Below are 115,343 nucleotides of genomic sequence, written 5' to 3' on the forward strand. Positions count from 1 at the left end.
ACGCTGGTGCTCAACGGCGACCAGAGCGCCGTTGTCCAATCGATCGACAACAGCGGTGCAGACAGCATCGTGACGGTTGCCGAGACGGGCGGACAGACAACGACCATCACCTTGGTCGGAGTCGATCTGCTCAATAGCGACATTGTGTTTGGCGGCGCCTGAGGCAGCGCACGTGTGACAGGCGAGGGTGGTATGGAAACCACCCTCGGTAGCGCCCAGATGCCTGACCATTATAACTCAACTAAATAGTTATTTAGTTGAGTTATAAGTTATTGGCATTAGTGGGAGAGGGTAGCTGACCTGATGATCCAGGGGTAGCTCATCGCTAGATATCTAACAAATCTGAACGCTATCTCTCAAAAAAGAGCGAGATCAGCGTCCAGTGAATGCACGTGTAATCGGTAACAGGCCGCGTAGTCTGAGGGCTGTAGATGCATCTGGCATTGAATGGCTGAATAAAACCTACGAACAAACGGGTGCCAGGGGTATCGTGCCGGCCGGTTGTATGTTCATGTCCAGCTTGTCACCAGTGGTTAATCCGAAAGTCGCTAGAAATCGCCAGGCAAAGGTACGATCAGGTTGCCAGTCCATCAGCAGCGTCTTTGCAGGTGACGTTCCAGTGTTTATTTTCAGAGCCAGGTGTTGGCTTCATATTTTTCCCAGGTGATCAAATGACAGAGCCGATTCATGATTATGATCCTGCAGACTCGCTGGTTGACTCAGAGGCCGTAGATGTCTTTTTGGCCGATGCATACGAGACTGGTGACGCAACTCATATTGTCGAGGCGATAGCCGTTGTTGCACGTGCCAACATTCGTATCAATGCCGCTGAAGAACCACGCAAACCAGCGCCAAGCGTGTGACGGTGTTTTTCTCGCACATGAGAGACTCGACCTGGTCAGCCTGAACACCAGGCGAAAAGCAGCCTGCCACGGGATCCAAGCCTCCATAGATGACTACGCATAATGTATATTATGTTAAATTACGTACCCATCCATTCATCTCCTGCCTGTCACTGCTACCCGTAAACCATAATTTGTCTGTCACCGTCGCGAATTGCGGACACTTTTACCCCATCAACCCTTTGAGCCCTCTACTCACGTGGCTTCCAGCGACTCGGCATTGCTCACATGCGCCTCCATTCCGACGAAATGCGGACACTTTTGCTATCACACGATTTCCGTAACCCACTGATTTTACTGGGTCGCACGCTGATACGATGGTTTGAACCGTTCTACCCAATTCCTCCGCTATCTGGACACTCGTGACCACTGCAGCGCTGGCGTCTGAATTGCTACAATCCTTGTAATTCGGGGCTTCCAGTGGCATCTGCACAAAATACGGACACTTTCCGAGTCGCGAGCCGAATCGCATAATGTGGACACTTTCCGAGATTTTTAGCCTTGGAAAGATACCTACGCCAAAGTGAACTCAGCGTTGCTTTATGACCTCGAAGCCAGGAACGCCAGGGCCTGCAGCCATGCTGGCCTGCGAAACCCTCCGTTTCGGTGTTCTAGGTGCACCTAGCGCTCAGCTGAGCCATGGAGCTCTTTTTGAGTGGATCTGACAATGTTGGGCGTTCCAAATGGAAATTGGTGGTTCCATGTGGTGGGTAAAGGAAACAAGTCCGGCAAGATTGCAGTACGTGATGAGTACGTGGAGAAGTACCTAAAGCGCTATCGCACATTCATTGGGCTGGGCCCATTGTCGAGTTACCAGGAGAAGTCGCCGCTTCTGAAAACGCTAAGCGGCCGCGCAGGCCTCTCTGACCGGCAAGTACGCGCCCTCCTCCAAGCCGTGTTCGACAACGCGCTGGTACGCATGCGCGATGAAGGGCGCGAGCCCTACGAAATGGATAGCCTGCGGGTGGCATCGTCTCACTGGCTTCGCCATACCTCGGCCACGTTCGACGCGCCGTTCAGAAGCGCCAAGGATCTCCAGTACGACCTGCGCCACTCGAACTTCCCGCCATCGTGCTGTTGAGGGAGATCCGCGAACAGGGTTACGAAGGCGGATACTCAATTCTCACCAGCTTTCTGCTGACCTTGAAATCCAAGGCAAACGAAGACGTCGTTCGCTTTGAAACCGAGCCCGGTGAGCAGATGCAGGTGGACTTCACCGTCATTCGGCGTGGCCGCGATCCGTTGTTGGCATTCGTTGCAACGTTGGGCTGGAGCCGTGCGACCTACGTCGTTTTCTCCCGTCGCGAAGACTCCGCAGCCTGGTGTTCCGGTATCGAAAAGGCGCTGCGTTTCTTCGGCGGTACGCCGCGAAAGCTACTCTTCGACAACGCCAAAACCATCATCCAGGAACGCGATGTTTATGGCCCCGGTCAGCACCGCTGGAATACCGCACTATTGAATTTGGCAGAGCGCTACGGCTTCGCACCGAAAGTCTGCCGGCCTTATCGGGCCCAAACCAAGGGCAAGGTCGAGCGCTTCAACCACTACCTGAAAAACAGCTTCGTAGTGCCTCTGGCCGCGTCACTTAACCAGGTCAACTTGCTGTTGGACGTTGAGGTCGCGAACAGCAAGATTGGCCCTTGGTTGATGGAGGTCGCCAACGCCCGGACACATGCGACGACAGGCGAAATACCGCAACACCGACTGGATACCGAAGTGCACCACTTGTTGCCCCTGCAGCGATCCAAGGGGTTGCGAGCAGCATGATTTCGCTCGTCCAACCCATGCCGGTGGAAAGCTTGCAGCATCCGCTTTCGGTCTATCAGGCACTGCTTGAGGTACGTCCATGAACCTTCAACATCTGCGCATCGAGTCTCTTTGCCACCAGTTCAAGCTGGACACTTTTGCGACGGACTGGCCGGCACTGGCCCAGCAAGCCGCCGAAAAAGAAACGAGCTATGCCGACTTCCTGGAGCAACTTCTGCTGAGCGAGGATCGCGCTCGAAACGAGCGGCGGCGGCAAGCGCTGCTGCAACAGTCCGGGTTGCCAGCGGTGAAAACGGTTGAACAATACGACTTCAAATTCGCCAGCGGCGCGCCGCAAAGTCAGCTCCTGGAGCTGGCCGGGCTGGCCTTCATCGAGCGTAAGGAAAATGTCGTGCTACTCGGGCCTTCGGGCGTCGGCAAAACACACTTGGCCAGTGCGCTGGCCCATCGGGCGATCATGGCAGGCATTTCCACCCGATTTATCTTGCCGCCGACCTGACTTTGCAACTCGTCGCCGCGCACCATCAAGGACGTCTGGCTCAGTATTTCAGTCGTGTTGTTCAGCGCTCGAAACTGCTGGTGATCGACGAGATCGGTTACCTGCCGTTCGGTCGTGACGAAGCCAACCTGTTCTTCAACGTGATCGCCAAACGGTACGAACAGGGCAGCTTGGTGCTGACCAGCAACTTGCCGTTCAGCCAGTGGGCAATGACCTTCGCCGACGACTCGACACTGACCGCTGCGCTGCTGGATCGGCTTCTGCACCATGCGCATATCGTCCAGGTCAGCGGACAGAGTTATCGACTGAAGGACAAGCTGAAATCCGGTCAGGTGGTGCCGAGAGAAACGGCCTCGCCACGACAATAATCAGACCTCAAACACCGCCGGGGTGGGTCAGTTTTACTTCGGTAGGGCGGGTCAGTTTTCAACCGGTGTTGACAGCTATGGGCACATTCACGCAAAGTTTGATACTTTGTTGCAGCTCCGATTACTGCGTTGGCAGACTGTGTTGTTATATTGCTCTGAAGTAGCTCCGGCCACATTTTCCTTAGCTTCTCTGCGGTCACATTCTTTGTAAGCGAACAGCCAACACACCTACCGAACGCCCAAATTAAGGGCGATGGTGTCCGCCTATGGTGTCCACTATCTTGGCCAATTTGGAGAGGTGTCAGGAGAGGGTGCTGGGCGGACGGTTACAATCGTTCTACGTGGCTGCTCGGAGCGTGATGAACAGGTGGCCGAAGGCGCCCGGCAGGTAATATCGATTTCGCGCTCGTACATGCTCCCCGATTGTTTTCCTGTTCCGCCCAGGCGTTCCCCTCCTGAGATCATTCAATACAAAAACGTCTCCATTACCGGCGTGCTGGCCCGGCGCTGTTGTCGGTGGTGGGATGCGCGCCTTTTTTTCGTTGAGCTGAGTGCTGTTGACAAAGTGCAGGGCAAATTTCATCAAGCCAGCACTGGACGTGAGGGGAGCAGTTCTTCAATGATCGAAGAGGGGATCGTCATGACGACGCCAACGCAAAAAAAGAGTTGTATTAAACGGATGTCCGTAGGCGTTCTGGCCGCTTTGCTGTCGGTCGGTGTCGCTAAGGCTTACGCAAAGAATAAGGAAATCACGGGAATGCAAAGTATCCAATTTCGAAAGGTCGTCGACCTCAGCCATATCATTAGCCCGACCATCCCGCTTTGGCCTAATGACCCACCGGTGGTATTCGATGTGGTGGCTTCACAGGAAAAAGACGGTTATTACCTGCGGCGTTTCAGCATCGGCGAGCACAGCGCAACCCATATGAACGCACCTAACAGTTTTCATCCCAACGCTAATGGGATTGATACCTATAAACCGGAGTCCTTGGTGCGACCGGCCGTCGTGATTGATATCCGAGCCCAGGCCCATGACGACGCAGACTATGTGATTGGCGTCCAGGACATCGAGAAATGGGAGCAGGCACATGGGCGCATCGACCAGGGCTCTGTCGTGCTGTTTTATACAGGGTGGCAAGCGCTGTGGAACGATCCCAAGCGCTTTATCAATGAAGATTCGAAGGGGCCCCACTTCCCCGGGGTGGGCGCTGCAACCACGAAGTTTCTGCTTGAAGAGCGCCAGATAGCAGGTGTCGGTATCGATACACATGGCGCCGATCCTGGTCAGGACACGGTCTACGCCACCAATAGTCAGATTCTGGCGAAAGATGGGATTGTCCTGGAGTGCCTGACCAACCTCGATCAGTTGCCCGCAAAAGGTACGACGCTGGTCATTGGCGTGCTCCGACTGAAAGAGGGCTCGGGTTCTCCTGTTTCCGTGATGGCCTTTACCCCCTGAGATCCTTTCAACTTGAAATGGTATCCACTACCGGCGTTCTGACCCGGTAGTTGGCAGCACGTTGAAGCACTTGGGTCAAGGCCTGGAAGTTCGCTGGTTTGGTTAAAATGTCATCGGCACCAGCGGCCCTGAAACGTTCTATTTCGCTCGAAAATGCACTGGCGGTGAAAGCTATGATGTAGCAGCTATCGCCTTGTGGAAGTTGGCGGATCTTGCGGACCGCCTCCAACCCACCCATGACAGGCATGTTGATGTCCATGAAAATGATATCGGGCATCGACGTCATGCACTGATTGACTGCCTCCAGACCATCCGACGCAAGATCGGGTGTATAACCCAGTTCTTGCAGCATCGCCATGGCAACTTTCTGGTTCATTGGATGATTTTCCACCAGCAGGATATCGAGCGGGCAATTCCTGGCAAAAGATGAATCGACACTCACTGCTGCATAATCGTTATCGAAGGGTATTTCCGACGCTGGAAAAACGTCCATGGGAAGTGAAAAAGAAAACGTCGAGCCGACGCCAGGCTGACTGACAAAGGATAAAGTCCCCTGTTGCGCCTCGACTAGATTCTTGCAGATTGAAAGGCCGAGCCCGCTTCCGTTGAAGCCTTGGCTAGAGGGTGCTTTAAATTGAGCAAAGGGCTCGAACAGGCTGTCTTGCTGCTCTTTGGGAATACCTATGCCGGTATCGCGTATGGAAAAGTCGAGTCGGGCTTGAGAGCCTTGACCGCTGCTCGTGACGATGAGGGATACTGTGCCGGTTTCGGTGAATTTGACCGCATTGCCTAGCAGGTTGATCAAGATCTGGCGCAGACAATCGGCATCGGTTTTGACCCAGCGAGGTACGTCCGCTGAGACTTGCACTTCAACAACGATCGGCTTCTTCTGAATATTTCGCCGGATAATTTCAATACTGGACGAAAGCAGTAGCCTTATTTCGAATACACGGGGCCTCAATTGAAGTTTGCCCGTTTCAATTTTTGCCAGGTCGAGAATATTGTCGATCAGAGAGAGAAGAGTGCGTCCGCTGGTATGAATCGTGTTTAAGAGGCTGCTTTGTTCAGGTGTCAGGGGAAACCTGGTTAATAACTCGGTCGCCCCGATGACACCGTACATGGGGGTGCGAATTTCATGGCTCATGGTGGCCAGAAATCTGGATTTTGAACGATCAGCATCCTCAGCGGCATTTTTTGCCTGACTCAATATCCGTTCGTTTATCTGCAATTGCTGGAGATGAGCGCGCATGCGTAATAGATCGACTACGAACAATAAACTGAAGGCAAGAAATACCAAGATGGCAAGAATGATATGGTGCAGGGACTCTTCATTAAGTTGTTGGTGATAGGCCGCCAACCTCATTTCCGCACCTGCGACATAAACAGTGCCATCATGGGACTTCATCGGAACGAAGACCGCGCGAAAATCTCCCCAATGATCCGTGTAATCGATCCAGGTGGGTTCGCTGTGCTCAAAGCTGTCGAGCAACGCTTGGCTGGCATCGGGATAAGGATCGAAAAAGCGCACGAAATTCTGTTCTTGGATTTCTTTTTCCGATGCGCTTGAGCTGATCAGATAGGCTTTCCCATCCCGTTTGATCACGCTGTAGACAAAGGCGGTGCCCATTGACACGTTGAACCTGGAGAGTCGCTGGATCGCGTCCCAGTCTTGCTCGGGTGATTTGGATTGTTTGTCGACCAGATCATCATGGTACCGGTCGCCGAGGATGGCCGAAGCGCCCAGCGCGGCATGCAGCAGCTTGCTATTGATACTGTCAGTAAGAATTTTTTGAGTTTCGTCGTAGAGGTAGTAGATATAGCCACTGACCCCAACGATGTAGACCAAGAGTAACGCCCATGTTTTCCGTTTGAGTTTGAACATCGCACAGCCTCCGTACTGTAAACCCCAGCATAAATAGAAGGCTGGCTGAAAGCCATTGTTTTATCCCGCTCTCATCGAAGCTGTTACTTGACCGAAGCGATAGGTTTCATGTCTGTGTTCACGGCGGTGTTTACTGTTGTGGTAAGGCATTGTGTGACCGACCGTCCAATTCTACGAATCTGTATCGAACATGGACAGCTCGGTGCACGGAGTCCATTTTATAATGGTGCCTAGATGGACGTGAAGGTTGCTACAGACTCCCTATTTTAGGTGGTTTTTCGATGTCCATTTTTCTTCCGCTTACGGATAAAGCTGGTCATCCAGGCAAAGTTTAAGGACTGCCTGCCGTTGGCTGAGCAAGTGTAACCGACAGAAAATGGGAGTTACTGTGAAGATCCAGCACCGACCGAACTTTCAGCCGCTCAGTATGCTTATGGTTGTTGCTGACGTGGTCGCAGGACAGCTGACTACACTCGTTGATCAACGCAAGGCCCTTCTGGAGGCCAAAGCACGGCCAGGCTCGATGGACGCTGGGACAATCCGCCATGTATTGCGGGTTTCCGAGTTGACGCGGGGGCCCCATCCATCGGGATCGGGAATGCCGTAGTTTTCCCCGGCAATTTCAAACTCATGCATATGCCCGCCCTCCCAGCCCGTCGCGAACTGGATCACCCTATGCAATGTGCCCAGCGTGATGTTCTCGGGTACCGCTACGCGGCGCCAGATGGTGGGTTCGACCCACTTCAACTCAATGTGCAACAGCAACAAATCAGGCTCGGGTTTTAGCAAATGGACATTTTTGGCCATGGGTCAGGCCGCCTCGCAAATTTCTGTTGGTGTGAGAGAAACGTTCCAGGGCAGCAGTTCGTCGACTCGATTGATCGGGTGGTCGGCGATGCGCTCCAGCACGTGTGTCAAATAGGCTTGCGGATTCAGGTCGTTGAGTTTGGCCGAACCCACCAGACTATAAATCGCGGCGGCTCGTTCGCCGCCGGCATCGGAGCCGACAAACAGGTAATTTTTTCGACCCAGCGCGACGGCGCGCAGCGCCCGCTCGGCGGCGTTGTTGTCGATTTCGATCCGGCCGTCATCGCAGTAGCGCACCAACGCCCGCCACCGATTGAGGGCATAGAGAATCGCACCGCCCAATGCCGATTTTTTCGACAATTGAGTCAGCACTTGGTTAAGCCACGCGTGCAACTGTTCCAGCAGCGGGCTGGCACGGCTTTGCCGAACCTTTTTTCGCAAGTCGGGCGGTTGGCCGCGAATCTCGCTTTCGATGACATACAGGGCAGCAATCCGCTGCAACGCCTCGGCAGCGAGCGGCGAGGCCTGGTCTTTATAGACGTCGTAGAACTTGCGCCGGGCGTGAGCCCAGCACGCGGCTTCCTGAATGGTGTCCGTGGCATACAGCTGAGCAAACCCGGCGTAGCCGTCGGCCTGCAAGATCCCGCTGAAGTCTTTGAGGTGGGCACGGGGATGCAGTCCCTTGCGATCCGGTGAGTATGCAAACCATACCCCCGCCGGTGTCGTGTATCCGAACCGATGTGGTTTTTTCTTTCGTTTGCCAAAAGACCAGATGAGGCTCCGATTGAGCGAGCGCAGCCGTTTGAACATCCCAACGGCTTTCGCGACATTACATCTGTGCGAGTTACCACTCCCAACAGCCAAGCTTTTTCTACCCCTGCCAACTGCGCTAACGCTGCACCGCTGCCTTGCGTTACTGTCCTACCCTTCTGCGGCACGCAGCGCGATCGCCGAAAACGCGTTTGCTTGGCCACTCAATCTCCAACAAGGGCTTTCCATGCTTCATACGATCAAGGCTGCCAGGCATCAGGCAAAATTCTCACGCAACGCATGCGCGTGGTTCCTTATCGACAACGTTGGGATCGAGCAATGGCTCGCGGAACATCATCGCGGATGAACAGGTTTCCCTTCTGGGCCTCTCACTCATCTGGTTGATCAATGAAGCGGAAGAGGCGCTTGCGAAACGCCGATTCACGCCCGGCGAAGACGGGTCATCGACTATCGTGCCGCTCCTCGTCTGCAGTGACGACATGGATCTCGACTGTACGGTGCTCGTGGCCGAGCAGGTCGTCGCGGGAGGCACCATTTCTTGGATTCGCTTCGGATGGAGCATTTCAGGGGGGCTTGAAGTAGGCGCTCAAACGCGCTGGATCAGTGGCAGCCAGCCCGTGGAGTTTGCCCTTGAAGACTTCCATCGCGCGCTGGAAGATTTCGCTGCAATCCTGGCAGACCACCCCTGATCATGAACACGGTACAAGCTGTAACCGCCGGCGTTGGGCGGTGGAGTGCAAGCGTATCAACCGGTCAGGCTAAGAGCTGGAGGAACACGCATATGCCGAGGCCTTGGCAAAACACGTGCATGAGCTGGCTCGCAACCTGCGCCGTCGGCTGGTCGTGGATGTGCAATATCTTCGGGAGCTCAAAGAGTACCCTAGAGATACCCGGCGGAGTACATTTGTACTCCTGCTCATGTGGCGTCATCGTCACATGAGTTTTGCTACTAACAGTCGCCTCATAACTAACGCCGTTCACAGGCAGCAATCGGCCGATTCTGTTGAAAAAGTCGGATTTTCAGATCGCCTGAACCCCGGCACGACCACCTCCGGAGAACCGATTCACCACATTGAGTGGTTTTTCGGACCTTCGTTGGAAACGAGAAATATTGCAGCCTGCGGCGACTCAGTAGTAACGTCGCGGATCGGAATCGATCAGGCTGGCCAGTTTGGTCAGGGCAAAGCGCAGTTCGTCCTGGCTGGTGGGCGACATCAACACCAGTCGCACACAACGGGTGCTCCCGGACCGTTCAGCCTGGAACTGGGTGCCACTGAGCACTAGTACACCGTTGGCCCGGGCGAGCATGCTGAATTCGTCACTGGTCCAGGGTTCGGGCAGCGTCAACCAGACGTGGTACGAATAGGGCTGGGTCTTGAGCTCGAAATTGGCAAAAATTTCCCGGGCAATCGCTTGCCGCCCGGAGGCTTCGTTGCGCTGGATGCGGATCAGCTTTTTGTCCAGGCCCTCGGTGATCACATTGCTGGCCAGTTGCGCAGTCAACGGCGACGGCATCCAGACGCTGCTGCGCACCATCGAGGTCAGGCGCGACAGCAGTTTCGGCGGACTATAGATATAGCCGATGCGAAGCGCCGGCATGACCGACTTCGACAGGCTGGTCAGGTACACCGAACGATCCGGCGCAAACGCCGACAGCGGCTTGATCGACGGATCGGTGGCGAGGAAGCCATAAATGTCATCGTCCAGGATGATGAAATCGAACTCTTCGGCCAGTGCCGCAATTTGGGCCCGACGTTTTTGCGACATGATCGCCGCCGTCGGGTTCTGGCAGGTCGCCACGCAAACCAGCATCGCCGGTTTCTCTCGCAGGCACAGTTCGCGCAACGCTTCGGGAATGATGCCTTCGTCGTCCATCGGCACACCACGCAGGCGGCGCTCAAGGCCATGGGCCATGGAAATGATGCCGGGGTAGCAAAGCTCTTCACAGAGCACCAGGTCACCGGCGTTGGTCAGGGCGCTCATCGCGACCATCAAGCCATGCTGGGCCCCGGCCGTAATCACCACTTGCTGCCATTGCGCATCGGGAAACGAATGGCGCAACCACTGCGCACCCGCCTCGCGATGTGCCGGATGACCGCCGTCCGGCGCGTAATCCAGGGTTCTAGCGAAATCGGTGCTCTTGGCCATATCCACCAGAGCGCCGCGCAACCAGTATTCCAGGGTTTCGCCGTAGGGCTTGATGATTGAAAGATCGATTAATTCGGATTGCCCCAGATTCAGCGGCGCGGCGCTATTGCTCGCCGGCAGTTCCAGCTGCTTCTGGTTGAGCACATAAGTACCACGCCCCACTTCCCCCTGAACCAGACGACGTCGATGGGCTTCGCTATAGGCCCGACTGATGGTGCCCGGTGTGACATTCAGCGTGGTGGCCAGCTCCCGAAGGGTCGGCAGGCGATCACCTTCGTTCAACACGCCGTTGCTGATATCGCGCGCCAACGCGTCGGCAATCGACAAGTACATCGGCTGGCTGAACTCGCTTAGCTGGGGAACCCACATGAATGATCACTGCCAATCGTAGAAATGATGAATATGCGAGCATATCACATGGAGGTTAGGCAATTAATAAATCGGTCAAATCAAAATATTGAGTCGATTGAATCGATTTTTGCATTGCTATGCATCGTAATGGGAATATATTTCTATTTTAGTAAATAAGCATATAAATCAATTGCTTAGACACACCATAGCCAAAAAAAAGGCGCTGATAGCAAAAATATGCCTCGCAACAATCACCCAGCCTATTGAATCAACTCAATTCTTTCAAATACACTCACCTCGAATCGCATCAATCGAGTCAATTCTCCCCTGATAACTGCGCGCCTCTGCCGCGCCAAGTCGAGACATCATGGACGCACTCAGAAAGGATCTATCCTTGTCAGCCGTCATTGCGGGCTTTATCGCCGTGATCATTTCCTATGCCGGCCCCCTAATCATCGTGTTTCAGGCAGCCAAGGAAGCGCACCTGCCCAATGACGTGGTGTCTTCGTGGATCTGGGCCATTTCCATTGGCAGCGGGATTACCGGCCTGCTCCTGAGCTGGCGTCTGAGGATTCCGGTGATCACGGCGTGGTCGACACCGGGCGCAGCATTGCTGGTGTCGATGCTGCCCACCGTCACCCTGCCCCAGGCCATAGGCGCCTATGTGGTGGCGTCGGTGATCATTGCCTTGATCGGTTTGTCCGGGGCGTTCGACAAACTGATGAGTCGCCTGCCCAAAGCCATCGCAGCAGCCATGCTCGCTGGCATCCTGTTCCGCTTCGGCGCTGAACTGTTCACTTCGATCAAGCTGCAACCGGCGCTGGTGCTGTCAATGATCGCGGTTTACCTGATCTTCAAACGCTTTTCGCCGCGCTACGCGATTCTGTCGGTACTGATTGTCGGCTGCGCCGTGGCCGCCTCGTTCGGTGAACTCAACAGCAGCTCGATCACCATCGTAGTGGCCCACCCAGTCTTCATCGCCCCTGAATGGAGCTGGCACGCAATCATCAACATTGGCCTGCCGTTGGCACTGGTGACCTTGACCGGTCAGTACGTGCCGGGCATGGCCGTGTTGCGCACCTCGGGCTACAACACGCCGGCGCGCTCGATCATTTCGGTCACCTCGATTGGCTCGATCCTGATGGCACCGTTCGGCTCCCACGGCTTTAATTTGGCAGCCATTACCGCCGCGATCTGCACCGGCCGCGAAGCCCACGAAGACCGCGACAAACGCTACATCGCCGGGATCGCCTGCGGGGTGTTCTACATTCTGATGGGCACCTTCGGCGCGACCCTGGCCTCGGTGTTTTCCGCGCTGCCGAAAGAGTTGATTGCTTCCCTCGCTGGCTTGGCCTTGTTCGGCGCGATCAGTGCCGGGCTGACCGGCGCCATGGCCGACGAAAAACAACGGGAAGCAGCGCTGATCACTTTTCTGGTGACGGCCTCGGGCATGAGTTTCCTAGGCTTGGCCGCCGCGTTCTGGGGGTTGATCTTCGGCCTTGTGGCGCATTTCGTACTGACCTACACCCGGGAAAACAAAGCGGCCGCCATCGCCGAGGGCAGCCGACCATGACGGCACAAACAGGAACAGCAACTGGCCTATCACACCACTGGCCGTTCGGCGGCAATCTCGATGGAAAGCTAGCGGCTTGAAAGACACCTCCATTTTTCTCTCCGGCTCGACCAGAAGCCAGTCACGAGGGCTGCGACATCACGTGCCTGCGCCGTCGGCCGAAGCACTTACTTAAGGAATCACACCATGAGCCTGCAAAATTTCGACCCCGCCATCGCACGCCTGATCGACCGCGAACGCAATCGCCAGGAAACCCACCTGGAGCTGATCGCTTCAGAAAACTATGTCAGCGAAGAAGTGCTCCAGGCACAGGGCTCGGTGCTCACCAACAAGTACGCCGAAGGCTATCCAGGTAAGCGTTACTACGGGGGTTGCAAGGTCGTCGACGAGATCGAAAACCTGGCCATCGAACGCGCCCGCAAACTGTTCAACTGCGAATACGTCAACGTTCAGCCGCACTCCGGGTCCCAGGCCAACCAAGCGGTTTTCCTGGCGGTACTTGACCCCGGAGACACGATTCTAGGCATGTCCCTGGCCCACGGCGGTCACCTGACCCACGGCGCCTCCGTGAATTTTTCCGGCAAATTCTACCGGACGTTTTCCTATGGACTGGAGAAGGAAACCGAGACGCTCGATTACGAAGAAATGGAAGCCCTGGCCAGGGAGCACCGGCCGAAGATGATCATCGCCGGGGCCTCGGCGTATTCCCGGACCATCGACTTCCAACGCTTTCGCAACATCTGCGATGAAATCGGCGCTTACCTGATGGTGGACATGGCGCACTACGCCGGACTGATCGCTGCGGGCGTATACCCGTCGCCGGTCGGAATCGCTGACTTCATCACCTCCACCACCCACAAAACCTTGCGCGGCCCGCGCGGCGGTTTAATTCTGGCCAAGGCACAATACGCCGCCCTGCTCGACAAGACGATTTTCCCGGTTTACCAAGGTGGCCCGCTGATGCACGTCATCGCCGCCAAAGCCGTGGCGTTCAATGAAGCCTTGGACGATGGGTTCAAGTTTTACCAGCAGCGGGTGATCAACAACGCCAGGACCATGGCCGACATCCTGACCCGGCGGGGGTTGCGAGTGGTGTCCGGCGGCACCGACTGCCACATGTTCCTGCTCGATCTTCGCTCGATGAACATCACCGGCAAAGATGCCGAAGCACTGCTGGAAAGCGCCCACATCACGCTGAACAAGAACGCGATTCCCAATGACCCGCAGAAACCGGCGATCACCAGTGGCATTCGCATCGGCACGCCGGCGCTGACCACGCGTGGCTTTGGTGAAGCGGAGTGTGCCGAAGTGGCGAACCTGATCGCCGACCTGCTGGAACAGCCGAACAACGCGGCGCGGCTGGATAACACCCGGCGCCGGGTAATGCATTTGTGTGAATGTTTTCCGGTGTATACGCTGAGCTGATTGCTGGAGGAGTCCGCGGTTTACCTAGCCAAGAGACTCTGGCGATCGCGCTTGACGACATCTGAAAATTTCTCGACGGCCGGTTATGCCGCTGGCCTGGCGCGCGCCGCTGCTTACGTCGTAACTGGCCACCTGGGTAGCGAGCCTTCCGAGACACTGGCCTGAGTCATTGACGTCCCAGCAATGCGATGTCGGCTACGGCCTGGTTTGCGATGCTGAGGGCAAGCTCATCGACGGGCTTCAGTGGCGCTCAGCCAACCAAGAGCACGGTGTGGCGTCTTTCGAGGAAGGCCAAAAGGTAGAAATCGAGCAGCAGTTTCCTATTGGAACCCGGCTGCGTATTCTACCCAACCATGCCTGCGCCACGGGTGCTCAATACCAAGCCTACGAGGCTTTGGAGGAAAATGGAGAGATCAGCCATTGGTCTCGCCTAAACGGATGGTGAGGATCAATTACACAGAATGGAGGCCGCCCCGAGTCGAAATGTTGGTTCGTGAGTCGTGAAAGGAAGCAATGACCGTTTGGTGCCACGAACGCCAAACGGTCAACCTCAATTCAAGCGTCCCCGCTCGATACCCTGCCTTCTGAACCTTTCCTAATGGTTCGCTCTTTCGCAATGTATCAGTCGCTCTGTGAACGCACTGAGCTATTACAACTGAAAAAAGCTGCTTGTGACCGATATCCGCCACCCATGAAAGGCAGCTTTGGGTTGTGGATTCAACCGGTGGATGCAACACACTCGCTTCTGTGAGGACGACTTTGACGAGCGATGGCGCCTCTGGCGTACTCATTGGAGCGTGCCTGGGCATAAAGTCTGCCGCGACACGCGGCGAGCAGAGCTATAAGCCGCGTCGTTTCTGGCTGCGATAGTTTTAATTCTCTAGGTTCAGACCGAATATGCCGGGTCCAGATTGGTGATCCCCAGCAGCAGTCAGGCTTTTCTGTCACCAGAAAGCCTCCTCCAGCAGTATCAGGTACTTCTTTTGCCGGCTTAGCAGCGCAATACTGCAGGCCACCTGAGTGAAGCCAAGGGAAGCGCTTGACTGTGACCACGATGATCAATCACATGGGCTTTCGCACGCTCCCAACCCCCGAGCTGCTGATCGCCCACGACGGTACGCCCGTCACGCTGGCCAACGTTGCCGCAATGCTTTTGCCCTGGCTTTCGACCAAGAAAGACGACGCAGACGCGGCTGGCCGTTTTGGTATTGGCCAACGGACACTCGAATCACTGGGCGGGCCGATAACATTCCACGCGCTGCCCTTCCACTTTTCTATCGGAAGCAGCGGGCCTCGACCTGCAATGCCTCATCCTGATGTTCGAGGGGTGTACCAGGCTGAACGCCGCGATACGTTGCTTGCCATCCCGCTATCTGAATCCGTTACAGCCGACAGCCGCAGCCGGCTACGGCCATTTTTGGAGTTATCAGGTGCGCACAGCTTGCTGCGGAGTAATGCCGCCTCCAGGATGATATTAAGATCTGTGAAGCCGCAGAGCGCGGGAGGGATCAAGCGCCAACCTGGCTTTGCTGATTTGCTGTGCCAGCCTCTTCCAGCACTTTGCCGTACCATTCCAGCAGCATTTTGCCTCTCTCACATGCCACACGCTCATGCCTAGACATCTGAGCGAGAATCTCAACCGCTGCAACCTCAGGCTCTTCTGTCGCTCGATAGGTCAGATAACCAACGAGGAGTGCGTGCACCTCCTGCTGAAGGTCATCGTAGAAGGCGGAAAGCTGGCCACCAGAGCTGTACCGAATCAATTTTAGCGTTTTGTTCTGTGCAAATACGCTGACTGGATAGCTGTCATTGAGGTAGCCAAGGGAGCACAGGGTCAACACTGCCCTGATGAGCTCTTCGGCCTGTTCTGGTGTGTCGTAGGGCCGGCTGAAAAAGCGCTTCACAGCCGCTTTCGAGCTTTCGAACCTCTGAATCATGTGAGTCCCTGCGTGATGAAAGGAGATGACGTCTCATATTGAGCCGCAAATCCCTACCCCATACAACCCAATTTCAGGGTGTGGAAATCGGTGCCCTGTGGCTCTACTACGCACCTTTGAGTCTATCGGCGTGGCCTGAAAGTGGCTTGCCTGACACGTTGCTTCTTGGGCTTTTCCGGCTTGTACCTGCCCCTGACTTCCATCCTGAAACGTTAATACGGGAGTTTGGAAAATCTCACCTCCCCAACTGAATCCGGGCGATATGCCATTCTTGATCACCTAAGCCTTCTTGAAGGACATCCAGTGGATGGGGCTTAGCGCTGCAATCCTCTAGCGGCAAGCCCGTAGCCCCCGATGGGTTTCATCTAACTCCCAAGAGTACATCGTCATACGTCGTACCGGAGGTTACTGGAGTGATGAATCCTTTTCCGATGTTGGCAAGGAGCGCTTAGGCTGAAGCCAAAGCCTCCTCCTCCTCCTCCTCCTCCTCCTCCGAGTGCTCAATGGCTTCTTCAATCTCAAGCTGATGGCGCGTCCACTCTGCGGCGATGGCAGGATTCTCGAGGATCTGCTGCTCGATGCGCTGAGTCTCTTTGAACTCAAGCGCCTTGGCGCTCATCGTCCATTGCGTCTCGACTCGCAATTGCTCGAGCTCAGCACGGATGGCAGGCAGCCCAATGCGGAAGAATTCCTTGCGCGGATTGACCTTGTTCACCTGCTCCCGCAGGAAGTGGCGGTGCAGCTGCTTTTCAAGGCCAGGTGCATCGTCGCTGAAGATCATGGCGTGGACGTCGAACTCGAAGGGCACGCTGGCATCGCCGAGCTCGCGCACCCGGTCCAGCGGTTCGAGCCGGCGCGTCATGCCGATTTTGAACACCTGCTCTCCGAACGAGCCGATGTTGGAAATGATGTAAACATGGCCTGCACGTGTTTGCTGCGCCATGGAGAGCGCGCGCTGGTTCTTGTCCTCGGCAGCCTGTAACTGCTCTTGGAGAAGAGCCAGCCGAGCCTCGAATTCGGCACGCTCAACGGCGCTGGCGGCGGCAACTTGTTCCTGTGCTTTCTCCAGGGCTTTGCGCAAGGTGGCCTCTTCTTTAGCGGCATCCTTGATCGCTCGCTCGTACTCCCGGCGAGCCTTCTCTTCCTCGCGGATCTGCTCGCGCAGTTGACGTTGCTCTTCACGCTCCTGGTCTTTGAGCAACTTTGTCGTTACCGCCCAACGCAGCTCCTCCAGGCGGGAGTTCATATACTCCTCTGTGATCCGCGCGTTGCGAAACGGTGCTCCATTGAGGTTGACCAAGGCAGCGGCATCGCGGATCTCTTGCTCAAGCTTGCCGTGATTGTCAGATTTGGAACGAGAAAGGATGGAGTCGACCTTTCCGTTGAATGCGTCTACGACGAACCGAACCGCGGTATCGCGACGGTTTGCCTCAACATAATCACACGCAGCCGCCCTTCCCGCCTTGACCATGAAACGCGTGAAGTCCCGAGCTGCTTTGAGCTTCTGGCCAGCCTCAGTGAAGCCGAATTCTTCCGCCAGGTCGTCTAGGAGGTTGTAGGTCGGCACAATGTACGCGTCGCCATACCCTTCTACGACATTCTTCATGGCCTGGGCTGCTTCAGCGTAATGTTTGGCTTTGCCCATAGCGGCCAAGGCATCCCCAGCCACCTGCTCGGCACGTTCTTGGGCATCGGCAATGATCTTGGCGGCATCAGCAATGGCCTGCTGCAGTCGGCTCTCAGCTTGATTCACCTTTGACTGTGCTTGCTGCAAGAGCTGATCGCGCTCCAGCCTGGTTTTCCCCAGGATCTGAGATTTCTCAGCTTCCGCATCTGAAATGGCCTGTTTCAGGCGGTTTTCGGCCTCCTGCACTTTTACCTGGGCTTGCTGCAGGAGTTGATTTCGCTCAGACCTTGTCTCGCCCAAGATCCTCGCTGCTTCAGCCTCAGCATCTAGGATGTCTCTGAAGCGCTCCAACTCACTGAGCGTTTGCTCCAGTCTCGACTTCAGCGCAGCTGATGCCTCCTCGATAACTTTTATGTCGTGTTGTCTGGCCGCCAGCTCCATTTTGAGCTGGCTGATCAATCCCTTGGCCTTGATGCTTTGAACGAGGAACACGCAGGCGCTTATCCCTGCGACTAATGCTAGAAGCTCCATGTGCCGCTATCCATGTCGGAGACGAAACCTGAATCGTACATTGCCGTCATGGCTAACCGCCACCACCCTTGATCGGAGAGACCCAACGGGGAACATCCATTCCCCTCAGTGCCATCGCCAGGCAATTGCTGGAGGTCAAGCATGTTGTTGCTTTTATCGGCGCCGCCGTATCTGCTTGGAGCGGCATTTCCACCCATGATCACCACACAGTTCGCTACACCGATCGGCGCAAGAGGGTTTGTTCATTACCACTGATGCGTATAAGTCGCCGTCAACACCGTACCCGGCGCTGGCTGGTGGCTGGTGTTGTTGCTGTTACGCATCAGTTGACTGTAGAGCGGATCTGGCGTCGACGCTCGCTACGGTAGCGGGTGATGGCGATATCGTGAGCGATTTTGCGCAACAGGGCCACCGGCGTGCGCGCACCTTGCTTTTCATCCTGCTCCAGCAACTGCAGACACAAGTCATGTACCACTTCACGGGCGAAGACCCATTCACCGAAACGTCGGCGAGCATGATCCACCAGCTCGTCATAATGGCGAACCAATGTTGCCAGGAGTGTGGGTTTGCTAGGCTCGACCTGCACGATGACCTGCGCGAAGGGGGGAACGAATGCCTGGAAGGAAGGCGTGGTCGCGCAGCATAAATGCGAATACTTTACATTTAAAGCAAATACAACAACCTCTGCTCAACGATGTCCATCATCACTCGGAAACCGCCATGCTTCAGATTTTTGAACGACGCCTCGACCCTTTCCCGCCCGACGAAGTACCACCCCCGCCGGTGGGCCTGTTGCGCTTTATGTGGGCCTGCACGCGCGGCGCACGTGGCTATGTGCTTGCGCTCGCGCTGCTCAGTGCCAGCGTGTCGATTTACGAAGCCTGGCTGTTCTCCTTTCTTGGCCAGGTCGTCGACCTGCTCTCGTCCTGGCAGGCAGGCGGCGCTGCCGACGGCCAGGAACGTCGCGTGCTCTGGGGTATCGCTATCGTGCTGTTTACCAGCATCGGGCTGGTGGCGCTGCGCACCATGGTGCAGCACCAGATACTGGCGATCAATCTACCGCTGCGATTGCGCTGGGACTTCCATCGCCTGATGTTGCGGCAAAGCCTTTCGTTCTTTTCCGATGAGTTCTCCGGCCGGGTGACCACCAAGGTGATGCAGACGGCACTCGCCGTTCGCGAAGTGCTGTTCACGGTGATCGAGATCGCCCCTGGGATCGGGGTGTATTTCATCGCCATCATCGCCCTGGCCGGTGGCTTCGCCCTGAAACTGATGCTGCCTTTCATTGCCTGGGTCGCGTTGTTCGGGCTGGCCATGCTGTACTTCGTGCCGCGCCTGGGGCAAGTCGGGCAGGAACAGGCCCATGCGCGGTCATCGATGACCGGTCGCATCTCGGACGCCTACACCAACATCACCACGGTGAAACTGTTCTCCCACTCCAAGCGTGAGGCGCACTTCGCGCGTGCGGCGATGGAGGATTTCAAGCAAACCGGCTTTCGCCAGATGCGCCTGGTCAGCCAGTTCGAGATCGTCAACCAGACGCTGGTGGTAGCACTGATTCTGGGCGCAGGCGGCTATGCCCTGTGGTTGTGGCACCAGGGTGAAGTCGGTACCGGGGCGGTGGCGGCGATTACCGCCATGGCCCTGCGCATCAATGGCATGTCGCACTGGATCATGTGGCAAATGACTTCACTGTTCGAGAACATCGGCACCGTTCAGGATGGCATGGCCACCCTCACCCGCGGCCCCAAGGTGCAGGATGCGCCGAACGCGGGTGTGCTGCAGACGCGCGGCGGCGCGGTGAGCTTCGACAATGTAAGCTTCAACTACAACGGTGAGCGCCAGGTGCTCGATGGCCTGAGCCTGAAGATACGCGCAGGTGAAAAGGTCGGCCTGGTGGGTCGCTCCGGCGCCGGCAAGTCCACGCTGATCAACCTGCTACTGCGCTTTTATGACGTGGACAAGGGGGTGATCCGCATCGACGGACAAAACATCGCCGAGGTAACACAAGACAGCCTGCGCAGCGCCATCGGCATGGTCACTCAGGATACCTCCCTGCTGCACCGCTCCATTCGCGACAACATCGCCTATGGCCGTCCCGAGGCAACCGATGTGCAAATTCGCACTGCTGCGATCCATGCCCAGGCCGATGGCTTTATCAACCAGCTGAGCGACAAGCAGGGCCATAGCGGCTACGACACCCTGGTGGGTGAGCGCGGCATCAAGCTCTCGGGCGGCCAGCGCCAACGCATTGCCATTGCCCGGGTGATGCTCAAGAACGCCCCGATCCTGCTGCTCGACGAGGCCACCAGCGCGCTGGATTCCGAAGTGGAAGTCGCTATCCAGGAAAGTCTCGGCGAAATGATGGAGGGCAAGACCGTCATCGCCATCGCCCACCGGCTGTCCACCATCGCGGCTATGGACCGGCTCATCGTCATGGATGAGGGACGCATCATCGAGCAAGGTACGCACGCCGAATTGCTCGGCAGGAACGGCACCTATGCTCGCCTGTGGCAGCACCAGAGTGGTGGGTTTCTGGGCGAGGATCAGGGGCTGGCCCAGGCCGTGGAGTAGGCATGGCGCGGCCATGACTGGCTAGCGTTGACCGCTTATCCGCAAACAATGAAAGCCCGGCATTTAAGCCGGGCTTTGCAAAGCGCTCTAAGCGCGCCGTTTGATTGCGACCTTCGACCACAGGGTAAAGGCGATTGGTGGTGTCCAGCCCGAGTTTGATACGTGCTCTTGCAGGCACACGTAATTATTGCCTTCGTAAGTCACGCCATCCTCCTTGCGATACCGATGGTTCAACTGCCACTCGGGGAACTCTGGATCCGTGATGTCTCCAGCAGTTCGAACGCTCAGGCTCTTGCTCGGAAGCGACTCATTTCCCTGAGAGTCTGTGGCCGTGACAAAGTAGCTGTACTGAGTGTTTGGCGTTAGGCCTGAGTCCTTCAGCGTTAAAGCTGCCGCATGGCCTATCGCAGCCCCATTTCGGTATAGCGTGTATGTCTCGATCGGACGAGGGCCGCTTGAAGCCCCCCAACTCAAGGTCATACTGATCTCGGTTACGTCCCTGGCGGACAGGTTCGCGGGCGCCGTTGGCCGGTCACCAGGCTCCGCCCCGCCGTGAATCAACGGGGCGTAACGATCGTAGAACTCCCAGTTGTAGGGAACATTGTCCTTGGTAATGCCGTCGTCCCAGTTGATAGACCACGTCATCAGCCCTTTGATGGGATGGCCGGCAGCGTCGAGACGCCTGAATGCATTTACAACTGCAGCAGGGTCAATCACATAACCAGTGGCCGCCGCGTCATTATTGGCCGGTAAGCCAATGACAAATTTATCTGCGGGGATGGCGATGTAGTTCCGAGTGCCAGTCACCAGGCTTTCGGTCAGGTAGTAGAGGAAATCCTCTTTCATCTCATCATTGTTCTGTGCAATCCAGGCACCTTGACCACCGTTGGCCTCCTGAACCCAGATCCCATCGCCACCTTGGTTGTAGTACTGAGGCGCGATGAAGTCGTAGTACCCCTCAAGGGCCTGAATGTAGCCAACGTATTTGCCGCCAACTCTGAGGTAGGGAAACTCAGGTGCCATGCTGATGATGAAATGTTTCCCTTCGCCCTTGTAGTGATCCTTCACCAGTTTCAAGGCCGCCGGCAGCACCGTCTTGTTGTCAGCAAAATCAATGGCGCTTTGCTCCAGGTCGATATCCAACCCATCAAAACCGTAGACTTCAACCAAGCGAATGATTTCATTCGCCAGTGGCTGCTCATCCCCCTTGTGCAACTCAATATGAGCGTCGGCGCCGCCCAATGAGATCAACACAGCCCGTCCCTGGCTGTTCAGCACGCCTACCTGACGGCGAAACTCGTCGTCGGAGAGGTTGTAAGGTTTGAAGGTAGGAATACCGTGGCCTTTCATGAACGCTACAGCAACAACGTTGTAGTCCTTGGGTACATCCACCAAATCCAGATTGGCAAACTGCCCACCTTGATAGCCATCACCATGGCCGGCTGGCCAGTTATGCCAGAAACCCATGAGGATCTTTTTATTGGCAATACTAGGCATCAATGATGCTGAATCATTTACTTTGGACTTCAGCGATGAAAAATCAATCGTAGACATTGTTCTATTCCTTCAGAACTGTATTAGGGGCCGTACATGGCCCGCGTTTACTTAAAGTTCACATCAAACGCCTGATGGCTTGCATTGCTGGTATCAGCAATAATCCAAAGCAAGACATTGACCTGCTCCCTAGAGGAGAATTTTCAGGCTAGCGTAAGGTTTTGGATTGTCCACCATAAAAATAGATTACAAAGGCAGAAGAACACACGCTAATGAAACGCTCCCAACACCCGCCACGTCACCCTCCCCGCCGAAAATAAACGGACCCGCCGGGGCTCACGCCTTCTCAAGGCGCGCCGAACAGCATCGTCCAATACACGCCCTCATCGCTACGCGAGTTCGCGGCGTAGGCCGCGCCCACTTGGGTAAACATCGGGTTCATCAGATTGGCGCAATGCCCGGGGCTGGCCAGCCAGCCTGCCATCGCCTTGCTCGGCGAGCCCTGCCCAGCGGCGATATTTTCGCCGATCTGACGGCCACGGTAGCCGGCATCCCACGCCCGGTCTGCCGGCAAATCACCGTCGGGGGCGCGATGCGCGAAGTAATTGCCGTTGGCCATCGCCCGGCTGTGTCTCTGCGCCGCCGTCCCCAAGGCAGTATTCCAGGTCAACGGACGTGCCGCGGCGAAGCGCTGGCGACCACACAGGCGCGGCTTCGCCCGTGCTGCGTTGACCTGTGCCAGCAACGCGTTGCTCGCAGATCGCCCATCGCCGAGCTGAGCATCGAGCAAGGGGCGCGCCAGCACCACCCGCCACTCGTTCCTGGCGCGACTGACGCCGATATCGGCAAATTGGCTATCGAGCAGGGCTGCGCAGTAGTCGCTCTGGAGCATGTCAAAGGCCTCCTCGGCATCTTGCGCGCCGACCAGGCGGATGGTCCGCACCGTCACCGCCTGATAGCCGGCAGCCTTCAACCTTTCCCGCAAACCGCCGCTATAGCCGATCGGCAACGCCAGGTTCGACTTCAACGCCAGCGGCGTCGAGACCCGAACCACGCGCCTCTCGCAGCGCTGGGGCTGGGCGCGGTAGTCGTTGATGGCCTCCACCAGTTGCCTTTCCCCGCTGGCATGGGCGGGGCTGGCGAGCAGGGGGAACAAAGGAATGAGGCAGAGCGAGACAAAGCGGGAGCAGCGGACGGCTTGGCGCATGGGGCGAACAGCTCTGATGGGATGACGGCGGTAATGCCGAAAAAAGGGCTCGGCTAAGACTGCGATCCTCAACACAAGGTTCACGCGCAAAGGGTACAAATTTATTGTTGGAGCAATGCGTCCATTCCAGGCTGACGCCTTCATGTCAGACCGGCAAAAAACGGCCAATAGTGGTCGGTCGAAAAGGCCTGCGGACGTTCACCCCCTGCGCAATCGACGCGCGCCTGACCGTGCATGGCCCACCCGCCGACCGTCGGCTGCCAACCGGCTGCGCAGCGTTCTTGATCTAGCCTTAACACTGTCAAATTGACATAGGCTGGAGCAGCAAGAATGGACTCGATCTCTCCTCTGCCCAAAGCACTGAACCCGCAAGAACGACAAGAATACACCGATGAGTTGCTCCGGCTGCAGCTCAGGCGAGCTCGGGCCGAGCTTGAAGACCTGGCCCCCACCGGGCTGAAGATGAAGCTCAAGATCATTGGCGACTATCTGAAGCCTTCGGCGGTCGCAGTCAGTGCCTTGGCCGGGATAGCTCTTGGCGCTATGGGTTTTTACTATGGCACCCAGGAAGCAGCAGACCAGAAGCGCGACTTGACCACTGAAGTCAAAGAGCTTTTAGCCCGAAGCCAGGACCAACAAAAGCACATTGCAGATCAGAGCGCATCCCTGGGTGAAGGCCAGCGCCAGCTGAATCTGAAAAAACGAGAATTTGAACAACTCGACCGCTCAATAAAGGATGCGCTCAATGACCTCAAAGGGCTCAAGAGCGACATCACCGTCCTACCCGCAGGCGCCAAGAAAGATGCCTTGCTCAAACGCCTGACTCAATTGGACAGTTCCGTCGGCAAAGCCGGTACTGATTCAGCCGCAGCCGTTGTACCTGCCCAGGGGATCACCCCCACCGCCTCCCTTGCCGAACTGATCGGTGGGCTTTTCTCGAATGAAGCAACAGACCGCGTCAAAGCCTATCTGGATCTGATCTCGCAATATGGCAAGAGCAAGGAGCTGACGCCCACGCTGTTGAACTATGCGAACGAACACTTCAGCAATGACAACGGTGTGTACAACGCCCTGGTTGTATTCAGCCATCTTAATTACCGGGACCTGCGTGGCGCGGACATCGAAGCGATCAGGGCATTTGCTTCGAGAGCTGCGGCAGAGAAAGGAGAGCGAACGAAAGACAGGGCGTCCAAATTGATGGACAGGCTCAAACCCCACAGGACAGACCAGCCATGAGCACTCGGTAGACAGCATCTCTGTCCCCCCCCCAAGGAGCAGCAGGCATGGCCACCAGCAAAAGCAAGGCAGCCACCAACACCGCAAAAACCAAACCGACGCCCAAAGCCAACGCCACCACGTTCGAGCCGGCGCCCAAGCAACCCACACCACCGACCCGCCTCACGCCGATCGCTGGCCGGCTGTTCGATGCCCGTCCCGACCGACTGGATTTTCGCGACCTGCCCTACACGCCGCCGCTACGCTCCCTGCCACCTTGCTGGCCCCTGCAAACCAACCTGACCGGCGCCATCAAGAGCTATGTGGCGCAAGGTCTCGTGCTAGACCAGGGTTCGGAGGGTGCCTGTACCGGCTTCGGGCTTGCCAGTGTGATCAACTACCTTCTGTGGCTCCAGTACCTGACACTTGGTAACAATAGTGGCAGGTTCGAACCGGCCAGCCCTCGGATGCTCTACGAACTGGCCCGGCGCTATGACGAATGGCCAGGCGACAACTACGAAGGCTCAAGCTGCCGTGGCGCCCTCAAGGGATGGCACAAGCACGGTGTATGCGGTGAAACGCTCTGGCCGTTTTCCACAACAGAGTTCGTCAGGCCCCTGCCCGGCTGGGACACCGATGCACCGCGCAGACCTCTGGGCGTCTACTATCGAATCGACCGCAATTCGGTTGTGGACCTGCAGGCGGCCATCCTGAACATCGGCGCCGTCTATGTGTCTGCCAGCGCCCATGATGGTTGGGACACCCTGATGCGTACGCGGGCTACCGCTGCGCCCAAGAGCCACCAGCACCTGCCGGTCATTCCTCCGCCACAGCAACCCGGCTCGCTCGGCGGGCATGCCTTCGCCCTCGTTGGCTACGATCATCGTGGCTTCGTCGTACAGAACTCATGGGGCACTCGCTGGGGCTGCTCGGGGTTCGCAGTGCTGCCTTATGAGGACTGGGTGGTCCACGGTACGGATGCCTGGGCCTGTGCGTTAGGCGTGCCGCAGGCGCTGACCACACCGGAAACGGGCAAGGCCGGCGCCCCTGCCATGCGCGAGCAGGTCACCTCGGCCTTTCGCGTGGGCTCGGGGCGATCCCTTATCAGTCTCGATCGATCGGCTCGGGCGCCCGCCAATCCCGCGCATGATCCCTGGCCCTTCGACCACCCGTTCAACGAGCCGCTTTATCAACCGGTCAGCACCCAGCGCGCCTATGAACTCACCCTGGTCACCGGCAATGACGGCGAGATCGTGCCTACCGACTTCACCCGCGGCCCGCTGGATCGCGCTGGCCTTGTGCGAGAGATTGTCCATGAGCGGCCGCTCGACTGGCTCCGGACGCAGCCGCAACAGAAAACCCTTCGGCTGGCGCTCTATGCCCACGGCGGCCTCAACAGTGAAGACGAGTCGATACAGCGTATTCGCGTCCTTGCCCCCTGCTTTCTCGCCAACGGCGTGTACCCGGTGTTCATGACCTGGAGGACCGGGCCGGGCGAAACCATCGCCAACATGGCAGAGGACTGGTTGCGCAAACTGTTCGGGATGCAGGCGGATCGGGCGACCGGGCTGGGCGATGTGTTCAAGGAGAGCAAGGACCGCGCCATAGAAGCGCTGGCACATGTACTGGGCATTGGTGTCTGGTCGCAGATGCGCAACAACGCCCGCGACAGCACCCAGCCCGGGCATGGCCTGGACCTGGTGGCGCGCGAACTGCTGGCGCTGTCCGGGGCCCTTCAGGCACAAGGCGCCAAGCTGGAGTTGCACTTCGTGGGTCACTCCGCAGGTGCGGTCCTTCTTGGCCATCTGCTGGACGCGCTTGGGAGGAACCCTGCCCAACGGTTGAAGGTGCAGAGCTGCGAGTTGTTTGCTGCTGCCTGTTCCTCCGGCTTCGCCAACGAGCACTACCTCAATGCACATGCCAGGGGTGTGCTCGGCCTGGATCAGGTGTGGCTGGATGTGCTCAGCGACGAGAACGAAAAAGCCGACGGTTTGCCGACACCGGGCTTCCCCGCCTACGGCAAATCGCTGCTGTACCTGGTATCGCGGGCACTGGAGGACGTGCGCAAGCAGCCCTTGCTGGGCTTGGCCCGGGCCCAGGACCGGCATTACGCCAACGACAAGGACCAGTGGGATGCCGGCGCCCTGCAGGCCGTGCAGAAGTGGCAGGCGAACTGGCCGGCGAAGCCCGACAGGTTGCGTATCTGGAAATCGCCCTGGGTGCGGACCACACGGGACGGGCAGCAGATTCCGTCGACTCATGGCTCCTTCGACAACAACATCGAAGTGATGACCTTCGTGCTGACACGTATCACCGGGAAAAAGCTGATTGGTGAATTGGAGTGGCTGGATTACTGATAACCCGGGGTGTTCGCGGTGCCTGTGGGCGTTGGCTTGCCAGCGATGCAGACACCGCGCATTACCTGGCACCGCGCGCCCACTTGTGAAATTGAGTATTGCTCCATAGCTGCGCACAGGCCCTGTCCGTTTCCCTACCGCTCTGCCTTCCTCAGCGAACTTCGCCTACGGCACATCAAAGCACTGCATAGATTTCAGAAACCACCTGCATCGCTGCGTCTTCGACCGTTCCTTCATTACGGCATAAAACCCACCCGTGATCCGCAACCGCTCGCTCGAACGCCCTGGTACTAGCCACATGTTCCTCCAGCTTGTGCATCACCGTACTGTTCAGCCCACGGGTTCGTGCCGCTGCCCTCGCCCATGAAACTTCAGGGGTGGTGACAACTCCGACATGCAGGTCTGGCACTCGCACGTTGCGATCCATGTTCAACTGTAGAATCTCTGCAAACGGGACCATCCGGCGAAACGCGGCATCGGACGGGTACCAGCGATCGATCAGGATGATGCTGTCCGCTGGCTGTTTGGTCAGCACGTGCTGGGAAATCCAGGTACGGCTATCAGCAAAGCGCTCACACACCCCCAACTCCAGATCCCGGCTGGGATTTCTGACGAGCGTGTTAACCAGGGCCATTGTTTCACCCCGATAAGGGTCGCTTTTTTTCTCGCAGAGTCGGATCACCTTTTTGTTGTCTGCCCGCAGTACTTTCGTCACGGCCTCCAACAGTGTGGTTTTGCCGGTGCCCTTGGGCCCATCGAGAGAAACAAACAGCGGACGATTCATTCTTCAAACAACGCTTGATATATAGTTTTTTGCCCAGTTCGCTCGCTGCACGCGCTTGGCGCGACTACGCGAATCGAGTGGAGGGCCGTGATGAACAGGCAGTGATGAACACTCTACTGGTTTCTGGCTGACAGGTCTCAAAATCTCGGGCTACAGCCGCTTATGAGCATCGCCTCGCCCAAATGAGGCGACAGCAATTATGATGCTTACCCGTCAGACAACTGGAAGTCCGATCCTCATGCTCAAGCCCTTGGCCGTACTGACCCTCGCTTGTGCTTCTGGCTACGCCAACGCCGCGCCCACCGACCTCGCCGGCGTCTGGAAAGGCACCCTCGGCAAGGCCCCGATCACCGCCTGTTTTAACGCCGCCCCCGACAGCAACGGCAGCTACTACTACCAACGCTTCCTCACGCCAATCCAGCTAACCCGGGAAAAGTCCGGCGAACCCTGGGCCGAAGACGGCAAGACCGGGTTCTGGCAACTGGACGCCCTCCAGGGCGAGACGCTGACCGGAACCTGGACCAAGGCCGCAGGCAGCACGCCGTTGCCCTTGGCGCTGACACGGTCAAGTGCCGAAGGCTGTGGTGGCGATGCCTATAACGCGCCAATGGAGGCGGCACCGTTGCCCGTCAAGGTAGAGAAAAATACCTTTGGCGAGCACGCTTATCAGGTCAGGACCCAAGGCGCCCAGGTCATCTTGAAGCTGGAGGGAGATGGCCCAGCCATCCACAAGATCAATCGACAACTGGCACGCCTAGCCGTCAGCCCCGAGGGCCAGCAAGCATTCTTCAGCGAGCGACGTGAATACCTGGGCCGCGACGGCTCCGCCAACACCAGCGAGATCAGCGTTACCCCAACGTACTGGTCGTCCCAGTGGATCACCGTCAAGTTTTACCGCTGGACCGCAGGCTATGGTCGCGGCGGCATCAGTTGGGGCCTGCACACCTGGAACCTGCAGACCGGTGAAAGCGTCGATCCCTGGACCTGGGTCGGTACGCGCTTTGAGTGGTACAGCCCCTTCTCCGGGCATGTCAACCTGCCGAAAAAATTCGCCACCTGGCTCCAGACCCAGGCCACAGCGGACAGCGACTGCCCCGGCGTGGCGAGCTACGAGTCCTACGACCTGAGCTTCGACACCCAGGGCATGCGCCTGGCCAACCAGGCCACCGGCGATGGCTGTGACGTAGACGTGACCTTCAGTTGGAAGCAGGTGGAGCCGCTGCTCTCGGCACAGGGTCGGGCAGCGCTGCCACGCTTGCAGGTGCCGTGAATAACGCCTGGATGTAACCGGCCAGCCGTTCTTCGCGCGGGCCCTGGGACCGATCCTGACTGTTACGGGCCAGGCGCACGGCCTGCTCAACATGGTGCGCCAGGTGGCTGGCATCGCCCGCAAGAGCAGCGCGCAGTGCCAGGCAGCGCGGCCGGAAGCTTGGGGCGTACCAGTCGGTTTCTTCGTTGAACAAATGGTCATGCAGCTCGCGGGCATCGCGCTCAAGCATGGCTCGGGAGAAGGCCAGCTCCGCCCGCAAAATCGCCAGCAGCACCATGCACTGCTTGAGCACCAGGGATGGCGACGCCAACATGGCCTCCAGCTCCTTCCCAAGCGCCACGGCGCCCACCCAATCCGCCTGATTCTGCCGGGCATACAAGCGATAGCCCAGCGCACTCAACGGCGCCGGCATCGGCTGGGTACTCAGGTGATCAAGATCGGCGCCGGGCAAGTCCTCAGCCTGCGCACCCGCAACACCCAAGGCCATCAGGCGCACATTGGCCAGTGCCTGCCCCTGTTCATCAGGCTTGTAGAGCCAGGCCAGAAATACCGCCCCATCACTGACCCGGCCCGGCGCGACCGTGGGCAGCAGATTGGCAAGGCCGGTGGTCAGATTGCACACCCCGAGCGCCAGTACCAGCGCTGCAAACTCGCCGCCCAGCAGCGGATACAACACCAGGCACAGGCCCGCGAGCAACAGGTTGAGCAACGGCCCCATCAGCGTGAAAACCAGCATGGGCCGACGCAATGGCTGGTGCGGGGCATGCGCTGCCATGACATAGCCGGCCAGTGGCTGGCCTTTGCCAAGGCGCGACCAGCGAGCCTTCCAGCCATGCTGCAGCGGCTGAACCTCCAAGGCCAGCACCCGCGCCGCCAGCACCGTCATGCCAACCCATTTGGCGCCCAGGTAATGCCCGCCTTCGTGCACGCAGAGGCTGACCACGCCCAGGATGAAGGCCATGAACATGGCTGAAAACGGCTGCAAACCGACCTTGATGCTCTCGCCAAGGATGAGCGCCGACAGTAAAAAGCCCGCAATGCCGATGATCAGTTGCAGCAGTACCAACAGCCGATGTATTCCTCTGAACAGCATTATCCAGTCCTTGATAAACGGGCCGCGCATTGAAGCACCGGTTCTGGACCGACATCAATGTTCATTCGCAGCCTGCAACGACGCGGCGTTGACGCACGTTCAAGAACAACCTGAACAAGATAGCTCGCGCCCGCGAACCCGTTGCCAGGTCCGCGGGGCGGGTACAACACCTTGCATATCTGTTGCCGGGGCCTCAGAACGCCCAGTCCAGGGTCAGGCCGACCCCGTGGCTCTTGTCGCGACTACCCAGCAGTCCGTTGTAGTCCAGGTTGACCCGGGCCTGGCGACCCAGGGCGATCCCCGCCCGTGCACCGACCACCGCCGCATCGCGATCCAGGGACAGCGCCTGGACCGTGTAGGTATCGCCCTGGCCAGCGAAGGCCAGGTGCTGGTCGGCCCTGGTGGAACTCAAGTTGTGCTGCCAGCCCAGGGTGGCGGAAAGCTCCACCGCCTGGCCGCCGGACAATTGCAGTTGCTTGCCGGCGCGCATGCCCAGGGTCGAGAGCCAGGCATCCCGGTTATCCTGCCCACCCTTGAGCGCAGCAGCGCCGCCATGTTCCTTGAAGCTGTCGCTGGCTATATGCACGTAGGCCAGGTTGGCGAACGGCTCCAGCGCCATGCTCGGCAGTGCGACCTTCCAGGCGGCCTCGCCGAACACCTGAGTGCTCTGGGCATCGCGCTTGCTCTTCTGGCGATCGGTGACCTCGTTGTACTGCAGCTCGCGCTTGGTCTCGATCCGGTGCCAGCTGTGGCTGCCGCCCAGGCTCAGGCGCATCTGCTCCAGTTCCTTGCCGGCATAGGCACCCAGATGGTAGCTATCGACGCTGGCCGAGGAATGACGACCATCGCCCATGCTCAGCGAACTGTCGCTGTAGCCGGTGAAGACCCCGACGCGGGTGTCCTCGCTCATCTGCCCGTCGATCCCCAGCAACATGCCGCCAATGGAACTGCTATAGCGCGCCCGAGCGGAATCACCCTCGGCCTTGCCCCAGGCCCCCAGGGCCTTGACCCACAGGCCGTTGCCCTGGCCTTCCACGGCCGGCGCGGCGGCGACGCCCTGCTGGCGGGTACGCTCGCCCACGGCGTCGCGCAACTGGCGGCTGTCGTTGAGCAGCAGGTTGCCCACCGCCGGGTGGATTTCCCCGGACAGTTGATCGAAAGCCTGCTGGGCGCTGCCGGCATTGGCCGACAACAGCAGGCTCTCGTAGACCGGGTTGCCCGCGCCGAGCTGATCGGCGGCCGCGGCCACCGAACGCTGGTTGGCGGTCAAGCCGACACTGGCGAAAGAAGTGGCGTTACGCTGCACCGCCAGCTGCACCCCGCTGCCGGTATAGGCCAAGCCACCACCGAGGAACAGTGAGTTGGACTGCACATTGGCGAAACCGCCCTGCACGCCGCCCGCGGCATCCAGGATGTCGAACTGACGCCCCACCAGGCTGGTTGTCCGCTGGGACTGCAGCGAAACCCCGGGGTTCTGCAGATCCAGGGCCAGGTTCGCACCGCCCAGGGAAACCTTGCCATCGCTGACCAGGCGGTCGCTGCCAGCGGCATCCACCTCCACGGCATAGGTCGAGCCCGGCTGGTAGGTCACGTCGGAACTCACGTGCAAGGTGCCGATGGAGTTGCCTGGCGCCACCACGCCGCCGGCGTTGGCCACCAGCGCGCCGATCCGGCCATTGCCGCCCAGGGTACCGCCTGCGTTGACCGTCACCGCCGATTGCAGGTTGCCGTTGACCACCAGCAACCCGCCATCGACCCGGGTCGGGCCGCGGTAGCTGCTGTCACCCGTGAGCACCAGCCAGCCGGCCCCGGACTTGACCAGACTGCCCTGGTAGACCCGCTGCGCGGCAGCCGCGTCCCGGGCCATGCCCAGGGCATAGTCGCTGCGATCCTGCTGGCTGGCTCCCGGTGCCAGGCCATTCTCCCAGCCGCGATCCTTGAGGGTCTGCTGCCAGGCTTGGCGTTCCGCGGCGTCCTCGGCCTGACGCTGCACCAGGGCCTGGTCGGAGATGCCGTTGCTCCAGATATCGCCCAGCCCGCGCCCCAGGTTGACGTCGAACTCACCCAGTAACTGCCCGGGGCCGTGCAACGCCCGGCCTAGGTCCGGGACGCCCCAGCCCACCCGGTCGCTGGGCCCCTGGGTCGGCGAGCCATCGAGCTGGCGCGAGGTGGTCAGCAGCACTTGCAGGGCCTGCTGGTTGTTCAGGTAGGGATAACGTTCCATGACCAGGGCCAAGGCCCCGGTGGCATGGGGCGCGGCCATCGAGGTGCCATTGTAGGTGGCGTAGCCGCCACCGGGCACGGTACTGGTGATCGCCGCACCCGGGGTCGCCAGGCACCAGTACTTGGCGATGCCGCACTGGTTGTATTTCTGCTGGTTGTTCTTGTCCAGGCCCGACACCGCCAGCCAGTGGCCTTCCAGCTCCGGCTGGAAGTACGGCAGCGCCGAGCGCACGCTGGCATTGGCATAACCGCTGTTGCCGGCGCTGAACACGTTGATCACGCCACGGCGCGCCACGTCGCCGGCGGCGTCGAGCCAGGTGTCCTGCTGGAAATGCTGGGCGTAGGCCGCGCGCAAGTCGCCCAGGGTCTGGTAGCTAACACCCTTGGGCTGGCTGCCCCAGCTGTTGTTGATGGCCCGTACCCCGGCATCCACCAGGGCACCGTAGACCGCCTTGAAATACCTCGGATCGGGGCCGGTGCCGAACTGGAAACTGTCGTTGTGGTTGGTGTTGCCCACGTAAACCTGGGCATTGAAGGCCACGCCCTGCATGCCAACGCCATCACGAGCCGCGCCCATGGTGCCGGTGACATGGGTGCCATGCCTGTCGTTGGCGCCATTGAGCACCCCGGACACACTGAACGGGGTGCCGTCCAGGTACTGGCCGGTGGCGGTAACCGAGTGAAAACGTCCGGGGCTGGCCTCGGGATGGGCGGCATCGAACCCTGAGTCCAGGGCGCCGATGCTGACCCCGGCGCCGGTGATCCCGGCGGCATAGGCCTGGCTCGCCTGCATGCGCTCCAGGCCCCAGTCCTGCTGGTATTCGGCCGACCGCCAGCTGGCGGGGTCGCCCGGGCGGCCAGTCTCCTGATAGGCCGCCGCAGCCGACAGCGGCAGGCCGGTGGCGAACGCCAGGCACAGGGTGCCCGTCAGCGTCTTGAGCTGATCAGATCTCACATCCATGTCGATGACTTCTCTTGTTTTTGTTGTCGGATCGCCCGTCCTGGGTCGACCAGTGTGTCGCTGCATTGCTCGGCCGCAAGCCTGCGGCTGCAAATATTGCTCCCACGTCAAATATTTGTGCAACACCTACCGTGCACGAGCGTTCAACCTAGAGCTGGAACAGCATACAAACGCTCGCGGTGGCGATTCGAACAGGAAGCGCAGCGCAAAGAGTACACTTGTACTCCGTGCGAACAACTGGATAGCGCTCTCCCCCTTCACTCGCCCCAGCTGGCCTTAACGGATCAACAGATTGCTAACGAATTCGGAAGTAAGAAGGTATGGACTGGCATTTTTTACACTCACACCGCACTATCCGTTTTTTTGGAGCTTCATATGCATATCATCGAATGCAGCCTCAAGGAGGTGGAACAGGCCGCCGTTCTGTTCAACCAATACCGGGTCTTTTATGAACTGCCGGACGATCTGGAGAAGTCCCACGATTTCCTCCAATCAAACCTGCAAAACAACCTCTCGCGACTATTCCTCGTCCTCGACAACGAGCAAAACCCCGTAGCCTTCGCTCAGATTTACCCAGCCATGTGCTCCCTGGCAATGAAGCGCTTCTACTGGCTCTACGACCTCTTCGTCGCCCCGCATGCGAGAAAAGCCGGCTACGCCCGTCATCTCATGAACCACCTGACCACCCTCCTCGGCGCCGAAGGCGCGGACCGCATCAGCCTGGACACCGCTACCTCGAACAAGGCCGCGCAAGCCCTGTACGAGTCACTGGGCTATCAACGGGAAGGCGAATTCGTGACTTACCACCAATACCTCGGAAACACCGCCCCCCATTGACGCTGTCGAGCCGTGACAGGTTCGGCCCGCCATCCCCAACGCCAGCAAGCACCGAGGCACCGCAGTCGATGGACCCGACGCACATCCAGGCCCTTCAACAACTACGCAGCGTGCTCCCCATCAGCCTGCGCCACGCCCAGGCCCTGCTGGAACGCTGTGCAGGCAACCCCCATCGGGCCGCCGAGCGCTACAAAACCGAACTGCTGCAGGTGCTGGTGGACAAGTCCGGGCTGCCAGCCGATCAAGCCCAGGCGCATCTGCACAACGCAGGCTATGACCTGAACCGCGCCTTGAGCGCGGTAGAGCAAGCGCGCTTCACCCTGACCCAGCGCATCCTGCGCACACATCACCAGGACAAGGCCCGGGCCCTGGACCTGATCGCCCAGGCGCTAGAAACCGCCGAGCAACTGCCGCGCCAGTACTGGCTGGCCTTCGAGCGGCTGGAGCAACTGGCCCCGGCACCGCGTTGCTTCATGGTGCTCCACGAGTGGCTGGCCTTTGAGGACTGGGAAGGCTTTGACAGTGCCCTGCACTTTCATCTGCCGCAGGCCACCGCCCAACTCAGGCACCTGCAACTGGATGCCCTGGCGGACACCCTGGAACAGGCCGATCAGCGCCAGCAACAGCTACGGGCAGCCCATGCCGAGTGCGAAAGCCCCATCGAACTGGCCGTGCGGGTCAATCAGGATCCGTTGTTCAACACCTGCCAGGACAGCTTCAACCAGCAGCGGCCGCGGCTCGAGGAACGCCTGTACGAGTGGGTGGAGCGATATATAGAGCAGTTTCCAGCCTGAGCGGCGAGTTCGCTTCAGGGGTCACTGGATATCTAACGCCTCGCCATCATCTGGGATAGACAGCCGGCCCATGACGCCCGCCCGGATCGCGGCCGCCCTTAGCTCATCACGGGATACGGGACAATGATTGAGGGCTTGCAAATGGTTGGCGATGACCTGGCCAGCCACCGATCGTGTGAACGCGATGACCTCTTCAACGCCCATGATTATCTCGCTGCCGACATCCAGGCAGGCACCGCCGGCGGGGACGACCGAAACCGCGGGTTGCTGGCGCGCCACGAACTGTCGTACCTGGTCGGTGAGTACCGTATCGCCGGCCAGATAGAGGCTGGGCTCACCCACCATCTCTATGAAGTAACCGACACCATGCGCCATGAATCGACCGACCAGTCCCCGTCCATGGGTGCACCGCACAGTCCTGATCCTGCCGCCGAGAAAGGGCTGTGGGCAGTGATGGTTGTCTGGCAAGGGGGCAACGTTCAACCCGCGCCGGGCGAGGTATCTGCCATCATGCGGTGTACAGACAACAGGGATTTGTCTTTCCCGCAGCCAGCGTATTGCGGCTCGATCCAGATGATCGAAGTGGCCTTTCTGGCAATGCGTTATCAAGCAGTGCGTGACCGTTTCAAGCAGCGCCTGCGCAGTCGCCGGTAACGATACCGTTGGATTGCGTTGCCGGTTGCTGAAAAACTTTAGTGGCGGATGAGCCCCCTGCTCTCCCAGCATCGGATCGACCAAGACCCGCCAAGGGCCAACTTCAACAATGATCGTTGCATTTCTGAGTTGATGAATCCGCATCACGTATCTCTGTGAAATTCCATTTAGTCGGGTCGGAGGGCTTTCTCCTCCTCCCCGGCCAAGAAGTCATCGTGCCCTGGCCTTGCCCAGGAAATGCGCATTGACGAACGTCGCGGTGTGTTGCAGCGCTTCGCGGATATCCGGTTTGGCAATGCCATGCCTGCCAGCAAATTGCTCGACCGCCGCGGTATCAAAACGGGTGGTCTGGATAAAGTCCAAGGCCTCGACGTTTGTATTCAACAACCGCGCAATCGGAGGAACGCTGAGTAGCAACTTCATCAGTCGCAGCGGCATGTGATGCTTCGGCGCTTTCACGCCAAGCGGGTGTGCCACCTGGGCCAGGAGTTCTCGCAAATTGGGCGTCTGGTCATCAAGCGCCAGCAGTTCCTGACCCGCCATGGCGGGATCAAAAGCACAGGCCGCCACCAGTTCGACCAGGTAATCCACGCTGACCAACGGCAGCCAGTGCTCGGGGGTACCCGGTACTGCCGACAGCTTTCCTTGCACCAGGTTGCGTATCAGCTCCATCAGGGGCTGCCCCTCAAGGATGTGTCCGGTGCGGCTGTGGCCGCAGACTGTCGTAGGGTGGACAACCGTAATCTCCCCGCCCTGGGCCGCCATAACCTGCAGGGTCGCAAAATACGCCTCCAGCTTGCTTGCCTCGTAACCACCGACCTGGCGGTAAACGGCGGGCCAGTTGGTCAGCTCTGGACGACGGGGATCAATACCGATGTTGCGCAGATGCTGGTGATTCTTCAGCATGTAGCCGCCGATCAACACCAACCGGCTGTTTTGTTCAGCGGCCAACAGCGCCACCTGCCTCGCCCCCTCGACGTTCACTGCCCGTGACTGTTGCAGCGAAAGCCCCCACGCGAACTGGACACCCAGATGAAACACGATGCGGGCACCTCTTAGCACGGCTCGGTCGACATTACTCAGGCCAAGGTTATCCCGCTGCAGATCGCCAGATACGGCGAACACCTGGGCGGCGTTCCCCCCCAGCTTGGCGACGTGCTCACGCAATGCGGCCAGTTGCTCCGGGCGCCGCATCAAGACCCGAACCGTGTGCCCTTGTGCACTCAAGTGCGCTACCAGATGCTGACCGATAAAGCCGGTACCCCCTGTGACAAAGCACTCCACGCTCATTTTCCTGCTCCTTGGTAAGGTGAGAAATCAAGCGTAAACTATCGACCCAACTCTACAGTCAAGCGGTGTTTTCATGAGAATCGGCGAACTCGAGAGCCGCAGCGGCGCAAGTCGACATACGCTGCGTTACTACGAACAGATCGGTCTGATTTCAGCACAGCGACGAACCAACAACTATCGCGTTTACACCGAGCAAACCCTGCAGGATCTGGACTTTATCCAGCGCGCACAGAGCATGGGGTTTTCCCTCGGGGAAATTGGCGAGATTCTCGATGCGCAGCGCAACAAGCTGATCGATTGTGCGGCCGGCGCGAAGCTGATTGAAAAGAAGATGGCAGAGATCAAACAGAAAATCGTCAGCCTCCAGAATATTTATCGGTATCTCGATGAGGAGCGCATCAACCTTGAACGCAGTGCCGCCGAGCAAATTGAGCTGCAGAAGCTGAACAGCTCTCCCAGCTGAACGGTCTGCATTCAGAAACTCGTAGGTAACGCCTTCTTCCGGCTTCAAGCCACCTTAGGCATTCCTGAAAGCCTCTAGCCTGGCCCTGTGCATTGTCCTACAATCCGCCCAAATCGCGGATTGGCAGCATCCTGCGAACTCACGCAAGAGCAAATCAAGGATTGGAGCACAGTGGATAGGGAAATAATCTTGATGCGTCATGGTCAGCCAGACCTGGCCACCTCCGGCAAGATTTCAGCGCTCGAGATGCAGCGCTGGATCGAGCAGTACGAACGCTCCGAAGTCAAAAACCAGCCCGCACCACAGGTTAGCGTTGAGCTGGCGGCTACCGCCAAAGTGATTGTCTCAAGTACTGCGCCCCGGGCACTGACCTCCGTGCGAGCGCTGGGCTTGCAGCCCATTCTGGTCGACGCGATTTTCTGCGAGGCGCAATTGCCTCATGGACGCTGGAAGCTGCCGCGTCTTTCACCCTTTACCTGGGCATTCATTCTTCGTGTCTTATGGTTGTGCGGTTTCTCAGGCAAGGTTGAGTCTGCCCGTAAGGCCAAACTGCGGGCTAACCAAGCAGCGCAACGACTTCAATCCCTTGCTGATGAAGGGCCCGTACTACTGCTTGGCCACGGAATCATGAATCAGCTGATCGCCAAGCAGTTGGAAGCTGCCGGCTGGGTTCGCCAACAGCGCAATGGCAATAGCTACTGGAGCGCCACGGCCTATCGCATGAGGCAAGCATAAGTTCGCTGGCATGCCGGGGATCCATTGCGCAACGCCGGATGCTGCCATCTATGCCTTTGCCAGCTGCGCGGCGCTGATCGGCAAGACCACCCCGGCTGGCCGTTATCTGGCCAGTGATGAAGACGTGGCGCTGGCCTTGCTGGAAGAGGCGCAGGTTGCCGTGGTGCATGGCAGCGCCTTCGGCCTTGGACCTTACTTGCGCATTGCCTACGCCCTGGACGCCCCATCGCTGCTCACAGCGTGCGCGGCGATGGGGCGGTTCTGCCGAGCGTTCATAAGGCAGTCGTCGGTGCATCTTCACTTGACGTAAATCAAACACGCAGGTTGTGACAGGTGTAGACAAGAGGGGTGCTTACCAACCTTTCGATCGCTTCGGAGTAAACCCCATGGCACCCGTTCAGCCCTCTGCGCAAACACCCTCCACCCCCGCCTTTGCGCCTGTACAAGGCGAACACTGGATCGAGGCGCTAAAGGAAGGTGGACATGTCCTCATCAGGCCTTTGCGTGCCGAGGATCGCGAGCGAGAAAAAGCCTTCATCATGCGCCTTTCACCAGAGTCGCGGCACTTTCGCTTTTTGTCGCAAATCACAGAGCCGGGGCAAGCGATGCTGGATCAGTTGATGACCATCGACATGCGTCAGCATGTGGCGTATGTGGCGTTGGCACACGTCAATGGCGAACTCCTGGAGGTTGGTATCAGTCGCTATGCAGCCAGCCCGGAAGCGGATGAGTGTGAATGTGCGGTGACCGTTGATGATCAATGGAAGCATCGCGGCCTGGGGTCACTGCTGCTTGGCCACCTCATCGACAAAGCGCGGGCGAACGGCTACACCACCCTGTTCTCGATCGACTCGGCGGCAAATACGGCGATGCGCGATCTGGCTCGCGAGTTTGGTTTCTCGACCGTGCGTGACCCCAGCGATGCGTGCCAGGTTATCCATCGGCTTTCATTGCTGTGATGAGCGTTGCCAGGCAGTAGTTGTCGGGCTGCGGGTGTTACGGCTGAGCGTGCGCCGGTAGCGGGTAAGTCAACGCTACGGTGAAGGCCCGGCGACAACGCTATAATCCGGGAAGGACTGCAGCTGAACCCAAGCTGTTAGCACGCCTGCCCTCCCCTGTGCCTCGATGCCGTCATCATGCTTGAAGCCCTGGACATTACGCATCTCGCTGCAGCCTTGGGCATAGGAATGCTGGTTGGCCTTGAGCGTGAACGCAAGAAAGGCCGCAGCGAGCATCGCGCATTTGCCGGCCTCAGGACCTTTGCCATCACCTCGGTGCTGGGCTACGTCTGCATGGCCGTCGCGGGGGCGATGTTAGTGGCGGTCATGAGTATCGCGCTGGCACTCATCATTGCCGTCGCCTACTGGAAACACTCTGGCAAGGATCCAGGCATCACCAGTGAAATCGCCCTGCTGTTCGTCTTGCTACTCGGTGCCTTGTGTCATGAGCAGCCAGAATTGGCGATCGCCATCGGCGTGGTGCTTACGGTTGTTTTGGCGCTCAGGCAAGAACTGCACCGTTTTGCCCTCCAGCAATTGACCGAAACCGAAGTTCGCGACGGGTTGATCCTGCTGACTGGGGCATTGGTCATCCTGCCCTTGACGCCCGATCGCTTCTTCGGCCCGTTTGGCGCCATCAATCCGCGCACCATCTGTACCCTGACCGTGCTGCTGATGGGGGCCGGGGCATTGGGCCATATTGCCATGCGCATGGTGGGCGCGCGCTATGGCTATACCTTGAGTGCCATTGCATCAGGATTTGCTTCTGGTTCGGCGACCATCGCCCTGATGGGGCATTTAGCCCGAAATGAACAATCATCTGTCAAAGCGCTCAGCGCCGCAGCGCTGTTTTCCAACCTGGCGACTGTTGCCTTGCTCGGCCTGGTGCTGGGGGCGGTCGACCCGGCGTACGTGGGGGCGTTATGGGCGCCGATGCTGTTGGCGGCGTTGACGACAGTGGTCTGTGGTTCCCTGCTGCTAGCCCCCTGGAATCCTTCGCTTGTGCCGGCCGCAAGCAAGGTTGGGGACGGCGCTTTCAATCTCAAGGTCGCCCTTGTGGTCACGGCGGCAGTGACCGGCATCACCTTGCTCTCATCGGCGCTTCTAGCCAGCCTTGGACACAAAGGTGTACTGATCGCCGCGTTGGTGAGCGGCCTGGCCGATGCGCATGCGACAGCAGCGTCGATCGCCTCGGTGGTGAAGTCAGGGCAACTGCCAGTGGCAGACATCGCGATCCCCGCACTGACGGCCATGAGCAGCAATACGCTGACCAAGTGCGTGCTGGCCTGGACCAGCGGTGGGCCCAGGTTCGGCGCTTATGTCATTGTTGGACAGCTGCTGATTATCACCTCGATGTGGGCAGGCCTGCTGTTGCAGTAGATCAGCGCGTACGCCGGCTTTCCAGCGCATTGAAAAGCACCATGCCCACCAGCATCGCGAGCACAAAAATAATGATTTGCCAGTGGCCGCTCAGTAACAGCGCCAGTGATGGCCCAGGGCAAATACCGGCAATCCCCCAACCGATGCCAAACAGCAGGCTGCCGCCCACCAACCTGCGGTCCAGGGTCCGCGACGTGGGCATGCACATCGGCGCGCCTAGCAGCGAGCGTGTTTGTTTGCGGCCCCATTGCATGGGTATCAAGCCAATCCCGATCGCACCGAGCATGACCATCCCAAGTGATGGATCCCATTGCCCGGCCAGATCCAGAAAACCCAGCACCTTGGCCGGGTTGACCATGCCCGACAGCAACAGGCCAAGGCCAAACAGGACACCGCAAATAAAGGCCATAAGCCGTAGCATGATCAGGCTCCAAGCAGGTGACGAACAATGAACACCACAGCAAAGCCTGCGGACATGAAACACAGCGTGGCCAGCAGTGAACGAGGCGCTAGCCGCGCCACGCCGCAGACACCGTGCCCGCTGGTGCAACCGGCGGCGTAGCGGGTACCCACCCCAACCAATAGGCCGGCCACCAGCAAGCCAAGCCAACCGGTCTCAAACTGCACAACCGGCCCCTCGGCGAACAACCCCCACAGCAAGAGCGATAGCACCACCCCGAGGAGGAACAGCGCTTTCTCCCCTCTGCCTTCGCCGTGTTTTTCCAGAAGGCTGCCGAGCATCCCGCTGATACCCGCCACGCGCCCATTCAAGAGCATGAACAGATTGGCCGCGCCACCGATCAACAGACCGCCTAGCAATGCCGTCCAGGGGGTGAAGTTGATCCAATCGATGGTCATGCGCATTCCTCTCTGCCAATTAGAAACAAGGCGGCCGCCACACGCTCAATCCACCCATGTGCCTGGCGCTTGGCTAGCATACGCTTGAGCATAGATCCAAACACATCCAAAACCGCAGGCACGCTCAAGAACGCCCCGCCCTGCTGCTTTGGCCATCTTCAGACTCCGTTAAGAATTGCCCCGGATACTCCTGCCATTACTCATTGTGGATTGCCTCGCCGGGCAGGCCCGCTTGCACAACCGTGACGTTGGCGGCCTGCGGGTTACCCTGGCGTTCTGACGGGCCTAGCCGGGCTGGTTGATGCACACGACCTTGGGCTGGGTCATGTCCTCGTAAGCAAACCGTACCCCCTCGCGGCCCAGGCTGCCGTACTTGAAGCCACCAAACGGCATGGCGTCGAAGCGATAGTCCGACGAGTCATTGATCATCACCCCTCCGGCTTGTAGCTGGCGGGCCAGTTGCAAGGCTTTGGACAGGTCGCGGGTGAACAGGCCGGCATGCAGGCTGTACTCCGGCGCGTTGGCCAGGGCGACGGCATCCTCCAGCACATCGAACGGTTCGAGGATCACCACCGGCGCGAACACTTCCTGCTGCCAGATCCGGCTGTCGTGGCTCACCTGTTCAAGCACCGTCGGCGCATAGCTTGACCCCTGGCGCAGGTGCCCGCACAGCAACTGAGCGCCCTCAGCCAGCGCTTCATTGACCAACTGCTCGGTGCGCCGCGCCGCGTGCTCGCTGACCATCGGGCCGACATCGGTTTCCCGCTTGGCCGGATCACCCAGCACCAGGGCACGCGACAAGGCGACAAAGCGCTCGCGAAACGCCGGGTAGATCGAGCGCTGTACAAGAATGCGCTGGGTGCCGATGCAGTTTTGTCCCGCCGCCCAGAACGCCCCGGACACACAGGACTCTACCGTCGGTGCCAGGTCGCAATCGTCCAGCACCAGTACCGGGGCATTGCCGCCCAGGTCCATGGCGAGTTTTTTCAAGCCGGCGCTGCGGGCGATGGCCTCACCTGTGGCAAAGCCGCCGGTGAAGGAAATCATCCGCACCTCGCGCAGCTCGACCAGGGCCTGGCCCAACTCGACGCCACCGGTGGCAACGGTGACCACCGAGGCAGGCAAGCCGGCCTGGACCAGGCACTCCACCAACTTCAAGGCCGACAGCGGCGCCAGCTCCGAAGGTTTGAGGATCACCGCGTTACCACCGGCAATCGCCGGGCCCAGTTTGTGCGCGACCAGGTTGAGTGGGTCGTTGTAGGGGGTAATGGCAACGATCAGCCCCAAGGGTTCGCGGCTGAACCACCCCTGACGCGACTCGGAACCCTCGTAGGCGTCGAACGGCAGCACCTCGCCGGCGTTGCGCCGCGCCTCTTCGGCAGACAGCTTCAGGGTGTTGACGCAGCGTTTGACTTCCTTCTCGGCCTGGCGCAGGGTCTTGCCCGCTTCGGCGACGATCAGCCCGGCAAAGGCGTGCGCCTGTTCCTCGACGCGCCGGGCCGCCGTTTCCAGCACCCGTGCCCGGGCATGCCGAGGCATGGCCGCACTCTCGCGTACGCCCAGGCGGGCACGTTCGAGAATGCCAGGCACGGCGTTGGCATCAAGGTTGGCAACACTGCCGACCCGGCGACCATCGAAGGGGCTGAACACATCGATCTGCTTGGCATCGACCAACTTGACGCTGACTTGCTTGGATACGCTCATGGTGGTACTCCGCTTACTGACGGTCGGTGGTATGCAGGGCGATGATGTCCGACAGCAAGGCGAAGGCGGTTTCGATCCGCCCTGCCCCCGGGCCTGACACCGTCACTGTACCCACCAGCGCGGTGTTGAAGGACACGGCATTGGTCGCGCCGTTGATGGCCGCCAGCGGATGGGCAGCAGGCAACAACCGGGCCTCGACACTGGCGCGAATCGAACCATCCGCCTCGCGCTGCGCCGCCCCGATCAGTTTCCAGCAGTGACCGCTCTCGCTCGCCTGGGCGATATCGTGGGCAGTGATTGCGCTGATGCCGGAACAGGCAACGTCGCTGACCCGCAGCTGCGCGTTGAGCAGTTCGTTGGCCAGGATCACCACCTTCAGGCGCACGTCGTAGCCCTCTACATCGGCGCTGGGGTCAGCCTCGGCATAGCCCAGTTGCTGCGCCTGGGCGACCGCCGCGTCGAAGCTCAGGCCCTCTTTCATGCGCGTCAGCACGTAGTTGGAGGTACCGTTGAGAATGCCCTCGAAACCTTGAATCTCGGCACCCGCCAGGGCTTGCCGGGCCAGGCGGATCACCGGCGTGCCGCTCATGACCGCACCTTCATACTCAAAGGCCACATTGTTACGCCGGGCCAGGGCCTTGAGCTCGCTGCCGTGCAGGGCGATCGGGCCCTTGTTGGTGGTCACCACATGAATGCCGCTTTCCAGTGCCCAGCGGCAGAAGGTGGCAGCCGGCTCGCCGTCGACCGGGTTGGTGAAGGTGGCCTCAGCGACGATGTCGGCGCCGGACTGCTTGATCACGGTCTCGTTGAAGGCCTCGGCAGTACCGCCCGGCAGCCTTGCGAAGGCACCCTTTTCGGCCGGCAGCGCAACCAGTTGCCCGGCATCCAGGCCATTGCGATCAACGATGGAGCCAAGGAACAGGTCGGTGACGCCGACGATCTTCAGGCTCAAGCCCAGGGCGGCTTGCCAGGCCGCATTGCGCTCGGCAATCAATTGGGCCAGGCCCCGGTTCACCCCACCAAAACCCACCAGTGCAATTTTATATTCAGTCATGACAGCTCTCGTCTCAGGCGTTGTTTGATGGAACCAGCCTAAGAGGTCGGCCTGGGCAGTTGAATAGGGCAAAGTGCTGTATTCGTTGGTCAATCTGCACCGCGACGAGCAGCTGTGCCGCGCCTAGTGCTCGGCAGACAGCACGAACGAAGTCACGGTGTTTTCAACGCCGGCCATGGCGGCGATTTCTTTCCAGACCCGGTGCACACGTTCGGGGGATGCCGCGTTGACGCGCAGCATCAGGTCGAACTCACCGCTGAGCACCTCGCACTGGACGATCTCGGGGATTGAGCGCAACCCGGCCAGCACCTCTTCACCGCGCATGCGGTCATGGCGGTAGACGAAGATCACCGCGCTGATCATCGAGGCCGCCCGCCGCGAATCACCCAGGCGCAGCGTATACCCCTGGATCGCACCGTCGCGCTCCAGGCGTTCGATACGCTGGCGCACGGCATTGCGCGACAGGTTGACCTTGGCGCCGAGCTCGGCATGGGCAATGCGCGCATTGGCGCTGAGCTCGGCCAGGATGCGTTCGTCCAGCGGGTCGAGGATGCGCTTCATGCGCCCTCCTGTTGGCTCGCGCACAAGGCCTGGCGCAGGCCCGCCAGGTCCCCCGGCAGCAGGTACGGTGGTCGCGCCAGGGCCTCGGGCGGCGCGGCCACGCTGTCGCGCCAGGCGCCCAGCTCCGCCAGCAGCGCCGCTGATCTGGCCGGGGCGATTTGCCCCAGGGTGACCATTGGCGCCCCCAGGCTGCGCCGGTGCAGGCGCCCTGCCAGGGCACCGACGGCGGTATGCGGGTCGACCGCCGCGCCGGTTTCATGGAACAGCTTGAGCACTTCTTCGCGCACCTGTGCCTCCTCGACCGCGTGGGAGTCGAACAGCACGCGGGCGCGAAGCCATTGAGGATTGCCGATACTCAGTTCGCCGCACGCTTCAAAATGCTCCATCAACGACCTGACCGCAGCGCCGTCGTGTTCATACAGTTCCCAGATAAAGCGCTCCAGGTTGGAGTACAGCGAGAAGTCCATGGCCGGCGCCAGTGTCCGGTTGCTCTGGCGCATGGAGTAGCGGTTACGCTGGATAAAATGATGCAGGGCATCGTTGCTGTTGGTCGAAACGATCACCTGATTGATCGGCAAGCCCATTTTCTGCGCGATGAAGCCTGCGTAGATCTCGGCAAAGCTGGCCGCCGGCACACTGAAGGCGACAGGACGGGTGCCGCCGCCCAGTTGCAAGGCGGCATGGAAGTAATAAACGATCTGCGCCAGCACGCCGACCCAGTTGCTGGAGTTGAAGCACACCGGTATCAGCCCGGGCAATGGCCAGTCGCGCAGCAGGCGCGACAGCAGGGTCTGGCAATCGTCAAAACTGCCCTCCACCGCCAGCAACTGCACCTGCTCCGGGTTTGCCCGCTGCAGGGCGTGCAGCTGTTGCGCCGGCACCCCGTGACGCGGGTACAGCACCGCCAGGCGCGTGCCTGGGTAGGCGGCGAATGCCTCGATGGCAGCAAGCCCGGTATCGCCGTTGGTGGCACCGACCACCAGCGCCCTGGCGCCAAGCTCCTGGAGAAAATGCGCCGCCAGGCGCGCAAGCAGCTGCGCGGCAAAGTCCTTGGAAGACTGGGTCGGGCCGTGAAACAACTCAAGAATCCATTCGTTGTGGCCAATTTGCTGAAGCGGCGTAATGGCGCGGTGGCCGAAGTCGCGGTAGCTGTCGCTGAGCAACGCCCGTAAGGTACCTTCGTCCAGGGACTCGCCAACGAACGGCGACACCACACGCCAGACCAACTCATCGAACGGCAGCCAGGACCAACTGGCAATCTGCTCCTGGGTGAACACTGGAACCGTTTGCGGGACATACAGCCCGCCGTCAGTGGCCAGCCCCGAGAGGACCACGCTGCGAAAATCCGCCGCGGGCGCTGCGCCCCGTGTGCTTACATAGTGCATGTTCACTCCAGATCAGTACGACAAATGACGATGCGCTTGCGCCACCAACCAGGTGGAGAACGCCGCGGCATCGGCTGACAACGCCTCGCCTTGGGCGCGCACCAGATAAAAGGATTCGCTGGCTTCTATGCGGTAATCGAAGGGGGCGACCAGTTGCCCGGCCTTGAGCTGATCTTCCACCAGCGACGACCGCGCCAGGGCCACGCCCTGGCCCAGTTCCGCCATGCGCAAGGTCGAGACCAGGGTGTCGAACTGCAGGCCGCGGGAGTAATCCACCTCATCGGCACCGACCCGTTTCAACCAATAGCCCCAACCTTCTTCGTAGCCCAGTACATGCAGCAAGGCATGCCGGGCCAGGTCGCGAGGTTGATGGATCGGTGACTGGGCCATCAGCGCCGGTGAGCACACCGGCTGCAGCACATCCCAGGTCAGGCGCTGGGCAATCAGCCCGGGCCAGCTGCCACAGCCCCAGCGAATCTCCAGGTCGTCCTCGCCATCGGGCGCCTTGACCCAGAGGTTGCTGATAAAACGGATGTCGATGTGCGGGTATTCGCGACAAAACTCCGCCAGCCGCGGCGCCAACCAGTACTGAAGAAAACTCAGGCTGCCGCGCACCTTCAGCGGCCGGCGGTGGTGCTGGCCGAAGATCTCATTGGTACCCACTGCCAGGCGGCTGATGGCGTCCTGCACCACGGGCAGGTACGACTGCCCTTCTTCGGTCAGGCCCAGGCCACGCGGCAGGCGCTTGAACAGCGCCACCCCCAGGTGCCCTTCAAGCTGGCGAATCTGCTGGCTCACCGCGCCTTGGGTCAGAAACAGCTCTTCTGCCGCATGGGTGAAGTTCAGGTGGCGCGCCGAGACCTCGAACGCCCTCAGCCAGTTCAGCGGCGGTAGGGATTTTTGACTCATCAAGGCAACCTCATCGGCAATTATCGGCGCTCACTATGGCCCCGGCCGCTCATGCCGCGCCAGCAGAACCCTTGACTGCAGCGCTGATGCCCAGGCGTTGTTCACGCTTCTTGCGCGTGACCCAGTAGACGAAATAGCACCAGGCAATGAACGGCAGGCCGAAGTACAGGGCGATTCGCTGGGCCGGGTCGAAGGCAATGCCGACGCACGCCAGCAAGCAGCACAGCAAGGCGCCAAGCGGCACCCAAGGGTAGCCACGCACGCGAAAGTGCAGATCTTCCACCCGGCCGCCGCCGGCGATGTACTGCCGCCGGAAGGCCATCTGGCTGGCGGCAATGCTCATCCACACCACCACGACCGCAAGCCCGGAGATCGAGACCAGGGCCAGGTACACGGTGTCCGGGGCAAGCACGCTGCTGAGCAACGAGGCCAGCGCCCCGGCCATGCTCAGGATGATCGCGTTGACCGGCGTACCGCGCTGGGACAGGCGCGCATAGCACTTGGGCATGTGGCCCTGGTCGCTCAAGGTCCAGAGCATCCTCGATGCGGCGTACAGGCCGGAGTTGGCGGCAGACAGCAAGGCGGTGATGATCACGAAGTTCATGATGTCCGCCGAATAGGGAATGCCGATCAGCTCGAACACCACCACGAACGGGCTTTCCACCAGGCCGGCCTGCTCGCGCGGCAGCAGCGTGGCGAGGACGAAGATCGTGCCGACAAAAAACAGCGCCAGGCGCAGGATAGTGGTGCGAATGGCCTTGGGCACGCTGGTTTGCGGGTCCTGGGCTTCACCGGCGGCAATCCCGATCAGCTCGGTGCCGGAGAAGGCGAACGACACCGCCAGCAGGGTCATGGCAATCGGCAAGAATCCGGTCGGGAACAGCCCTTCGCGGGTGAAGTTGCCAAGGCCAACACCCTGTAGCTGCTGAACCTCGAAGACCCCGCAGATGGCCCCGCCGCCGATGACGATGAAGGTCAGCACGGTGATGACCTTGATCAGCGACAGCCAGAACTCGGTTTCGGCAAACAGGCGCACCGACACCACATTGCTGACGAACACGGCGATGGCAAACAGCGCACTCCAGCTCCATACCGGTGTGTCCGGGAACCAGCGCACCATGAGGATCCCCGCCGCAGTGAACTCCGAACCGATTGCCACGGCCCAGGTCAGCCAGTACAGCCAGGCCACGGTATAGCCGGTGCCGGGGCCCAGGTAGCGGGTGGCGTAACTGCTGAACGAGCCGGTTTCCGGCATTTGTACCGCCAGCTCGCCCAGGCAGACCATCACCAGGTAGACCATGACGGCGCCAATGATGTAGGCAATCACCGCGCCGAGCGGCCCTGCCTGGTTAACCGTGTAGCCGGTGGTCAGAAACAGGCCGGTGCCGATGACGCCACCCAGGGCCAGCATGACGATGTGACGGGTCTGCATCTGCTTGTGAAACTCGGCCCCGCACGCGGGCTGGCCTTCTTTGAGCTGAGTCTGCATTTTTCTTGTTCTCATGAAAGGGACATTCGCTGCCACCCCGGACGGGGCAGCAGGCGTTGAATGGCCGTCAGGTTTTATTGTTTTGAATTTTCATGAAGAGACCGAGCGACGGTTAGATCGAACGTCTTCGCTCAACTAGGCTTCAACTCCGGGGCACTGAGCCTGCGGCTGTACCGGTTTACCCTGGCCTTGCTCGCGGCGCACCGCAGCAAAGGCATTGCGCAAGTCGGCCAGCAGGTCGTCGGTATCTTCGATACCGACAGAAATGCGTACCAGCCCTTCCGAGATGCCCAGGGCCTGGCGCTCCTCCAGGGTGTTTTCCACATGGCTGGTGGTGCGCGCCGGCCCGTAGATGGTCTCGACCGCGCCCAGGTTACCGGCGCGGTGGGCGTACTTGAGGTGTGGCAGCAGACGCACCACCGTTTCCATGCCACCCTTGAGCACAAAGCTGACGATCGCCCCAAAGCCGCGCATCTGCGCACAGGCAATGGCGTGCCCCGGATGCTGGGCCAGCCCCGGATAATTCACCGACTCCACCAGCGCTTCGCTGCACAGGTACTCGGCCAGCACCTGCGCGCTGGCCTGTTGCTGACGGACACGCAAGGCCAGGGTCTTGATGCCACGGATGATCAGGTAGGCCGAGAACGGGTCCAGCGCGGCGCCGTTGATCTCGCGATAATGGCGGACCTGGGCCATCAGCAGTTCGGCGCCGCAGACGACGCCACCCAGCACATCGCCGTGGCCGGAAAGGAACTTGGTAGCGCTGTGCACCACCACGTCGACGCCAAGCGCCAGGGGGTTCTGGTTCAGCGGCGTGGCAAAGGTGTTGTCGGCCACCACCAGCGCCCCGACACGCTTGGCGGCTGCGGCCAGGCGCTGGATATCGAGGACCTTGAGGGTCGGGTTGGTCGGCGTTTCCAGGTACAGCAGCGCGCATCCACGCGCAACTTCGCGCTCGATGGCCTGGGTATCGAGGGTGTCGACCAGCGTCACCTCAACGCCCATGCGTGGCAGGAACTCTTCGAAAATCTTGTTGGTACCGCCATAGCTGTCGCGGGTCGACACCACGCGCTGGCCCTGGCGCAGGAAGCTGTGCAACACGCCGCTGATCGCTGCCATCCCGGAGCTGAACGCCACCGCCGCTTCGGCCGCCTCCAGTTCGCAGAGCTTGTCTTCCAGCACGCAGACCGTGGGGTTGCTCATGCGGCTGTAGATAAAGCCCGGCGCCTTGCCCAGCGCCACGTCATACCAGGCATCGATGTCCTGATAGCCATAGGCGGCGCTCAACACAATGGGCGTCTGAGTAGCGTTGTAGGGGTGCCCGCCCTGCTCGCCACCCCACACCACCCGGGTTCCGGATCCTGCGCCCTGATCGAGCTTTGTCTTGTTGTTCATAGTGGTCTCGCATCGAAGAAGCACCGCAGTGCTCCGATTGGGGATGCGAGGACTATAGGGAAGCCCGGTCAGGCTGAAAAACGATCTAATCCGGGCCTGAGGCACGGTTTTTTTAATGGCTGGCGGCCCCTGGATTCAGACCGGGGCGCGGGTGCTGTGCTGGTAGTGGTGGCTGATGCCGATGTCGTCGCGGTCGAGCGGGCAGTCCAGCTCCAGCACCAGGCCGCCGGGCAGGCTGACAAAGACCTGGCAGACACGTTCTTGCGGCAACACCGCGACCTGGTACGGCAAGTCGCTGGCACGCACCCGCTCAAGCACGGCCGACGCGGGATGCGCGGTGCGCAAGGCCAGGTGGTTGAAGCGCGTGTGCTTACCTTCGATCAGGTGCACCAGCGCCTGGCCACCCTGGTACAACCAGTGCCCGGGGAACGGAAACGCCGGCCTCGGCCCAGGCTCGACGCCCAGCAAGGTTTGCAGCGCAGCCTGAAGATCGCCATCGGCGGATGTGTTGAACGCTAAGTGATCGAACTGGAAATCAAGGGACATGCTGAGCACCTCGCAAGGCCTGGGACGGATGTCGAGATGATCGTTTATTGAAAGCCCCTGATAAACGGGGCTCAAAGGACATGACTTATTAATAGTTTTTACAAGCTGGCGTGGTGGCCATGGCGAACGCCGTGGTGGCGGTTGAACGGCGCTCTCATACCCGCAAGCCCTCTCAGCAGCGCCAATGAGTGCTTTCCCTCAGCCGATGCCCCGCGCAAATACCTTGTAATGACCTACCCTCAAAAGCTGGGAGATCAATCACCGAACCGGGCATTACCATGCGCAATGCTTTTAAGATCATCGGCATCATTGCCCTCGCCCTGCTGCAACTGAGTGCCCTTGGCCAGGCCGCCGAACCACCCGCGCCTGCAACGGCCACGGCTGCCGCGCCGGCCGTCAAGGTGACGCAGAACGACCTGCAAGCCTTGCAACTGCGCCTGGACAGCCTCAAGCAGCAGATTTCCCAAGCCAACAACTACAACCAGCTCGAAGGCCCGCAGGATCGACTGCAGGCGCTGATCGTCGATATCGACCGCCTGTCCACTGCGCTATTACCTGAACAGGCGCAGTTGCGCGCGCAGTTGGAGGTGCTGGGCCCGGCGCAGGTCGACGCCCCGGTAGCGGGCACCTCGGACATTGCCGCGCAACGCACGGCACTCACCGAACAGAAGGACAGCCTGGATGCCACCCTCACCACCCTGGCGGCACTGAAGGAAAGTGCCACCAACCTGCTGACGCAAATTGCCGGCATTCGCCGCACCATGCTCGAAAGCGAACTGACCCTGAGCACCCACAGCCTGCTCAACCCGGCATTCTGGTTGCCGGTGTTCAACCCCTTGCCCGACGACCGCCAGCGCCTGCAGGCGTTCTTCGCTGAGCTTGGCAGCACCGCCGGGGCCGTCTGGCAACCCGGCCAGCGCGTCTCCACCGTGGTGCTGGTGTTGCTCGCCCTGTTGGTCTGGACCCTGGGCCGCCGGCTGGTGGAGCGCTGGCTGGCCTGGGCCTGCATGAACCGCGTGCCCGAGGGCCGCTTGCGCCGCAGCTCGCTGGCCCTGGCCTCGGTACTGGCAACCCTGCTGGCCACCGGCGTTGCCCTGGAGTTGCTGTTTTACGCCTGCACCCGCCACCTGCCGTTGCCTGCCATGCTGGCGACATTCTCGGAGGAATTCGAAAAGCTCGCGTATACCTGTGTGCTGATCACAGGGTTGAGCCGGGCGTTGCTGTCGACCCAGCATCCCTCCTGGCGGCTACCAGACATCGCCGACCCGGTGGCCCTGGCCTTGCAGCCGTTTGCCCGCTGGCTGGCCAGCGCCCTGCTGGTGCTGGTGACCCTGGTGCAGATTTGCAACGCCGCCGGCATGAGCAACCCGCTGGTCATTGCCGGGCGCGGCATCGCCGCCTCGGTGATCACCGGCCTGATCATCGCCCTGCTGGTACGCACCAGCAGCACCCGCCGGGCGATGGCTGCCGCCGGTGACGCGCCGGAAGCCGCCTCGACCATGGCCGGGGTGATCTACACCATCGCCAGCATCGCCATGCTCACCTCGGTGATTGCCCTGCTCACCGGCTATGTGTCGCTGGCGCGCTTTGTCACCTATGAAGTGGTGTGGGTGTTTATCCTGCTGGCCGGTTTCTACCTGCTGATGCAGGTGTTCAAGGACGGCTGCGAATACCTGTTCTCGCCCAGGCAGGCCAGCGGCAAGGCGCTCAAGGAACTGCTGGGCATCGGTGACCGGCGCCTGGATCAGATCGAGACCCTGATTTGCGGTTTCGGTCGGGCTGGGTTGTTGTTGCTGGCGGTCATCACCCTGTTCGTCGGTGGTATCGGGACCACCCTCGGCCAACTGATCAGCAACATCGCCGCGTTTCTCAGCGGCGCCGGCTTGCGCCAGTTCAACATCATTCCGGGGCACCTGTTCAATGCGGTGCTGGCCCTGGTGCTGGGCATCTACCTGATCCGCACCCTGCGCCGCTGGCTGGATAACGAGTTCCTGCCCAAGACCGACATGGACCCGGGCATGTGCGCCTCGCTCAGCACCCTGTTCGCCAACATCGGCTATGCCCTGGTGATCCTTCTGACCCTGTCGTCACTGGGGGTCAAATGGACCAACCTGGCCTGGATCGTCAGCGCGCTGTCGGTGGGCATCGGTTTCGGTCTGCAGGAGATCGTCAAGAACTTCGTCTCCGGCCTGATCCTGCTCACCGAGCGCCCGGTCAAGGTTGGCGACCTGATCAGCATCAGCGGGGTCGAGGGCGACATCCGCCGCATCAACGTACGCGCCACCGAGATCCAGCTGAGCGACCGCTCGATCGTCATCGTGCCCAACTCACAGCTGATCTCACAGAACCTGCGCAACGTCACCCTCGGCGGCAGTGCCCAGGGGGTGGCGACCCTGGAGCTGGTGTTCCCCCTGGACATCGACCCCGAGCAGGTGCAGACCCTGCTCTACGACACCTACCTGGAACACGAGACGATCCTCGACAAACCTGCACCGTTCGTACGCTTCAGTAACCTCACCGCAGAGGGCATCACCTTGAAGGTCACCGGCTACGTCAGCAGCCCGCGCATTGTCGCCACGACCAAGAGCGACCTGTTGTTCGAGATTCTCAAGCGTCTGGCGGCGGCGGGCATCCAACTGGCCAAACCGGCGGCTACAACCTGAGCTACACACAGCCCAGGATCAGTACTCCCTCTCATCCTTGGTGATCTTGCCGCTGTTGGCATCGACGTTGAACTCATACTGCATCCCGTCTTGCTTGATGCCCTCGCCCTCCCAGTGGTCCTCTTCGGCCTCAATCTTGATGATCCTGGTGTAGCCGGCGGCTTTGAGGGTCGCCTCGGCTTCGGCCTGGTCGACTTTCCAGTCGTCGCCAGGCTGCTGGGCCCACACTGGCGTGGCGGCCATTGCGCCGAGCAGGGCCAGGCCGGCAAACATCGTGGTCAGCGGTTTCATCGCAGGGTTTCCTGTGTGGCATGCAGGTAGTCGATAGACCTCTGGCTCGCGAGTGGGTTCGAGCTGCTCGCCCAGCGAAGACTTACTTGTCGTTGCCGGGCTCATGCTGGCGGGCTATGCGCTCTTCACGCCGCCGTCGCCGGACCACCGCAGCGCCCCAGGCCAGCACGCCGGCAGAAGCGATCAGCATCGCCGCCAACAACAAGTAGCCCCAGTGAACCTTTATCATGCTGCGCCACCTGGGGCCCCGAACAAGCCCTCACTGATCGATATTCCTGGATCCGCGCTACTTCGACCGGTGAGCCAGTACCTTGATGTTCAAGTATAGCCAATGCCGCTGGCCACTTTGATCAGCGCCAGGTGCAGCGGATAGAACCAGTAGCCCCAGCGACCGACGCGCCACAGGTGCTGCCGCACCCCCAGCCGTAACAGCGCCAGCCCCAGGGGCGCAGAGACGAACGCTGTGCCCAGGGCCATGAGCGCGATCAACTGCAGCGGGTGCTCGCGCAGCCACACGTTGCTCAGGTTCGCCGCCAATGCCAGCACCGCGGGTAGCAGCCAGGTCAGCGACCGGTAGCGCTTGGCCAACAGAAAAGCGCCCGGCAACAACACCCCGGGCAACCCGTACATCAACCACTCGGACAGCAGCGCCGCGGCCGCTACCGTCGCCAGTGCAACCAGCCCGCTGCTGCGGGTGCGATGGTGCAACCCCCAGGCGACCAACAAGCCCAGCGCCAGGGTCGGCATCACGTTGAGCGTCGGCGACGGGCCATTGAGCCAGCGATAGGGCCACTCCGACAGCAGCGCGAAAACCACCAGCCCTTGCACGTAGCGGGCATTCGCGGCGGTAAAGGCGTGCCCGGGCGTGCTGCGCGCCAGGTTGGCGGCAATTGCCAGGCAGAACCAGGGGAACGCCAGGCGACCGACGACAAACAGCCAGTGCTCGGCGGGCCAGATAAACCGCAGGTGATCGGCGACCATGGCGATGATCGCCAACCACTTGAGCAGGTCCAGGCCAAAGTTGCGCTGGGCGGTGCGCTGTTCGCTCATGTCCATTCCGGGTAAAAACGCTGCTGCTTTGACAATGCCACACCCGAGTGCCCAGCACTCGCAGTTTGTCGGCTGGGCTGGCAAAAGGTTGTAAACATGGATTACTGTATATACATACAGCAGCAACGAGTACACATGATGAACGACTACGATGAAGACTTCGCCGCGCCTGATTCACCGACCCTGGTGGAAATGTGGAAGCATCAGGTGGTACTGATGACCAACGAAGCCGAGTACCTCAACACCGAGTTGCTCAAGGCCCGGCAGAACATTGCCAAGCTGGTGGCGATCAATGCCGAGCTTGCGGACCAGTTACGTGGTGTGCGCAGCGCGGACAACCTGGCGCCACCGAACCCGTGGGAGTCGGCCTTGCCGGCGATCGAGCGCGCAGCGCTCGCACATCCAGGCGCCGCACACTTCACTGCGCCTCCTCGACCTTGAGCACCTCGCCCCGCGCCTCCAGCAACTGCACAAAAGTCCTCAGGCTGCGCGACACCGTGCCCCGCCGCCACACCAGCCAGGTACGCAGGTAGCGAAAGCGTTGCGACAACGGCCAGACACTGACCGTACTGCACCCGGGCATGCTTTCGAGCATGCTGCGCGGCATCAGCGCCAGGCCTGCACCGGCGCTGACGCAGGCGAGCATGCCATGGTACGACTCCATTTCGATGATCTTGCCCGGCACCGCCTCGTCCTGGGCAAACCAGTTTTCGAAGTGATGCCGGTACGAGCAGTTGGCGCGAAAGGCGTAAATGGTCATGCCATTGACCTCGCTGGCGCGGGTGATCGGCGCATGGTTGAGCGGCGCGATCAGCACCATCTCTTCGACGAACACCGGCACGCCCTCCAGCGCCGGATGCAGCACCGGCCCATCGACAAACGCCGCACTCAAGCGCCCGGCGAGTACGCCATCGATCATCGCGCCTGAAGGACCGGTGGTCAGGTCCAGCTCGACCTTGGCGTAGGCCTGGTTGTACGCCGCGAGCAACGTCGGAATACGCACAGCGGCGGTGCTTTCCAGCGAGCCGAGGGCGAAGGCGCCTTGCGGCTCGTCACCGGCCACGGTCAGCCGCGCCTCAGCCACCAGGTCAAGAATGCGCCGTGCATAGTCGAGGAAGTTCCAGCCCGCCGGCGACAAACGCAAGCGGCTTTTCTCGCGAATGAACAGCTCGGCACCCAGCTCCTGCTCCAGCTGCTTGATCCGCGTGGTCAGGTTCGACGGCACGCGGTGGATATGCTGGGCTGCAGCGCTGATGCTGCCTTGTTCGGCCACCGCCTTGAACATCTCCAGTTGCACCAGGTCCATGCTCATTCTCTCTACGTGAATGTTTTGCTCAGTATTATTCAGTTTCAGGCAAAGATACAACGCAGTAGTCTGAGGCCGTTCTTCTCCCCTCAGGACCGCCGTGATGACCGCGATCAACTTCCAGACCCATGCTTTGTCGATCAACCCCGCCAGCGGCGAGCAGATCGGCCACTACGCCTATGAAAGCGACGCCGTTCTGGATGCCGCCCTGGCCCGGGCTGCCCAAGGTTTTGCCGCCTGGCGCCGCACGCCGGTAGCGGCCCGCACCGAGCGGTTGCTGGCCTTGGCCGGCGCCCTGCGCGACAACGCCGTGGCCATGGCCCGGATGATCACCGACGAAATGGGCAAGCCGGTCACCCAGGCCCGGGGCGAAATCGAAAAATGCGCCCAGTTGTGCGAATGGTACGCCGCCAACGGCCCGGCCATGCTCCAGGCCGAGCCTGCCCAGGTACCCGCTGGCAAGGCCCGCATCGAATACCGCCCGCTTGGCCCGCTGCTGGCGGTAATGCCGTGGAACTTCCCGATCTGGCAGGTGCTGCGCGGCGCTGTGCCGGCGCTGCTGGCCGGCAACACCTATGTGCTCAAGCACGCACCGAACGTGATGGGCAGTGCCTACCTGTTGCTCGACGCGTTCAAGCGCGCCGGCTTCCCTGAGGGGGTGTTCGAGGTGATCAACGTCACTCCCGACGGCGTCTCCAAGGCCATTGCCGACCCGCGCATCGCCGCCGTGACCCTGACCGGCAGCGTACGGGCCGGCACCGCCATCGGCGCTCAGGCCGGTGCCGCGCTGAAAAAATGCGTACTGGAGTTGGGCGGTTCCGACCCGTTCATCGTGCTCAACGATGCCAACCTCGATGAAGCGGTAAAAGCCGCGGTGATCGGCCGCTACCAGAACACCGGCCAGGTCTGCGCCGCTGCCAAGCGGCTGATCGTCGAGCAAGGCGTGGTCGAGGCGTTCACCCGCAAGTTCGTCGATGCCACCAAAGCCCTGGTGATGGGCGACCCGCACGCCGCCGACACCTACATCGGCCCGATGGCGCGCGTTGACCTGCGCGACGAACTGGACCAGCAAGTCCAGGCGACCCTGGCCGAAGGTGCAACGCTGCTGCTGGGTGGGGGCAAGGTCGAAGGCAATGGCAACTACTACCAGGCGACCGTACTGGCAGACGTCACCGACCAGATGACCTCGTTCAAGCAGGAGCTGTTTGGCCCGGTGGCCTCGATCATCACCGCCCGCGATGCCCGCCATGCCCTGGAGCTGGCCAACGACAGCGAGTTCGGCCTGGCCTCGACCCTTTACACCAACAATGCCGCGCTGGCCGAACAACTGGCCGCTGAGCTGGACACCGGCGGCGTGTTCATCAATGGCTACTGCGCCAGTGACCCACGGGTGACCTTTGGTGGCGTGAAGAAAAGCGGTTTTGGCCGTGAGCTGTCGCACTTCGGCGTGCGCGAGTTCTGCAACGCGCAGACGGTGTGGATCGATCGCAATTGATAGCCGCCAGCACGAGCGTACGCGCCCGGCTAAAGGTCCATCGCCAGGCGTAACCGCCTGGCCAGCTCACGGGCTTGTTCGCGGCTGCTGACATTGGTAAAACCGATCAACAGGCCGTGCCGCTGCCCGTGCCCGCGATACCAGCTGGAAAGGGGTTCAATCGCCAGGCCAAGGTCGTGCGCGCGCCCGGCGATCGTGCAATCGTCAAGGCCGCCGGCCAGATGTGCCACCAGGTGCATGCCACCCGCCCTGTCGTCCAGTTGCAGGTGCTCGCCCACCTCGGCCTGCAAGGCGTCGACCAGGTACCTGCGCCTGTCGGCGTAGAGGCCACGCATCCTCCTCAAGTGCCTGGCAAAGTGCCCCGCTTCGATAAATGCGCTCACCGTCGCCTGCAAAAGCTGCGGGCAGTGGTTCTGCATGTCCCCTGCCACCGTGGCGAAGCGGGCCACCTGAGCCTGCGGTACCACCAGGTAAGCCAGGCGTATGCCTGGCGCCAGCACTTTACTGAAGGTGGCGCAGTACAGGACCCGCCCCTGCGTGTCGAGGCTCTTCAGTGCCGGCACCGGACGTCCGCGGTAACGGTATTCGCTATCGTAGTCGTCCTCTATGATCCAACTGCCTTGGCTGCTGGCCCACTCCAGCAGGCGTTGGCGCCTGGGCAGCGTGAGCGTGACCCCAAGGGGGCTTTGGTGATGAGGCGTGACCAGGGCGAAGCGCGCGTCACCCGCCAGCGCCATGCCGGCTTCGACATCCAGGCCATCGGCATCCACCGGAACCGAGACCAACTGCGCCCGGGCTTGCTCAAGAAAGCGCCTGGCCTGGAAGTAACCCGGGTCTTCGAACCAGCAACGATCACCATCGTGCAGCAGGCTGCGGCATATCAGGTCGAGGCAGGCACGGTATCCGGCGCAGATAAAAATCTGCTCCGCTGTACAGGAAATTCCCCGCGACACCCCCAGGTAGCTCGCCAACGCACGGCGTAGTGCAAGGTCCCCCTGAGGGTCCGGGTATACCAGGCCATCCAGGCCGCTCTGGCGCAAGGTGCGACCGAGCAGGCGCGTCCACAGTTTGCGCGGGAACGCGTCCAGCGCCGGCAACCCCATCTGCAAAGGCATTGGCGCAAGCGCTGCAGGCTTAGGGAATGTCTGTGGCGGGTCAAGCCGCCGCTCACCGGCAGCAACCGGGGTCGGGCTCAGCAATGGCGCTACCACCGTACCGGCCGGCCCTCGGGTCTGCACATAGCCTTCACCGGCGAGCATCTGGTAAGCCGCCTCGACCGTACCGCGCGCCAGGTTAAGTTCCGCCGCCAAGGCCCGAACCGACGGCAGACGCTCGCCAGGCTGAAGGTGCCCGGCACTGATGGCGTGGCGAAAACGCAGATAAACCTGACGATAGATCGGCGTCGCCGCATGCGGGTTGGGGGGTGGGCAGGGATTCGGCATGTCCTAGTCGTTTGTGCATTTTTTGGACCTATAAGGTAGTCCGTCGGGGCCGTAAAGTAACGCCTCAAATTGATCAGGGAGATACCCGTGGGCGAACAGGCAACCATCCGATACCTGCAAGAAGGTGCCGAACAGCAGACGGCATTCGAGCTCATGCGCGAGCTGCGGCCGCACCTGGTTGACGCCGACGCGTTCGCTCAGCAAGTCAGGCGCCAAGCGCAGCAAGGCTACAGGCTGCTCGGGGCTTTTTATGGTAAGCAGCTGCTGGGCCTGGCCGGTGTGCGGATCAGCGAAAACCTGCTCTATGGGCGCTTTACCTACGTCGACGATCTGGTCGTTGCCCCCGCAATGCGCGGCCTGCGCGTGGGCGCAGCCTTGCTCGATGCGGCACGCGCAGAGGGCCTGCGTTCCGGCCATGCGTACCTGGTGCTGGATACCGGCTTGCATATGCCATTGGCTCAGCGCTTCTATTATCGCGAGGGGCTGCTGGCCAAAGGCATGCATTTCGTCCAGGCATTGCCCGCAGCCGAGGGGCAGCGCCATGGATAACCTGCTGCTGATCAATGCCAGCATGCGTGGCAGCGCCTCGATTGGCTTGCGCCTTGCCGGCGAGATGGTCGACTGTATCCGCCAACGGCACGCTCAGCTCAAGGTCACCCTGCGTGACCTGGCTGCAGCGCCACTGGCGCCGCTGAGCGCGGGTTACGCGACTGCACTGACCCGGCTGACGCCCGCACACGACCCGGTATTTACCCACTCCGAGGTACTGGTCAGCGAGTTGGAACGGTGTGAGGTACTGCTGATCGCAACACCCATGCATAACTTCAGCGTACCGGCAGCGCTCAAGCTATGGATCGATCATGTGCTGCGAATCCACCGCACCTTCATTGCCGGCCCTGACGGCAAGGTCGGCCTGCTGGGGGATCGGCCAGTCTACGTGATCGTCAGTTCAGGTGGTTTTCATCGGGGAGCGCGGGCCCGCCAGCCGGATTTTCTCAGCCCCTACCTGCGCCATGTGCTCGGTACACTGGGCCTGCAGGATGTGCACTTCGTCTACCTGGAAGGCCTGGCCATCAATGAGCAAGCGGTGCTTGCCGCCACTACTCAGGCCAGGCTTGTGCTTGCAGGTCACCCGTTGTTTGCCGAGTTGGCCGCTCCTGCCTGACCCCTGCTTGAGCAACATCCTGTAACTCACAGGGCCTCAGTGCTGGGTTGGGCCTTCGCGCCGGCGCACCGTCATCAGCCATTGGCCGGCCTGCCAGGCGGTACCGACAGCGATCAGCCCGGCCACCGCCCGCCAGTCGCGGAAAAACACCCGCAGGGCGTTGATCGTCGGCGGTGCGTCGGCACTGCGGATAAACAGCCGGATCCGTGATGGCCGGCCGTTCGGGTCGACCGCCGCAAGCTCGGCGACACTGGGGCTGAGCGATTCCTGAATAATCAGGTACTGGTTCTGACGCTGCTCCACGCGGGCTTTCACCCCTTCTTTCTTCAGGCAGTCGAGCAACCCGCGGGCCACTTCGGCGGCCTGCAGGTCGACCGTTGCGACGAACTTCTCCAGTTGCGTGGACGAGACACCCTTGTCGCTGGTGAAGGCCAGCGGGCCGTCTTGGGTCAGGGCTTGGGATTTAACAGCTTCGTTCATGATCAGCTCCTTGCAGAAATGGCAAACCGCACCCCGGGTGTGCCGCGCATGGGCGCAGCACACCGAGGGCAAGGCTTAGGCGCGCTCGAGCAGTTCGCCGGTGCGTTCCAGCTGGATGGCACGCAGGCGATTGACCACCTCGTAAGACACCGAGGACACCTGCGAATAGGCAACGCTCAACTTGATATTGGCGCCGTCCATTCGGGCGGTGACGGTGGCGCAGTTCAACCCGGACGGGAACACCAGTTTCTGTGGGCCGACCACCACGTTGCTGCTGATCACTTCACCGAGCACCAAGTTATTAAACAACCCGAAGTAATAGGTCGGAGTGACCTGGAACTGAGCCGCGCCGCCACCGACGACATTGCGTTTGTACACCGCCCCCTGGCCGCTCATGCCGATGCCCAGGTTGGCAAGCTGGTTGGAGGCGTTACGAATCAGAATCGAGTCAGGCAAGGTGGATCCGCTGGCCAGACGCAATTGTTGCACGTTGTTTTCGAACACGCAGTCCCACACCGAGCCCAGGCTGGCTCCCAGGGTCTGGCTGGCCTTGTACACGCCAATCCCGCCGTTCTGTTTGTAGTTGGCGATGGCGACGTTGTAGTCAACCTCCCATTCCACGCCACTTTCACCCATCTGCGGCACAGTGGTCTGCTTCCAGGAAACACTCTCCAATCCGACCGATCCTGGCAGTTCCTGATACACCCCCATGGTCCAGGTATCGTTGGTGTTGTTATTGAAGTCCACGTAGTAGTTGGGCATGACACTCTCCATTGTCGTGTTGTATGCGGGCAGGTCGTCTGCCACACCAGGAGAGAAGAGCAGCATCTGTGCCAAGCTTCTAATAGCCGTAAAATCAATAACTTGGCTGCATGCGGCAAAAAAGGGTTGGCCGTTTTCGTCCATTGCGTCCCCGTGGCCGGGGACGCAATCGACCACCTTAGCCCAGGCTCGCCTTGCTGTAGCACAAACGACTCGGGCGCAAGCCCATACGCACCAGCGAAAGCAGGAAACTGAAGCCGCACTGGTTGGGGTCCAGTACCGGTACATAGCAACCCAGGTCCTGCTCAAGCAAGCGTGACAGCCGTTCGGCGACCCCCATGAAACCGGTGCAGCCCAGCAACAACGCCTGCGCGCCATCCTCGCGGACGGCCGCCAGGCCCGCCTCCAGCGCCTTGACCAGCACCACATCGACATCGCTCAAGCGCGCCACCGGGCAGTCGATGGCGCGGATCGAGGCAAAGTTGTTGCTCTGGCCGTAGGCGGCCACATGACCTTGCTGCAGGGCCAGGGTGCTCTGCAGGATGGTGATGATCGAGAACCGCTGGCAGAGCGCCAGTGCGGTGAACGCCGAGGTGGGGAAGCCGCCAATGATCGGGATGTCGATGACTTCCCTGGCCGCCTCTACCCCGCACATGTCAAAGTCGCTGACCCAGATACCGTCGAAGCCTTCCTGCTCCAGGCGCTGGGCCAGCGCTACCACTGCCGGGGCATTTTCACTCAGGTTCAAGCGGTTTTCGATGCAGGGGCTGCCCTGCTCGAGGTTGAACACCTGTACGCTGACATCCGCCGGTACCACCGGGGCGATGCAGGCCATCAGGGCCGTGTTGTAGGCGCTGCTGTTGACCGGTGCGAGCATGGCGATTCGCAGGCTCATCAGCGGACCTCCTGCAATTGCCCGATGCTGCGGTACGGGCCGGGGTAGCCCAGGCTTGCCAGCAACTGCTCGAAGCTCCAGAGGATCAGCCCGCCAGGCACCCGCAACGGTGCCTCGGCCTGCCAGCCGAGCAGGCAGACAGGCCGCCCGCCGTAGTGCGCAGCGAGGCGGCCGTCATTGCCGACCAGGTCACCGTTGGAGGCCACCTGCGGGCCCGGGCCCGGGAAAAACCAGCTGATGCTGTCCGGGGCCATGGCCAGCGGTTGCGGTTGGTGTTTGTCCCACACCAACAGGGACTCGTTCTCGTAGCACAGGCGCAGGCTGGCATCGGCGCTTTGCAGGTCGATGGTGCCGACATCAAAGCCGCCCATGGTGTTGGCCCCGGCATGGTCGATACGCGCAGGCCCGCACAGCACCCGGGCCTGGATGCCGCAGCGCCTGGCAAGGAATGCCAGCAGTGCCTCGGTGCTGCCCAGCTCGCCTGCGTGCAGCGCCCGGCCCAGGTCCAGGGCGCGGCTGAGGGTGGCGCGAATCGGCAATGCCCGGGGCAATTGCTCAGCGCTCATGACCCACAGCGCCAAGCCACCGAACTCGCCAAATGCCGTCGAAGCGACGATCGGCCGCAGCATTTGCTCGGCGATCACACTGGCGTCATCGTTGTAATCTGTAGCGTCAGTGGGTGGGGTTACGTTCAGTTCCACCTCAAGGCCGTTGTGGCTGACCACGAAGGCCGGCCGCGGCGGCACCTGGACGGCGGCGAAGGTCAGCATCGGCAACGACGGCACTGCGCGTCCGGCACCGTCGGCATCGATCACCGCCAGGCCAAGCCGCGCAGCCGCCAGGCAGGCCACCAGAAAGCCCAGGGCACCGCTCTCGGGCGGCACCACATAGGCCAGCCTGCGGCCTTCGCTGGCCAGGCGCCGGGCAATGCTCTGCAAGGCCTGGACCGGCCCAAGGGGGTAGCGGCAACCGGCGATGGCTTCCGGCGCCCCCATGTAGGCCAGTACGGCAGCGTCCCCCTCCTGCGCCTCTTCCACGCTGACCACTGTGACCCGGTTGGTGGGATAAAAATCACCGACCTTGAAGTACTCCAGCAAGTGCAGGGCCGAGGTGCGCGTGCCGCCACCACCACTACCGAAAAAGCAGCCACCATCGATCAACGCACGCATATCCTTGTGTTCCAGCTCGAAAGCCATGGTCTTGCTCCTGGTGTTGTCTATGGGTGAATCGCTGTAGGGGTTTCAGCGCCGCAGCCGTGCCAGCCAGTCACTGGCTTGCTGCGCCGGTGGGTAGCCGCAATCCGCCTCGATGCCGCGCAAGGCCCGCTCCAGCACCAGGGCGGCCTGTTCCAGGCGACCGTCGTGCTGCAACAGGCGGGTCAGTTCGAGGCCGGTGCGCAGGCGCGCCGGTACGCTGCCGAGGGTCAGGGTGGTGGACAATGCGTTGCGCAAAGTGCTTTCAGCCTCATCCTGCTCGCCGGCAGCCAGCAAGGCACGGCCCTTGAGCAGCATCAGCTCGCACAGGTAGGCACGCTCCTGATGGTCCTGGGCAAGGTCCAGGGCGTTGTTTACCAGGGCCAGTGCTTCACGTACCCGCCCGGCCAGCAGCAACACTTCTGCGCGCTTCCAGGCCTGGAACGCGTGGAACAGCTGACCGCCGTTGCGCAGCACATGATGCTGATAGCCGTCGGCGATGGCGCGCTCGCCTTCATCGTAGAAGCCTTCCAAGCCCTGGTGATAACCGCGCAGGATCTGCCCGACGCCCTGATAGAACGAGAACTCGTGACACGCCGACAACTGCTCCAGCTCCCGCGCCAGGGTGCCCAGGGCTGGCTGCAAGCCCAGCACCGCCGCCAACCAGGCCGCGCCCTGCAAGGCCACGGCGCGGTTGAAGGCGTTGGCATCGGTCTGCCCGGCACGGGCCGTGAGCTGGGCCTGAGCATGGCGGGCTTGAGCGAAGCGGCCCAACTCGAAGGCCGACAGCCCCTCGAAGGTGATTGCCAGGCCAATCAGGTCCAGGCCCTGGGTCTGGGGCCAGTCCGGCTGGTATTCGCTGAGCAGCTCACCGCGGTTCAGGCAGGCCAGGCTTTCCTCGAAATCGCCCAGCCAGAACAACGTGTTGGCCATGGCCACATGGGCCTCGATGCGCAAGGCACCGAGCCCGGCCTGTTGCGCCCGCTGCAGCATGTCCTGGGCGGTAGCCCGTGCCTTGCCCAACTCCAGGCCCATCAACTGGGTGGTCCAGACACCGAACTGCACCGACGACAGCTCGTCTGAAGTGCCCTGCTCCGCCGCCAGGGCCAGGGCGCTACGGTAGCTGGCCTGGCTGGTAGCGCTGAGCCAACCCTCGATGCTGCGAAAACTCACCCCCAGCAAGCGGTGCAATTCGAACTGCAGGCGCCACAGGTCTTTGCAGTCGAAGACGTCACCTGCCACTTGCAAGCCTTTTTGCAATACCGGCAAGGCGCCACGGAAGTCGGCGTCTTCGATCAGCAGGCGGCCCTGGGCAAGGTAGCGCTCTACCGCCTCGCGCTTGTCTGCGCGTAACTTCTGGCGCCGCTCGATGACCTTGCGGTTGACCCCAAGCAACTGCGCGGCCGCGCTTTTATTACCCTTGCAACGCTGCAACGCATGTTCCACCAGCAGGTTCTCGGCGGCGGCCAGCTTGTCGTTGCCCTCCAGTTGCAGCAGCGCCTCGGCGAGGTTTGCCCATTTCTGCGGCGAGTGCTGCACAGGTTCGAGGTAGGCCTGCAGTGCGGCGCAGTCGATCTCGGGGCTCTGGGCCAGGGCGCCGATACGATCGATGAGGTTACGCAGCTCGCGCACATTGCCAGGCCAGGCCCGTTGGCACAGCAGCCCTGTCGCCCTGGCGTCGAACGTCAGCGGGCGTGGCTGCAGGCCGCAGAAGTACTGGATCAGGCCGGGGATGTCTTCGCGCCGGGCGTCCAGGCTTGGCAGCTCAAGCTCGAACACGGCAAGGCGGTAGTAGAGGTCTTCGCGAAAGCGTTCCTCATGCACCAGCGCCTTGAGGTCACGGTGGGTGGCAGCGATGACGCGCCCGGCGAAGTGGCGGTTTTCGCTACTGCCCAGCGGACGGTACTGGCGGGTTTCAAGCACACGCAACAACTTCGGTTGCAGGACCAGTGGCAACTCGCCCACTTCATCGAGAAACAGCGTGCCAGCACCGGCCATCTGCAAGTGCCCTGCCCGCTCACCAACGGCCCCGGTGAATGCCCCTCGAGCATGACCGAACAGCTCCGCTTCGAGCAGATACTCGGGGATCGCCCCGCAATTGAGGTCGATGAACGGCTTGCCTGGCGCACTCAGGCGATGCAGTCGCTGGGCGATGACTTCCTTGCCAGCCCCGGTGGGGCCACAGATCAGCACCGGCCGGTCGCTTGCAGCTACCCGCTCCATCAGTGCATGTAAAGCCTGCATGGCCGGCGACGGCCCCATCACGCCGTTGGCTTCGACGCCCTGCTCCCTGCTGGATGCCCCCATCGGAATCCTTCCTGAAGTGGTATTGGCAGGGATAGAGGTATAGCAGAAGCGCAATAGCAGGTAGCCATTAGGCTTGGGGATTTAGACGTGCGGTGCGGCCACTGCCGTGGCGTGGCGTGGCGCCGCACCTACAAGGGCTTTACTGCCCGGCGCCAAACTCGTCCTGCAGCAGGATCGCCCGGGCCAACGCTTCATCGCTGGCGTTGAGGTCCGGGTTCTGCGCGCGAATGCTCTGCAGCATCGACTCCAGATACACCCCGCGGATCGCACCGCCACTGGCGATGAACGACGACGCGTCGTCACGTGCCGGGATGATCCGTTTGTCATCCTTGAATGTTGAATACAGCGAAGCGGAAATCCCCGCCGAGGTGGCAACATCACCCGCGTCGACACGGGCCAGGGCCGAGCCGAAGGGCAGACAGAGCACAAGCGAGGAAACGAGCAGTAAACGGCGCATGATGGTGCCTCCGGATAACGTGTACCTACCTCAACTAGGATTGCCGCAAGTAGCCTTGAGTTCCCCAGCCTGGTGCACCGGTAAAAAAATCACCAGCAGCAGGCTTTGCGCGTAGTTCAGGCCAATGTGCGATTGGCCTCAGTGATAGGCGTCGCCGACTTTCACTTTGCCGCGGAACACGTGGTAGCTCCAGAAGGTGTAAACCAGGATCACCGGGATGATGAACAGCGCGCCGATCAGGGCAAACAGCTGGCTGGACGGCGGCGAAGCGGCCTGCCAGAGGCTGACGCCGGGTGGCACGATGTTCGGCCAGATGCTGATGGCCAGGCCCAGATAACCAAGAAACACCAGGGCCACGACGCCAATGAACGGCAGGTGCGAGTGACGTTTGCGCAGGGTCTTCTGGATCACCACCACCGCGCCAACGGCCAGCACGGCAATCAGCAGCGAGCGCATCCAGTGGCTGCCGGCCAGCCAACGCTGGGCGATATCGGCGTGCAGCCACGCCGTCCAGGCGCAGATCAGCACAATCACCAACGCCAGCAGGTAAGTCAGCGGCCGGCTGTAATGGCGCATGCGCGACTCGAGCATGCCCTCGGTCTTGATCAGCAGCCAGGTGCTGCCGAGCAAGGCGTAGGTCAGCAGCAAGCCGACGCCGCACAGCAGCGGGAACGGCGCCAGCCAGTCCAGGGCGCCGCCAGCGAACTGGCGGTCGACCACCGGGATGCCGCCGATATAGGTGCCGATCGCCACCCCCTGAAAAAAGGTGGCAACGATCGAGCCGCCAATGAACGCCTTGTCCCACAGGTGCCGCTTGTGCGCCTGGGCCTTGAAGCGGAACTCGAAGGCCACGCCGCGAAAGATCAGCCCGGCCAGCACCAGCACCAACGGCAGGTACAGCGCTTCGAGTATTACCGCATAGGCCAGCGGAAAGGCGCCGTACAACGCCGCGCCGCCGAGTATCAGCCAGGTTTCGTTGCCATCCCACACCGGGGCCACGGTGTTCATCATCACGTCACGCTCGCGGGAATCCTCAATGAGCGCAAAGAGGATGCCCAGGCCCAGGTCGAAGCCATCCATGATCACGTACATCATCAGCCCGAAGGCGATGATCACGCCCCAGATGATCGACAGGTCAATGCCTTGAATTGCCATGTTGAAATCCTCTCTCAATCAGCCGCAGACAGCGGTCTGCGCGCGGTGGCATCAACGGTGTGCAGCGCATCGGCGGCGTTCGGCCCCTTGCGCACCAGGCGCATCATGTAGCCGATGCCGACAGTGAACACCGAGAAGTAAATGACCACGAACAACGCCAGGGTCACGCTCATCTGCACGGCGCCGTGGTTGGAGGCCGCCTGGGTGGTGCGCAACAACCCGTACACCACCCAGGGCTGGCGGCCGATTTCAGTGGTGAACCAGCCGGCCAGCAAGGCGATCAGCCCGGACGGTCCCATCAGCAAGGCCAGCCACAAGAAGACCCTGTTGCGGTACAGCGCGCCGTTGCGGCGTAGCACCAGGGCAGCCACGGCGCACAGCAGCATCAACATGCCGAGCCCGGCCATGACCCGGAAGCTCCAGAAGATGATCGTCGAGTTGGGCCGGTCTTCCTTGGCAAAGCTCTTGAGCGCCGGGATCTGCTTGTCCAGGCTGTGGGTCAGGATCAGGCTGCCCAGGTACGGCACTTCGAGGCTGTAACGGGTGGTTTCGGCCTGCATGTCCGGCAGGCCGAACAGCACCAGCGGCGATGGCTCACCGGGGGTGTTGTCCCAGTGGCCCTCGATGGCGGCGATTTTCGCCGGCTGGTGCTCCAGGGTGTTCAGGCCATGGGCATCGCCGACCGCGATCTGCACGGGCGTGGCCACCAGGATCATCCACATGGCCATCGATAGCATCTTGCGGATTTGCGGCGTGTTGTTGCACCGCAGCAAGTGCCAGGCCGCCGAGGCACCGACGAAGAACGCGGTGGAGAGAAACGCCGCCAGCGCCATGTGCATCAATCGGTAGGGGAACGACGGGTTGAAGACGATCTTGAACCAGTCCACCGGCGCCACGCGGCCGTCGACGATCTCGATACCTTGCGGGGTCTGCATCCAGCTGTTGGACGAGAGAATCCAGAACATCGAGATCAGCGTGCCGATCGCCACCATGATCGTGGCAAAAAAGTGCAGGCGCCGCCCTACCCGGTCCCAGCCAAACAGCATCACGCCGAGAAAGCCCGCTTCGAGGAAGAACGCGGTGAGTACCTCGTAAGTGAGCAAGGGCCCGGTGATGCTCCCGGCAAAGTCGGAGAACCTCGCCCAGTTGGTGCCGAACTCATAGGCCATGACCAGGCCGGAGACCACGCCCATGCCGAAGTTGACCGCGAACAGCTTGGACCAGAAGTGATAGAGGTCCTTGTAGACCTGGTTATTGGTTTTCAGCCAGCACCCTTCGAGCACCGCCAGAAAGCTGGCCAGGCCGATGGTGATCGCCGGAAAGATGATGTGAAACGAGACCGTGAAGGCGAACTGAATCCGCGCCAGATCCAACGCATCCAGATTGAACATGACAGTATCCCGAGAAAGCGCCGGCCCACCTGCAACCGCCAGCGAATGGCGGCTGCAGGGTCCGGGTTTCAGTCAGTGAGTGGAAATCGAGTAAGGCGTCAGACGTGCGCTGAAGGAATCAGGTTGTCGGCGCTGGCTTTCTCGAGTTTGATCGCGATGAACTTCGAGGTCGGGGTGAAGGTGCGGTCGCCGTAGCTTTCCAGCGGTACCAGGGGGTTGGTCTCCGGATAGTAGGCCGCTGCCTGCCCTGGCGGGATGTCGTAGGCGACCAGGACAAAACCGCTGACCCGGCGCTCGCGGCCGTCTTCCCAGAGCGACACCAGGTCGACCTTGTCATTGGGCTTGAAGCCCAGGCGCTGGATGTCCTGCGCGTTGACGAAGACCACGTCACGCAGGCCGAACACCCCCCGGTAGCGGTCGTCGAGGCCGTACAGGGTGGTGTTGTACTGATCGTGCGAACGCAGGGTCTGCAGGATCAGGTCCGGGGTGTCGCCACGGGCCAGGACCTCTTCGTTGACCAGTTGCGCCGGCAATACGCTGGGGGTGAACTGCGCCTTGCCGCTTTGCGTGTGCCATTCGCGCAGCGCCGCGGTGTTGCCCAGGTGAAAGCCGCCGGGGTGCTGCAGGCGCGCATTGAAGTCGGCAAAGCCGGGGATGACGTCGGCAATCAGGTCGCGGATGCGGCTGTAGTCGGCGACGGTCCACTCCCAGTCGATCGGTCGGTCACCGAGGGTCGCTTTGGCGATACCGGCAACGATCGACGGCTCCGAACGCAGCAACGGCGAACAGGGTTTGAGCTGGCCGTGGGAGATATGCACCATGCTGAAGGTGTCTTCGACGGTGATGCCTTGCGGCCCTTCGGCCTGCACGTCGATTTCGGTACGGCCCAGGCACGGCAGGATCAGTGCATCGCGGCCGGTCACCAGGTGCGAGCGATTGAGCTTGGTGGCGATGTGCGCGGTCAGTTCGCAGTTGCGCAGGGCGTCGTGGGTGCGCGGGGTATCCGGGGTGGCCTGGGCGAAGTTGCCGCCCAGGGCGATGAACACCTTGGCGCGCTGCTCTTCCATGGCCTGGATCGCCAGCACCGCATTGTGCCCGTGCAAGCGCGGGGCCTTGAAGGCGAAACGCGCTTCCAGGGCATCGAGCAGGCGTGCCGGTGGCTGCTCGTCGATGCCCATGGTGCGGTCACCTTGCACGTTACTGTGGCCGCGCACTGGCGACAGCCCGGCGCCAGGCTTGCCGACGTTGCCGCGCAGCAATTGCAGGTTGATGATCTCCTGCACGGTCGGCACCGAATGACGGTGCTGGGTCACGCCCATGGCCCAGCACATGATCACCCGTTCGGCGCGGCGGTACATGCGTGCGGCCAGCTCCAGCTCGGCCAGGTTCAGGCCCGACTGCTCGACGATATGCGCCCAGCGGGTGGCATCGACTTCGGCCAGGTAGGCGTCGAGCCCCGAAGTGTGCTCGGCGATGAAGGCATGGTCGAACACCGCGGGCTCGCCCTTGGCCTGGGCTTCGCGTTCCCATTGCAGCAGAAACTTGGCGATGCCGCGCATTACCGCCATGTCGCCGCCCAGGGCCGGGCGGAAGTACGCGGTGTTGGTTGGCTCGGAGCCGTTGCTGAGCATCTCGAACGGGTGCTGCGGGTGCTGGAAACGCTCCAGACCACGCTCCTTGAGCGGGTTCAGGCAGATCACCTGGGCACCGCGTTTTACCGCTTCACGCAGTGGTTCGAGCATGCGCGGGTGGTTGGTGCCAGGGTTCTGGCCGATAACGAAGATCGCGTCGGCGTGCTCCAGGTCGTCAAATACCACGGTGCCCTTGCCGACCCCGAGGGTTTCCGTCATGCCGACACCGCTGGCCTCGTGGCACATGTTCGAGCAGTCCGGGAAGTTGTTGGTGCCATAGGCGCGGACGAACAACTGGTAGAGAAACGCCGCTTCGTTGCTGGCCCGGCCCGAGGTGTAGAACTCGGCCTGGTCGGGGGATTCAAGCCCGTTCAGGTGCTTGGCGATCAGGGCAAAAGCGTCTTCCCAGCTGGTTTCGACGTAGTGATCGGTGGCGGCGTCATAGCGCATCGGATGGGTGAGACGCCCCTGGTATTCGAGCCAGTAGTCGCTTTGCCGGGCCAGCTCAGTGACGCTGTAGCGGGCAAAGAAATCCGGATCGACCAAGCGCCCGGTGGACTCCCAGTTGACCGCCTTGGCGCCGTTCTCGCAGAACTTGACCATGCCGCTTTCCGGCGACTCGCCCCAGGCACAGCCGGGGCAGTCGAAACCGCCGTTCTGGTTGGTCTTGAGCATCACCCGCAGGTTCTTGAAGGCGTTTTCACTGCCCAGCCAACTCTTGGTCACGCTTTTCAGCGCGCCCCAACCGGCGGCGGGGGCGTCATAGTTTTTTATATGTTCATCTTGGCTCATCAGGGCTTCCTCGCTTGGCACGCAGGGCATCTTTAACGTGTCGCCAACGCACAACGTGTTAATGACATCGTGGTTAATGACGAACTTCGTTTTCTCCCTTTTGAGCCTATTGAGCGTGGACTTTTGCGTCTAATCAAAAGAAATGACGAACTCATCAAAACCCTCTATCACCGCGCCGCAAGCCCCTGAATACGGGGCTCTCAGGCCGCCGATAGATGAACCTTATCGCTTGGTCATTATTAGTGATTTGACCCACTTGCCCAGGCTATTTACCCTCGATAAACAGCAAAGATTTATTCCGCAAACAGCAACACTGCCGCGATATAAGAGGCCCTGCCCATCATGAGTGCAACCGGCAAACAACTGGTCGACGGCTACAGTCGTAAAATCGATTACCTGCGCATGTCGGTGACTGATCGCTGCGATTTTCGCTGCGTCTATTGCATGGCCGAAGACATGCAGTTCCTGCCGCGCCAGCGCATCCTCACCCTTGAGGAGCTGTACCAGGTCGCCGAACGCTTCGTCGCCATGGGCACACGCAAGATCCGCCTGACCGGTGGCGAGCCGCTGGTGCGCGCCGGCATTGTCGGGCTGTGCGCACGCATTGCCGCCCTGCCCGGCCTGCGCGAGTTGTGCATGACCAGCAACGGCTCGCAGCTCACGCGTCTGGCCCAGCCGCTGTTCGATGCCGGCCTGTCGCGCCTGAACATCAGCCTCGACAGCCTCGATGCCCAGCGCTTCAAGGCCTTGACCCGCACCGGCGACCTGGCCCAGGTGATCGCCGGCATCGATGCCGCCCATGCCGCGGGCTTTCGCCGGACCAAGCTCAACTGCGTGGTGCTCAAGGGCCGTAACGATGATGAAGTGGTCGACCTGGTGCGCTTTGCCATCGACCGCCAACTGGACATTTGCTTTATCGAAGAAATGCCCCTGGGCGTGATCAACGAGCACCAGCGCAGCGAGTCCTATTGCTCCAGCGACGAAGTGCGTGCGCGTATCGCCGAGCACTTCACCTTGCTCGAGTCGGCCGAATCGACCCAGGGCCCATCGCGTTACTGGCGCCTGGCCGAAGCCCCGGAGATCCGCATCGGCTTCATCTCGCCCCACAGCCACAACTTCTGCGGCACCTGCAACCGCGTACGCCTGACCGTCGAAGGGCGGCTGTTGCTGTGCCTGGGCAATGAACACTCCGCAGACCTCAAGCAGGTCCTGCGTGCCCACCCGGGCGATACCGAACGCCTGGACAAGGCCATCCGTCAGGCCATGACCCTCAAGCCTTACAGCCACACCTTCGATATCAACGGTGAGGTGCAGATCCTGCGTTTCATGAACATGACTGGCGGCTAGACTCCGATGATCGTCCATCCCAAACCCAACCTGCTCAACGTCCTGGTGTCCCTCAAAGGCTCGATTGCCAAGCGTATTGCCCGGCGTAGCGTGATGGTCACCGCCCTGGCGTCACTGATCGTGCTGGTGGAGAACCTGCACCCGGCGTTCTTCGCCAAGGTCAACGCCACACCCTTTACCTTGCTGGGTATTTCCCTGTCGATCTTCATGAGCTTTCGCAACAACGCCTGCTACGACCGCTGGTGGGAGGGGCGCAAGGCCTGGGGCGAGATAATCATCGAGGTGCGCTCGTTCATTCGCGAAAGCGTGGTGATTGCCGACCGCCAGACCCGCGATGGATTGCTGCTGGCGCTGTGTGGTTATGCCCATGCGCTCAATGCCAGGTTGCGTGGCGAAGATGAGCTGCACGCCGCGCGGCCCTGGGTTGCAGACGCGGGGAACCTGCCGCTGCACAACATCAGCGACGGCATCCTCCAGGGCATCGGCAAGACCTGCTCGCAACTGGCCGAGCAACAGCAGATCAGCGAGTGGCGCTACGTCAACCTCGAGCAGCGCCTGCACGGGTTGTCGCAAGCGCAGGCGGTGTGCGAGCGGATCAAGACCACGCCGCTGCCCTTCCCTTACACCTTGCTGCTGCACCGCACCATCTACATCTTTTGCATCCTGTTGCCATTCGCCATGGCCGAGCCGCTGGGTTGGCTGGCACCGATCTTCACCTTGATCGTCAGCTACACCTTCTTTGGCCTGGATGCGATCAGCGACGAGCTTGAGGACCCATTCGGCCGCGACGAGAACGACCTGCCCACCGATGCCATGGTGCGTACGCTGGAGCGCGAACTGCTGGGTGCAACCGGGCGCAAGGACCTGCCGCCGCCGCTGTTGCCGGTGGATTTTGTCTTGAGCTGAAGCGCCTCATCGCGGGGCAAGCCCGCTCCTACAGAATCAGTGCAAGACCTGTAGGAGCGGGCTTGCCCCGCGATCAGTTCACTGACGCGATTCGCACAACGTGCCAGGCTTGAGGTGGGCGACGAAGTTGCAAGGGCGATGGCGGGCATCCAGCTGTTCGGCGAGGATGCCTTCCCAGGCGGTGCGACAGGCGCCGGTGGAGCCCGGCAGGCAGCACACCAGGGTGCCGTTGGCAAGGCCGGCCAGGGCGCGGGTCTGTACGGTGGAGGTGCCGATGTCAAGGATCGACAAGGCGCGGAACAGCTCGCCAAAACCATCGATGTGCTTGTCGAACAAACAGGCCACCGCCTCCGGGGTACTGTCGCGCCCGGTAAAACCGGTACCACCGGTAATCAGCACCACCTGCACGTCATCCTCGGCAATCCAGCCCGCCACCTGGGCGCGAATCTTGTACAGGTCATCCTTGAGCAACACCCGCGCAACCAGGCGATGGCCCATCTCCACCGCGCGGCTGGCGAGCAGTTCGCCGGAGGTGTCGTTGTCAAAGCTGCGGGTGTCACTGACGGTCAGCACGGCGATATTCAGCGGCACAAAGGCCGCGTCCAGTTTGATACTCATGCAAAGCCCCTTGGCAGCAGTCAGGAAGTTGCGGGCAACGCTAGAACTAAACACCGGCAGCGTCCAATCGATAGATCCGACCGGCTTATCGAGTTGGTCTATCGTCTACTGATCAAGCGCCTCTATCACCCGGTCACTAATGCTCATTGGACGGCCCTGGCCCTTTGCTTTACCGTTTTGCCACCCGCCCCCCACTGACTTGCCAGGCTGTGCCATGGATATCAAGCAACTGAAGTTTCTCCTCGCCCTGGACCAGACCCGCCACTTCGGCCAGGCCGCGGCGCTGTGTCATATCACCCAGCCGACGTTGTCGATGCGCTTGCGCAACCTGGAAGACGAACTGAACCTGGTGCTGGTAACCCGTGGCCAGCGTTTTGAGGGCTTCACCGAGGCCGGCGAGCGCATCCTGGCCTGGGCCCGCACCCTGCTGGCCGCTTATGACGGCCTGCAGGCCGAAGCAGCCAGCTGCCGTGGGCAGATCGTCGGCAGCTTGCGCCTGGGCATGGTGCCGCTGTCGAGCTTCAACCCCATGCAGTTTCTCCAGCCCCTGGCCCAGCGCTATCCGGAGCTGCAGTTTCAGCTGTCGTCCTTGAGCTCGGAGCAGATCACCGATGGCCTGAGCCGCAACCAGCTGGACCTGGGCATCTGCTACCTGGACCAGATCAACAGTACCTACTTCGAGGTGATCGAGCTGGGCACCACGCGCATGGGCCTGCTGTATGACGTGCGCCATTTTCAGTTCGAGCAGGCTGAACTCCCCTGGGAAGCGGTCAGCGAAGTGCCCCTGGGGCTGTTGAGCAAGGGTATGCACTATCGCCAGTCGGTCGACCTGAGCTTTCGCAGCCGCGGCCTGCAGCCCCATGCGGTGCTGGAAAGCGACTCCAGTTATCAACTGATCCAGGCGGCCTGCGCCGGCATGTGCTGCGCGATCATGCCGCTGGATTACGGCCTGGAAGGCCTGAGCGAGCACCTGCGCATCGTGCCGATCAGTGCTGCCAGTGTGCACGCACCGATCGGCTTGCTGCTGCGCCGAACCGAACCGCGTTCGGCGATTGCCGAGAAGTGCTTTGCCGAAGTTCAATCACTGCTCAACAGCGAATTGAAACCGGCGTAATCTTCGGCTGCCTGCCCACCGGTCAAAACCAGCAGACTAGCTGACCAGCGGCGCTTATGGCGTGACCTGATAACCCTTGCCCTGCAGGCAACTGGTGTAGGCCGAGGCACTGCTCGACGCAGTGCTGCGCCGGTCCTGACGGCGTTCCTGACGCTGGCGCGCACCACCCACCACAGCCCCGGCAGCAGCGGTCTCCTGCGCGCGGTTCTGCCGGTAGTCCTGCTTGACGTCATCGTCGACCCGGTCGTAGAGCTCGTCATGCTGACGGCCCCGCACCTCGGCGCCCGCCGCGCCGGCCGCGGCACCGACGGCAGCGCCGCGCACCCGGCCACCGACATGCGCCTCGCTGGTGGCCGAACTGGCCGCGATGTTATGGCAATCATTGATATCGATCTGTACCTGCTCGGCGCTCTGGCCCTTGATCGGCACCACGGTCTCGGCCCAACCCTGGGCGCACACAGCCGACAAAGCCAGGCACAGGCCAATGGATGGCAACCTGTTCATGATGGACTCCGGGGTAGCGGGCAGTAGAAACAGTGTAGCCGCCTTGCCGGAGCGGCGGCACGAGGAGTGGCCCGGCACCCTGGAGTACACTTGCACTCCGACGCATCAACCGTCTACCCCGCGACGACAGGCAGCGCCTGCTCTTCGGGGATTTTGACGAAAACACTGTACTTGCCGCCCTCCATCTCTTCGAAGGCAATCAGCTTTTCCACCAGCGCCTCGCTCAGCACTTTGCCGGCATTGAGCAAGAGCATGCCGTTGTCCGCATTGAGATTGCGCGCCAGGACCATGCCGCCGGCAAGCTCGCGGGTGGTCATGACCTTGACCGACGGATCGGCCAGGGTCACGTCACTGAGGAACTCGGCGCAGACTTTGACGAAATCCTCCACCAGCCCCGGGTCGTAGAGCTTGCCGGCGTATTTGCGGATGTACACCAGCGCTTCGTCGCTGTTCATGTGCCGCTCAAGGATCAAGCCGCGTTGCAGCTCGATGAAATCCACCGCCAGTTTCAACCAGCGCGCCCCCACTGGAATCGCTTCGCCCCTGAGGCGTGCGGGAAAGCCACTGCCATCCCAGCGCTCCTGATGATGAAGGATGATTCGCGCCGCTTCTTTCATCGGTTCCAGGGTCATCACCAGCGATTCGCTGTGTTTCGGGTAGGCCCGGTACAGGTCACGCTCGGTGTGCGGCAGCAGGTCTGCCGGGCAGGTCAGCATGCTGTCGTTCCAGCTCATCTTGCCGATGTTGTACAACGCCGCGGCCATGGTCAGGTCGCGGCTGCGACCTTCGTCCAGGCCGTGGCGGCTGCAGTACACGCGGATCAGCTCAATGACCTGGCGGTTGGTCTGCTTGGCCTTGGGCAGACGCAAGTTGGCCAGCAGCGAAAACACTTCCGTGCCGGTGACGTAGCTGCGCTTGAGTTCTTCGTACGCCAGGTCGAGCATGTCGGCGGTTTGCTGAAGCTCTGCGGTCCGCGCCGCGACGCGCTGTTCGAGGCTGGCGTTGAGCGCCCTGAGTTGCTGGTTCTGCTTCTGGGTCAGTTGCTCCAGGCGCCGCCGTTCGCTTTCCGAATGCTGGTAGGCCAGGGCCTGGCGCAGGGTCACCAGGAGTTCCTCGTCGTTCCAGGGTTTGCTGATGTAGCGGTGGATCCGGCCGTCGTTGATCGCCTTGGCGATGGTGTCCATGTCGGCATAACCGGTCAGCAGGATCCGCAAGGTCGCGGGAAAGCGCTGGTGGATGTGCGCCAGCAAGGTGGCGCCGTCCATGTTGGGCATGCGTGCATCGCTGATCACCAGGCTGACCGGGCGCTGTTCAAGCACTTCAAGGGCCTGGGCGCCGCTTTCGGCCAGCAACAGCTCGTAAGGCTGGCTGCGCAGCAGGCGGCGCAAGCTGTTGAGAATCGAGGCTTCGTCGTCGACCAGCAGCACGCTGGGTCTATCCGCTAGGGGTTCTTCCATGATCCCGTCCTTGTACCTTGGGCAAGCGCAACAACGCCTCAGCACAGGCTAGATGACATTTGCCGAAACGGTCGACCTTTGTGTCCGGGCTCGCGCGTCGGCATTTGCCTGACTATGCTGGCCCTGAAGGCATTCCATAAGCATTGCTACCAGGGAGGGTTGCCCGATGCACGTTTACTTGCCGGTTACGCGCGCCGTCGGAGCGTTGCGATGAGCCAGCCACTGACCGACATCAATCGCAGGATCCTGATCGTCGACGATACGCCGTCCATTCATGAGGACTTTCGCAAGATCCTCGGCGGCGGCTCCAGCGCCTTCGACGCACTGGGGGAAACCGAACACGCCCTGTTCGGCGCCACGCCGACGGCGTCGGCCCAGCCCTTCGTCCTCGACTCAGCCTTCCAGGGTGAGCAAGCGCTGGCCAAGGTCGAGGCGGCCCTGGACGCCCAGGCGCCTTATGCCATGGCCTTCATCGATATGCGCATGCCGCCTGGCTGGGACGGGCTGCAGACCATCGCACGGCTCTGGCAAGTCGATCCCAAATTGCAAGTCGCACTCTGCACCGCCTATTCCGACTATTCATGGGAAGACATCGCCGGCCAGCTGGATCTGGGCGACCGCCTGCTGATCCTGAAAAAGCCTTTCGATGCCATCGAGATCCGCCAGATGGCCAGCGCCCTCACGGTCAAATGGCAGATGACCGAACAGGCTGAACTCAAGGCCGAACGCTTGGAGCAGGCAGTCGAAGCGCGCACCCGGGAGCTGGCCGATGCCAACATCATCGTGCAGAACAGCCCGACCATTCTTTACCGGCTCAGGGGCGAGCCGCCATTCGCCCTGATGTACATCTCGCACAACATCACCAAGTTCGGTCACTCGGCAACCCAGCTGGTCGGCAGTGCGGATTGGGCCAGCACCCTGGTGCATGCCGATGACCTGGGCAAGCTCGACGAGGCCATGGTGCGGGTACTGGACCGTGATGCCGCCGCAGCCTCCATCGAGTTTCGCCTGCGCACCGCCGATGGCGGCCTGCGCTGGGTCGAGAACCGCTACATCCCGGTACGCAACGCCCAGGGCCAACTGGTGGAAATCGAAGGCATCATCCTCGACATCACCGAGCGCCGCCTGGCCGAAGAGAACCTCGCCCTGATGGCCCGCACTGACGGCCTCACCGGCCTTGCCAACCGGGCCACCCTGATTGAGCGCCTGCACCAGGCGTTTGCCGCCGCCAGACGGGGTGCAACGCCATTCGCGATGTTCTACCTGGACCTGGATCATTTCAAACGGATCAACGACACCCTGGGCCATCCGATCGGTGACCTGTTACTGCAGGAAGCGGCACGACGCATCCGCGCCTGCACCCGCGAGAGCGATGTGGTCGCCCGCCTCGGTGGCGACGAGTTCGCCATTGTGCAACTGGACGTGGACGAGCCGACCCACTGCGCCGCCCTTGCCGGTAAGGTCCGCGATGCCCTGGCCCAGCCCTACCAGCTGGACAACAATGCCGTGCGCCTGTCGACCAGCATCGGCATCAGCCTGTACAGCCACCAGTGCCTGAGCGCCGATAGCTTGCTGGCACAAGCGGACATGGCCTTGTACCGGGCCAAGGAAAAAGGCCGCAACCAGTCCCAGTTCCATAGCGAAGAGATCACCCGCGAAGTCACCGAGCGGGTCACCCTGGCCAACGACCTCAAACAGGCGCTGGAGCGCGATGAACTGCAGTTGCAGTTCCTGCCGGAGGTCGACCTGAGTAATGGCAAGGTGCTCGGTATGGCCGCCCGGGTGCGCTGGCTGCACCCCGAGCGCGGCTGGCTGGCCCCCGAGGTGTTCATGCCGGCGGCCGAAAAAACCGGCGTCAGCATTGCCCTTGGCCATTGGCTGCTGGACCAGGCGTGTCGGCAGATGCGCCAGTGGCATGACCTGGGTATCGCGCCACCGTTGATCGCCTTGAAGGTCTCGTTGACCCAGCTCAAGTCTGGTGCCGACCTGATCTACGACGTATTGCGCACCACCGCTCGCTGGAGCCTCTGCCCCTGGGAGTTGCGCTTCGACGTCACCGAGGCGACCTTGGCGCAAACCAAATGGACCCACAACGATATTCTCCCCCGGCTTTGCGAACTGGGGGTGACGATCGCCATCGACAATTTTGGCAGCGAGTATTCCTCGTTCGACTACCTCAAGACCTACCGGGTCAACCACCTCAAGCTGGCGCCGCAATTGCTCGACAGTGCCAGCAACGACCCTGATTGCGCACAGACGTTACGCGCCATCATCAACTTTGCCCGTGACGTCGGCATCGGCATCATCGCCGACCGGCAAGCCTTGCCGCAGGTGCCTGATGGTCTCGGTAGCGAGCCTGCCCAACCGCTCGGCCATACCTTGAGCCAGTGCCTCGACAGCGCCCAGGCACTGGCGCTGCTGAAACTCGACAGCGCGCAACTGATGCAGGTAAAGCGATGAGCCCGCTCAGCCAGCCGGCCAACCGGCGAATCCTGATCATTGACGATACCCCGGCAATCCATCAGGACTTTCGCAAGATCCTCAGCCCCGAACCGATGGGCGTTGATTCGCTGGAAGATACCACGGCGCTGCTGTTCGGCTCACCTGCCCGGCAACGCCTGAACTTCGAACTCGATTCCGCTTACCAGGGCGAAGAAGCGCTGAAACTGGTCACCCGTGCACGCGCGCAAGGCCGGCCCTACGCCATGGCATTCGCCGATATGCGCATGCCGCCCGGCTGGGATGGCTTGCAAACCGTCAAGGCCTTGTGGAAGGCCGACCCGCACCTGCAGATTGCGCTGTGCACCGCGTTCTCGGACTACTCCTGGGACGAGCTGGCCGAGCACATCGAGTTCGGCGACCAGTTGCTGATTCTGAAAAAGCCCTTCGACAGCCTGGAAATCCGCCAGATGGCCAATGCCCTGAGCTGGAAGTGGCAACTGGCCCAGGACGCCACGCGCAAGCTGCATGATCTGCAACGCACCGTCGAGGAGCGGGTGCAGGAGCTGTTGCAGGTGTCCCGCCTGCTGCACTACGACGCGCTTACCGGTCTGCCCAACAGCACCCTGCTCGGCGACCGCCTGACCCAGCATCTGTTGCAGGCGCGTCGTCACGAGCGCAAGGCCGCGGTGATGTTCCTCGGCATGGACCGTTTCAAGCGAATCAACAACGCCCTTGGCCATCCGGTCGGCGATGAAGTACTCAAGCAGGTCGCTGCCCGGCTGACCAGCAGCGTACGCGAATCGGACTCGGTGTTCCGCTACGGCGCCGATGAATTCGTGGTCATCCTCAGTGATATCGTGCATCCGCAGCAGCCCCAGAGTGTTGCCGAAAAGCTCCTGGCCTCGATCAGCCTGCCCCATGCCCTGTCGGGCCACGACCTGACGGTGACCGCGAGCATGGGTATCAGCCTTTATCCCGATGACGGCAGCGACCCGGTGATGCTGATCAAGAAAGCCGAGACCGCGATGCGCAACGTCAAGGACAACGGCCCCAACGATTTCAACTTTTTCATCGACGACATGAACCTGCGCGCCCGCCGCCAGCAGTCACTGGAAAGCGGCCTGCGCCTGGCCCTCAAGCGCAATGAGTTTGTCCTGCATTATCAACCCAAGGTGGACTTGCGTCGCGGCACCATCGTCGGTGCCGAGGCGCTGATACGCTGGCAACGCCCTGGCCACGGTTGGGTGTACCCCGACGATTTCATTCCGGTGGCCGAAGACTGCGGCCTGATCATTGCCCTCAGCCAGTGGGTGCTACGCCAGGCCTGTGCCCAGGCTCGCGCATGGCAAGCGCAAGCCATGGCGCCACTGAGCGTTTCCGTGAACGTCTCGGCCATCGACTTTCGCCAGCGCGGCTTTGTCGACAATCTCGCCGAGGTCCTCAACGACAGCGGCCTTGACCCATCGCTGCTCGAGCTGGAAATCACCGAAAGCGTGTTGATGCACAACGTCGATGCCACGGTCGTCACCCTGCAGGCGATCAAGCAACTGGGCGTGCGCCTGGCCATCGATGACTTCGGTACCGGTTACTCCAGCCTCAGCTACCTGCAGAAATTCCCCGTCGATGTGTTGAAGATCGACAAGTCCTTTGTCCGCGAGATGGGCAGCGACAACAACGATGCCCGGCTGGTCAGCAGCATCATCAGCCTGGGCAAGAACCTGAACCTGAACGTTATCGCCGAAGGGATCGAAACCGCCGAGCAACTGCGCCTTCTCAAGGCCCAGGACTGCGAGCAAGGCCAGGGCTACCTCTTCAGCAAACCGCTTGACCCTGTAGCGTTTGCCCGTTTGCTGCTCGTCGCCGGACAGCGCATCGAACCCCACGATTGAGAGTACATGGATGGCACACTTGCTCCCCTTGCTGGTATTGGCAACAACCCTTGGCAGCAGCGCCGTGAGCCTGGCACAAAGCGTTGGCGGCCCCCTCATGCCACTGCCGGCGCTACCGCACGTGGCCGCCGAACGGGTCGAGTTGGGCCGCAAGCTGTTCTTCGATCCCCGTCTGTCGAGCAACAACAACTTGTCCTGCGCCAGTTGCCATCAACTCGACCACGGCGGCGCCGATCGTTTGCCGCACTCGCTCGGCGTCGATGGCAAACCCTTGCCGGTCAACACGCCCAGCGTGTTCAACGCCGCGCTGAATTTTCGCCAGTTCTGGGATGGCCGCGCGCAAACCCTGGAGCAGCAAGCACACCTGGTGGTGCAAAGCCCGACTGAAATGGGCAGCGACTGGACGACAGTGGTGCAACGCATTGCCGCCGACCCGCAGTACCGCAGCGGCTTTGCCCAGGCCTACAGCGATGGTGTGAGCGAGCACAGCATCCAGAATGCCCTGGCCACCTTCCAACGCACCTTGCTCACCCCCGGCTCGCGCTTCGACCGCTACCTGCAAGGCAACACCGAGATCCTCACAACCGAAGAAAAATACGGTTATCAGCGCTTTCAGGAGTACGGCTGCATCGCCTGCCACCAGGGGGTGAACATCGGCGGCAACATGTTCCAGAAGTTCGGTGTGCTGGGTGACTACTTCAAAGACCGCGGCAACCCGACCGAGGCGGACCTGGGGCGCTACAACGTCACCGGCGAGGACGACGACCGGCATGTGTTCAAAGTGCCCAGCCTGCGCAATGTCGCGGTCACCGCACCGTACTTTCATGACGGCTCGGCGCCGACCCTGGAAGCGGCGGTCGATGTCATGTTCCGCTACCAGCTCGGGCGCACGCCAAGCGCCGAAGACAAGGCGCTGATTGTCCAGTTCCTCAAGACCCTGACCGGTGAATGGGAGGGCAAGCCATTATGAGACTGACCCACCGACGCGGTTTGCTCCTGCTGGGCGCCAGTGCGGCGCTGCTGGCCTCAGTCCTGGTGTACCTGTACTTCATGTCCAAGGCCGACGAAACACAAAACTACGCCCAGGCGCGCGACCTTGTCCGGCAGATCAAGCAGTACAACTCCCAATGGGAAAACGAGATCCTCAAGGCGCGCATCACCATCAGCCACAACTATGATCCGCTGGTGTCGCCGCTGGTGGAGATGACCCGCTTGTGGCAAGCGTTCGAGACCGCAGAGGCCCTGCATGGCCAAAGCGACACACCCGCCTGGCGCACGGCCCATGCCGACTACCAGGATGCGCTGACGCAGAAGTCCCGGCTGGTGGAGCAGTTCAAGTCGCATAACGCCGTGCTGCGCAATTCCCTGGCCTTCTTGCCGACCGCCGAAGATGGTATCCAGGCCCAGCTGGGGCAGCTTGCCGATGCCGACAAACTGCGCCTGCACAACATCGCCACCGACACCTACGACCTGATGCTCAGCAGCCTCGAATTCGCCCAGATGACCACCGACGACAAGGCCGCCGACATACTGGTCGGGCTGAACAAGCTGGCCATCAACAAAGACCGCCTGCCCATCGAGTTCCACGCCCCCATCGATATCCTCAGCAACCACATCGCCTTGATCCTTCGCGAGCAACCCAGGGTCAACCAGTTGCTTGAACAGATCGAGGCGGTGCCGGTGGCGGTACGCCTGGACGACATCACCTTGATGCTTGATCGCGACGAGCGCGCCGTGGCCCTGGTCGACCAGCAGTACCATTTCTACCTGCTGGTGTTCTCCACCCTGCTGGTCCTGCTGCTGATCTACATGGCCATACGCCTGATGCGCAGCTTTAGCGAGATCAACCGGGTCAACCGCGCCCTGCTCAGTGCCAACGACGAGCTCGAGCAGCGGGTCGAGGAACGCACCCGCCAGCTCAAGGACACCCAGAGCGAACTGCTCGATACCGCACGCCAGGCCGGCATGGCGGAAATCGCCACCAACGTTCTGCATAACGTCGGCAACGTGCTCAACAGCGTGAATATTTCCGCCGACCTGGTGACCCGCAAGCTGCGCACCAGCAAGGCCCTGGGCCTGGGCAAGGCCATGCAGCTGATCAATGAGCACCCCGACGACCTGGGGCGTTTCCTCAGTGAAGACGCCAAAGGCAAAATGCTCCCTGGCTACCTCAACCAGCTGGTCGAGGCGATCAGCCTTGAACAGAAGGAAATAGCCGACGAGCTGACCCAGTTGAGCAAGAGCGTCGATCACATCAAGGACATCGTCGCCACCCAGCAGTCCTATGCCGGGGCCAGCACGTTGCTGGAGCCGCTAGAGGTCAGCACATTGCTCGAAGACGCCCTGCGCATGAACGCCGGCGCCCTCACCCGCCACCACGTCACGGTGCTCAAGGAATACGACGAGGTGCCGCGGATCATGGGGGACAAACACCGCCTGCTGCTGATTCTGATCAACCTGATCAGCAACGCCAAGTACGCCATGTCGGACGTGTGCAACCACGCCCGCAACATGACCCTGGGGGTAAAACGGCTCGATGACGACACCCTGCAGATCAGCGTCACCGACGAAGGCGAAGGTATCGCCCCGGAAAACATCACGCGGATCTTTGCCCACGGTTTTACCACCCGTAAGGAAGGCCATGGCTTCGGCCTGCACAGTTGCGCCCTGGCCGCGCTGGAAATGAACGGCCATCTGCTTGCCTACAGCGACGGGCCTGGCAAGGGTGCCCGTTTCGTCCTGCAAATCCCGTTGATAATCGCCGAAGGTGAATCATGTCCGAGCCCTGCAACCGGCGCATCCTGCTGATCGATGATACGCCGGCGATCCATGACGATTTTCGCAAGATCCTGGCGCCGCAATCCGCCCTCAACACCGATCTCGATGCCCTGGAAAGCGCCCTGTTCGGCGAAACGCCCAAGGCCGCCGCCACCGTGTTCGAACTCGATTCGGCCTATGGTGGCCAGGAAGGCCTGGGCAAACTGCTCGAGGCAGCGAGCCGCCAGCGCCCCTATGCCCTGGCCTTCGTCGACATGCGCATGCCCGATGGCTGGGATGGCGCGCAGACCATTGAAGCGCTGTGGCAGCACGACCCGTTGCTGCAGGTGGTGGTGTGCACGGCCTACTCGGACTATTCCTGGGATGAACTGCTCGACCGTCTGAACGGCCATGACCGCCTGCTGATCCTGAAGAAGCCGTTCGACAACATCGAAGTCTTGCAGATGGCCAACACCCTCACCACCAAGTGGGAAATGACCGCCCGTGCCCAGTTGCAGATGAACGAACTGGAACAGCGCGTCGAGCAGCGCACCCTGGCCCTGACCCAGGCCAGCGCCGCCCTGCAGCGCGAAATCGACGAGCGCAAGCTGCTGGAAAGCCAGCTGGTGCAATCGGAAAAACTCGCGTCGCTGGGCCAGCTGGCTGCAGGTGTCGCCCATGAGGTCAACAATCCGATCGGCTTCGTCTCCTCCAATCTGGGCGCACTGGACGAGTATTTCAGCCGCTTGCAGGACATGCTCCAGGCCTACCGCGAGGCGGAAACGGCCATCGACCCGACAACACTCAGCGCGGGCCTGGCAGAACTGCGCACCGAGATCGAACTGGACTACATCCTCGATGACATCCCGCTGCTGATCCGCGAGTCCAAGGACGGCATCAGCCGTGTCGGACGAATCGTCAAAGACCTCAAGGACTTCTCCCGGGTGGACTCGAACCATGACTGGCAATGGGCCGACCTGCAGCAGGGGATCGACTCGACCCTGAACATCGTTGCCAGCGAATTGAAGTACAAGGCTGATGTGATCAAAGACTATGGGCTAATGCCGGAGGTCGAGTGCCTGCCCTCGCAAATCAACCAGGTGATCATGAACCTGGTGGTCAACGCCGCCCAGGCCATAGGCCCGGAGCGCGGCACCATCACCTTGCGTACCGGCTGCGATGGCGAGCAGGTGTGGATCGAAGTGGCCGACACCGGCAGTGGCATTGCCGCCGACAGCCTGCAAAAGATCTTCGACCCCTTCTACACCACCAAGCCGGTTGGCCAGGGTACGGGGCTGGGATTGTCGCTGTCCTACGGCATCATCAAGCGCCATCGAGGGGAAATCCGTGTGCACAGCGAGCTCGGTGCCGGCACTACATTCAGGATCGAGCTGCCAATACGTCAGGTGCGGGCGGCCTAGTTCTGCAGCACTGGCCTCATCGCGGGTCAAGCCCGCTCCCACAGTGGATCTGTGTACGCCGGACTTGTGGGAGCTGGCCTTGCCAGCGATCGAGCGCGCAGCGGTCGTAATCCAGACGACACTTGATGTGCTGGTTGTACTGGCCTCATCGCCGGCAAGGCCAGCTCCCACAGAGGTCGTAATCCAGGCAACACTTGATGTGCTGGTTGTACTGGCCTCATCGCTGGCAAGGCCAGCTCCCACAGAGGTCGTAATCCAGGCAACACTTGATGTGCTGGTTGTACTGGCCTCATCGCCGGCAAGCCAGCGCCCACAGGTCGCACATTTGCACACCATCAATGAAACGGGAAGATGTAGTTCATCCACGCCGCCATGCGCAGGAGGATCTTGCGCATCGTGGCAATATGCGGAAAGTGCTTGCTGTACAGCGCTGCCTGGCCATAGGCACCGCCCGGCATCTGCTTGGCGTACTGGGCGAACGCCGGATCGTCGATCTCGATGATCACCGGCACGCGCCCGGGCGGGGGCGAGCCGGTGAAGCTGACCAGGTTGCCGGAGGGCTGCACCTGACCCTCGCCAATCACCGCGATGACATTCTTGACCCGGCCGCGAAAGACCTTGCCCGGAATGCCGTCGAAGGCCACTTCCGCTTCATCGCCCGGCACCAGGCGCAACAGGCTGTTCTGGCGCATCCAGGCGGCGAAGTATTGGCCTTCGTCAGGGATGAATACCATTGACGGGCGCAGCGGCAAGGCACTTGCCATCATCCCCGTGCGCAGCGATACATGGGTGACGTAACCCTTGCTCGGCGCCCGCACCACGGTACTGTCGAGTTCGAACTGGGCGTTGTCCAGTTGTGCCTGCAGGTCGTCGACCCGGGCGATGGCCGCTTCCTGTTCGCGGCGGGTACCGAAATTGCGCTTGATCAGCTCGTTGATGCGATACAGGTCGCCCCTGGCGGCGATGATCTGCGCCTTGAGCGAGCGCACACGGTGCTCGAACGGCGTCGGATCAATGCGAAACAACACATCGCCCTTCTCCAGCGGTTGGTTACCTTTGACCGGCACCTCGATCACCTGGCCAGTCACCACCGGGATCACCGGCACCGAGACGAAATAGGACCGCGCGACCTCCGAATACGGGTGGTTGTAGTTCATGGTGAAGATCAGGGCGCCAATCATGACGATGCCGCCGAGCACCGCAGTGGGCACCGTCCATTTGTTCAGCGGGATGCGAAACAGCTTGAAAATCGCCACGCAGATCGCGGCGTAGGTGAGGATCAGCAGCAGGTCCATGGCTCAGATGCCTTCGCCGGCATCGACAGTGGCGGATGTTCCCTCGAGGCGGGCGATGCGCTGCTGCAGCTCGACCACCTGTTGCTCCAGGCGCAGCACATGGCTTTGCGGCGACTTGCCGTCGCCAAACCCCCAGCCGCGATCTTCACGATAGAGCATCGCCCAGATCCACAAGAACGGCCACAGCGCATGCAGGGTGAACAGGCTGACCCAGCCAGTGGCGTGGATCGCATCCTGATGCGGGTGGTTGCGGTGCACGGCGATTTCATAAGGGATGTCGTGCAACACGATGACCCCGTAGAACAGCACCAGGCCGACGAAAATCAGCAAACCCAAGGCGAAGTAATCGAGCATGATTGCTTTCCGGCGCAGCGCTGTGAGCAGTGGCTTGAGTGTAGTTCACCCAACGCCCAGGCAACGGGCAGGCCACGCATACCGTTGGTCGAGCCACACGGCCAGCTCGCGGGAGGCTGGACTAGGCTCAGTTCACTTTCGACTGGAGAGCGCTCCATGTCATTGGCTGAAGAACAGAAGCTTGCACGCCGAAAGGAAACCCTGCTGTTCGTGTTTCTGATTGTCTGCCTGTTCCCCTTGCTCTCGGTTGCCATTGTCGGCAGCTACGGCTTTCTCGTCTGGTTTTACCAACTCCTCTATGGCCCGCCCGGCCCGCCCAGCGGATAACCCGCGCGCGCAGACTCCTGGAGCCAGCCCATGGATGAAGCCCTGCACATTGCCAGCCTGGTGGTACATGCCCGCCCTGAACTGTTCGAGGCGGTGAAAGCCAACCTGCGCCTGCTCGACAACCTCGAACTGCACCAGCAAAGCGCCGCCGGCAAGGTGGTGGTGGTGCTTGAGGCGGTTGATGAGCAGCAGATCCTGCAACGCATCGAGCAGATCAACAGCATGCCCGGCGTGCTCAACGCTGCCCTGATCTACCACGAACTCCTCGCCCCAGAAGGAGACTGCCCGTGAGCATGACCCGCCGTGAGTTTGCCAAGGCCCAGGCCGCTGCCATTGCCGCCGCTGCGGCCGGCCTGCCGATCTTTACCTCCGCCAGCAACCTGGTGACCGAGGCCGACATGGTCACCCTGAACTGGAACAAGGCGCCCTGCCGCTTTTGCGGCACCGGCTGCAGCGTGATGGTCGCCACCCGCGACAATCGCGTGGTGGCCACCCATGGCGACGTCAAGGCCGAGGTCAATCGCGGCTTGAACTGCGTCAAGGGCTACTTTCTGTCGAAGATCATGTACGGCAACGACCGCCTGACCCAGCCGTTACTGCGCATGCGCAACGGCCAGTACGACAAGCAGGGCGAATTCCAACCGATCAGCTGGGACAAGGCCTTCGAGATCATGGCCGCCAAGTACAAGGAAGCGCTGAAAAACAAGGGCCCGCAAGCGATCGGCATGTTCGGCTCCGGGCAATGGACGGTATGGGAAGGCTATGCCGCCAACAAGTTGATGAAAGCCGGCTTTCGCAGCAACAACATCGACCCCAATGCCCGCCACTGCATGGCCTCGGCGGTGATGGGCTTCATGCGCACCTTCGGCATGGACGAACCCATGGGCTGCTACGACGACATCGAAGCCACCGACGCCTTCGTGCTCTGGGGCTCGAACATGGCCGAGATGCACCCGATCCTCTGGAGCCGGGTCACCGACCGCCGCCTGAGCCAGCCTCAGGTCAAGGTGGCGGTGCTGTCGACCTTCGAGCACCGCAGTTTTGACCTGGCCGACATCCCCATGGTGTTCAAGCCGCAGACCGACCTGCTGATCCTCAATTACATCGCCAACCACATCATCGAAAGCGGCGCGGTGAACAAGGACTTCGTCAGCAAGCACACCCGCTTTGCCCAGGGTGCCGATGACATCGGCTACGGCCTGCGCGCCGACGACCCACGGGAAGCCAAGGCCAAGAACGCCGACAAGGCCAATACCTGGAGCGATATCGACTTCGAGCAGTTCGCCGCGTTCGTGCGGCCTTATACCCTGGAGCGCACGGCCAAGGAGTCGGGCGTGCCAGCGGAGCGCCTCAAGGCGCTGGCCGAGCTGTACGCCGCCCCCAAGCGCAAGGTGGTGTCGTTCTGGACCATGGGCTTCAACCAGCACACCCGCGGGGTGTGGGCCAACAACCTGATCTACAACATCCACCTGCTCACCGGCAAAATCAGCGAGCCAGGCAACAGCCCCTTCTCGCTCACCGGGCAACCCTCGGCCTGCGGCACCGCCCGCGAGGTGGGGACCTTCTCGCACCGTTTGCCCGCTGACCTGGTGGTGACCAACCCCAAGCACCGCGCCACCGCCGAGACGATCTGGAAACTGCCCGCCGGCACTATTCAGGAAAAGGTCGGTTTTCACGCAGTGCAACAGAGCCGCATGCTCAAGGACGGGGTGCTCAACGTCTACTGGACCCAGGCCAGCAACAACATGCAGGCCGGGCCCAACATCATGCAGGAGGTGCTGCCGGGCTGGCGCAAGCCGGAGAACTTCGTGATTGTCTCGGATGTGTACCCGACCGTGTCTGCCCAGGCCGCCGACCTGATCCTGCCCAGTGCCATGTGGGTGGAGAAGGAAGGCGCCTTTGGCAATGCCGAACGCCGCACCCAGTTCTGGCATCAACTGGTGAGCGCACCGGGCGAGGCCCGTTCGGACCTGTGGCAACTGATGGAGTTTTCCAAGCGCTTTACCACCGACGAGGTCTGGCCCGCCGAGTTACTGGCCAAGGCACCGGAGTACAAGGGCAAGACCCTGTTCGAGGTGCTGTATAAAAATGGCCAGGTCGATCAGTTCCCGGTCGAGCAGCTGGAAGCCGGCTACCAGAACGATGAAGCCAAGGCCTTTGGTTTCTACCCGCAAAAAGGCCTGTTCGAAGAATACGCCCAGTTTGGCCGTGGCCACGGCCATGACCTGGCCGCCTTCGACCGCTACCACAGCGAGCGCGGCCTGCGCTGGCCGGTGGTCGACGGCAAGGAAACCCGCTGGCGCTACCGCGAGGGCCACGACCCGTATGTCGAGCCAGGCAGCGGCGTGCAGTTCTACGGCTACCCGGACAAGAAGGCGATCATCTTCGCCCTGCCCTATGAGCCGCCGGCCGAAGCGCCGGATGCCGAGTACCCGTTCTGGCTCAGCACCGGCCGGGTACTTGAGCACTGGCACACCGGGACCATGACCCAGCGCGTCGAAGAGCTGTACAAGGCAGTGCCCGATGCCCTGGTGTACATGCACCCGGACGACGCCAAGGCCCTGAATGCACGACGTGGCAGCGAAGTGAAACTGGTCAGCCGGCGCGGCGAGATCCGCGCGCGGATCGAAACCCGTGGCCGCAACAAGCCGCCACGCGGGCTGGTGTTCGTGCCGTTCTTCGATGCCAACAAGCTGATCAACAAGGTCACCCTGGACGCCACCGACCCGATCTCCAAGCAAACCGACTACAAGAAATGCGCCATACGCATCGAGCTGATCAGCGTGGCCTGAGGAGAACCGTCATGCCCATTCGCAGCCTGCCCTTGCTGATGTTCGCGGTCATCGGCCTGGTGGTCGCCGCCGAGGTCGACTACCCACTCGATGCGCCGGGCCCGGACGGCCGCCGCCCTGGCGGGACCCTGACCCAGAGCCTGCCGGCGCCGCCGCTGGCCAACGACGAGAACAAGGACTTCAAGCGCGAACGCAACTACCCCGACCAGCCGCCGACCATCCCCCATACCATTCGCGGCTATCAGGTCGATATCAACGGCAACAAGTGCCTGTCCTGCCACAGCCGCGCCAACAGTGCGCGCAGCCAGGCGACCATGATCAGCATCACCCATTACATGGACCGCGACGGCCAGGCGCTGGCAGCGGTGTCGCCACGGCGCTACTTCTGCACCCAGTGCCACGTGGTGCAAAAAGAGGTGCAGCCGCTGGTAGGCAACCACTTCGAAACCATCGACAAGCTGCTGCAAGACGACGCCAACGCCGCGCAAAAACCCTGAGGATGCGCCATGCGAGCACTGTTCAGGTTGTTCAAGGAATACTGGAGCATTCTCTGGCGCCCGAGCGTTTACTACAGCTTGGGGTTTCTGACCCTGGGCGGGTTCATTGCCGGGATCATCTTCTGGGGCGGCTTCAACACCGCGCTGGAGCTGACCAACAGCGAAAAATTCTGCACCTCCTGCCATGAGATGCGCGACAACGTGTTTGTCGAACTCAAGGACACCATCCACTACAGCAACCGCTCCGGCGTGCGCGCCAGTTGCCCGGACTGCCATGTGCCGCACGAGTGGACGCACAAGATCGCGCGCAAGATGCAGGCTTCCAAAGAGGTGTGGGGCAAGCTGTTCGGCACCATCGACACCCGCGAGAAATTCCTCGCCCACCGCCGCGAACTGGCCGAACACGAATGGGCGCGGCTCAAGGCCAACGACTCACGGGAGTGCCGCAACTGCCACAACTTCGAGTTCATGGACTTCACCCGCCAGAGCAAGCGCGCGGCGGCCATGCACTCGACCTCGCTGGCCAGTGGGCAGGCGACCTGCATCGATTGCCACAAGGGCATCGCTCATAAACTGCCGGACATGCGTGGGGTGCCGGGTTGGTAACTCACCCAAGGGATTGAACTCCCAGGCAGCAGCGCGCCACACTGGCCTCATCGCGGGTCAAGCCCGCTCCCACAGGTTAGGTGTACACACATCCATTGTGGGAGCTGGCTTGCCAGCGATGAGGCCGGTACAGCCAACACATCAGGCGGTGTCTGGATTACGAACGCCGGCAAGCCCGCTCCCGCAGTGGTTAAAAAATCCGCAGGCCCGCGCCTGCGCCGACTATATTGAGCTAGTCACCGCCCGCAGCCAGAGCGCGCGCCATGCTGGATACCCATCAGCTGATCATCTGCGAACATTGCGACTGCGTGTACCAGAAGGCCAGCCTCGGCAAGCACCAGAAAGCCCTGTGTCAGTGCTGCGGCGCCGTGCTGCAGCGCTATAACGGCCTGAGCGTACAGCAACGCCTGGCCCTGAGCGTCACCGCGCTGATCCTCTGGGTGTTCGCCAACTTCTACCCGATCATGAGCATCAGCCTCAAAGGCCTGCACAACAGCGCCACCCTGTGGGATTCGGTCAGGGCCCTGGCCACCGGGCCCATCACCTTCATCGCCCTGGTGGCGGCGATCTCGATCATCATCGCCCCGGTGTTCCAGTTGCTGTTGTTGATCTGGGTGCTCGGCTTTGCCCTGGCCGGCGGCCGCGCCCCAGGCTTCAGCCTGTGCATGCGCTGGCTGGAAACCCTGCGCCCGTGGAGCATGCTCGAAGTGTGCCTGCTCGGCGCCATGGTCGCGGTGTTCAAGCTGGCCGGCATGCTCGATGTGCTGCCGGGCATCGGCCTGCTGGCCCTGGCAGCCCTGAGCCTGCTGATATTGCGCATCGCCGGGCGCGATATACGCGAACTCTGGGACCTGCTGCCATGAACCGCCCGCCGCGCGCCGCCGAGCTCAACCTGGTGCTCTGCCACGCCTGCGGCATGGCCTGCGACAACAGCAACCAGCCGCACGCGTGCGAGCGCTGCGGCGCCCCGCTGCATGCGCACAAGCCCGATTCCCTGGCCCGCACCTGGGCCTACCTGATCGCCTCGCTGGTGCTCTACATCCCCGCCAACCTGCTACCGGTGATGAACACCACGTTGTTCGGCAGCGGCGCCGACAGCACCATCATGAGCGGGGTCATGGAGTTCTGGGAACACGGTGCCTGGGACATCGCCCTGATCATTTTCATTGCCAGCATCGCCGTGCCGGCAACCAAGTTCGTCGCCCTGGCCCTGCTGCTGATCACCGTGCAGCGCCAGAGCACCTGGGCGCAGACGCAACGGGCACGTCTGTACCGCTTCGTCGAGCTGATCGGCTACTGGTCGATGCTCGATGTGCTGGTGGTCGCCCTGGTGGCGGCGCTGGTCAAGTTCCAGGCCCTGGGCGACATCGCGCCACGCCCGGGCATTCTGTTTTTCGGCATGGTGGTGGTGCTGACCATGCTGGCGGCAATGAGTTTCGACCCTAGACTGATCTGGCAGCGCGACAAGGAGCAGGCCGATGACTGATACCCGCCAAGACAGCCCACAACCCGGCCAGCCCGGGGTCAAGACCCGCCGTTTCAGCATCTCGCTGGTGTGGATCGTGCCGCTGGTGGCGGTGCTGGTGGGCTTGTCGCTGGTGGTGCACAACGTCATGCAGCAAGGCCCGACCATCGAGATCACCTTCAAGACCGGTCAGGGCCTGGAAGCCAACAAAACCGCGGTCAAGTACCGCAATGTGGTGATCGGCCAGGTCACCGCCGTGGAGTTGAGCAAGGACCAGAAGAGCGTCACCGCCACAGTCAAGCTGGTCAAGCAGGCCGAAAATTTCACCCGTGAAGACGCCAAGTTCTGGGTGGTGCGCGCGCGCATCGGCGCCGGCGGTGTGTCGGGTATCGATACCTTGCTGTCCGGCGACTTCATCGGCGCCGACTCCGGCGAATCCACTACCCGTGCCAAGGCCTTCATTGGCCTGGAGTCGCCTCCGCCGATTACCTACGGCGAGCCGGGCAAGCGCTTTTTCCTGCACGCCAGCGATCTCGGTTCGCTGGGGGTCGGCTCGCCGGTGTACTACCGCAAGATTCCGGTCGGCCAGGTAGTGGCCTACAGCCTCGACGAGAACGGCAAAGGGGTCAGTATCGAGGTGTTCATCAACGCGCCCAACGATGCCTTCGTCACCGACAACACCCGGTTCTGGAACGCCAGCGGTGTCGATGTCGAAGTCGGCGCCAACGGCTTTGCCTTTCGCACCGAGTCGCTGTCGTCGGTGATCGTCGGCGGTATCGCCTTTCGTGCCCCGGACTACAGCCCCGACGATCAGGTGGCCGCCGAAGACCGCCAGTTCGAGCTGTTCGACGACCGCGCCCGAGCCCTCGCCCCGCCCCATGGCAAGGCACAGTACCTGAGCCTGCGCTTCGACCAGGCCCTGCGCGGCCTCAAGGTCGGTGCCCCGGTGGAATTCCTCGGGGTGGAAATCGGCTCGGTGGTTTCGGTGAACCTCGACTTCGACGTCGAAAAACGCACCTTCCCGGTCAATGTCGGCATCGTCATCTACCCGCAACGCCTGGGCCGGGCCCACACCAAGCTGCTCAAGGCACTGAACCACGACCCCGACGACGAAAAGGCCGCCGCGCAATTGCTCGGCTCCTTCGTCGACAACGGCCTGCGCGCCCAGGCCCGCAGCGGCAACCTGCTCACCGGGCAGCTGTACATCGCCCTGGATTTCGACCCCAAGGCGCCCAAGGTGGTGTTCGACCCCACAGCCCGACCGATTACCATCCCTACCGTACCGGGTAGCCTGGAGCAACTGCAGGAGCAGTTCCAGGCCATGATCGAAAAGCTCAACCGCCTGCCGCTCGAGCGCATCGCCAACAACCTCGACGCCAACCTGGTGGAATTGCGCAAAAGCTTGCAGCAGTTCAACAGCCGCACCTTGCCGGGCGTCCAGGGCACCTTGCAGGAAGTCAGCAAGACCCTGCAGTCGGCCAACTCGACCCTGGCCGAGGACTCGCCGCAGCGCGAGCAACTGACCCAGACCCTCGACGAGCTGGGGCGCATGTCGCGCTCGCTGCGCGAGTTGGCCGATTACCTGGGGCGCAATCCTGAATCGCTGCTGCGCGGCCGGCCCAAGGATGCACCCGCTGACTCGCTGAAACCTTCGTCGCGCAATTGACCGCAGGAGCACACCCATGGCGCATGCCTCCCCGTTTGCAGTGTTGAGCCTGGCGGTGTTGCTGGCCGCCTGCCGCAGCGACCCAATCCACTACCACACGCTGATCCCGCAGCAACCGGTGCCAGCCAGCAGCGTCGATGTACAGCTGGAGCAGGTCAGCGTGCCGCCCCAGGTCGATCGGCCGCAGGTAGTGATTCGCCAGGGCAACAGCGGCCTGGCGATCCTCGAGACCGAGTGGTGGGGCGCAAGCCTTGCCGACGAGTTGCGCAATGCCCTGGTCAACCAGTTCGTCAGCAGCACTGCCCAGCCGCGCCTGGGCTTGCGCGTGGAGGTCCAGCGCTTTGACTCGGTGCCAGGGCAATACGCCCTGTTCGATGCCCGCTGGCGCTTGCGTGCCGGCAACGCGGTGCTGAACTGCCGCAGCGTGATCCAGACTCCGGCCGGCGCCAGTATCGACGAACTGGTGCTGGCCCATCAACAGAACCTCAAGCGTTTCACCGAACTGGTCAGCCAGGCGGCCCGCGGCGGTGCCAGCCGTTGCCCGGCCGTTCACTGAAACCCGCTCGCCTGCCCGAGGGCTCACTCATGGCCAACAATCGCCCGGTTCACCTGGGCACTGCCCGGGAACTGCTCGACGTGCTGATCCGCGCCGGGCTGATCGCCGTGCTGGTGCTGTTCTGCTTCGACATCTTCAAGCCGTTCCTCAATCTGGTGTTGTGGGCGGTGATCCTGGCGATCACCCTCTATCCGCTGAGTCAGCGCCTGGGCGGCTGGCTTGGCGGGCGCCCGGGCTGGGCGGCGGTGGTGCTGGTGATCATTGGCCTGGCCTGCCTGATCGGGCCGTTGAGCCTGCTGGGCGCTTCGGTGGCCGACACCGTGCAACAAGGCATCACCGGCTTCGAGGACCAGCGCATCGAGATCCCGCCGCCACCGGCCAACGTCCGTGACTGGCCGCTGATCGGCGCGCCGCTGTACGGCATTTGGGCCCATGCCAGCAGTGACCTGAGCTGGGCGGCGACCCAGGTCGCGCCGCACCTCAAAGGCCTGAGCAAGACCCTGCTGACACAACTGGCCGGCATTGGCTCGGGCATCCTGATGTTCCTCGTGGCCCTGGTCGTCGCCGGCCTGATCATGGCCAAGGGTGCAACCGGCCAACGCGCGGCGGTGGCGATTGCCACCCGCGTCGCTGGCCCGCAGCGCGGCGAACAACTGGCCGCATTGTGCACCGCTACCATCCGCGCCGTAGCCCAGGGCGTGGTCGGCATCGCCTTCATCCAGATGCTGCTGGTGGGTGTCGCCCTGGTCATTATGGGGGTTCCTGCTGCCGGGGTGCTGGCCTTGCTGGTGCTGCTGCTGGGCATCACCCAGCTGCCGGTGTTGTTGATCACCCTGCCGGTGGCGATCTACGTGCTGGCCCATGACGGCGTCAGTGCCGGCACGGTGATCTTTGTCATCTGGATCTTGCTTGCCGGGCTCGCCGACAACGTCCTCAAGCCCATGCTGCTGGGTCGCGGCGTGGCCGTACCGATGCCGGTGGTGTTGATCGGCGCCCTGGGCGGCATGCTGACCAACGGCATCATCGGTCTGTTCATTGGCCCGGTGGTGCTGGCCGTGGGCTACGAGCTGTTCATGAGCTGGGTAGCGCAGCCGCTTGCCGCCGACAGCCCGGCCGAGGAGCCTGCACTGGACCCGCCAGGCGCTTCGGGCAGCACCATGGACTAGACTTCAAGCACGGGGGCTGGCAACACAACGCTACCGGAGGTGCCCATGAGCCAGTACCAACGCCTATTCCTGATGGTCGGCTGCGACCTGCGCCATACACCGGCACTGGAACGTGCCGCCGCCCTGGCGCACGCCACGGGCGCCGCCTTGCATATCTGCGCCTTTATCGACGAGATCGATACCCTGGGCCTGATGAGCGGCGACGAGCAGCACCTGGACAAGCTGATGCAGGACAACCGCCAGTGGCTGGCCGATGAAGCCACCTTGCTGCATGAAAACGGCATCCGCGTCACCACCGACGTGATCCTGGCCCGGGACGTGCTGCAAGCGGTACTGACCCAGGTGGCCGAAATCGGCCCCGACCTGCTGATCAAGGATGTACACCACGAAGCCCTGCTCAAGCGCCTGGTGGTGGCGCCGCTGGACTGGCAACTGCTGCGCGCATGCCCGTGCCCGGTGCACCTGGTCACCGACGTGCATTGCCCGCTGCCGCGCATCGTTGTCGCCGCTGTCGACCCGACCCACCCCGAACACCCGCACAACGACCTCAATGAAAGCGTGATCCAGGCCGCAGCCGACCTGGCTCGCCAATGCAACGCCGAGTTGCACCTGTTGCATGTGTGCGACAGCGCCCACACCCACATGGCCGACTTCGGTGCTGGCACCGTGACCATGCCGGGCTTTGGCGATGATGTGCGCAAGTCGATTCACAAAGCCTTCGAGCGCTTGGCCGAGCGCCACGCGGTACCGGTTGAGCGCCAGCACTTTTTGTCGGCGCCGATTACTCGCAGCATCGCCGAGTTCGTCAGCCACAGCCGCGCCGACGTGCTGGTAATGGGCAACCACCCGCGCAAGCTGCTCGAACGCCTGACCGGCAGCACCACCGAGCACGTGCTGGAACACCGGCTGTGCAACGTGCTGGCGATCCGCGGGGCGAGCTGAGGCTCAGTCGTACTCGGCTTCGGCGTGTTCGCCGAGCAAGCGGCGCTGGCGCGGCGTGGCGGCGGCCAGCACCGCCGGGTTGAACTGAAAGTGCAGGTAGGGCGAAAATTTTTGCACGACCATGCGTCGGCCGTAGTGCACCTGCAGCATGTAACGGCTGCGCTCTGCGCTGCGGTTGTCGCTACCGGCGTGCCACAGCTCGCTGCGAAACACCAGGGCGTCGCCGGCCTGGCATAGCACCGCCTGCAGCGGACGGCCCTGCCAGCTCTGCTCATTCTTGCGCGGCGCGCGCCCTGCCCTGTGGCTCCCCGCAATCACCCGGGTCGGGCACAGGTCGGCGTCGATGTCGTCCAGGTACAACTGCACGGTGCAGATCTGCATCGGCAGCTCGAAGGCCGGGTCGGCCATCAGCGCCGGGACGGCCTCCATCATCAGGTAGTCCAGGTGCAACGGCATGCCCTGGTAACCCGGATGGCAGCGCCAGGCGGTCTGGCCGATGATATGGCAATCCTCACCCAACGCCGCCTCGGCCAGTTCGATCACCCCGGGCAGATCCAGGAACGCCAGCCACAGCGGGTCGCGATTGAACACGCACTTGTAGTGCTCGATCAGGCCGCCGCTGTAATCCCAGTGAAACGCTTTGAGCCGGTCGATGGCGTGGCGCAGCAGGTTGATCTGCGCGCTATCGAGCACGCCCGGCAACACCACGAAGCCGTCGCGGCTCAAGGCCTGCAGGTGCTGCGCGGTAGTGCGGTTCATCAGGGCCTCCACAAGGCCAATGGTCAGCCTTGGCGCAACCAGTCGATAAAGCGCGCAAACAGCTCGGACTGGGAGTTTATCTCCAGTTTAAGGTAGAGGTTCTTGCGGTGCATGCGCACGGTTTCCGGGGAGATACCCATTTCGCCGGCGGTGGACTTCACCGAGTGACCGCGCAGGATCATCTGCGCCACTTCGCGCTCGCGCTCGGTCAGCACCTGGCAGCCAAAGCTGTCGAAGGCCGCCTGGACGCTGCCCTGGCTATCCGTTTCGCGGGTTTGCGCAAGGCCGTGCTGGGCGAAGCGGCTGATCAGTTCACGCACCATCGGCTCCACCGCTTGCAGCAGGTGCAGTTGCTCGACGCTCAGGGTACTGGCGCCGTAGCCCTGGAACAGGCTCAGGGAGATCTTGCTGTGTGGGTCGATGTCGACGATGTAGTAGCTGTCTTCGGTGCAGCCCGTGCCCAGGTAGTAGGTCTTGTAGTAGTCGCTGTCGAAGAAGTGGTCTGGGGCGATCTCCTGCAGGTGGTAAAAGCCTTGCGCCAGGCCCTTCTCCACCGCCAGGCAGAACGGGTCGAGCAGGTAGCCGGCGGTGAAGTAGCGGTTGAGGATCGCATCGCGGTAACGCTCGGGGATGCCTTGCTGGTAGAGCAGCTGCGGCGGCTGGCCCTGACGTTCGAGGCTGATCATCATCGACTCGACCGCCACCAACTGGCTCAGGGCGGCGGCGAGGGTTGCCAGGGCGTCCGTCTCGTGACTGCGGGCAAAGGCGTGCTGCAGCGCTGCATGCCATTGCTGCAGGGCAGAGAAAGACAGGCAGATCGGGGTGTCGGCGGTGGCTCGGCTCATGCCCGGCAGTCTAACCCGCCTGGGGGCTGCGATGCAGCCCATCGCCGGCAAGGCCGGCTCCCACAGTGGGTTTGTGTACGCCGGAGCTGTGGGAGCTGGCTTTGCCAGCGATGGCTGCTCATGCACCCGCGTACACCCCTTCCTGGCGCAGTTCTTCTGCCGTTTCGACAATGCACTGGCGCAAGGTCTCGACGATCTCGTCCACCTGGGCACGGGTGATGATCAGCGGCGGCGACATCACGTTCAGGTGCATGATCGGCCGTACCAGCAAGCCCTTGGCCTGGGCCCGGCGGTGGATGCGCTCGCCGATGTTGACTTCATCGGCAAACAGCGCCTTGCTGCGCTTGTCGGCAACGAATTCGACACAGGCCATCAGCTTCATACAGCGCACCTCGCCCACCAACGGCAGCCCGGCCAGGCTCTGCAGGCGCTGCTCCAGGTAGCCGCCGACCTCATCGACATGGGCCAACAGGTTCTCCCGCTCGATGATCTCGATGTTCTTCAACGCCGCGGTGCAGCACACCGGGTGGCCGCTGTAGGTAAAGCCATGGGTAAAGCAGCGGCCCTTGCCCGGCTCGGCGATGACCTTCCAGATGCGCTCGGAGAAGATGCACGCGCCCAGCGGCAAATAGGCCGAGGTCAGGCCCTTGGCGGTGGTGATGATGTCCGGCTGCACGCCGAACAGTGCCTCTGAGGCAAAAAACTTGCCCAGGCGGCCAAAGGACGTCACCACCTCGTCGGCAACGAAGAGGATGTCGTAGGTCTGGCACACCTGCCACATGCGCAGGAAGTAGTCCTTGGGCGGGATGATCACCCCGCCCGAGCCCATGATCGGCTCGGCAAAGAACGCCGCGACATTGTCGGCGCCCAAGGACAGGATCTTGTCTTCGAACTCGGCCACCAGAAAGTCGAGAAACGCTGCCTCGTCCATGTCATCCGGCGCCCGGTACGGGTTGGGGTTGGAGACGTGGTGGATCAACTCATGGCCATAGTCGAACTCGGGCACCCGGTCGGCGGCCTTGTTGCCGATCGACATGGTCAGGCAAGTGGAGCCGTGATAGGCGTTGTAGCGGGCGATCACGTGCTTCTTGTGCGGCTTGGCGCGGCAGTTCTGGTAGTACTGGATCAGCCGGTAGGCGGTATCGACCGCCGTCGAGCCGCCGGTGGTGAGGAACACGTGATCGAGATCGCCCGGAGCGAGGCTGGCGAGTTTTGCGCACAGTTCGATGGCGACGTTGTTGGCCATGTCCGAGAACGGGTTGGAATAGGCCAACTGGCGCACCTGGTCGGCGATGGCCAGGGCCATCTCTTCACGGCCCAGGCCGATGTTGGTGCACCACATGCCGCCGACGGCATCGAGCAAGCGCTGGCCATCGGTGTCGTAGATGTAGGCGCCCTGGCCTTCGACGATGTTCAGCGCACCGTGTTCGGCGTGCTCGTCGAACACGTGGTAACCGTGCAGGTAGTGGGCTTTGTCGGCCGCCACCAGGCAATCATTGGCGACGGGTGCTGAAAAGGTTTTGTTTGGCGTGGCCATGGCAGTGTCCTTGGCGAGGGGAAAATGGCAATCAGCTACCGGTCTTGACCGTGCTCCAGACCCGGGTAATGGCACGCATGTCCTTGCCGCTCTGGGTCTTCTGCGCGAACAGGCGCTGGCGGGTGGCGGCGTCCGGGTAGATCGCCGGGTCGTCACGAATCTCGACCTGCACCAGCGCCGTGGCGGCGGCGTTGCTGTTGGCGTAATGGATGTAGTTGGTGACCTTGGCAATGTTCTGCGGCTGCAGCAAAAACTCGATGAAGCGATGGGCGTTGGCCGCGTGCGGCGCGTCGCTGGGCAGGTACAAGTTGTCGAACCAGATCAGCGAGCCTTCCTGGGGGATGAAGAACGCCAGCTTGATGTTCTTCTTCGCCTCCTGCGCCCTTGCCTGGGCGGTGGCGTAGTCGCCGGACCAGGTCAGGGCCAGGCAGGTATCGCCATTGGGCAGGCTGGTCAGGTAATTGACCGAGTCGAATTTCTTGATGAATGGCCGCACGCCGAGCAGCAGCGCCTGGGCGGCTTCAAGGTCATCGGCTGTGGCGCTGTTGGGGTCGCGCCCGAGGTATTTGAGGGCCAGCGGGATCACTTCGCTGGGCGCGTCCATCAGGGTCACGCCGCAGTCGGCAAAGCGCGAGACGACCTTGGGGTCGAAGAGCATGGCCAGCGAACCGATGGGCGCATCGGGCATGCGTGCCTTGATCTTGTCGACGTTGTAAGTCACCCCGGAACTGCCCCAGGTGTAGGGCGCCGAGTAGGCAAGGCCCGGGTCGTAGCCTTGCAGGTTGCTCACGACCTGCGGGTCGAGATTGTTCCAGCTTGGCAGCTGCGTTTTGTCCAGCGCCTGGAACACCTGCGCCTTGATCAGCGGCGGGACCAGGGAGGCGTTGAGTACCACCAAGTCGTAGCCCGAGTGCCCGGTCAGCAGTTTGGTCTGGACCGTTTCATAGCCGTCGAAGGTGTCGTAGATCACCTTGATGCCGGTGGCTTTTTCAAAGTCGGCGAGGGTCGTTTCGCCGATGTAATCCGTCCAGTTGTACAGCCTGAGTGTGTTGGCCGCCTCTCCCTCGGCGGCGAGCGCCGCTGTTGCCAGGGGCGCGAGCAACAGACTGGAAATCACCTTCAGTGTCTTTCGCATAGCCACTCCGTCGTGTCACCAGGATCTGCTCGGTGTGAGCCGACGGGGTTACTATCGAGGGGACCGGTGATGGGGACCATACCCCGAATGGGTAGGTGCGCAGCATTTAACTTACGGCCAATCGCCGGCAAGGCCGGCGCCCACAGTTTGAGTGACATGCACTACCCCTGTGGGAGCCGGCCTTGCCGGCGATGAGGCCGCTACAGCCACCCTCAAGCCAACGGATACAACGCCTCATCAAACTGCGCCAAGCGCGGAAATTCCAGCGGCTGGTCATCGGACAAATGCGCCAGGCGCTGCCGGTAGCTACGCAAGAAGTCCTTGCGCGCCTCATCGCTGATGTACGGCACATGCCAGGCCACAAACGGCTCCAGCACCTCGAAGCCAACGTACGCCAGGGTGCCGCGCAAAATCGGCCGCAGCATGTCCTCCAGCGGCCCGTGAATCGCCCCTTCGCCAAACATGTGCTCGCGCCCGCCCAGGGTCACGGTCACCAGCGCCTTCTTGCCCACCAACCCGCCCTGGTCGTAAAAGCGTTTGCCGCCATAGCACACCCCCGAGACCAGCACCCGGTCGATCCAGCCCTTGAGCATGGCCGGTGCCGAGAACCAGAAGATCGGGAAGTTGAGCACCAGCAGGTCGGCCCACAACAGTTTGTCCAGCTCGTGCTGGATGTCGGCGGCAATCGATTGGCTCTTGACCCCCAGACGCTGCTCCAGGGCATACACCAGGTAATCCGGGTTCTCGCGGCTGACGAAGTCATCGGCGCTGGCCACCGGGTTCCAGTTCATCGCGTACAGGTCGCTGACCTGCACCTGATGGCCCTGGGCGGTGAAGGTTTCGATAGCCTGGTCACGCAAGGCGGCGGTAAAGGATTGCGGCTCGGGGTGAGCGTGAACGATCAGTACATTCATGGGGAGTCCTTAAACGGTGTGCACAGCAATACGAGGCGCCTTCAGGCTCATCAGCACTGAATCGCTTTAACTTCGACGAACTCGGCCAGGCCTTCCTCGCCCCACTCGCGGCCGTTGCCGGACTGCTTGTAGCCGCCAAACGGCGCCTGGTAATTGAACCCCGCGCCATTGACGAAGCACTGCCCGGCTCGCAATTGCCGGCCCAGTTGCAGGGCCCGCTCGCGGTCCGCCGCCCACACCGCGCTGGACAAGCCGAAGGGTGAGTCGTTGGCCAGGGCAAGCGCCTGGGCTTCATCGGCATAGGGGATCAGGCACAGCACCGGGCCGAAGATCTCTTCCTGGGCGATGCGCATGCGGTTATCGACGTCGGCGAACAGCGTCGGCGCTACATAGAAGCCGCGCTCAAAGCCCGGCCCCGTGTCACCGCCATACAGCAGCCGTGCGCCCTCCTCCCGGCCGATGCGGATGTAGTCCAGCACGGTGCGCCGCTGCGCCGCCGAACACATCGGGCCAAGAAAGCTGCCGGGGTCTTGCGGGTCGCCCATGACCAGGCTGCGGGTTTCATCCACGGCGATCGCCAGGGCCTCTTCGTAGCGGCTGGCCGGCAACAGCATGCGGGTCAGGGCCGTGCAGGTCTGCCCGGAGTTGATCATCACGTCCTGCACGCCATAGCGCACCGCGGCGTCGAGGTCGGCGTCGGCGGTGATCAACAGCGGCGACTTGCCGCCCAGTTCCAGGCACACGCGCTTGACCGACGGCGCCGCGGCCTGGGCAACGCGCACGCCGGCGCCGGTGGAGCCAGTGAACGAGACCATGTCCACCTGCGGGTGACGAGCCAATGCCTCACCGACCTTAGCCCCCGGCCCGCTGACCAGGTTGAACACCCCGGCCGGCAAGCCGATGGCTTCGATCATCTCGGCCAGCAAAAACGCGTGCAACGGGGTTTCCTGGCTCGGCTTGAGCACCACCGTGCAACCGGCGGCCAACGCCGGGGCCAGCTTGCCGATCAATTGGTGCAACGGGTAGTTCCAGGGGTTGATGAAGGCGCAGACGCCGACCGCCTCGCGCACCACCCGCGAGTTGCCGACTTCACGCACCTCGTCCATCAGCCCGGCCAGTTCAAAGTACTGCTCAAGGCCAACAATCGGCCCATCGACCTGCACCGCCCGGCACCACTGTACCGGCATGCCCAGCTCACAGGTGATCACCGCGGCCATTTCATCGGCGCGGGCCTTGAGTTGCTCGGCCAGGGCGCGAATGTAACCGGCGCGCACACTGGACGGGGTTTGCGACCAGCTGCCAAAGGCATGGCGAGCCGCTGCCACCGCCCGGTTGACGTCTTGCTCGTCGCCCAGCGGCACCCGCCCCGCCACTTCTTCGGTGGCCGGGTTGATCACTTCGGCGAGGCCCTGGCCCGACGGCACCTGCCAGCTGCCATCGATAAACAGCCGCGAATAGTCACGCATGGGCTTTGCCCTCCATCAGCTCGGCGGCGCAGCGGGCAATGCGCTGGCAGGCCTCGCGCAGCGGTTCGGCGCCGAGCACCAGGCCCAGGCGGATATGCCCGGCGGCGCTGGGGCCGAAGGCTTCACCGGCGAGCACCGAAACGCCGTGGTGGTCGAGCAGGCGATTCGAGAACGCCTGGGCGCTGAGGCCGGTTTCACGGATATCGACCATCACGAACATGCCGCCATCGGGCTTGAGCGCACGCAGGCCCGGGCAATCGGCCAGGCACTCACAGACCAGGTCGCGGCGCTGGCGGTAGGCTTCGCGCATGGCTGCCAGCTCCGGCAGTTGCTGCTCCAGCGCCACTACCGCCGCGTCCTGGATGAAATCCGGCGAGCCATAGAGCATGCACAGCGCCAGGTTCTCCAGGTGCGTGGCCAGCGCTGGCGAGCCCACTACCCAGCCGACCCGCCAGCCAGTCATGGCATGGGACTTGGACAGGCTGTTGAGGGTCGCCGTGCGCTCGGCCATGCCCGGCAGGCTGCCGGGGCTGATGTGTTCGCCGTCGTACAGCAGCTCGCTGTAGACCTCATCGGAGATCAGCCACAGGTCATGGGCAATGCACAACTCGGCCAACGCCTCCCAGGTACTGCGCGGCAGGCTGGCGCCGGAGGGGTTGTGCGGGCTGTTCAGGGCCAGGGCGCGGGTCTTGCCGGTGATGCGCGCGGCGACATCTTCGGCCTGCACCCGGAAGCCGTGCTCCGGGCGCACCGGCACCGGGATCACCGTGGCGCCACAGGCGCCGAACACCGCCTCATAGGTGACGTACATGGGGTCGGCGACGATCACTTCATCGCCAGGGTTGAGCACGCACTGGGCCACACAGAACAACGCGCATTGAGCGCCGGCCAGCACCGTCACCTGATCAGCGCCGGTCGGCTGGCCGCTGCGCTGCTGATGGCGGCGGGCAATGGCCTGGCGCAGGGCCAGCTTGCCGCGCACGTCGGCATAATGGGTGTGGCCGTTGTGCAGGCTGTCGATGGCGGCCTGGACGATCGGCGCCGGGGTGTCGAAGTCCGGATCGCCGACCGACAGCAGCAACACGTCTTCGCCTTTGTCCAGCAGTTCCAGGGCGCGGTAATGGATATCCCAGGCAGCGGCGCCGTCACCGGCGATACGTTGGGTCAGATCGGAAAAGCGCATGGCAGTCTCCCCAAAAAGCGGTTGAAGCTCAGCGCGCGCAAGCGTGCTTGAGCTCGATCAGGGTCACGCCATTGCGGGCAAAGCCGCTGCGCAGTTCCCGTTGCAGGTCATCCAGGCTGTGCGGCTGCGCCACGCTGCAACCAAAGGCCCGGGCCAGGCCGATGAAATCCGGGTTGCGCGGCAGCACGCCGATCGGCTCGATATCCAGGCCAAGCATGTCGTCGCGAATCTGCCCCAGGGCATCGTTGTTCCACAGCAGTACCACTAGCGGGCGCTCCAGCTCTTCGACCGCGGTGGCCAGCTCCTGGGCGGTGTAGAGGAAGCCGCCATCGCCGACCAGCACCAGGCCCGGGCGATCATCCGTGGCGAACATGCCGCCGATACCGGCGGGCAAGCCATAGCCCAAGGTGCCGTAACCGGTCGGGTGCAGCCAGCTGCGCGGGGCGCGGCTGGCATAGACATAGTTGCCGGTGTAGGCCAGCTGGGTCATGTCGGTGCTGATGAAAGCATTGGCCGGCAGCTCGGCCGCGATCCGGTCAAGGATCGCCTGGTGAATTGCCTGCAGCGGGCCGTGGCTGGCCTTGACCGCCTGGCGCAGGCTGGCGACAGCATCCATGGCAGCGCCGGCATCGCGCGACGTTTGCGGCAAACGCTCGAGCAAGGCGGCGACAGTCTGCCGCGCATCGCCCTGCAGGGCCACGGCGCAGGGATAAAAATCGTTGAACTTGCGCGGATCGATATCCACCCGCAGCAACTCGCCGTTGAGCTGCAGCCGTTCACGCCAGAAATCGGTGTCGGCCATTTCGGTGCCGACCGCGAGGATCACATCGGCCTCGGCGATCAACTGCCAGCCAGGCTCCACGCACAAGGACGACCCGGCATTGAGCGGCGCATCCGGTGGCAGCAGGCCTTTGCCGGCAACGCTGGTGAACAGCGGCGCGGCCAGGCGGGTGCTCAGCTGTTGCAGCTCCTGCGCAGCGGCCAGGGCACCGCCGCCGGCGATGATCATCGGCCGCTTCGCGCCTGCCAGTTTGCTGGCAGCCTGATCCAGCACGCTGCTGGCCGGCACGCCCCGACCCGGGCGGCGCACCACTTCAGTGCTCCAGTCGCGGGCGACCGGTGCGGCCAGCACATCCAGCGGCACCGAGATATGCACCGGACGCGGGCGTTCGCTGTCAAATACCGCATACGCACGGGCGATCAGCCCGGGCAGGTCCTCGGCGCTCAAGGCGACGGCGGAAAACGCCGTGATCGGCGCGGTCATGGCGCGCTGGTCCTGGGTTTCGTGCAGGCAGCCCCAGCCTTTGCCCAGGCTGGCGGTGTGGTTGACGCTGGAAATCACCAGCATCGGGATCGAGTCGGCATAGGCCTGGCCGATGGCGGTGGCGGCGTTGGTAACGCCGGGGCCGGTGATGACGAAGCACACCCCAGGCTTGCCGCTGACCCGCGCATAACCGTCGGCCATGAAGCCTGCGCCCTGCTCATGGCGGGTCAGCACGTGGCGGATGCCGCTGCCGGGCAGGCCACGGTACAGCTCCAGGGTGTGCACCCCGGGAATGCCGAACACGGTATCGACGCCGTAGTTGGCCAACAGGCGCACCAGGGCCTGGCCACCGGTCAATGGGCTGTTGTGCATGTTCATCTCCTTATACCTGGCCGAGGCGAATCAACGCATCGACCGCGGTGGTGCCCTGGGCACCGACCATTAATGGGTTCACATCCAGTTCCAGCAACTGCGCGGCGTTTTCGCAGGCGTAGTCGGCGACCGCACGGATCGCTGCCACCAGCGCCTCCAGGTCAGCCGCTTGGCGGCCGCGAAAGCCCTGGAGCAAGGCCGCGCTGCGCAGGCCGAGCACGGCCTTGCGGATGGCGCCGTCGGTGGTCGGCAGCAACAGGCTCTTGCTGTCCTTGAGCAGCTCGACGAGGATGCCGCCGGCACCGATCACCAAGGCCAGGCCGAAGTCGTTCTCGCGCTTGATGCCGACAATCAGCTCGGCCAGCGGCGCGCTGGCCATGGGTTCGAGCAGCAGCTGATCGAACGCGACACCCGGCGCATAGGCGCCGATCCGTGCGCGCATCTGCTCCAGCGCCGCGCCCAGGGCCTGGGCGTCGCGCAGGTTGAGGGCGACGGCACCGGCTTCGGTCTTGTGCGGCAGTTGCGCACTGACCGCCTTGAGCACCAGCGGGTAGCCGACTTGCTGCGCAGCGGCCAGGGCCTGCTCCGGTGTGCTCAACACGCCCTTGGGTACCGGCAGGCCAAACGCCTGCAAAGCTTGCTTGGACTGCCACTCGTTAAGCAGCTCGCCCTCGCCTTGCAGCGCCTGCGGGCACAACGGCTGCAACGCTGACTCACCCAGGTCGAGCAGCGCCTGCCGCTGGCCCTGGTATGCGGCAATCCGCCCCCAGGCCGCCAGGCCATCCTCGACGCCCTGCAACGCGGCGATGCCATGGGCATGCAGGCGCTCGCGGGCAAAGGCCGGCAGCAGTTCGGGCAAGGCCGAGGTGACAAAGCCGGTCTTGCCGTGACGCTTGAGCGCCACGCAGTACAGCTCCAGCAGCAGGTCGCACTCCTTGCGCTCGCCGGTAAACTCCGCCGGGTAGTCGAGCACCAGCATGGCGGCATCGGCCTCGGTGCGCAGGGCGCTGTCGAGCATGCACTCAAGCGCGGCGGCGTCGCCCCAGATCGCCGTGGTGAAGTCCAGCGGGTTGACCAGGTTGGCATAGGTTGGCAGCACCTGGGCCAGTTCGCCGACCTGGCCGTCATCCAGCTTCGGCAGGCTCAGATCGTTGCGCTCGGCATAGTCGGCAATCAGCCCGGCATCGCCACCGGAGCAGGCCAGGGCAATCAGGCTGCCGCCCTTGGGCAAGTGGCCGCAGGCGGCGGCCTTGAGGGTTTCGACAAAGCTCACCGGGCCGCTGACGCGGATCACCCCCAGGCGCTCGAACAGGCTGTCGTACAGCGCATCGGAGCCGGACAGCGAGCTGGTGTGGCTCAGCGCCAGTTCCGCGCCGATTTGCGACACCCCGGTTTTCAGGGCGATGATCGGGATGCCCTTCTCCAGCGCCTTGTGCGCCGCGCGGGCAAAACCCGGCACATTCTTCAGGCCTTCCAGGTGCAGGCCGATGGCGGTCACCCGCGGCTCATCGAGCAGCGCGTCCATCAGTTCGGCGATGCCAATCTGCGCCTGGTTGCCCACCGAGGCCATGTAGGCCACCGGCAGCGAGCGGTCGCTCATGGACAGGTTGTAGGCAAAATTGCCGCTCTGGGTCAGCACCGCCACGCCCTTCTCTACTGCCTTGCCGCCATGGGCCACCGGCCACAGCGCGGCGCTGTGCAGGTAGTCGAGCAGGCCATAGCAGTTGGGGCCGAGCAGCGCCATGTCGCCGGCGGCCTCAAGCAGTTGCTGTTGCAGGGCCTGGCCTTCGGCGCCGGTTTCGGCAAAGCCCGAGGCGTAGCAGATCGCCCCGCCGGCCCCCTTGGCCGCCAGCTCGGCCACGCAGGTCAGGGTCAGCTCGCGGTTGGTGGCGATGAACACCGCATCCGGTGCACAGGGCAGTTCGCCGACGCTGCGCACGCACGGCACGCCATCGAGGCTGTCGTGCTGTGGGTTGACCAGCCACATCGGCCCTTGGTAACCGCCCTCGGCGCAGCGCTTGAGCGCCCGGGCCATGCTGCGCCCGCCGACAAACGCCAGGTGGCGCGGGGCGAGCAGGCGTTTGAGATTGTCTCGTAACATGAGCAGGCTCCTGATCAGCGCAACAGCGGGCGCAGCAGTTCACGGGAAATGATGTGCCGCTGGATCTCCGAGGTCCCCTCCCAGACCCGCTCGATCCGCGCATTACGCCAGATCCGCTCGACCGGCCCTTCGTCCATCAGGCCCATGCCGCCGTAGATCTGCACCGCCTCGTCGGCAACCTTGCCCAGCACTTCACTGGCAAACAGCTTGGCCATGCCCGCCTCGCCATCGGTCATCGTGCCCTGGTCCATTTTCCAGGCAGTGTGCAGGGTCAACAGCTCGGCGGCGCGGATCTGCGTGGCCATGTCGGCGAGCTTGAACGAGATGCCCTGGTAAGTGCCGATCGGCTGGCCGAACTGCTTGCGGTCGGCCGCCCATTGCAGCGACACGTCCAGCGCGCGCTGGGCCTGGCCGACACAGTTGGCGGCGACCATCACCCGCCCGGCGGTGAGCCAGGCGTTGGCCACTTCCCAACCCTTGCCGACTTCACCCAGCACCTTGCTGGCCGGCACCGTGCAGTCATCGAAGAACAGCTCGAAGGTGTGATAACCGCGGTTGCTCACGCACTTGGGCCCGCGGCGGATGGTCATGCCCGGGGTACCGCGGTCGACCAGGAAGGCGGTCACCGCGTTGCGCGTCTTGCCGTTGTGCTCGTAGGTATCGGTGACGGCAAAGACGATGGCGAAATCGGCATGCCCGGCATGGCTGATGAAGTGCTTGCTGCCGTTGAGTACGAAGTTGTCACCCTCGCGCACGGCGCGGGTCTTGATCGCATTGGCATCGGAGCCGGCGCCCGGCTCGGTGAGGGCAAAGCAGTCGGTCTTCTCGCCCTGGATGCACGGCAGCAGGTAGTCGTTGATCTGTTCATCCTTGCAGGCCATGAGGATCTTCGACGGGCGCGCGACAAATACATGCAGGGCCCACGACACCTTCGACAACTCACGCTCGATCAGCGCCTGGGACAGGTAGTCCAGGCCACCACCGCCGACTTCCTCGGGCATGTTGAAGGCGTAGAAACCGGCGGCGATGGCCTTGCCGCGAATCTGCGCGGCGAGCGCCGGCGAGACTTCGTCGGCACGGTCGACGGCCTCTTCATGGGGCAGCAACTCCTTGGCGACAAAACTGCGTACCGCTTCCACCAACATTTGTTGTTCTTGGGTCAGCTGGAAATTCATGAGTCGATCCTGAAGAAGTGCTTGTAAGTGTTTATTTACCAACGAAATTAGCGGTGCGCTTTTCGACGGCAGCACGCAACGCTTCGGCGCCATCCTCGCTACGCCCGCACAGCAGCCCGGCGGCAAGCTCGGCCTGTAGTTGCTCGCCCAGCGTGCGCTGGGCACCGTCGCAGATCAGCCGTTTGGTCTGGGCGAAGGCGAAGGTCGGGCCATTGGCCAGGCGCCCGGCCAGCTCGGCGGTCACCGCCAGCAACTGGTCATCGGCGCACACCTCGCCCACCAGCCCTGCCGCCAGAGCGCGCTCGGCCCCCCAGAGCTCATCGAGAAACAGCAGGCGCTTGGCCTGTTCGCTGCCGATCAGCCGCGGCAGGTGCCAGCTGGCGCCGGCATCCGGGCTGTAGGCCATGCTGGTGTAGCCGGCCTTGAAGCGCGCCGAGGCTGCCGCCACGCGCAGGTCGCAGCACAGGCTCAGGTCCATGCCGGCGCCGACGGCGGTGCCGTTGATGGCGGCGATGGTCGGTTTGTCGAGGCTGTGCAGGCGCTGCATCAGGGCGTGGGCGGTTTCGGTCCAGCCGTAGCTCTCCAGGGCGCCGCGGGCTTCGGCTTCGGCCCACTCGGCGAGATCCGCGCCGGCGCAGAAGCTGCGGCCAGTGCCGGTCAAGACCACCACGCGCACGGCCGGGTCGGCGTTATGGGCCTCGAGCAAGGCATGCAGGTTTTTCAGGCTGGGGATGTCCAGCGCGTTGCGCTGGTCCGGGCGGTTGAGGGTGATCCAGGCAATGCCGGCTTCGACCTGGCTGAGCAGCGACGCAGGAGGGGTCATGGGTGGCCTCGAATTATTGTGGTTGGCGTGAGAGGTATGACGTGAGGCCATACTAAACGAGTGTTCAACAAGGAGACAATCAGCTGAACTTATTGCTGTAACAGATCAAGTTACGCATATATCTATATGTTTTTATTGAATTATTTTTTACTGAAAGAAGAGTGAATCAGGCGACTGTTACAACTTCGCACAACTGAAGGCAGGCGTTTTACGAACGCTTTGCGCTCGATCGCTGGCAAGCCAGCTCCCACAGGTCCGTTGCACACAGATCCACTGTGGCAACCGGCCTGGGAAAGGGCTGCAACGCAGCCCCAAGGGCTTACACCGAAGGCGCCAACACCACCTGGCGCTTGCGGTGAATGATGAAGTACGCCGCGTAACACACGGCGATGAAACCAAAACCCCAGTACAGCGATGGTCGCTGGGTCTCATCCAGGGCCAGGAACACGAACAGCGAACTGCACAGGGTGATGCACAGCAGCGGCACCAGCGGGAACAACGGCGCGCGGTACTTGAGGTCGGCAAGCTTGCCACCGCCCTGCAGGTAGGCGCGGCGGAACTTGTACTGGGCCAGGGCAATGACGATCCAGGTCACCGTGCCGGACATGCCGCTCACCGCCATCAGCACCATGAACAAGGTGTCGGCGGCAACAAAACTGGTCATCAGCGACACCAGGGCAAAGCACAGGGTGATGCTCAGCGCCCGCAACGGCACGCCGCGCTTGCTCAACGGCGACAGGCTTTTCGGCGCCATGCCGGTCTTGGACATGGCCCAGAGGATGCGCGTGGAGGCATACAGGCCGGAGTTGCCCACCGACAGAATCGCGGTAAGGATGACGAAGTTCATCAGGTCCGCCGCGTAGGGAATGCCGACCATGTCGAACACCTGCACGAACGGGCTTTCCATCAAGCCGGCCTGCTGCCACGGCACAATCGCCGAGAGCACGACGATGGCCAGCACGTAGAAGATCAGCACACGGAACACCACGTTGCGCACCGCACGCGGGATGCTCTTTTCCGGCTGGTCGGTTTCACCGGCGGCCACGCCCATGATCTCGCAGCCCTGGAAGGCATAGACCACGGTCATCATCACCGCGAACACCGCCGACAGGCCGTTGGGGAACATCGAGTCGCCGATCAGGTTGTTCATCATCGGCGCCGGCTCGCCGCTGGTCAGCGGGATCGCGCCGAAGATCACCAGCACGCCAACGATGATAAAGCCGAGGATCGCCGCCACCTTGATCCCCGAGAACCAGTATTCGGCTTCGCCAAAGGCGCGGGTGGCCAGGGCATTGAGGCCGAACAGCACCACCACGAACAGCGCTGACCAGTACCAGATCGGCACCTCCGGGAACCAGCGCACCATCAGCATGCCGGCGGCGGTGAACTCCAGGCCCACGGTGGTGGCCCAGCTCATCCAGTACACCCAGCCGATCATGAAGCCGGTGGCCGGGCCGATGAATTTGGTGGCGTGGGTCTGGAACGAGCCGGACACCGGCATCTGCACCGACAGTTCGCCCAGGCAGACCATCACCAGGTACATCAGAAAACCCGCCACCAGGTAGGCGAGGATTGCGCCCATGGGCCCGCCCTGGTTGATGGTCACCCCCGAGCCCATGAACAGCCCGGTGCCGATCACCCCGCCCAGCGACAGCATGAAGATATGCCGGCTTTTCAGCGCACGGGTGAGGTGGATGCCTTTACGTTCGGTAGCGTCAGTCATGTCGGCACCTCAACAGTGGTTGAAGCGCGGGAGGGACAGGCGATGGTGCGGGGACGGCTGAGCTTTACGGCAGTTCATTATTATTATCTCCAATAAGCTTCGAAGACCGCGGGCAGCGGTTGCCGTCGATTATTGGAAAGCGATGTAAGGTGGCGTTGTACGTAACGATCGAAGATGTAAAAAGTCGTAAGGTTTTTGTACGTCAGCGCTGGATCAGCTGTTTCAGGGTTTCGTCGGCCAGGCGCAGCTGCTCGGCCAAGGGCGTTTGCAGGGCCTGCAAGGCTGCCGGGGCCTTGTTCAGCGCCGCCTCTTCCAGTTCGCGCAGTACCGTCGCCAGGCCGCGAAAACCGAGGGAATCACTACTACCGGCAAGGCGATGAGCCAGATGCGCGACGTCGGTGCAGTCGCCGGCCTTGAGCGCTTCGGCCAGGGCATCTTGATGCTGCTCGATAGCGTCGCGCAGCACCGCCAGCAAACCCTGGACTTTCTGTTCACCGAGCAAGCTGCGATGGGTATCGAGCAGCGCCCAGTCCATGCCCTGCCCGGCCACCGGGGCCTCGACCACCGCGACCTCTTGCGCCAACGCCTGGCGCAGGCTGTCGAGCTTCAGCGGCTTGGCCAGGATGCCCTGCATGCCCGCCGCCAGGTAACCGCGCAGCAGCGCCGGCTGTACGCTGGCGGTCAGCGCCAGGATCCGGCAAGCGCGGTTTGGCCCGGGGCGGTGGCGAATCTGCCGGCACAGCTCAACCCCGTTGATGCCCGGCAGGTGCACGTCGAGCAGGATCAGGTCGTAGCGGCGTTGCGCGCACAGGTCCATGGCCTGCTCGCCATCCTCGGCCATCCACAACCGGTGCCCGTCGCGCTGCAGCAGGCCGCGCACCACGTCGCGGTTCAGTTCGACGTCTTCGACCACGAGGATGTCCATGGCCTGGACCGCTTGGACCAGCTGCGCGGGGGCTTGCCCGGCTGCCGCCATGTGCAGGCTTAACTCGAACCAGAAACAACTGCCCTGCCCCTCGACACTTTCAAGGCCGATGCGCCCGCCGAGCAGTTCCACCAGGTGCTTGCAGATCGCCAGGCCCAGGCCGGTACCGCCATAGCGGCGGGCCACGGCGTCGCTGGCCTGGACGAAACGCTCGAAAATCCGCCCTTGCACCGCCGGGGCGATGCCGATGCCGTTGTCGCGAACACTGACCCGCAGCTGCTGCTGGCCCTGCTCCTGGCCCAGCACCTGGACCTCGACACTCACCTCACCAGCCTCGGTGAACTTGATGGCATTGGCCAGCAGGTTGCTGAGTACCTGGCGCAGGAACTGCTCGGCGCCGTGTTGACGTGGCGCCAGCTGCGTGTCGATGCGACAGCGCAACACCGTGTCGTTGTTCAGGGCCCGCGGTTCGAGCAGGGTCATGACCTCGTCACACAACTGGCGCAAGGAGAAATCCACCGGCTCCGGGTGGCTTTCGCCTTCCTCCAGGCGGGCGAAGTACAGCACTTCGTTAAGGATGCTCAGCAAGCCTTCGCCGGCCTTGTACAGGGCATCCAGGCGCTTGCGGCCCTGGGCATCGAGATCAGCCTCGCGCAGTAATTCGGCCATGCCGAGGATGCCGTTGAGCGGGGTGCGCAGTTCATGGCTCATGGTCGCCAGGAAGCGCGACTTGGCCAGGTTCGCCGCTTCGGCATCATCCTTGGCGCGCATCAGGCTGGCAGTGCGCCGCTCGACCATCTTCTGCAGCTCGTCGCGCTTGTCCTGCAAGGCCAGGCGGTCGACTTCACGGCGGTCGATATCACTGAGAATGGCCCGGCGCATGTCGTCCAGGGCGTGGGCCACGGTGTCGATTTCGTCTTCGCGGGCCGAGCGGCGTTTGTCCAGGCGCAGCGGCTCTTGCCAGTCGCCCGCGCCGATGCGCCGGGCAAACTCGGCCATCACCCGCAAATGGCGAGTGACCAGGCGGTAAAACAAGCCCGACAACGCCACCGCCAGGCCGCAGAGGAACACGCTCATCCACAGCAGGCTGGTCAGCCCGGTGGCGAACAGGCGCCGGTGCACCGCACCCAGATCGATGCTGACCTCCAGCTCGCCAAGGTGGCGCAACGGCCCGGAAGGCGGTTGATAGTCCAGGGCGAAACGCTCGATGCGCAGCGGCCCTTGTGGCGTCGCTTCGCCCTGCAACAAGTCGAAGTCGGCACTGCTCAGGCGTACCCGCGCCACATCGGAGAAGTCCACCAGGCCGCGCAACTGCACCTTCAACTGCTCCTGGTTGAGGTCCCAGAGGCTGCGCTCAAGGCTTGCCAGGTAACCGGCGCGAATCAGCGCCATGCGCGTATCGATGTCGCGCATCTCGCGGCGGTACTCGAAATACAGCTGCACAGTGCTGGCCAGCACGGTAAAGCACAGGCTGAACAACAGGATGAACAGCAGCAGGCGCCGCAACAGGCCACCGGGTTGCAGGCGCATCATCGGGCGTCCGCCGGCAGGTTGACCATGTCGCGGTAGGTGACTTCGCTCTGTTCCAGCCAACGCTGGATCTCGCCGTTGTCGCGCATGCGCTGCAATTGCTCATCGATCTGCGCCATGTGCTGGCTCAAGGGCGAATGCCGCGACACCGCCACCCGCAGGTAGTCGACGCTCAGCGCGGTGGGCAAGGCCTGGATATCCTCGGCGCCGGGCAAATGCTCGACGAACAGCTGGCCGGTGCGCCGCTCCTGGATGACGAAGTCGATACGCCCGCGAATCAGCTTGCCGAAGTTCTGCTGGCTGTCGGAGACCCACTCGATGTTCTGGTGACGGGCCACGAAGCGGTCGAAGTCCGCGCCGTAGCTTTCGCCGAACAACAGCCCACCGCGGTAGCTGGCCAGGTCTTCAAGGCGCTCGAAGGTCACCGGCCGCTGGCGATTGAAGAACACCGCCACCTCTTCGCGCAGCACCGGCACCGTGGAAAAGCGCATGCCCTGATCGCGCTGGTCGCTGTTGTAGGCCAGCACCACATCCACCCGGCCGGCGGCAGCGTCGAGCAGGCAGCGCTTCCAGTTGCCCAGCACGACGATCTCCACCTCATAGCCCAGGCGCGCGAACAGCTGGCGCACCACGGTCGGCGCCAGGCCGCGCACCTGCTTGCCGTCGCTCCAGGAAATCGGCGGGTACACCGGGTAGTCGCAATAGCGGATGCGCTCGG

At 62.0% G+C, this 115,343-nt stretch carries 94 protein-coding genes and 7 pseudogenes (1 of these 101 running past the window's edge); 44 read left to right on the forward strand and 57 right to left on the reverse strand.

The genetic code is table 11. From position 1 onward, the window contains the following. The first annotated feature begins 671 nt into the window (after positions 1-671). The 5 genes and pseudogenes from NLX68_RS24300 to NLX68_RS26545 all read left to right on the forward strand — a co-directional run bounded on the left by NLX68_RS24300 (position 672) and on the right by NLX68_RS26545 (position 4,995). Positions 672-863 (forward strand): hypothetical protein, encoded by a 192-nt coding sequence (locus tag NLX68_RS24300; protein WP_254286157.1) that lies wholly within the window; start codon positions 672-674, stop codon positions 861-863. Between the two features lie 724 nt (positions 864-1,587). Further along, positions 1,588-1,962: pseudogene (locus NLX68_RS24305) on the forward strand (site-specific integrase); the annotation flags it as partial. Continuing rightward, a pseudogene (gene istA / locus NLX68_RS24310) lies at positions 1,881-2,752 on the forward strand (IS21 family transposase). The pseudogenes NLX68_RS24305 and istA, both read left to right, overlap by 82 nt. Then, positions 2,749-3,536: pseudogene (gene istB, locus NLX68_RS24315) on the forward strand (IS21-like element helper ATPase IstB). The pseudogenes istA and istB overlap by 4 nt, the downstream one beginning before the upstream one ends. A gap of 367 nt (positions 3,537-3,903) precedes the next feature. Next, on the forward strand, positions 3,904-4,995 hold the full coding sequence (locus NLX68_RS26545) for a cyclase family protein (protein WP_254286158.1): 1,092 nt from the start codon (positions 3,904-3,906) through the stop codon (positions 4,993-4,995). A 7-nt stretch (positions 4,996-5,002) separates the two neighbouring features. On the opposite strand, the gene NLX68_RS24325 is transcribed toward NLX68_RS26545, so the two are convergent. The 3 genes and pseudogenes from NLX68_RS24325 to NLX68_RS24335 form a co-directional block, all read right to left on the reverse strand. Then, complete coding sequence (locus NLX68_RS24325) at positions 5,003-6,877, reverse strand: ATP-binding protein (RefSeq protein ID WP_254286159.1); 1,875 nt, start codon at positions 6,875-6,877, stop codon at positions 5,003-5,005. A 552-nt stretch (positions 6,878-7,429) separates the two neighbouring features. Then, positions 7,430-7,684: pseudogene (locus tag NLX68_RS24330) on the reverse strand (plasmid pRiA4b ORF-3 family protein); the annotation flags it as partial. Between the two features lie 3 nt (positions 7,685-7,687). Continuing rightward, positions 7,688-8,458, reverse strand: a pseudogene (locus NLX68_RS24335) (IS66 family transposase); the annotation flags it as partial. Positions 8,459-8,760: 302 nt separating this feature from the next. Here NLX68_RS24335 and NLX68_RS24340 point away from each other — a divergent pair. Then, positions 8,761-9,144, forward strand: a complete 384-nt coding sequence (locus NLX68_RS24340) for a hypothetical protein (RefSeq protein WP_254286160.1) — start codon at positions 8,761-8,763, stop codon at positions 9,142-9,144. Between the two features lie 439 nt (positions 9,145-9,583). Here the strand turns inward: NLX68_RS24340 and NLX68_RS24345 are convergent, their stop codons facing one another. Next, complete coding sequence (locus NLX68_RS24345; RefSeq protein ID WP_010220077.1) at positions 9,584-10,972, reverse strand: PLP-dependent aminotransferase family protein; 1,389 nt, start codon at positions 10,970-10,972, stop codon at positions 9,584-9,586. Between the two features lie 349 nt (positions 10,973-11,321). Between NLX68_RS24345 and NLX68_RS24350 the strand changes: the two genes are divergently transcribed. From NLX68_RS24350 to NLX68_RS24360, 3 genes are all read left to right on the forward strand, one after another. Continuing rightward, positions 11,322-12,527: a benzoate/H(+) symporter BenE family transporter gene (locus tag NLX68_RS24350; RefSeq protein ID WP_254286161.1), complete on the forward strand. Its 1,206-nt coding sequence runs from the start codon at positions 11,322-11,324 to the stop codon at positions 12,525-12,527. Between the two features lie 186 nt (positions 12,528-12,713). Beyond that, positions 12,714-13,952, forward strand: coding sequence for a serine hydroxymethyltransferase (gene glyA, locus NLX68_RS24355; protein ID WP_100783059.1), 1,239 nt, complete (start codon positions 12,714-12,716; stop codon positions 13,950-13,952). A 169-nt stretch (positions 13,953-14,121) separates the two neighbouring features. Further along, positions 14,122-14,397, forward strand: a complete 276-nt coding sequence (locus tag NLX68_RS24360; RefSeq protein WP_254286162.1) for a hypothetical protein — start codon at positions 14,122-14,124, stop codon at positions 14,395-14,397. Positions 14,398-15,460: 1,063 nt separating this feature from the next. Here the strand turns inward: NLX68_RS24360 and NLX68_RS24365 are convergent. The 3 genes and pseudogenes from NLX68_RS24365 to NLX68_RS24375 form a co-directional block, all read right to left on the reverse strand. Further along, positions 15,461-15,889 carry a hypothetical protein gene (locus NLX68_RS24365; RefSeq protein ID WP_254286163.1) on the reverse strand — a complete coding sequence of 143 codons (429 nt, stop codon included), beginning with the start codon at positions 15,887-15,889 and terminating at the stop codon, positions 15,461-15,463. A 448-nt stretch (positions 15,890-16,337) separates the two neighbouring features. Continuing rightward, positions 16,338-18,047: a DUF4041 domain-containing protein gene (locus NLX68_RS24370; protein ID WP_254286164.1), complete on the reverse strand. Its 1,710-nt coding sequence runs from the start codon at positions 18,045-18,047 to the stop codon at positions 16,338-16,340. Positions 18,048-18,393: 346 nt separating this feature from the next. After that, positions 18,394-18,633, reverse strand: a pseudogene (locus tag NLX68_RS24375) (RNA polymerase sigma factor); the annotation flags it as partial. Positions 18,634-18,767: 134 nt separating this feature from the next. Between NLX68_RS24375 and NLX68_RS24380 the strand changes: the two are divergent. Beyond that, entirely contained in the window at positions 18,768-20,621 is a 1,854-nt protein-coding gene (locus tag NLX68_RS24380; RefSeq protein WP_254286165.1) for an ABC transporter ATP-binding protein, read from the forward strand. Between the two features lie 87 nt (positions 20,622-20,708). Here the strand turns inward: NLX68_RS24380 and NLX68_RS24385 are convergent, their stop codons facing one another. Next, positions 20,709-22,175 carry a glycosyl hydrolase family 18 protein gene (locus tag NLX68_RS24385; protein ID WP_254286166.1) on the reverse strand — a complete coding sequence of 489 codons (1,467 nt, stop codon included), beginning with the start codon at positions 22,173-22,175 and terminating at the stop codon, positions 20,709-20,711. A gap of 286 nt (positions 22,176-22,461) precedes the next feature. Then, positions 22,462-23,322, reverse strand: a complete 861-nt coding sequence (locus tag NLX68_RS24390) for a CAP domain-containing protein (protein ID WP_254286167.1) — start codon at positions 23,320-23,322, stop codon at positions 22,462-22,464. 330 nt (positions 23,323-23,652) lie between these two features. Between NLX68_RS24390 and NLX68_RS24395 the strand changes: the two genes are divergently transcribed. Both NLX68_RS24395 and NLX68_RS24400 read left to right on the forward strand, forming a co-directional pair. Beyond that, entirely contained in the window at positions 23,653-24,558 is a 906-nt protein-coding gene (locus tag NLX68_RS24395; RefSeq protein WP_254286168.1) for a hypothetical protein, read from the forward strand. Between the two features lie 47 nt (positions 24,559-24,605). Next, a complete protein-coding gene (locus NLX68_RS24400; RefSeq protein WP_254286169.1) occupies positions 24,606-26,894 on the forward strand; it encodes a C1 family peptidase in 2,289 nt (762 codons plus the stop codon). Positions 26,895-27,069: 175 nt separating this feature from the next. Here the strand turns inward: NLX68_RS24400 and NLX68_RS24405 are convergent, their stop codons facing one another. Beyond that, positions 27,070-27,678: a dTMP kinase gene (locus NLX68_RS24405; protein WP_254286170.1), complete on the reverse strand. Its 609-nt coding sequence runs from the start codon at positions 27,676-27,678 to the stop codon at positions 27,070-27,072. A gap of 238 nt (positions 27,679-27,916) precedes the next feature. Between NLX68_RS24405 and NLX68_RS24410 the strand changes: the two genes are divergently transcribed. After that, complete coding sequence (locus NLX68_RS24410) at positions 27,917-28,948, forward strand: hypothetical protein (RefSeq protein ID WP_254286171.1); 1,032 nt, start codon at positions 27,917-27,919, stop codon at positions 28,946-28,948. On the opposite strand, the gene NLX68_RS24415 is transcribed toward NLX68_RS24410, so the two are convergent. After that, positions 28,875-30,041, reverse strand: a complete 1,167-nt coding sequence (locus tag NLX68_RS24415) for a hypothetical protein (RefSeq protein WP_254286172.1) — start codon at positions 30,039-30,041, stop codon at positions 28,875-28,877. The genes NLX68_RS24410 and NLX68_RS24415 overlap by 74 nt on opposite strands. A 193-nt stretch (positions 30,042-30,234) precedes the next feature. Beyond that, entirely contained in the window at positions 30,235-33,225 is a 2,991-nt protein-coding gene (locus NLX68_RS24420) for an autotransporter serine protease (protein ID WP_254286173.1), read from the reverse strand. 375 nt (positions 33,226-33,600) lie between these two features. On the opposite strand from NLX68_RS24420, the gene NLX68_RS24425 reads away from it, so the two are divergent. After that, positions 33,601-34,062 carry a GNAT family N-acetyltransferase gene (locus NLX68_RS24425; protein ID WP_254286174.1) on the forward strand — a complete coding sequence of 154 codons (462 nt, stop codon included), beginning with the start codon at positions 33,601-33,603 and terminating at the stop codon, positions 34,060-34,062. Between the two features lie 68 nt (positions 34,063-34,130). Then, positions 34,131-34,856 carry a hypothetical protein gene (locus tag NLX68_RS24430; protein WP_254286175.1) on the forward strand — a complete coding sequence of 242 codons (726 nt, stop codon included), beginning with the start codon at positions 34,131-34,133 and terminating at the stop codon, positions 34,854-34,856. A gap of 21 nt (positions 34,857-34,877) precedes the next feature. Here the strand turns inward: NLX68_RS24430 and NLX68_RS24435 are convergent, their stop codons facing one another. Beyond that, a complete protein-coding gene (locus tag NLX68_RS24435) occupies positions 34,878-35,654 on the reverse strand; it encodes an MBL fold metallo-hydrolase (protein WP_254286176.1) in 777 nt (258 codons plus the stop codon). A gap of 66 nt (positions 35,655-35,720) precedes the next feature. Then, on the reverse strand, positions 35,721-36,800 hold the full coding sequence (locus tag NLX68_RS24440) for an SDR family oxidoreductase (protein ID WP_254286177.1): 1,080 nt from the start codon (positions 36,798-36,800) through the stop codon (positions 35,721-35,723). A 73-nt stretch (positions 36,801-36,873) separates the two neighbouring features. Here NLX68_RS24440 and NLX68_RS24445 point away from each other — a divergent pair, with 73 nt between their 5' ends. The 5 genes and pseudogenes from NLX68_RS24445 to NLX68_RS24465 all read left to right on the forward strand — a co-directional run bounded on the left by NLX68_RS24445 (position 36,874) and on the right by NLX68_RS24465 (position 40,376). Next, positions 36,874-37,263: a MerR family transcriptional regulator gene (locus tag NLX68_RS24445; protein WP_254286178.1), complete on the forward strand. Its 390-nt coding sequence runs from the start codon at positions 36,874-36,876 to the stop codon at positions 37,261-37,263. 171 nt (positions 37,264-37,434) lie between these two features. Further along, the gene (locus tag NLX68_RS24450; RefSeq protein WP_254286179.1) at positions 37,435-37,998 is read left to right on the forward strand and encodes a histidine phosphatase family protein; all 564 of its coding nucleotides are present in this window, start codon (positions 37,435-37,437) and stop codon (positions 37,996-37,998) included. A gap of 13 nt (positions 37,999-38,011) precedes the next feature. Then, positions 38,012-38,308: pseudogene (locus NLX68_RS24455) on the forward strand (aminotransferase class I/II-fold pyridoxal phosphate-dependent enzyme); the annotation flags it as partial. Positions 38,309-38,384: 76 nt separating this feature from the next. Further along, entirely contained in the window at positions 38,385-38,957 is a 573-nt protein-coding gene (locus NLX68_RS24460; RefSeq protein WP_254286180.1) for a GNAT family N-acetyltransferase, read from the forward strand. A gap of 177 nt (positions 38,958-39,134) precedes the next feature. Further along, entirely contained in the window at positions 39,135-40,376 is a 1,242-nt protein-coding gene (locus NLX68_RS24465; protein ID WP_254286181.1) for a DUF4010 domain-containing protein, read from the forward strand. 1 nt (position 40,377) lies between these two features. Here NLX68_RS24465 and NLX68_RS24470 read toward each other — a convergent pair whose 3' ends face one another. The 10 genes from NLX68_RS24470 to NLX68_RS24515 form a co-directional block, all read right to left on the reverse strand. Continuing rightward, positions 40,378-40,797, reverse strand: a complete 420-nt coding sequence (locus NLX68_RS24470) for a YeeE/YedE family protein (protein ID WP_254286182.1) — start codon at positions 40,795-40,797, stop codon at positions 40,378-40,380. Between the two features lie 2 nt (positions 40,798-40,799). Then, a complete protein-coding gene (locus NLX68_RS24475; protein WP_254286183.1) occupies positions 40,800-41,234 on the reverse strand; it encodes a YeeE/YedE family protein in 435 nt (144 codons plus the stop codon). Between the two features lie 285 nt (positions 41,235-41,519). Further along, positions 41,520-42,938 (reverse strand): aldehyde dehydrogenase family protein, encoded by a 1,419-nt coding sequence (locus tag NLX68_RS24480; RefSeq protein WP_254286184.1) that lies wholly within the window; start codon positions 42,936-42,938, stop codon positions 41,520-41,522. Positions 42,939-42,951: 13 nt separating this feature from the next. Further along, positions 42,952-43,992 carry a homoserine dehydrogenase gene (locus NLX68_RS24485; RefSeq protein WP_254286185.1) on the reverse strand — a complete coding sequence of 347 codons (1,041 nt, stop codon included), beginning with the start codon at positions 43,990-43,992 and terminating at the stop codon, positions 42,952-42,954. Positions 43,993-44,115: 123 nt separating this feature from the next. Beyond that, positions 44,116-44,553 carry an Lrp/AsnC family transcriptional regulator gene (locus NLX68_RS24490; protein WP_010220105.1) on the reverse strand — a complete coding sequence of 146 codons (438 nt, stop codon included), beginning with the start codon at positions 44,551-44,553 and terminating at the stop codon, positions 44,116-44,118. Then, positions 44,550-45,938 (reverse strand): threonine synthase, encoded by a 1,389-nt coding sequence (gene thrC / locus NLX68_RS24495; protein ID WP_254286186.1) that lies wholly within the window; start codon positions 45,936-45,938, stop codon positions 44,550-44,552. The genes NLX68_RS24490 and thrC overlap by 4 nt, the downstream gene beginning before the upstream one ends. Positions 45,939-45,950: 12 nt before the next feature. After that, the gene (gcvA, locus tag NLX68_RS24500) at positions 45,951-46,847 is read right to left on the reverse strand and encodes a transcriptional regulator GcvA (protein WP_010220108.1); all 897 of its coding nucleotides are present in this window, start codon (positions 46,845-46,847) and stop codon (positions 45,951-45,953) included. A gap of 49 nt (positions 46,848-46,896) precedes the next feature. After that, complete coding sequence (locus NLX68_RS24505; RefSeq protein WP_010220109.1) at positions 46,897-48,336, reverse strand: amino acid permease; 1,440 nt, start codon at positions 48,334-48,336, stop codon at positions 46,897-46,899. 135 nt (positions 48,337-48,471) lie between these two features. Further along, a complete protein-coding gene (locus NLX68_RS24510) occupies positions 48,472-49,731 on the reverse strand; it encodes a cystathionine gamma-synthase family protein (protein WP_254286187.1) in 1,260 nt (419 codons plus the stop codon). Positions 49,732-49,866: 135 nt separating this feature from the next. Further along, a complete protein-coding gene (locus NLX68_RS24515; RefSeq protein ID WP_254286188.1) occupies positions 49,867-50,277 on the reverse strand; it encodes a hypothetical protein in 411 nt (136 codons plus the stop codon). Between the two features lie 278 nt (positions 50,278-50,555). On the opposite strand from NLX68_RS24515, the gene NLX68_RS24520 reads away from it, so the two are divergent. After that, the gene (locus tag NLX68_RS24520) at positions 50,556-52,940 is read left to right on the forward strand and encodes a DUF3772 domain-containing protein (protein ID WP_254286189.1); all 2,385 of its coding nucleotides are present in this window, start codon (positions 50,556-50,558) and stop codon (positions 52,938-52,940) included. An 18-nt stretch (positions 52,941-52,958) separates the two neighbouring features. On the opposite strand, the gene NLX68_RS24525 is transcribed toward NLX68_RS24520, so the two are convergent. From NLX68_RS24525 to NLX68_RS24535, 3 genes are all read right to left on the reverse strand, one after another. Next, complete coding sequence (locus tag NLX68_RS24525) at positions 52,959-53,231, reverse strand: PepSY domain-containing protein (protein WP_254286190.1); 273 nt, start codon at positions 53,229-53,231, stop codon at positions 52,959-52,961. A gap of 82 nt (positions 53,232-53,313) precedes the next feature. Next, positions 53,314-53,460, reverse strand: coding sequence for a hypothetical protein (locus tag NLX68_RS24530; RefSeq protein ID WP_254286191.1), 147 nt, complete (start codon positions 53,458-53,460; stop codon positions 53,314-53,316). Between the two features lie 89 nt (positions 53,461-53,549). Then, entirely contained in the window at positions 53,550-54,287 is a 738-nt protein-coding gene (locus tag NLX68_RS24535) for a TraX family protein (RefSeq protein WP_254286192.1), read from the reverse strand. A 132-nt stretch (positions 54,288-54,419) separates the two neighbouring features. On the opposite strand from NLX68_RS24535, the gene NLX68_RS24540 reads away from it, so the two are divergent. Continuing rightward, positions 54,420-54,722, forward strand: a complete 303-nt coding sequence (locus NLX68_RS24540) for a hypothetical protein (RefSeq protein WP_254286193.1) — start codon at positions 54,420-54,422, stop codon at positions 54,720-54,722. Here the strand turns inward: NLX68_RS24540 and NLX68_RS24545 are convergent. Beyond that, positions 54,700-55,587 carry a LysR family transcriptional regulator gene (locus NLX68_RS24545; RefSeq protein ID WP_010220116.1) on the reverse strand — a complete coding sequence of 296 codons (888 nt, stop codon included), beginning with the start codon at positions 55,585-55,587 and terminating at the stop codon, positions 54,700-54,702. The genes NLX68_RS24540 and NLX68_RS24545 overlap by 23 nt on opposite strands. A gap of 103 nt (positions 55,588-55,690) precedes the next feature. Here NLX68_RS24545 and NLX68_RS24550 point away from each other — a divergent pair, with 103 nt between their 5' ends. Beyond that, the gene (locus NLX68_RS24550; protein WP_254286194.1) at positions 55,691-57,082 is read left to right on the forward strand and encodes an aldehyde dehydrogenase family protein; all 1,392 of its coding nucleotides are present in this window, start codon (positions 55,691-55,693) and stop codon (positions 57,080-57,082) included. 29 nt (positions 57,083-57,111) lie between these two features. Here NLX68_RS24550 and NLX68_RS24555 read toward each other — a convergent pair whose 3' ends face one another. Next, positions 57,112-58,524, reverse strand: coding sequence for a PLP-dependent aminotransferase family protein (locus tag NLX68_RS24555; RefSeq protein WP_254286195.1), 1,413 nt, complete (start codon positions 58,522-58,524; stop codon positions 57,112-57,114). 87 nt (positions 58,525-58,611) lie between these two features. Between NLX68_RS24555 and NLX68_RS24560 the strand changes: the two genes are divergently transcribed. Beyond that, complete coding sequence (locus tag NLX68_RS24560; protein WP_254286196.1) at positions 58,612-59,073, forward strand: GNAT family N-acetyltransferase; 462 nt, start codon at positions 58,612-58,614, stop codon at positions 59,071-59,073. Then, the gene (locus NLX68_RS24565; protein ID WP_213571071.1) at positions 59,066-59,689 is read left to right on the forward strand and encodes an FMN-dependent NADH-azoreductase; all 624 of its coding nucleotides are present in this window, start codon (positions 59,066-59,068) and stop codon (positions 59,687-59,689) included. The genes NLX68_RS24560 and NLX68_RS24565 overlap by 8 nt, the downstream gene beginning before the upstream one ends. A gap of 36 nt (positions 59,690-59,725) precedes the next feature. Here NLX68_RS24565 and NLX68_RS24570 read toward each other — a convergent pair whose 3' ends face one another. From NLX68_RS24570 to NLX68_RS24610, 9 genes are all read right to left on the reverse strand, one after another. Next, positions 59,726-60,169 carry a hypothetical protein gene (locus NLX68_RS24570; RefSeq protein WP_254286197.1) on the reverse strand — a complete coding sequence of 148 codons (444 nt, stop codon included), beginning with the start codon at positions 60,167-60,169 and terminating at the stop codon, positions 59,726-59,728. A gap of 75 nt (positions 60,170-60,244) precedes the next feature. Next, positions 60,245-60,931: a hypothetical protein gene (locus NLX68_RS24575; protein WP_254286198.1), complete on the reverse strand. Its 687-nt coding sequence runs from the start codon at positions 60,929-60,931 to the stop codon at positions 60,245-60,247. A 178-nt stretch (positions 60,932-61,109) separates the two neighbouring features. Then, positions 61,110-61,826 carry an aspartate/glutamate racemase family protein gene (locus tag NLX68_RS24580; protein ID WP_254286199.1) on the reverse strand — a complete coding sequence of 239 codons (717 nt, stop codon included), beginning with the start codon at positions 61,824-61,826 and terminating at the stop codon, positions 61,110-61,112. Further along, positions 61,826-63,022 carry a DUF917 family protein gene (locus NLX68_RS24585; RefSeq protein WP_254286200.1) on the reverse strand — a complete coding sequence of 399 codons (1,197 nt, stop codon included), beginning with the start codon at positions 63,020-63,022 and terminating at the stop codon, positions 61,826-61,828. Before NLX68_RS24585 ends, NLX68_RS24580 begins: the two co-directional genes overlap by 1 nt. 45 nt (positions 63,023-63,067) lie before the next feature. Continuing rightward, a complete protein-coding gene (locus NLX68_RS24590; RefSeq protein ID WP_254286201.1) occupies positions 63,068-65,326 on the reverse strand; it encodes a sigma 54-interacting transcriptional regulator in 2,259 nt (752 codons plus the stop codon). A 139-nt stretch (positions 65,327-65,465) separates the two neighbouring features. Further along, positions 65,466-65,783, reverse strand: coding sequence for a DUF2388 domain-containing protein (locus NLX68_RS24595; protein WP_254286202.1), 318 nt, complete (start codon positions 65,781-65,783; stop codon positions 65,466-65,468). 138 nt (positions 65,784-65,921) lie between these two features. Beyond that, positions 65,922-66,938 carry a cytochrome d ubiquinol oxidase subunit II gene (gene cydB, locus NLX68_RS24600; RefSeq protein WP_010220128.1) on the reverse strand — a complete coding sequence of 339 codons (1,017 nt, stop codon included), beginning with the start codon at positions 66,936-66,938 and terminating at the stop codon, positions 65,922-65,924. Positions 66,939-66,952: 14 nt separating this feature from the next. Beyond that, on the reverse strand, positions 66,953-68,329 hold the full coding sequence (locus NLX68_RS24605; protein ID WP_254286203.1) for a cytochrome ubiquinol oxidase subunit I: 1,377 nt from the start codon (positions 68,327-68,329) through the stop codon (positions 66,953-66,955). Positions 68,330-68,427: 98 nt separating this feature from the next. After that, a complete protein-coding gene (locus tag NLX68_RS24610) occupies positions 68,428-70,752 on the reverse strand; it encodes an FdhF/YdeP family oxidoreductase (RefSeq protein ID WP_254286204.1) in 2,325 nt (774 codons plus the stop codon). 342 nt (positions 70,753-71,094) lie between these two features. Here NLX68_RS24610 and moaA point away from each other — a divergent pair, with 342 nt between their 5' ends. Together moaA and NLX68_RS24620 are read left to right on the forward strand one after the other, a co-directional pair. Then, positions 71,095-72,099 (forward strand): GTP 3',8-cyclase MoaA, encoded by a 1,005-nt coding sequence (gene moaA / locus NLX68_RS24615; RefSeq protein WP_254286205.1) that lies wholly within the window; start codon positions 71,095-71,097, stop codon positions 72,097-72,099. A gap of 6 nt (positions 72,100-72,105) precedes the next feature. Then, on the forward strand, positions 72,106-73,005 hold the full coding sequence (locus NLX68_RS24620) for a bestrophin family protein (protein WP_254286206.1): 900 nt from the start codon (positions 72,106-72,108) through the stop codon (positions 73,003-73,005). A 78-nt stretch (positions 73,006-73,083) separates the two neighbouring features. Here NLX68_RS24620 and moaB read toward each other — a convergent pair whose 3' ends face one another. Then, positions 73,084-73,623 carry a molybdenum cofactor biosynthesis protein B gene (gene moaB / locus NLX68_RS24625; protein ID WP_254286207.1) on the reverse strand — a complete coding sequence of 180 codons (540 nt, stop codon included), beginning with the start codon at positions 73,621-73,623 and terminating at the stop codon, positions 73,084-73,086. A gap of 214 nt (positions 73,624-73,837) precedes the next feature. On the opposite strand from moaB, the gene NLX68_RS24630 reads away from it, so the two are divergent. Beyond that, positions 73,838-74,737 (forward strand): LysR family transcriptional regulator, encoded by a 900-nt coding sequence (locus NLX68_RS24630; RefSeq protein WP_254286208.1) that lies wholly within the window; start codon positions 73,838-73,840, stop codon positions 74,735-74,737. 54 nt (positions 74,738-74,791) lie between these two features. On the opposite strand, the gene NLX68_RS24635 is transcribed toward NLX68_RS24630, so the two are convergent. Together NLX68_RS24635 and NLX68_RS24640 are read right to left on the reverse strand one after the other, a co-directional pair. Then, positions 74,792-75,241 carry a YMGG-like glycine zipper-containing protein gene (locus tag NLX68_RS24635; RefSeq protein WP_254286209.1) on the reverse strand — a complete coding sequence of 150 codons (450 nt, stop codon included), beginning with the start codon at positions 75,239-75,241 and terminating at the stop codon, positions 74,792-74,794. Positions 75,242-75,354: 113 nt separating this feature from the next. Further along, positions 75,355-76,698, reverse strand: a complete 1,344-nt coding sequence (locus tag NLX68_RS24640; RefSeq protein ID WP_254286210.1) for an HD domain-containing phosphohydrolase — start codon at positions 76,696-76,698, stop codon at positions 75,355-75,357. A gap of 210 nt (positions 76,699-76,908) precedes the next feature. Between NLX68_RS24640 and NLX68_RS24645 the strand changes: the two genes are divergently transcribed. Genes NLX68_RS24645 through NLX68_RS24665 form a run of 5 tightly spaced genes read left to right on the forward strand, consistent with a single transcriptional unit; the run spans position 76,909 to position 85,207 of the window. Continuing rightward, positions 76,909-79,158: a diguanylate cyclase gene (locus tag NLX68_RS24645; RefSeq protein WP_254286211.1), complete on the forward strand. Its 2,250-nt coding sequence runs from the start codon at positions 76,909-76,911 to the stop codon at positions 79,156-79,158. Beyond that, complete coding sequence (locus NLX68_RS24650) at positions 79,155-81,029, forward strand: bifunctional diguanylate cyclase/phosphodiesterase (protein WP_254286212.1); 1,875 nt, start codon at positions 79,155-79,157, stop codon at positions 81,027-81,029. Before NLX68_RS24645 ends, NLX68_RS24650 begins: the two co-directional genes overlap by 4 nt. 10 nt (positions 81,030-81,039) lie before the next feature. Beyond that, on the forward strand, positions 81,040-81,999 hold the full coding sequence (locus NLX68_RS24655; protein WP_254286213.1) for a cytochrome-c peroxidase: 960 nt from the start codon (positions 81,040-81,042) through the stop codon (positions 81,997-81,999). Beyond that, complete coding sequence (locus NLX68_RS24660; RefSeq protein ID WP_254286214.1) at positions 81,996-83,837, forward strand: DAHL domain-containing protein; 1,842 nt, start codon at positions 81,996-81,998, stop codon at positions 83,835-83,837. The genes NLX68_RS24655 and NLX68_RS24660 overlap by 4 nt, the downstream gene beginning before the upstream one ends. Then, a complete protein-coding gene (locus tag NLX68_RS24665) occupies positions 83,804-85,207 on the forward strand; it encodes an ATP-binding protein (RefSeq protein ID WP_254286215.1) in 1,404 nt (467 codons plus the stop codon). Before NLX68_RS24660 ends, NLX68_RS24665 begins: the two co-directional genes overlap by 34 nt. Positions 85,208-85,542: 335 nt before the next feature. Here the strand turns inward: NLX68_RS24665 and NLX68_RS24670 are convergent, their stop codons facing one another. Both NLX68_RS24670 and NLX68_RS24675 read right to left on the reverse strand, forming a co-directional pair. Beyond that, a complete protein-coding gene (locus NLX68_RS24670) occupies positions 85,543-86,502 on the reverse strand; it encodes an HlyD family secretion protein (RefSeq protein ID WP_254286216.1) in 960 nt (319 codons plus the stop codon). A gap of 3 nt (positions 86,503-86,505) precedes the next feature. Then, a complete protein-coding gene (locus tag NLX68_RS24675; RefSeq protein WP_254286217.1) occupies positions 86,506-86,856 on the reverse strand; it encodes a DUF3302 domain-containing protein in 351 nt (116 codons plus the stop codon). A gap of 156 nt (positions 86,857-87,012) precedes the next feature. On the opposite strand from NLX68_RS24675, the gene napE reads away from it, so the two are divergent. From napE to NLX68_RS24730, 11 genes are all read left to right on the forward strand, one after another. Then, positions 87,013-87,183: a periplasmic nitrate reductase, NapE protein gene (gene napE, locus NLX68_RS24680; RefSeq protein WP_254286218.1), complete on the forward strand. Its 171-nt coding sequence runs from the start codon at positions 87,013-87,015 to the stop codon at positions 87,181-87,183. A gap of 30 nt (positions 87,184-87,213) precedes the next feature. Beyond that, complete coding sequence (locus NLX68_RS24685; RefSeq protein WP_254286219.1) at positions 87,214-87,474, forward strand: chaperone NapD; 261 nt, start codon at positions 87,214-87,216, stop codon at positions 87,472-87,474. Beyond that, complete coding sequence (gene napA, locus NLX68_RS24690) at positions 87,471-89,975, forward strand: nitrate reductase catalytic subunit NapA (protein ID WP_254286220.1); 2,505 nt, start codon at positions 87,471-87,473, stop codon at positions 89,973-89,975. Before NLX68_RS24685 ends, napA begins: the two co-directional genes overlap by 4 nt. Before the next feature lie 11 nt (positions 89,976-89,986). Continuing rightward, on the forward strand, positions 89,987-90,472 hold the full coding sequence (locus NLX68_RS24695; protein ID WP_254286221.1) for a nitrate reductase cytochrome c-type subunit: 486 nt from the start codon (positions 89,987-89,989) through the stop codon (positions 90,470-90,472). Between the two features lie 9 nt (positions 90,473-90,481). Beyond that, on the forward strand, positions 90,482-91,078 hold the full coding sequence (locus NLX68_RS24700; RefSeq protein ID WP_254286222.1) for a cytochrome c3 family protein: 597 nt from the start codon (positions 90,482-90,484) through the stop codon (positions 91,076-91,078). A 263-nt stretch (positions 91,079-91,341) separates the two neighbouring features. Beyond that, positions 91,342-91,941 carry a paraquat-inducible protein A gene (locus tag NLX68_RS24705; RefSeq protein ID WP_254286223.1) on the forward strand — a complete coding sequence of 200 codons (600 nt, stop codon included), beginning with the start codon at positions 91,342-91,344 and terminating at the stop codon, positions 91,939-91,941. Next, complete coding sequence (locus NLX68_RS24710; protein WP_254286224.1) at positions 91,938-92,564, forward strand: paraquat-inducible protein A; 627 nt, start codon at positions 91,938-91,940, stop codon at positions 92,562-92,564. Before NLX68_RS24705 ends, NLX68_RS24710 begins: the two co-directional genes overlap by 4 nt. Next, the gene (locus NLX68_RS24715; RefSeq protein ID WP_254286225.1) at positions 92,557-94,209 is read left to right on the forward strand and encodes an intermembrane transport protein PqiB; all 1,653 of its coding nucleotides are present in this window, start codon (positions 92,557-92,559) and stop codon (positions 94,207-94,209) included. Before NLX68_RS24710 ends, NLX68_RS24715 begins: the two co-directional genes overlap by 8 nt. Positions 94,210-94,225: 16 nt before the next feature. Continuing rightward, complete coding sequence (locus tag NLX68_RS24720; RefSeq protein ID WP_254286226.1) at positions 94,226-94,765, forward strand: membrane integrity-associated transporter subunit PqiC; 540 nt, start codon at positions 94,226-94,228, stop codon at positions 94,763-94,765. 29 nt (positions 94,766-94,794) lie between these two features. Continuing rightward, complete coding sequence (locus NLX68_RS24725; protein WP_254286227.1) at positions 94,795-95,931, forward strand: AI-2E family transporter; 1,137 nt, start codon at positions 94,795-94,797, stop codon at positions 95,929-95,931. Positions 95,932-95,976: 45 nt separating this feature from the next. After that, the gene (locus NLX68_RS24730) at positions 95,977-96,873 is read left to right on the forward strand and encodes a universal stress protein (protein ID WP_254286228.1); all 897 of its coding nucleotides are present in this window, start codon (positions 95,977-95,979) and stop codon (positions 96,871-96,873) included. 3 nt (positions 96,874-96,876) lie between these two features. Here the strand turns inward: NLX68_RS24730 and NLX68_RS24735 are convergent, their stop codons facing one another. From NLX68_RS24735 to NLX68_RS24800, 14 genes are all read right to left on the reverse strand, one after another. Continuing rightward, entirely contained in the window at positions 96,877-97,632 is a 756-nt protein-coding gene (locus NLX68_RS24735) for a phytanoyl-CoA dioxygenase family protein (protein WP_254286229.1), read from the reverse strand. A gap of 23 nt (positions 97,633-97,655) precedes the next feature. After that, entirely contained in the window at positions 97,656-98,477 is an 822-nt protein-coding gene (locus NLX68_RS24740; RefSeq protein WP_254286230.1) for a helix-turn-helix transcriptional regulator, read from the reverse strand. Between the two features lie 118 nt (positions 98,478-98,595). Beyond that, positions 98,596-100,014 carry an aminotransferase gene (locus tag NLX68_RS24745; protein WP_254286231.1) on the reverse strand — a complete coding sequence of 473 codons (1,419 nt, stop codon included), beginning with the start codon at positions 100,012-100,014 and terminating at the stop codon, positions 98,596-98,598. Between the two features lie 31 nt (positions 100,015-100,045). Next, the gene (locus NLX68_RS24750; RefSeq protein ID WP_254286232.1) at positions 100,046-101,149 is read right to left on the reverse strand and encodes a polyamine ABC transporter substrate-binding protein; all 1,104 of its coding nucleotides are present in this window, start codon (positions 101,147-101,149) and stop codon (positions 100,046-100,048) included. A 212-nt stretch (positions 101,150-101,361) separates the two neighbouring features. Further along, positions 101,362-102,063 (reverse strand): NAD(P)H-dependent oxidoreductase, encoded by a 702-nt coding sequence (locus NLX68_RS24755; protein ID WP_254286233.1) that lies wholly within the window; start codon positions 102,061-102,063, stop codon positions 101,362-101,364. 50 nt (positions 102,064-102,113) lie between these two features. Continuing rightward, on the reverse strand, positions 102,114-103,529 hold the full coding sequence (locus tag NLX68_RS24760) for an aldehyde dehydrogenase family protein (protein ID WP_254286234.1): 1,416 nt from the start codon (positions 103,527-103,529) through the stop codon (positions 102,114-102,116). Then, a complete protein-coding gene (locus tag NLX68_RS24765; protein WP_254286235.1) occupies positions 103,522-104,712 on the reverse strand; it encodes a pyridoxal phosphate-dependent aminotransferase in 1,191 nt (396 codons plus the stop codon). The genes NLX68_RS24760 and NLX68_RS24765 overlap by 8 nt, the downstream gene beginning before the upstream one ends. A 28-nt stretch (positions 104,713-104,740) precedes the next feature. Beyond that, positions 104,741-106,348, reverse strand: a complete 1,608-nt coding sequence (locus NLX68_RS24770; RefSeq protein ID WP_254286236.1) for a 5-guanidino-2-oxopentanoate decarboxylase — start codon at positions 106,346-106,348, stop codon at positions 104,741-104,743. A 10-nt stretch (positions 106,349-106,358) separates the two neighbouring features. After that, complete coding sequence (locus NLX68_RS24775) at positions 106,359-108,449, reverse strand: acetate--CoA ligase family protein (protein ID WP_254286237.1); 2,091 nt, start codon at positions 108,447-108,449, stop codon at positions 106,359-106,361. Between the two features lie 14 nt (positions 108,450-108,463). Beyond that, complete coding sequence (locus tag NLX68_RS24780; protein WP_254286238.1) at positions 108,464-109,624, reverse strand: acyl-CoA dehydrogenase family protein; 1,161 nt, start codon at positions 109,622-109,624, stop codon at positions 108,464-108,466. Between the two features lie 31 nt (positions 109,625-109,655). Then, the gene (locus NLX68_RS24785; protein ID WP_254286239.1) at positions 109,656-110,447 is read right to left on the reverse strand and encodes an enoyl-CoA hydratase/isomerase family protein; all 792 of its coding nucleotides are present in this window, start codon (positions 110,445-110,447) and stop codon (positions 109,656-109,658) included. Between the two features lie 319 nt (positions 110,448-110,766). Further along, on the reverse strand, positions 110,767-112,170 hold the full coding sequence (locus tag NLX68_RS24790; protein ID WP_254286240.1) for an amino acid permease: 1,404 nt from the start codon (positions 112,168-112,170) through the stop codon (positions 110,767-110,769). 202 nt (positions 112,171-112,372) lie between these two features. Continuing rightward, the gene (locus NLX68_RS24795) at positions 112,373-114,628 is read right to left on the reverse strand and encodes an ATP-binding protein (RefSeq protein ID WP_254286241.1); all 2,256 of its coding nucleotides are present in this window, start codon (positions 114,626-114,628) and stop codon (positions 112,373-112,375) included. After that, positions 114,625-115,343, reverse strand: the 3' portion of a protein-coding gene (locus NLX68_RS24800) for an ABC transporter substrate-binding protein (RefSeq protein ID WP_254286242.1). The gene runs 52 nt beyond the window's last position; only the last 719 of its 771 coding nucleotides appear in the window; its start codon lies beyond the right edge, outside the window — the gene reads right to left on this strand; its stop codon occupies positions 114,625-114,627. The genes NLX68_RS24795 and NLX68_RS24800 overlap by 4 nt, the downstream gene beginning before the upstream one ends.

This window comes from Pseudomonas sp. SBB6 (genome assembly GCF_024213215.1).
GTDB classification, from domain to species: Bacteria; Pseudomonadota; Gammaproteobacteria; order Pseudomonadales; family Pseudomonadaceae; genus Aquipseudomonas; species Aquipseudomonas donghuensis.

Excerpts from the sequence above, each read along its gene's own strand:
- NLX68_RS24300 (WP_254286157.1), top strand. The coding sequence starts at position 672 with ATGACAGAGCCGATTCATGATTATGATCCTGCAGACTCGCTGGTTGAC.
- NLX68_RS24325 (WP_254286159.1), bottom strand. The coding sequence starts at position 6,877 with ATGTTCAAACTCAAACGGAAAACATGGGCGTTACTCTTGGTCTACATC.
- NLX68_RS24345 (WP_010220077.1), bottom strand. The coding sequence starts at position 10,972 with ATGTGGGTTCCCCAGCTAAGCGAGTTCAGCCAGCCGATGTACTTGTCG.
- NLX68_RS24350 (WP_254286161.1), top strand. The coding sequence starts at position 11,322 with ATGGACGCACTCAGAAAGGATCTATCCTTGTCAGCCGTCATTGCGGGC.
- glyA (WP_100783059.1), top strand. The coding sequence starts at position 12,714 with ATGAGCCTGCAAAATTTCGACCCCGCCATCGCACGCCTGATCGACCGC.
- NLX68_RS24365 (WP_254286163.1), bottom strand. The coding sequence starts at position 15,889 with ATGATTCAGAGGTTCGAAAGCTCGAAAGCGGCTGTGAAGCGCTTTTTC.
- NLX68_RS24370 (WP_254286164.1), bottom strand. The coding sequence starts at position 18,047 with ATGGAGCTTCTAGCATTAGTCGCAGGGATAAGCGCCTGCGTGTTCCTC.
- NLX68_RS24380 (WP_254286165.1), top strand. The coding sequence starts at position 18,768 with ATGCTTCAGATTTTTGAACGACGCCTCGACCCTTTCCCGCCCGACGAA.
- NLX68_RS24385 (WP_254286166.1), bottom strand. The coding sequence starts at position 22,175 with ATGTCTACGATTGATTTTTCATCGCTGAAGTCCAAAGTAAATGATTCA.
- NLX68_RS24390 (WP_254286167.1), bottom strand. The coding sequence starts at position 23,322 with ATGCGCCAAGCCGTCCGCTGCTCCCGCTTTGTCTCGCTCTGCCTCATT.
- NLX68_RS24395 (WP_254286168.1), top strand. The coding sequence starts at position 23,653 with ATGGACTCGATCTCTCCTCTGCCCAAAGCACTGAACCCGCAAGAACGA.
- NLX68_RS24400 (WP_254286169.1), top strand. The coding sequence starts at position 24,606 with ATGGCCACCAGCAAAAGCAAGGCAGCCACCAACACCGCAAAAACCAAA.
- NLX68_RS24405 (WP_254286170.1), bottom strand. The coding sequence starts at position 27,678 with ATGAATCGTCCGCTGTTTGTTTCTCTCGATGGGCCCAAGGGCACCGGC.
- NLX68_RS24410 (WP_254286171.1), top strand. The coding sequence starts at position 27,917 with ATGCTCAAGCCCTTGGCCGTACTGACCCTCGCTTGTGCTTCTGGCTAC.
- NLX68_RS24415 (WP_254286172.1), bottom strand. The coding sequence starts at position 30,041 with ATGCTGTTCAGAGGAATACATCGGCTGTTGGTACTGCTGCAACTGATC.
- NLX68_RS24420 (WP_254286173.1), bottom strand. The coding sequence starts at position 33,225 with ATGGATGTGAGATCTGATCAGCTCAAGACGCTGACGGGCACCCTGTGC.
- NLX68_RS24425 (WP_254286174.1), top strand. The coding sequence starts at position 33,601 with ATGCATATCATCGAATGCAGCCTCAAGGAGGTGGAACAGGCCGCCGTT.
- NLX68_RS24430 (WP_254286175.1), top strand. The coding sequence starts at position 34,131 with ATGGACCCGACGCACATCCAGGCCCTTCAACAACTACGCAGCGTGCTC.
- NLX68_RS24435 (WP_254286176.1), bottom strand. The coding sequence starts at position 35,654 with ATGCGGATTCATCAACTCAGAAATGCAACGATCATTGTTGAAGTTGGC.
- NLX68_RS24440 (WP_254286177.1), bottom strand. The coding sequence starts at position 36,800 with ATGAGCGTGGAGTGCTTTGTCACAGGGGGTACCGGCTTTATCGGTCAG.
- NLX68_RS24445 (WP_254286178.1), top strand. The coding sequence starts at position 36,874 with ATGAGAATCGGCGAACTCGAGAGCCGCAGCGGCGCAAGTCGACATACG.
- NLX68_RS24460 (WP_254286180.1), top strand. The coding sequence starts at position 38,385 with ATGGCACCCGTTCAGCCCTCTGCGCAAACACCCTCCACCCCCGCCTTT.
- NLX68_RS24465 (WP_254286181.1), top strand. The coding sequence starts at position 39,135 with ATGCTTGAAGCCCTGGACATTACGCATCTCGCTGCAGCCTTGGGCATA.
- NLX68_RS24470 (WP_254286182.1), bottom strand. The coding sequence starts at position 40,797 with ATGCTACGGCTTATGGCCTTTATTTGCGGTGTCCTGTTTGGCCTTGGC.
- NLX68_RS24475 (WP_254286183.1), bottom strand. The coding sequence starts at position 41,234 with ATGACCATCGATTGGATCAACTTCACCCCCTGGACGGCATTGCTAGGC.
- NLX68_RS24480 (WP_254286184.1), bottom strand. The coding sequence starts at position 42,938 with ATGAGCGTATCCAAGCAAGTCAGCGTCAAGTTGGTCGATGCCAAGCAG.
- NLX68_RS24485 (WP_254286185.1), bottom strand. The coding sequence starts at position 43,992 with ATGACTGAATATAAAATTGCACTGGTGGGTTTTGGTGGGGTGAACCGG.
- NLX68_RS24490 (WP_010220105.1), bottom strand. The coding sequence starts at position 44,553 with ATGAAGCGCATCCTCGACCCGCTGGACGAACGCATCCTGGCCGAGCTC.
- thrC (WP_254286186.1), bottom strand. The coding sequence starts at position 45,938 with ATGCACTATGTAAGCACACGGGGCGCAGCGCCCGCGGCGGATTTTCGC.
- gcvA (WP_010220108.1), bottom strand. The coding sequence starts at position 46,847 with ATGAGTCAAAAATCCCTACCGCCGCTGAACTGGCTGAGGGCGTTCGAG.
- NLX68_RS24505 (WP_010220109.1), bottom strand. The coding sequence starts at position 48,336 with ATGCAGACTCAGCTCAAAGAAGGCCAGCCCGCGTGCGGGGCCGAGTTT.
- NLX68_RS24510 (WP_254286187.1), bottom strand. The coding sequence starts at position 49,731 with ATGAACAACAAGACAAAGCTCGATCAGGGCGCAGGATCCGGAACCCGG.
- NLX68_RS24515 (WP_254286188.1), bottom strand. The coding sequence starts at position 50,277 with ATGTCCCTTGATTTCCAGTTCGATCACTTAGCGTTCAACACATCCGCC.
- NLX68_RS24520 (WP_254286189.1), top strand. The coding sequence starts at position 50,556 with ATGCGCAATGCTTTTAAGATCATCGGCATCATTGCCCTCGCCCTGCTG.
- NLX68_RS24525 (WP_254286190.1), bottom strand. The coding sequence starts at position 53,231 with ATGAAACCGCTGACCACGATGTTTGCCGGCCTGGCCCTGCTCGGCGCA.
- NLX68_RS24530 (WP_254286191.1), bottom strand. The coding sequence starts at position 53,460 with ATGATAAAGGTTCACTGGGGCTACTTGTTGTTGGCGGCGATGCTGATC.
- NLX68_RS24535 (WP_254286192.1), bottom strand. The coding sequence starts at position 54,287 with ATGGACATGAGCGAACAGCGCACCGCCCAGCGCAACTTTGGCCTGGAC.
- NLX68_RS24540 (WP_254286193.1), top strand. The coding sequence starts at position 54,420 with ATGAACGACTACGATGAAGACTTCGCCGCGCCTGATTCACCGACCCTG.
- NLX68_RS24545 (WP_010220116.1), bottom strand. The coding sequence starts at position 55,587 with ATGGACCTGGTGCAACTGGAGATGTTCAAGGCGGTGGCCGAACAAGGC.
- NLX68_RS24550 (WP_254286194.1), top strand. The coding sequence starts at position 55,691 with ATGACCGCGATCAACTTCCAGACCCATGCTTTGTCGATCAACCCCGCC.
- NLX68_RS24555 (WP_254286195.1), bottom strand. The coding sequence starts at position 58,524 with ATGCCGAATCCCTGCCCACCCCCCAACCCGCATGCGGCGACGCCGATC.
- NLX68_RS24565 (WP_213571071.1), top strand. The coding sequence starts at position 59,066 with ATGGATAACCTGCTGCTGATCAATGCCAGCATGCGTGGCAGCGCCTCG.
- NLX68_RS24570 (WP_254286197.1), bottom strand. The coding sequence starts at position 60,169 with ATGAACGAAGCTGTTAAATCCCAAGCCCTGACCCAAGACGGCCCGCTG.
- NLX68_RS24575 (WP_254286198.1), bottom strand. The coding sequence starts at position 60,931 with ATGCCCAACTACTACGTGGACTTCAATAACAACACCAACGATACCTGG.
- NLX68_RS24580 (WP_254286199.1), bottom strand. The coding sequence starts at position 61,826 with ATGAGCCTGCGAATCGCCATGCTCGCACCGGTCAACAGCAGCGCCTAC.
- NLX68_RS24585 (WP_254286200.1), bottom strand. The coding sequence starts at position 63,022 with ATGGCTTTCGAGCTGGAACACAAGGATATGCGTGCGTTGATCGATGGT.
- NLX68_RS24590 (WP_254286201.1), bottom strand. The coding sequence starts at position 65,326 with ATGGGGGCATCCAGCAGGGAGCAGGGCGTCGAAGCCAACGGCGTGATG.
- NLX68_RS24595 (WP_254286202.1), bottom strand. The coding sequence starts at position 65,783 with ATGCGCCGTTTACTGCTCGTTTCCTCGCTTGTGCTCTGTCTGCCCTTC.
- cydB (WP_010220128.1), bottom strand. The coding sequence starts at position 66,938 with ATGGCAATTCAAGGCATTGACCTGTCGATCATCTGGGGCGTGATCATC.
- NLX68_RS24605 (WP_254286203.1), bottom strand. The coding sequence starts at position 68,329 with ATGTTCAATCTGGATGCGTTGGATCTGGCGCGGATTCAGTTCGCCTTC.
- NLX68_RS24610 (WP_254286204.1), bottom strand. The coding sequence starts at position 70,752 with ATGAGCCAAGATGAACATATAAAAAACTATGACGCCCCCGCCGCCGGT.
- moaA (WP_254286205.1), top strand. The coding sequence starts at position 71,095 with ATGAGTGCAACCGGCAAACAACTGGTCGACGGCTACAGTCGTAAAATC.
- NLX68_RS24620 (WP_254286206.1), top strand. The coding sequence starts at position 72,106 with ATGATCGTCCATCCCAAACCCAACCTGCTCAACGTCCTGGTGTCCCTC.
- moaB (WP_254286207.1), bottom strand. The coding sequence starts at position 73,623 with ATGAGTATCAAACTGGACGCGGCCTTTGTGCCGCTGAATATCGCCGTG.
- NLX68_RS24630 (WP_254286208.1), top strand. The coding sequence starts at position 73,838 with ATGGATATCAAGCAACTGAAGTTTCTCCTCGCCCTGGACCAGACCCGC.
- NLX68_RS24635 (WP_254286209.1), bottom strand. The coding sequence starts at position 75,241 with ATGAACAGGTTGCCATCCATTGGCCTGTGCCTGGCTTTGTCGGCTGTG.
- NLX68_RS24640 (WP_254286210.1), bottom strand. The coding sequence starts at position 76,698 with ATGGAAGAACCCCTAGCGGATAGACCCAGCGTGCTGCTGGTCGACGAC.
- NLX68_RS24645 (WP_254286211.1), top strand. The coding sequence starts at position 76,909 with ATGAGCCAGCCACTGACCGACATCAATCGCAGGATCCTGATCGTCGAC.
- NLX68_RS24650 (WP_254286212.1), top strand. The coding sequence starts at position 79,155 with ATGAGCCCGCTCAGCCAGCCGGCCAACCGGCGAATCCTGATCATTGAC.
- NLX68_RS24655 (WP_254286213.1), top strand. The coding sequence starts at position 81,040 with ATGGCACACTTGCTCCCCTTGCTGGTATTGGCAACAACCCTTGGCAGC.
- NLX68_RS24660 (WP_254286214.1), top strand. The coding sequence starts at position 81,996 with ATGAGACTGACCCACCGACGCGGTTTGCTCCTGCTGGGCGCCAGTGCG.
- NLX68_RS24665 (WP_254286215.1), top strand. The coding sequence starts at position 83,804 with ATGTCCGAGCCCTGCAACCGGCGCATCCTGCTGATCGATGATACGCCG.
- NLX68_RS24670 (WP_254286216.1), bottom strand. The coding sequence starts at position 86,502 with ATGGACCTGCTGCTGATCCTCACCTACGCCGCGATCTGCGTGGCGATT.
- NLX68_RS24675 (WP_254286217.1), bottom strand. The coding sequence starts at position 86,856 with ATGCTCGATTACTTCGCCTTGGGTTTGCTGATTTTCGTCGGCCTGGTG.
- napE (WP_254286218.1), top strand. The coding sequence starts at position 87,013 with ATGTCATTGGCTGAAGAACAGAAGCTTGCACGCCGAAAGGAAACCCTG.
- NLX68_RS24685 (WP_254286219.1), top strand. The coding sequence starts at position 87,214 with ATGGATGAAGCCCTGCACATTGCCAGCCTGGTGGTACATGCCCGCCCT.
- NLX68_RS24695 (WP_254286221.1), top strand. The coding sequence starts at position 89,987 with ATGCCCATTCGCAGCCTGCCCTTGCTGATGTTCGCGGTCATCGGCCTG.
- NLX68_RS24700 (WP_254286222.1), top strand. The coding sequence starts at position 90,482 with ATGCGAGCACTGTTCAGGTTGTTCAAGGAATACTGGAGCATTCTCTGG.
- NLX68_RS24705 (WP_254286223.1), top strand. The coding sequence starts at position 91,342 with ATGCTGGATACCCATCAGCTGATCATCTGCGAACATTGCGACTGCGTG.
- NLX68_RS24710 (WP_254286224.1), top strand. The coding sequence starts at position 91,938 with ATGAACCGCCCGCCGCGCGCCGCCGAGCTCAACCTGGTGCTCTGCCAC.
- NLX68_RS24715 (WP_254286225.1), top strand. The coding sequence starts at position 92,557 with ATGACTGATACCCGCCAAGACAGCCCACAACCCGGCCAGCCCGGGGTC.
- NLX68_RS24720 (WP_254286226.1), top strand. The coding sequence starts at position 94,226 with ATGGCGCATGCCTCCCCGTTTGCAGTGTTGAGCCTGGCGGTGTTGCTG.
- NLX68_RS24725 (WP_254286227.1), top strand. The coding sequence starts at position 94,795 with ATGGCCAACAATCGCCCGGTTCACCTGGGCACTGCCCGGGAACTGCTC.
- NLX68_RS24730 (WP_254286228.1), top strand. The coding sequence starts at position 95,977 with ATGAGCCAGTACCAACGCCTATTCCTGATGGTCGGCTGCGACCTGCGC.
- NLX68_RS24735 (WP_254286229.1), bottom strand. The coding sequence starts at position 97,632 with ATGAACCGCACTACCGCGCAGCACCTGCAGGCCTTGAGCCGCGACGGC.
- NLX68_RS24740 (WP_254286230.1), bottom strand. The coding sequence starts at position 98,477 with ATGAGCCGAGCCACCGCCGACACCCCGATCTGCCTGTCTTTCTCTGCC.
- NLX68_RS24745 (WP_254286231.1), bottom strand. The coding sequence starts at position 100,014 with ATGGCCACGCCAAACAAAACCTTTTCAGCACCCGTCGCCAATGATTGC.
- NLX68_RS24750 (WP_254286232.1), bottom strand. The coding sequence starts at position 101,149 with ATGCGAAAGACACTGAAGGTGATTTCCAGTCTGTTGCTCGCGCCCCTG.
- NLX68_RS24755 (WP_254286233.1), bottom strand. The coding sequence starts at position 102,063 with ATGAATGTACTGATCGTTCACGCTCACCCCGAGCCGCAATCCTTTACC.
- NLX68_RS24760 (WP_254286234.1), bottom strand. The coding sequence starts at position 103,529 with ATGCGTGACTATTCGCGGCTGTTTATCGATGGCAGCTGGCAGGTGCCG.
- NLX68_RS24765 (WP_254286235.1), bottom strand. The coding sequence starts at position 104,712 with ATGCGCTTTTCCGATCTGACCCAACGTATCGCCGGTGACGGCGCCGCT.
- NLX68_RS24770 (WP_254286236.1), bottom strand. The coding sequence starts at position 106,348 with ATGCACAACAGCCCATTGACCGGTGGCCAGGCCCTGGTGCGCCTGTTG.
- NLX68_RS24775 (WP_254286237.1), bottom strand. The coding sequence starts at position 108,449 with ATGTTACGAGACAATCTCAAACGCCTGCTCGCCCCGCGCCACCTGGCG.
- NLX68_RS24780 (WP_254286238.1), bottom strand. The coding sequence starts at position 109,624 with ATGAATTTCCAGCTGACCCAAGAACAACAAATGTTGGTGGAAGCGGTA.
- NLX68_RS24785 (WP_254286239.1), bottom strand. The coding sequence starts at position 110,447 with ATGACCCCTCCTGCGTCGCTGCTCAGCCAGGTCGAAGCCGGCATTGCC.
- NLX68_RS24790 (WP_254286240.1), bottom strand. The coding sequence starts at position 112,170 with ATGACTGACGCTACCGAACGTAAAGGCATCCACCTCACCCGTGCGCTG.
- NLX68_RS24795 (WP_254286241.1), bottom strand. The coding sequence starts at position 114,628 with ATGATGCGCCTGCAACCCGGTGGCCTGTTGCGGCGCCTGCTGCTGTTC.